Annotated in this window: 99 protein-coding genes, 5 tRNA genes and 3 pseudogenes (2 of these 107 cut by a window edge); 73 read left to right on the forward strand and 34 right to left on the reverse strand. The window is 72.1% G+C overall.

Annotation, left to right across the window (positions count from 1 at the left end):
• From ACFYUZ_RS23910 to ACFYUZ_RS23920, 3 genes and pseudogenes are all read right to left on the reverse strand, one after another.
• Positions 1-395, reverse strand: the beginning of a protein-coding gene (locus ACFYUZ_RS23910; RefSeq protein WP_389312383.1) for a tetratricopeptide repeat protein. The gene continues 2416 nt to the left of window position 1, outside the view; 395 of the gene's 2811 nt are visible here — the first part of the coding sequence; the start codon lies at positions 393-395; its stop codon lies off the left edge, out of view.
• Between the two features lie 3 nt (positions 396-398).
• A complete protein-coding gene (locus ACFYUZ_RS23915) occupies positions 399-803 on the reverse strand; it encodes a hypothetical protein (RefSeq protein WP_389312385.1) in 405 nt (134 codons plus the stop codon).
• Positions 785-952: pseudogene (locus ACFYUZ_RS23920) on the reverse strand (DUF397 domain-containing protein); the annotation flags it as partial. The pseudogene ACFYUZ_RS23920 and the gene ACFYUZ_RS23915, both read right to left, overlap by 19 nt.
• A gap of 232 nt (positions 953-1184) precedes the next feature.
• Here ACFYUZ_RS23920 and ACFYUZ_RS23925 point away from each other — a divergent pair.
• The 6 genes from ACFYUZ_RS23925 (at position 1185) to ACFYUZ_RS23950 (ending at position 10022) form a co-directional block, all read left to right on the forward strand.
• Positions 1185-2492 (forward strand): serine hydrolase domain-containing protein, encoded by a 1308-nt coding sequence (locus ACFYUZ_RS23925; RefSeq protein ID WP_389312387.1) that lies wholly within the window; start codon positions 1185-1187, stop codon positions 2490-2492.
• Positions 2493-2674: 182 nt separating this feature from the next.
• Complete coding sequence (locus ACFYUZ_RS23930; protein WP_389312389.1) at positions 2675-3610, forward strand: hypothetical protein; 936 nt, start codon at positions 2675-2677, stop codon at positions 3608-3610.
• Positions 3611-3752: 142 nt separating this feature from the next.
• Complete coding sequence (locus ACFYUZ_RS23935; protein ID WP_389312391.1) at positions 3753-5999, forward strand: MMPL family transporter; 2247 nt, start codon at positions 3753-3755, stop codon at positions 5997-5999.
• Positions 5977-6534, forward strand: a complete 558-nt coding sequence (locus ACFYUZ_RS23940; RefSeq protein ID WP_389312393.1) for a GNAT family N-acetyltransferase — start codon at positions 5977-5979, stop codon at positions 6532-6534. Before ACFYUZ_RS23935 ends, ACFYUZ_RS23940 begins: the two co-directional genes overlap by 23 nt.
• 235 nt (positions 6535-6769) lie before the next feature.
• Positions 6770-6958 carry a hypothetical protein gene (locus tag ACFYUZ_RS23945; protein WP_389312395.1) on the forward strand — a complete coding sequence of 63 codons (189 nt, stop codon included), beginning with the start codon at positions 6770-6772 and terminating at the stop codon, positions 6956-6958.
• A 7-nt stretch (positions 6959-6965) separates the two neighbouring features.
• Positions 6966-10022 (forward strand): AAA family ATPase, encoded by a 3057-nt coding sequence (locus ACFYUZ_RS23950; protein ID WP_389312397.1) that lies wholly within the window; start codon positions 6966-6968, stop codon positions 10020-10022.
• On the opposite strand, the gene ACFYUZ_RS23955 is transcribed toward ACFYUZ_RS23950, so the two are convergent.
• From ACFYUZ_RS23955 to ACFYUZ_RS23965, 3 genes are all read right to left on the reverse strand, one after another.
• A complete protein-coding gene (locus ACFYUZ_RS23955) occupies positions 9906-10235 on the reverse strand; it encodes a DUF6191 domain-containing protein (protein WP_389312399.1) in 330 nt (109 codons plus the stop codon). The two genes, ACFYUZ_RS23950 and ACFYUZ_RS23955, sit on opposite strands and share 117 nt — an antisense overlap.
• 7 nt (positions 10236-10242) lie before the next feature.
• Positions 10243-11391 carry a PQQ-dependent sugar dehydrogenase gene (locus ACFYUZ_RS23960; RefSeq protein WP_389312401.1) on the reverse strand — a complete coding sequence of 383 codons (1149 nt, stop codon included), beginning with the start codon at positions 11389-11391 and terminating at the stop codon, positions 10243-10245.
• Positions 11392-11494: 103 nt separating this feature from the next.
• Positions 11495-12505 carry an aldo/keto reductase gene (locus tag ACFYUZ_RS23965; RefSeq protein ID WP_389312403.1) on the reverse strand — a complete coding sequence of 337 codons (1011 nt, stop codon included), beginning with the start codon at positions 12503-12505 and terminating at the stop codon, positions 11495-11497.
• A gap of 75 nt (positions 12506-12580) precedes the next feature.
• On the opposite strand from ACFYUZ_RS23965, the gene ACFYUZ_RS23970 reads away from it, so the two are divergent.
• From ACFYUZ_RS23970 to ACFYUZ_RS24000, 7 genes are all read left to right on the forward strand, one after another.
• Complete coding sequence (locus tag ACFYUZ_RS23970; RefSeq protein ID WP_389312404.1) at positions 12581-13546, forward strand: 2-hydroxyacid dehydrogenase; 966 nt, start codon at positions 12581-12583, stop codon at positions 13544-13546.
• Between the two features lie 483 nt (positions 13547-14029).
• The gene (locus tag ACFYUZ_RS23975) at positions 14030-16861 is read left to right on the forward strand and encodes a putative bifunctional diguanylate cyclase/phosphodiesterase (RefSeq protein ID WP_389312406.1); all 2832 of its coding nucleotides are present in this window, start codon (positions 14030-14032) and stop codon (positions 16859-16861) included.
• A gap of 228 nt (positions 16862-17089) precedes the next feature.
• Positions 17090-18940 (forward strand): acetolactate synthase large subunit, encoded by a 1851-nt coding sequence (locus ACFYUZ_RS23980; protein WP_389312408.1) that lies wholly within the window; start codon positions 17090-17092, stop codon positions 18938-18940.
• Between the two features lie 31 nt (positions 18941-18971).
• The gene (gene ilvN / locus ACFYUZ_RS23985) at positions 18972-19499 is read left to right on the forward strand and encodes an acetolactate synthase small subunit (protein ID WP_024756291.1); all 528 of its coding nucleotides are present in this window, start codon (positions 18972-18974) and stop codon (positions 19497-19499) included.
• 119 nt (positions 19500-19618) lie between these two features.
• The gene (gene ilvC / locus ACFYUZ_RS23990; RefSeq protein ID WP_352020913.1) at positions 19619-20620 is read left to right on the forward strand and encodes a ketol-acid reductoisomerase; all 1002 of its coding nucleotides are present in this window, start codon (positions 19619-19621) and stop codon (positions 20618-20620) included.
• 237 nt (positions 20621-20857) lie between these two features.
• Positions 20858-22447 (forward strand): phosphoglycerate dehydrogenase, encoded by a 1590-nt coding sequence (serA, locus tag ACFYUZ_RS23995; RefSeq protein ID WP_389312410.1) that lies wholly within the window; start codon positions 20858-20860, stop codon positions 22445-22447.
• Between the two features lie 77 nt (positions 22448-22524).
• Positions 22525-23103 carry a TetR/AcrR family transcriptional regulator gene (locus ACFYUZ_RS24000; protein WP_389312412.1) on the forward strand — a complete coding sequence of 193 codons (579 nt, stop codon included), beginning with the start codon at positions 22525-22527 and terminating at the stop codon, positions 23101-23103.
• Here ACFYUZ_RS24000 and ACFYUZ_RS24005 read toward each other — a convergent pair.
• Positions 23075-24067 carry an NAD(P)-dependent alcohol dehydrogenase gene (locus tag ACFYUZ_RS24005; protein WP_389312414.1) on the reverse strand — a complete coding sequence of 331 codons (993 nt, stop codon included), beginning with the start codon at positions 24065-24067 and terminating at the stop codon, positions 23075-23077. The two genes, ACFYUZ_RS24000 and ACFYUZ_RS24005, sit on opposite strands and share 29 nt — an antisense overlap.
• A gap of 122 nt (positions 24068-24189) precedes the next feature.
• A complete protein-coding gene (locus ACFYUZ_RS24010; protein ID WP_389312416.1) occupies positions 24190-25302 on the reverse strand; it encodes a PucR family transcriptional regulator in 1113 nt (370 codons plus the stop codon).
• A gap of 182 nt (positions 25303-25484) precedes the next feature.
• Here ACFYUZ_RS24010 and ACFYUZ_RS24015 point away from each other — a divergent pair, with 182 nt between their 5' ends.
• From ACFYUZ_RS24015 to ACFYUZ_RS24025, 3 genes are all read left to right on the forward strand, one after another.
• Complete coding sequence (locus ACFYUZ_RS24015; protein ID WP_389312418.1) at positions 25485-26411, forward strand: proline dehydrogenase family protein; 927 nt, start codon at positions 25485-25487, stop codon at positions 26409-26411.
• Between the two features lie 30 nt (positions 26412-26441).
• Positions 26442-28073 carry an L-glutamate gamma-semialdehyde dehydrogenase gene (gene pruA, locus ACFYUZ_RS24020; RefSeq protein ID WP_389312420.1) on the forward strand — a complete coding sequence of 544 codons (1632 nt, stop codon included), beginning with the start codon at positions 26442-26444 and terminating at the stop codon, positions 28071-28073.
• 126 nt (positions 28074-28199) lie between these two features.
• Entirely contained in the window at positions 28200-28436 is a 237-nt protein-coding gene (locus ACFYUZ_RS24025; protein ID WP_389312422.1) for a hypothetical protein, read from the forward strand.
• Here the strand turns inward: ACFYUZ_RS24025 and ACFYUZ_RS24030 are convergent.
• Positions 28426-29310: an alpha/beta fold hydrolase gene (locus tag ACFYUZ_RS24030; protein ID WP_389312424.1), complete on the reverse strand. Its 885-nt coding sequence runs from the start codon at positions 29308-29310 to the stop codon at positions 28426-28428. The two genes, ACFYUZ_RS24025 and ACFYUZ_RS24030, sit on opposite strands and share 11 nt — an antisense overlap.
• Positions 29311-29419: 109 nt before the next feature.
• On the opposite strand from ACFYUZ_RS24030, the gene ACFYUZ_RS24035 reads away from it, so the two are divergent.
• Entirely contained in the window at positions 29420-29956 is a 537-nt protein-coding gene (locus ACFYUZ_RS24035; protein WP_389312426.1) for a GNAT family N-acetyltransferase, read from the forward strand.
• A gap of 7 nt (positions 29957-29963) precedes the next feature.
• Here ACFYUZ_RS24035 and ACFYUZ_RS24040 read toward each other — a convergent pair whose 3' ends face one another.
• From ACFYUZ_RS24040 to ACFYUZ_RS24050, 3 genes and pseudogenes are all read right to left on the reverse strand, one after another.
• The gene (locus tag ACFYUZ_RS24040; protein ID WP_389312428.1) at positions 29964-30701 is read right to left on the reverse strand and encodes a hypothetical protein; all 738 of its coding nucleotides are present in this window, start codon (positions 30699-30701) and stop codon (positions 29964-29966) included.
• On the reverse strand, positions 30698-31039 hold the full coding sequence (locus ACFYUZ_RS24045; protein ID WP_389312430.1) for a PadR family transcriptional regulator: 342 nt from the start codon (positions 31037-31039) through the stop codon (positions 30698-30700). Before ACFYUZ_RS24045 ends, ACFYUZ_RS24040 begins: the two co-directional genes overlap by 4 nt.
• Positions 31040-31088: 49 nt before the next feature.
• Positions 31089-31394 (reverse strand): annotated as a pseudogene (locus ACFYUZ_RS24050) (NADP-dependent oxidoreductase); the annotation flags it as partial.
• Between the two features lie 458 nt (positions 31395-31852).
• On the opposite strand from ACFYUZ_RS24050, the gene ACFYUZ_RS24055 reads away from it, so the two are divergent.
• From ACFYUZ_RS24055 to ACFYUZ_RS24065, 3 genes are all read left to right on the forward strand, one after another.
• Complete coding sequence (locus tag ACFYUZ_RS24055) at positions 31853-31984, forward strand: hypothetical protein (RefSeq protein ID WP_256341282.1); 132 nt, start codon at positions 31853-31855, stop codon at positions 31982-31984.
• 90 nt (positions 31985-32074) lie between these two features.
• Positions 32075-33115: a 3-isopropylmalate dehydrogenase gene (locus ACFYUZ_RS24060; protein ID WP_389312432.1), complete on the forward strand. Its 1041-nt coding sequence runs from the start codon at positions 32075-32077 to the stop codon at positions 33113-33115.
• Between the two features lie 257 nt (positions 33116-33372).
• The gene (locus ACFYUZ_RS24065) at positions 33373-34464 is read left to right on the forward strand and encodes a branched-chain amino acid aminotransferase (protein ID WP_389312434.1); all 1092 of its coding nucleotides are present in this window, start codon (positions 33373-33375) and stop codon (positions 34462-34464) included.
• On the opposite strand, the gene ACFYUZ_RS24070 is transcribed toward ACFYUZ_RS24065, so the two are convergent.
• Complete coding sequence (locus ACFYUZ_RS24070; protein WP_389312435.1) at positions 34465-35889, reverse strand: cytosine permease; 1425 nt, start codon at positions 35887-35889, stop codon at positions 34465-34467.
• 148 nt (positions 35890-36037) lie between these two features.
• On the opposite strand from ACFYUZ_RS24070, the gene ureA reads away from it, so the two are divergent.
• The 8 genes from ureA (at position 36038) to ACFYUZ_RS24110 (ending at position 45272) form a co-directional block, all read left to right on the forward strand.
• Complete coding sequence (ureA, locus tag ACFYUZ_RS24075) at positions 36038-36736, forward strand: urease subunit gamma (RefSeq protein ID WP_389312437.1); 699 nt, start codon at positions 36038-36040, stop codon at positions 36734-36736.
• Entirely contained in the window at positions 36736-38418 is a 1683-nt protein-coding gene (locus tag ACFYUZ_RS24080) for an urease subunit alpha (RefSeq protein WP_389312438.1), read from the forward strand. The genes ureA and ACFYUZ_RS24080 overlap by 1 nt, the downstream gene beginning before the upstream one ends.
• Positions 38419-38428: 10 nt before the next feature.
• Positions 38429-39445: an agmatine/peptidylarginine deiminase gene (locus ACFYUZ_RS24085; protein WP_389312440.1), complete on the forward strand. Its 1017-nt coding sequence runs from the start codon at positions 38429-38431 to the stop codon at positions 39443-39445.
• A 45-nt stretch (positions 39446-39490) separates the two neighbouring features.
• Complete coding sequence (locus ACFYUZ_RS24090; RefSeq protein WP_389312441.1) at positions 39491-39922, forward strand: hypothetical protein; 432 nt, start codon at positions 39491-39493, stop codon at positions 39920-39922.
• 102 nt (positions 39923-40024) lie between these two features.
• Positions 40025-40579: a TetR/AcrR family transcriptional regulator gene (locus ACFYUZ_RS24095; RefSeq protein ID WP_389312652.1), complete on the forward strand. Its 555-nt coding sequence runs from the start codon at positions 40025-40027 to the stop codon at positions 40577-40579.
• A 66-nt stretch (positions 40580-40645) separates the two neighbouring features.
• Positions 40646-41965, forward strand: coding sequence for an MFS transporter (locus ACFYUZ_RS24100; protein WP_389312443.1), 1320 nt, complete (start codon positions 40646-40648; stop codon positions 41963-41965).
• A 282-nt stretch (positions 41966-42247) separates the two neighbouring features.
• Positions 42248-43864 (forward strand): citramalate synthase, encoded by a 1617-nt coding sequence (cimA, locus tag ACFYUZ_RS24105; RefSeq protein ID WP_389312445.1) that lies wholly within the window; start codon positions 42248-42250, stop codon positions 43862-43864.
• A 43-nt stretch (positions 43865-43907) separates the two neighbouring features.
• Positions 43908-45272, forward strand: a complete 1365-nt coding sequence (locus ACFYUZ_RS24110) for a hypothetical protein (RefSeq protein WP_389312447.1) — start codon at positions 43908-43910, stop codon at positions 45270-45272.
• Between the two features lie 17 nt (positions 45273-45289).
• Here ACFYUZ_RS24110 and dnaN read toward each other — a convergent pair whose 3' ends face one another.
• Both dnaN and ACFYUZ_RS24120 read right to left on the reverse strand, forming a co-directional pair.
• Positions 45290-46393, reverse strand: a complete 1104-nt coding sequence (gene dnaN, locus ACFYUZ_RS24115) for a DNA polymerase III subunit beta (protein WP_389312449.1) — start codon at positions 46391-46393, stop codon at positions 45290-45292.
• Between the two features lie 191 nt (positions 46394-46584).
• Positions 46585-47196, reverse strand: a complete 612-nt coding sequence (locus ACFYUZ_RS24120) for a YceI family protein (RefSeq protein ID WP_389312451.1) — start codon at positions 47194-47196, stop codon at positions 46585-46587.
• A 224-nt stretch (positions 47197-47420) separates the two neighbouring features.
• On the opposite strand from ACFYUZ_RS24120, the gene ACFYUZ_RS24125 reads away from it, so the two are divergent.
• The 5 genes from ACFYUZ_RS24125 (at position 47421) to ACFYUZ_RS24145 (ending at position 56286) form a co-directional block, all read left to right on the forward strand.
• Positions 47421-47930: a hypothetical protein gene (locus ACFYUZ_RS24125; RefSeq protein ID WP_389312453.1), complete on the forward strand. Its 510-nt coding sequence runs from the start codon at positions 47421-47423 to the stop codon at positions 47928-47930.
• A gap of 129 nt (positions 47931-48059) precedes the next feature.
• Positions 48060-51908, forward strand: a complete 3849-nt coding sequence (locus tag ACFYUZ_RS24130) for an endo-alpha-N-acetylgalactosaminidase family protein (RefSeq protein WP_389312455.1) — start codon at positions 48060-48062, stop codon at positions 51906-51908.
• 113 nt (positions 51909-52021) lie between these two features.
• On the forward strand, positions 52022-54340 hold the full coding sequence (locus tag ACFYUZ_RS24135; RefSeq protein ID WP_389312653.1) for a polysaccharide lyase 8 family protein: 2319 nt from the start codon (positions 52022-52024) through the stop codon (positions 54338-54340).
• Positions 54341-54493: 153 nt separating this feature from the next.
• Positions 54494-56077, forward strand: a complete 1584-nt coding sequence (locus ACFYUZ_RS24140; protein ID WP_389312457.1) for an acyl-CoA carboxylase subunit beta — start codon at positions 54494-54496, stop codon at positions 56075-56077.
• 14 nt (positions 56078-56091) lie between these two features.
• The gene (locus ACFYUZ_RS24145) at positions 56092-56286 is read left to right on the forward strand and encodes an acyl-CoA carboxylase subunit epsilon (protein ID WP_030693719.1); all 195 of its coding nucleotides are present in this window, start codon (positions 56092-56094) and stop codon (positions 56284-56286) included.
• 241 nt (positions 56287-56527) lie between these two features.
• Here the strand turns inward: ACFYUZ_RS24145 and ACFYUZ_RS24150 are convergent, their stop codons facing one another.
• From ACFYUZ_RS24150 to ACFYUZ_RS24185, 8 genes are all read right to left on the reverse strand, one after another.
• The gene (locus tag ACFYUZ_RS24150) at positions 56528-57109 is read right to left on the reverse strand and encodes an ATP/GTP-binding protein (RefSeq protein ID WP_015036414.1); all 582 of its coding nucleotides are present in this window, start codon (positions 57107-57109) and stop codon (positions 56528-56530) included.
• The gene (locus ACFYUZ_RS24155) at positions 57090-57635 is read right to left on the reverse strand and encodes a DUF742 domain-containing protein (RefSeq protein ID WP_093873922.1); all 546 of its coding nucleotides are present in this window, start codon (positions 57633-57635) and stop codon (positions 57090-57092) included. The genes ACFYUZ_RS24150 and ACFYUZ_RS24155 overlap by 20 nt, the downstream gene beginning before the upstream one ends.
• A 91-nt stretch (positions 57636-57726) precedes the next feature.
• Positions 57727-58140: a roadblock/LC7 domain-containing protein gene (locus tag ACFYUZ_RS24160; protein WP_030224397.1), complete on the reverse strand. Its 414-nt coding sequence runs from the start codon at positions 58138-58140 to the stop codon at positions 57727-57729.
• Positions 58141-58150: 10 nt separating this feature from the next.
• On the reverse strand, positions 58151-61378 hold the full coding sequence (locus ACFYUZ_RS24165) for a nitrate- and nitrite sensing domain-containing protein (protein ID WP_389312459.1): 3228 nt from the start codon (positions 61376-61378) through the stop codon (positions 58151-58153).
• Positions 61379-61718: 340 nt separating this feature from the next.
• On the reverse strand, positions 61719-62300 hold the full coding sequence (locus tag ACFYUZ_RS24170) for an ATP/GTP-binding protein (RefSeq protein WP_017235981.1): 582 nt from the start codon (positions 62298-62300) through the stop codon (positions 61719-61721).
• Complete coding sequence (locus tag ACFYUZ_RS24175; RefSeq protein ID WP_024756254.1) at positions 62281-62685, reverse strand: DUF742 domain-containing protein; 405 nt, start codon at positions 62683-62685, stop codon at positions 62281-62283. Before ACFYUZ_RS24175 ends, ACFYUZ_RS24170 begins: the two co-directional genes overlap by 20 nt.
• A gap of 165 nt (positions 62686-62850) precedes the next feature.
• Positions 62851-63264, reverse strand: a complete 414-nt coding sequence (locus tag ACFYUZ_RS24180) for a roadblock/LC7 domain-containing protein (RefSeq protein ID WP_030496942.1) — start codon at positions 63262-63264, stop codon at positions 62851-62853.
• Positions 63265-63273: 9 nt separating this feature from the next.
• On the reverse strand, positions 63274-67086 hold the full coding sequence (locus ACFYUZ_RS24185; RefSeq protein WP_389312462.1) for a nitrate- and nitrite sensing domain-containing protein: 3813 nt from the start codon (positions 67084-67086) through the stop codon (positions 63274-63276).
• Positions 67087-67653: 567 nt separating this feature from the next.
• Here ACFYUZ_RS24185 and ACFYUZ_RS24190 point away from each other — a divergent pair.
• The 11 genes and pseudogenes from ACFYUZ_RS24190 to ACFYUZ_RS24240 all read left to right on the forward strand — a co-directional run bounded on the left by ACFYUZ_RS24190 (position 67654) and on the right by ACFYUZ_RS24240 (position 72852).
• A complete protein-coding gene (locus ACFYUZ_RS24190) occupies positions 67654-67857 on the forward strand; it encodes a hypothetical protein (RefSeq protein WP_389312464.1) in 204 nt (67 codons plus the stop codon).
• Positions 67858-67982: 125 nt separating this feature from the next.
• The gene (locus ACFYUZ_RS24195; RefSeq protein WP_030690686.1) at positions 67983-68768 is read left to right on the forward strand and encodes a fumarylacetoacetate hydrolase family protein; all 786 of its coding nucleotides are present in this window, start codon (positions 67983-67985) and stop codon (positions 68766-68768) included.
• On the forward strand, positions 68761-70236 hold the full coding sequence (gltX, locus tag ACFYUZ_RS24200) for a glutamate--tRNA ligase (protein WP_389312466.1): 1476 nt from the start codon (positions 68761-68763) through the stop codon (positions 70234-70236). The genes ACFYUZ_RS24195 and gltX overlap by 8 nt, the downstream gene beginning before the upstream one ends.
• A gap of 150 nt (positions 70237-70386) precedes the next feature.
• Positions 70387-70677, forward strand: coding sequence for a type I restriction-modification enzyme R subunit C-terminal domain-containing protein (locus ACFYUZ_RS24205; RefSeq protein ID WP_389312468.1), 291 nt, complete (start codon positions 70387-70389; stop codon positions 70675-70677).
• 112 nt (positions 70678-70789) lie between these two features.
• Positions 70790-71489: pseudogene (locus ACFYUZ_RS24210) on the forward strand (IS200/IS605 family accessory protein TnpB-related protein); the annotation flags it as partial.
• Positions 71490-71508: 19 nt separating this feature from the next.
• A complete protein-coding gene (locus ACFYUZ_RS24215) occupies positions 71509-72231 on the forward strand; it encodes an HAD family hydrolase (protein WP_389312470.1) in 723 nt (240 codons plus the stop codon).
• Between the two features lie 95 nt (positions 72232-72326).
• A tRNA-Gln gene (locus ACFYUZ_RS24220) sits at positions 72327-72398 on the forward strand.
• A 39-nt stretch (positions 72399-72437) separates the two neighbouring features.
• A tRNA-Glu gene (locus tag ACFYUZ_RS24225) sits at positions 72438-72510 on the forward strand.
• Between the two features lie 61 nt (positions 72511-72571).
• Positions 72572-72647 (forward strand) — tRNA-Glu (locus tag ACFYUZ_RS24230).
• Between the two features lie 18 nt (positions 72648-72665).
• Positions 72666-72737, forward strand: a tRNA-Gln gene (locus tag ACFYUZ_RS24235).
• A 42-nt stretch (positions 72738-72779) separates the two neighbouring features.
• Positions 72780-72852 (forward strand) — tRNA-Glu (locus ACFYUZ_RS24240).
• A 126-nt stretch (positions 72853-72978) separates the two neighbouring features.
• Here the strand turns inward: ACFYUZ_RS24240 and ndgR are convergent.
• Positions 72979-73695: an IclR family transcriptional regulator NdgR gene (gene ndgR, locus ACFYUZ_RS24245; protein ID WP_005311436.1), complete on the reverse strand. Its 717-nt coding sequence runs from the start codon at positions 73693-73695 to the stop codon at positions 72979-72981.
• A 140-nt stretch (positions 73696-73835) separates the two neighbouring features.
• Here ndgR and leuC point away from each other — a divergent pair, with 140 nt between their 5' ends.
• From leuC to ACFYUZ_RS24265, 4 genes are all read left to right on the forward strand, one after another.
• Positions 73836-75260, forward strand: coding sequence for a 3-isopropylmalate dehydratase large subunit (leuC, locus tag ACFYUZ_RS24250; RefSeq protein WP_389312472.1), 1425 nt, complete (start codon positions 73836-73838; stop codon positions 75258-75260).
• 6 nt (positions 75261-75266) lie between these two features.
• Positions 75267-75860 (forward strand): 3-isopropylmalate dehydratase small subunit, encoded by a 594-nt coding sequence (gene leuD, locus ACFYUZ_RS24255; RefSeq protein ID WP_389312474.1) that lies wholly within the window; start codon positions 75267-75269, stop codon positions 75858-75860.
• Between the two features lie 104 nt (positions 75861-75964).
• Positions 75965-76192 (forward strand): hypothetical protein, encoded by a 228-nt coding sequence (locus tag ACFYUZ_RS24260; RefSeq protein ID WP_389312476.1) that lies wholly within the window; start codon positions 75965-75967, stop codon positions 76190-76192.
• Positions 76193-76335: 143 nt separating this feature from the next.
• Complete coding sequence (locus ACFYUZ_RS24265) at positions 76336-77040, forward strand: HU family DNA-binding protein (RefSeq protein ID WP_389312478.1); 705 nt, start codon at positions 76336-76338, stop codon at positions 77038-77040.
• Between the two features lie 61 nt (positions 77041-77101).
• Here ACFYUZ_RS24265 and ACFYUZ_RS24270 read toward each other — a convergent pair whose 3' ends face one another.
• Positions 77102-77311, reverse strand: coding sequence for a hypothetical protein (locus tag ACFYUZ_RS24270; RefSeq protein WP_030551092.1), 210 nt, complete (start codon positions 77309-77311; stop codon positions 77102-77104).
• Between the two features lie 10 nt (positions 77312-77321).
• Positions 77322-77987: a 2-phospho-L-lactate guanylyltransferase gene (gene cofC / locus ACFYUZ_RS24275; protein WP_389312480.1), complete on the reverse strand. Its 666-nt coding sequence runs from the start codon at positions 77985-77987 to the stop codon at positions 77322-77324.
• Between the two features lie 126 nt (positions 77988-78113).
• Here cofC and ACFYUZ_RS24280 point away from each other — a divergent pair, with 126 nt between their 5' ends.
• From ACFYUZ_RS24280 to ACFYUZ_RS24290, 3 genes are all read left to right on the forward strand, one after another.
• Positions 78114-78866 carry a lysophospholipid acyltransferase family protein gene (locus ACFYUZ_RS24280; RefSeq protein ID WP_389312482.1) on the forward strand — a complete coding sequence of 251 codons (753 nt, stop codon included), beginning with the start codon at positions 78114-78116 and terminating at the stop codon, positions 78864-78866.
• Positions 78863-79864 carry an NAD(P)H-dependent glycerol-3-phosphate dehydrogenase gene (locus ACFYUZ_RS24285; RefSeq protein WP_030690677.1) on the forward strand — a complete coding sequence of 334 codons (1002 nt, stop codon included), beginning with the start codon at positions 78863-78865 and terminating at the stop codon, positions 79862-79864. Before ACFYUZ_RS24280 ends, ACFYUZ_RS24285 begins: the two co-directional genes overlap by 4 nt.
• Positions 79865-79944: 80 nt before the next feature.
• The gene (locus ACFYUZ_RS24290) at positions 79945-81084 is read left to right on the forward strand and encodes a D-alanine--D-alanine ligase family protein (RefSeq protein ID WP_389312484.1); all 1140 of its coding nucleotides are present in this window, start codon (positions 79945-79947) and stop codon (positions 81082-81084) included.
• Between the two features lie 31 nt (positions 81085-81115).
• Here the strand turns inward: ACFYUZ_RS24290 and ACFYUZ_RS24295 are convergent, their stop codons facing one another.
• Together ACFYUZ_RS24295 and ACFYUZ_RS24300 are read right to left on the reverse strand one after the other, a co-directional pair.
• The gene (locus ACFYUZ_RS24295) at positions 81116-81613 is read right to left on the reverse strand and encodes a DUF3515 domain-containing protein (protein WP_389312486.1); all 498 of its coding nucleotides are present in this window, start codon (positions 81611-81613) and stop codon (positions 81116-81118) included.
• A 20-nt stretch (positions 81614-81633) separates the two neighbouring features.
• On the reverse strand, positions 81634-81867 hold the full coding sequence (locus tag ACFYUZ_RS24300) for an Lrp/AsnC family transcriptional regulator (RefSeq protein ID WP_017947604.1): 234 nt from the start codon (positions 81865-81867) through the stop codon (positions 81634-81636).
• A 233-nt stretch (positions 81868-82100) separates the two neighbouring features.
• Between ACFYUZ_RS24300 and ACFYUZ_RS24305 the strand changes: the two genes are divergently transcribed.
• Entirely contained in the window at positions 82101-83063 is a 963-nt protein-coding gene (locus ACFYUZ_RS24305) for a thiamine-phosphate kinase (RefSeq protein WP_116158650.1), read from the forward strand.
• On the forward strand, positions 83060-83854 hold the full coding sequence (gene thiD / locus ACFYUZ_RS24310; protein ID WP_389312488.1) for a bifunctional hydroxymethylpyrimidine kinase/phosphomethylpyrimidine kinase: 795 nt from the start codon (positions 83060-83062) through the stop codon (positions 83852-83854). The genes ACFYUZ_RS24305 and thiD overlap by 4 nt, the downstream gene beginning before the upstream one ends.
• A gap of 92 nt (positions 83855-83946) precedes the next feature.
• On the opposite strand, the gene rpmB is transcribed toward thiD, so the two are convergent.
• Positions 83947-84132, reverse strand: a complete 186-nt coding sequence (gene rpmB, locus ACFYUZ_RS24315) for a 50S ribosomal protein L28 (protein ID WP_003957616.1) — start codon at positions 84130-84132, stop codon at positions 83947-83949.
• Positions 84133-84369: 237 nt separating this feature from the next.
• On the opposite strand from rpmB, the gene ACFYUZ_RS24320 reads away from it, so the two are divergent.
• The 9 genes from ACFYUZ_RS24320 (at position 84370) to mutM (ending at position 94387) form a co-directional block, all read left to right on the forward strand.
• Positions 84370-86019 (forward strand): DAK2 domain-containing protein, encoded by a 1650-nt coding sequence (locus ACFYUZ_RS24320; protein ID WP_389312490.1) that lies wholly within the window; start codon positions 84370-84372, stop codon positions 86017-86019.
• Positions 86020-86078: 59 nt separating this feature from the next.
• Positions 86079-89285 (forward strand): helicase-related protein, encoded by a 3207-nt coding sequence (locus ACFYUZ_RS24325; protein WP_389312492.1) that lies wholly within the window; start codon positions 86079-86081, stop codon positions 89283-89285.
• A 71-nt stretch (positions 89286-89356) separates the two neighbouring features.
• Positions 89357-89938 carry a 16S rRNA (guanine(966)-N(2))-methyltransferase RsmD gene (gene rsmD, locus ACFYUZ_RS24330; RefSeq protein ID WP_389312494.1) on the forward strand — a complete coding sequence of 194 codons (582 nt, stop codon included), beginning with the start codon at positions 89357-89359 and terminating at the stop codon, positions 89936-89938.
• Between the two features lie 26 nt (positions 89939-89964).
• Entirely contained in the window at positions 89965-90444 is a 480-nt protein-coding gene (gene coaD, locus ACFYUZ_RS24335) for a pantetheine-phosphate adenylyltransferase (RefSeq protein WP_190159896.1), read from the forward strand.
• Between the two features lie 110 nt (positions 90445-90554).
• Positions 90555-91598 carry an ATP synthase F0 subunit B gene (locus tag ACFYUZ_RS24340; protein WP_389312496.1) on the forward strand — a complete coding sequence of 348 codons (1044 nt, stop codon included), beginning with the start codon at positions 90555-90557 and terminating at the stop codon, positions 91596-91598.
• A gap of 138 nt (positions 91599-91736) precedes the next feature.
• Positions 91737-92399, forward strand: coding sequence for a YceD family protein (locus ACFYUZ_RS24345; RefSeq protein ID WP_389312655.1), 663 nt, complete (start codon positions 91737-91739; stop codon positions 92397-92399).
• Positions 92400-92401: 2 nt separating this feature from the next.
• Positions 92402-92575 carry a 50S ribosomal protein L32 gene (gene rpmF / locus ACFYUZ_RS24350; RefSeq protein WP_015036448.1) on the forward strand — a complete coding sequence of 58 codons (174 nt, stop codon included), beginning with the start codon at positions 92402-92404 and terminating at the stop codon, positions 92573-92575.
• Positions 92576-92594: 19 nt separating this feature from the next.
• On the forward strand, positions 92595-93389 hold the full coding sequence (gene rnc, locus ACFYUZ_RS24355; protein ID WP_389312498.1) for a ribonuclease III: 795 nt from the start codon (positions 92595-92597) through the stop codon (positions 93387-93389).
• Positions 93390-93526: 137 nt separating this feature from the next.
• Positions 93527-94387, forward strand: a complete 861-nt coding sequence (gene mutM, locus ACFYUZ_RS24360; RefSeq protein WP_389312500.1) for a bifunctional DNA-formamidopyrimidine glycosylase/DNA-(apurinic or apyrimidinic site) lyase — start codon at positions 93527-93529, stop codon at positions 94385-94387.
• Between the two features lie 4 nt (positions 94388-94391).
• On the opposite strand, the gene ACFYUZ_RS24365 is transcribed toward mutM, so the two are convergent.
• Positions 94392-94778 (reverse strand): winged helix-turn-helix transcriptional regulator, encoded by a 387-nt coding sequence (locus ACFYUZ_RS24365; protein WP_389312502.1) that lies wholly within the window; start codon positions 94776-94778, stop codon positions 94392-94394.
• 122 nt (positions 94779-94900) lie between these two features.
• Here ACFYUZ_RS24365 and ACFYUZ_RS24370 point away from each other — a divergent pair, with 122 nt between their 5' ends.
• Positions 94901-95485, forward strand: coding sequence for a flavodoxin family protein (locus ACFYUZ_RS24370; protein ID WP_389312504.1), 585 nt, complete (start codon positions 94901-94903; stop codon positions 95483-95485).
• Between the two features lie 73 nt (positions 95486-95558).
• Here the strand turns inward: ACFYUZ_RS24370 and ACFYUZ_RS24375 are convergent, their stop codons facing one another.
• Positions 95559-96518, reverse strand: a complete 960-nt coding sequence (locus tag ACFYUZ_RS24375; RefSeq protein ID WP_389312506.1) for a CAP domain-containing protein — start codon at positions 96516-96518, stop codon at positions 95559-95561.
• A gap of 201 nt (positions 96519-96719) precedes the next feature.
• Here ACFYUZ_RS24375 and ACFYUZ_RS24380 point away from each other — a divergent pair, with 201 nt between their 5' ends.
• The 4 genes from ACFYUZ_RS24380 (at position 96720) to ACFYUZ_RS24395 (ending at position 103000) form a co-directional block, all read left to right on the forward strand.
• Positions 96720-97001 carry an acylphosphatase gene (locus tag ACFYUZ_RS24380; protein ID WP_030690661.1) on the forward strand — a complete coding sequence of 94 codons (282 nt, stop codon included), beginning with the start codon at positions 96720-96722 and terminating at the stop codon, positions 96999-97001.
• 389 nt (positions 97002-97390) lie between these two features.
• Entirely contained in the window at positions 97391-97609 is a 219-nt protein-coding gene (locus tag ACFYUZ_RS24385; protein ID WP_190159790.1) for a hypothetical protein, read from the forward strand.
• 232 nt (positions 97610-97841) lie between these two features.
• Complete coding sequence (gene smc / locus ACFYUZ_RS24390) at positions 97842-101375, forward strand: chromosome segregation protein SMC (protein ID WP_389312508.1); 3534 nt, start codon at positions 97842-97844, stop codon at positions 101373-101375.
• A 191-nt stretch (positions 101376-101566) separates the two neighbouring features.
• Positions 101567-103000: a sugar porter family MFS transporter gene (locus ACFYUZ_RS24395; protein ID WP_389312510.1), complete on the forward strand. Its 1434-nt coding sequence runs from the start codon at positions 101567-101569 to the stop codon at positions 102998-103000.
• Positions 103001-103105: 105 nt separating this feature from the next.
• Here the strand turns inward: ACFYUZ_RS24395 and ACFYUZ_RS24400 are convergent, their stop codons facing one another.
• Together ACFYUZ_RS24400 and ACFYUZ_RS24405 are read right to left on the reverse strand one after the other, a co-directional pair.
• Positions 103106-104077 (reverse strand): LLM class flavin-dependent oxidoreductase, encoded by a 972-nt coding sequence (locus ACFYUZ_RS24400; RefSeq protein ID WP_389312512.1) that lies wholly within the window; start codon positions 104075-104077, stop codon positions 103106-103108.
• A 52-nt stretch (positions 104078-104129) separates the two neighbouring features.
• Positions 104130-105584 (reverse strand): cytosine permease, encoded by a 1455-nt coding sequence (locus tag ACFYUZ_RS24405; RefSeq protein ID WP_389312514.1) that lies wholly within the window; start codon positions 105582-105584, stop codon positions 104130-104132.
• 87 nt (positions 105585-105671) lie between these two features.
• Between ACFYUZ_RS24405 and ftsY the strand changes: the two genes are divergently transcribed.
• Entirely contained in the window at positions 105672-106889 is a 1218-nt protein-coding gene (gene ftsY / locus ACFYUZ_RS24410; RefSeq protein WP_389312516.1) for a signal recognition particle-docking protein FtsY, read from the forward strand.
• A 143-nt stretch (positions 106890-107032) separates the two neighbouring features.
• Here the strand turns inward: ftsY and ACFYUZ_RS24415 are convergent, their stop codons facing one another.
• Positions 107033-107686: a bifunctional DNA primase/polymerase gene (locus ACFYUZ_RS24415; RefSeq protein ID WP_389312518.1), complete on the reverse strand. Its 654-nt coding sequence runs from the start codon at positions 107684-107686 to the stop codon at positions 107033-107035.
• A 427-nt stretch (positions 107687-108113) separates the two neighbouring features.
• On the opposite strand from ACFYUZ_RS24415, the gene ACFYUZ_RS24420 reads away from it, so the two are divergent.
• The 5 genes from ACFYUZ_RS24420 to ffh all read left to right on the forward strand — a co-directional run.
• The gene (locus ACFYUZ_RS24420) at positions 108114-109589 is read left to right on the forward strand and encodes a hypothetical protein (RefSeq protein ID WP_389312520.1); all 1476 of its coding nucleotides are present in this window, start codon (positions 108114-108116) and stop codon (positions 109587-109589) included.
• A gap of 322 nt (positions 109590-109911) precedes the next feature.
• Positions 109912-111258 (forward strand): ammonium transporter, encoded by a 1347-nt coding sequence (locus ACFYUZ_RS24425; protein ID WP_389312521.1) that lies wholly within the window; start codon positions 109912-109914, stop codon positions 111256-111258.
• Positions 111255-111593, forward strand: a complete 339-nt coding sequence (locus ACFYUZ_RS24430) for a P-II family nitrogen regulator (protein ID WP_015036464.1) — start codon at positions 111255-111257, stop codon at positions 111591-111593. Before ACFYUZ_RS24425 ends, ACFYUZ_RS24430 begins: the two co-directional genes overlap by 4 nt.
• A gap of 20 nt (positions 111594-111613) precedes the next feature.
• Positions 111614-114070, forward strand: a complete 2457-nt coding sequence (locus ACFYUZ_RS24435; RefSeq protein WP_389312523.1) for a [protein-PII] uridylyltransferase — start codon at positions 111614-111616, stop codon at positions 114068-114070.
• 119 nt (positions 114071-114189) lie between these two features.
• Positions 114190-115343 carry the 5' portion of a signal recognition particle protein gene (gene ffh / locus ACFYUZ_RS24440; RefSeq protein WP_389312525.1) on the forward strand. 400 nt of this gene lie beyond the right edge of the window, so 1154 of the gene's 1554 nt are visible here — the first part of the coding sequence; the start codon lies at positions 114190-114192; the stop codon falls past the right edge of the window.

Consider the following 115343-nt stretch of genomic DNA (forward strand, 5'->3'; position numbering starts at 1 on the left):
CTGCCGGGCGGTGGTTGCACGGAGCCGGGGCCGTTCGTCGCGGCGGCCACCCGCCAGCCCTCGTCCTGGGTCGCGTCGGCGAACCGGGCGGCGAGGCGCGTCTTGCCCTGCCCGCCGGGGGCGTGCATCCAGCGGACGGCGAGTCGGGGGCCCTGGTCGCGCCACGCGCGCAGCTCGGCCAGCTCGGCGTCCCGGCCCGTGAACGGCACGACCTCGAAACGGGAGTTGAGCATCCGGCTCGGCAGCTCCCGCAGCCACTCCGGGTCGGCGGTGGGCGCGCGGCGCCAGTTCTGGAGCAGGTAGACGGGCGAGCCGTCGCCGAAGACGTGGATGTCGGCGCCGATGACGCCGTACGCGTACCCGGAGTGCGCGGTGACGTGCTGCTCGGCACTCACGGGTCACGCGTCCGGGCGGGACTCGGGGCTCTGGTGGAAGACGATGTTCCCGTGCTGGACGCCGAAGACGCGGCCGTTGCCGTGGGCGGTGTTGTGCTGCACGGAGTGGTGCCCGCCCGGGGCGTCCCGTATCAGGGCGCGCAGTTCCTCGGCGCACTCCGGGTGCTCGGCGAGGAGGGCGCGCAGCCGCAGCGCCCAGGCGGGCACGAGCGCCTGCCGCGCCCCGTCGGGGTCCTCGGCCCCGGCGACGAGCGCGGCGTCCTCTTCGAGCCGCGCCTCGACCTCCGCCCGTCCCCGGAACAGCCGGACGACCCCGTCCCGGGTGACCTGCCAGGCGTCCGTGGCCATGGCGGCGACGACGGCCCCGCCGCCGGCGGCGGCCAGGGCGGTCAGGGATTCCTCCAACACGTGGCCTCCGTGACGAACGTGCTCCAGGGGGTGGGGGAGACGGTGAGGACGGGACCGTCCTCACCGAGCTCGGAGTCCCGGACGTGGACGGCGGCGGGGTGGGCGGCCACCTCGACGCGGTCACCGCCCTCATTGCCGCTGCGGCCGGACTTGAACCATGAAAGTGCTTCCGTCTTCGCCGACGCGGCGGACGGGTTCCGGAGGGGGCCCTCCGGTCACGCCGGGCCCGTCGTGCCAGGGGCGGGAGTCGGGGTCGCCGTCCGGGGCGCGTCAGGGGGGTTTCGGGGTGATCACCGATCGTCGACGCCCGGCGGAAACGGCAGAGTCGAGGTCGTTCGGAGCACACGCAGACCTCACGGCGACCACCTCTGGAGCACTCCCATGCGACACCGCACGACCTCACTGCGCCGCCTCGTCGTGGCCGGCACGACCACGGTCGCCCTCACGCTCGGTGCCGGTGTCCCGGCCGCCACCGCCGTCTCGCCCGCCACCGCAGCCTCGCCCTCCGTGGCCGCGGCGACCTCCCGCGCCCGCTCCGCCGGCTTCGACGCCGAACCGCTGCGGAAGCTGCTCACCCCCCTGCCCGGGTACCAGGCGGGAGCGCTGGTCAGGGTCGACGGGCCGGGGCGCGGGCCCCTGTGGACCGGCGTCGCCGGACCGGTGCCGGCCGACGCCCACTTCCGCATCGGCAGCGTGACCAAGGCCTTCACCCACACGGTCGCGCTGCAGCTGGTCGCCGAGCACAGAATGGGGATCGACGACCCGGTGCGGTCCCACCTGCCGGAGCTGATCCCCGCCGAGTACGGCGAGGTGACGGTGCGTCAGGTACTTGATCACACCAGCGGCTTTCCGGCGCCCGCTCCGACCCCGACCCCGAAGAGCGGGCCGGGGTGGTGGCTCAAGGGCGTCACACCGGTCGACGGGGTGCGGGACGCCTTCGCGCTCGCCGCCGCCGACGAGGCCTGGCGGAAGCACCGCCCCGCGCCGGGCGCCGTCCAGCAGTACAACGGGCTCAACACGCTGGTCGTCGGACTGCTGGTCGAGAAGGTCACCGGCAACTCCTTCCGGCAGGAGCTCGACCGGAGGATCCTGCGCCCCCTCCGGCTGCGGCACACCAGCCTCCCGGCCGCCGAGGACGTCACCATCCCCGGCCCGCACGCGCGGGTGTACGTCGGGACGGACGAGGTCACCGAGCAGAGCCCCTACCCGTGGGCCGAGGGCGGGATGATCTCCACCGCCGCCGACCTCGACCGCTTCCTGACCGCCCTCCTCGGAGGCCGGCTCCTGCCGCCCGCCGTGCAGAGAACGGCCTTCTCCGTCCCCGAGGTCCCCAACGCGCCCCAGAACAAGCACTGCGGCACCGGTGGCGAGGCCTGCTTCGCCCCCGTCGGTCTGATGCGCCTCACCCTCGACAACGGCGTGACCGTCTGGGGCAAGACGGGCTCCCGTCCCGGGTGGGAGAACGGGTTCTTCGCCACACCCGACCTCAAGCGCCGTGTGGTGTACTCCCTCAACCCCGACGGGACGGGGACGAGCAAGGAGTACACCGACTACGTGAGGGCCCTCGCCCGTGCCGCCTTCACGGGGGTCCCGCCGACCGCACAGGCGCCCACCGCAGAGGCGCCCACCGCACAGGCACCCACCGCTCCGGCAGCCCCGGGGCGCCGCGAGCTCCAGGAGGCGTCCTAGCCGCCGAGCGGCGCGATCGTCCGGCGGAAGGCACCGGGCGGCGCGTCGTCGCCCGGGCGGTGTCAGGAGGCTCGCGAACCCGGCCGGCAGCAAGGAGAAAACCGCGATGACGACCGGCGCGTCGATGTGAAAGGCTCCGCTCCGCTCCGTCGGCCCTGACGGGGCGGGGGAGGGAACGGGACATGTCGGTGGAACCCAGGGACTACGTCGCTCGGCTGCGCGCGCAGGCGGACGATCCGGGCCGTGAGGAGGCGCTGCGGCGCGACAGGAGGGTGCGGCGCCTCAAGATCGCGCTCGCGGCCGGTGCCGGTGTGCTGCTCCTCGGCGGCTTCGGGTTCTGGCTGGCCGACTCGACGGGGGAGCGGCCGCCCTACGAGCCGTACGGCGCGAAGGTGCTCCACGAGGAGGTCTGGCCCCTGGAGTGGCCGTACACGGTCGACATGCCGTTCCGGAACTCGCCCGCGTCCGGCTGGGCGGAGGGGGCCGACGGGATCTACGTCGCCCCGCCCATGCCGTCCGGCGGGCTCTCCGAGAAGGACATGACCGCCGTGCTGGAGGACGTGAGGACCCTGCTCGTCGAGACCAACGTCTCGGAGGACACCCTGGCCGGCGCCGAGCCCACGGCGGCGCTCGCCCTGCTCGACCCGCGCGGCGCCGACGAGGCCGTACGGAAGGACATGGTCACCCGCTTCGACCCGAAGGAGGTGTACCTGGACGGGAGCGGCATCCGGACGCGGGGCGCGATGACCTACCGGGTCTCGGCCGCGGGGGAGATGGTGGTGCACGTCGACTACGTCTTCGTCTACCCGCTGGTGCGGGCGGAGGAGGGCCATGAGGTGGTCCCCGGCGCCCCCGAGGTCGCGAGGATCGCCGTACGGCGCCAGTTCACGGTCACGTCGAGGGGCGGGAAGCTCGTCCTGGGCGCCTACGCGAGCGAGGTCGCCAACCACGACTGCGCCGCGCCGAAGGACGGCCGCCTCCACCCGCTCTTCGCCGAGGGGCGGTGGAAGGCGGGACAGGCGGCCGAGGGGGCCCGGGTCACCCTGGCCGATCTGTACGACGAGAAGCGGGTCCTCCCGAGCGGGCCCGGCCACTGCGTCACTCCGACCGGGACCTGACGCCCGAGGGCCCCGGCGCGAGGTCGGGGGCATGATCCCCGGCCCGCTCCCCCTCCTGTGAGGATCGCCACGAAAGGGGCAAACGATCACGTTTGGCTGCAACAGTGGGGGCGCGCGTACAGATCCAGTCAGGAGCACGTCCTTGGCCGCAATCGCACGGTGGTGCCTCCGGTACCGTCTCGTCGTCGTTCTCCTCTGGCTCCTCGCCCTCGGCGGGACCGCCGCCGGCGCGACCCTCGCCGGCAGCGCGTACTCCAACGACTACGAGGTCCCCGGCACCGAGTCCGGCCGGGCCACCGCCCTCCTCGACCGGGGCTTCCACGGCCTCGGCGGCGACAGCGACACCATCGTCTGGCACAGCGACCGGGGCAGCGTCCGCGCCGACGCCGTCGAGCAGCGCGTGACCGGCATGCTCGACAAGGTCGCCGAGCTGCCCGGCATCGCCGCCGTCACCTCCCCCTACGGGAAGGGGGCCGGGCCCGGCCAGATCAGCGAGGACGGGCACACCGCCTACGCGACCGTCACCTTCGACGCGCAGGCCGACGACATCCCCGAGGCCCAGGCCCGGGCCCTCGTGGAGACCGCCGGAGCGGCCGCGACCGACGACCTCCAGGTCGAGCTCGGCGGCAGCGCCGTCGCCCTCACCGAGGCCCCCGGCGGCCACGTCGCCGAGATCGTCGGCGTCGCCGTCGCGGCCGTCGTCCTCTTCCTCGCCTTCGGCTCGCTCGCCGCCTCCGTGCTCCCGATAGCGACCGCGCTCGTCAGCGTCGGCATCGCGTACTCCGGGATCGTGCTCCTCGGCCATCTGATGACCGTCGCCGACTTCGCCCCCATGCTCGGCATGCTCGTCGGCCTGGGCGTCGGCATCGACTACGCCCTCTTCATCGTCACCCGGCACCGCAGAGGCCTCAAACGCGGTCTCTCCGTGGCCGGGGCCGCCGAGACCGCCGTGGCGACCACCGGCCGCGCCGTCGTCTTCGCCGGCGCCACCGTCTGCATCGCCCTGCTCGGCATGCTCATCCTGCGGCTCGGCTTCCTCAACGGCGTCGCCATCGCCGCCTCCCTCACCGTGCTCCTCACGGTCGCCGCCTCCGTCACCCTGCTGCCCGCGCTGCTCTCGTTCATCGGCATGCGGGCGCTGTCCCGGCGCGAACGCCGGACGCTCGCCGAGCGCGGCCCGCAGCCCGAGCTGCCCACCGGCTTCGCCGCCCGCTGGTCCGCCTTCGTCGAGCGGCACCCCAAGATCCTCGGCGCGGTCGCCGTCCTCGTCATGGGCGTCCTGGCGCTGCCGACCCTCTCGCTCCACCTCGGCACCTCCGACCAGGGCAACGGCCCGGCCACCGCGACCACGCGCAAGGCGTACGACCTGCTCGCCGACGGCTTCGGGCCGGGCGTCAACGGCCCCCTCACCCTCGTCGCCGGGCTCGACGGCGCCGACGACCGGGTCGCCCTCGACCAGCTGCCGGCCGCGCTCACCGCCACCAAGGGCGTCGCGTCCGTCTCCCCGGTCACGTACAACAGCACGGGCGACACCGCCGTCCTCACCGTCGTGCCCGACTCCTCGCCGCAGTCCAAGGCGACCAGCGAGCTCGTCGACCGGCTCCGCGACGACGTCCTCCCGACCGCCGAGGCGGGCACCTCCCTCGACGTGCACGTGGGCGGCGTCACCGCCTCGTACGACGACTTCGCCGAGATCATCGTCGGCAAGCTGCCGCTCTTCGTCGGCGTGGTCATCGCGCTCGGCTGTCTGCTGCTCCTGCTCGCCTTCCGGTCGATCGGCATCCCGCTCAAGGCCGCCGCCATGAACGTCGCCGCCGTCGCCGGCGCCTTCGGCATCGTCGTCGCGATCTTCCAATGGGGCTGGGGGAGCGAGCCGCTCGGCCTCGGCAGCGCCGGACCGATCGAACCCTTCCTCCCCGTGATCATGGTCTCCGTGCTCTTCGGGCTCTCCATGGACTACCAGGTCTTCCTGGTCAGCCGGATGTACGAGGAGTGGCTGGAGACCGGCGACAACCGCCGGGCGGTCCGTGTCGGCCTCGCCGAGACCAGCCGTGTGATCAACTCCGCCGCGGTCATCATGATCTCCGTCTTCCTGGCCTTCGTCCTCTCCGGCGACCGGGTCATCGCGATGTTCGGCATCGCGCTCGCGGCGGCCGTCGCCCTCGACGCCTTCGTCCTGCGCACCCTCCTCGTCCCCGCGCTCATGCACCTGCTCGGCGGCGCGAACTGGTGGCTGCCGAAGCGGCTCGACCGGATCCTGCCGCGGATCAGCATCGAACCCCCCGAGTGCCGCGAGGCCGCCGACACGCGTGCGAAGATCCCCGTGCAGCGTGTGACGGCTCCGGCCGCGGAGGAGAGGAACGACGATGTTCGCGATATCGCTGGGTGACGACGGCGCCGAGCTCAGGCCCCTGGAGCCCTGGCAGGCCGAGGAACTCCTCACCCACATGGACCGGGGCCGGGAGTTCGTCGGGCAGCACATCGGCCTCCCCGACGTCGTCACGGACCTGGACTCCGCCCGCGCCTACCTCACCTCGTACGCCGAGAAGGCCGCGAGCGACACCGGCCGCCTCTACGGCATCTGGACCGACGGCACCCTCGTCGGCGGCGTCCTCTTCCGGACCTTCGACGCCGCGAACGGCACCGCCGAGGCGGGCTGCTGGCTGGAGCCCTCCGCCGCCGGAAAGGGCCTGATCACCCGGGCCTGCCGGGTCATCATCGACTGGGCGATCGAGGAGCGCGGCATCCACCGCGTCGAGTGGTACGCCTCCACGAAGAACCTCCCGAGCATCGCCGTCGCCCGCCGCCTCGGCATGACGAAGGAGGGCGTGCTGCGGGAGAACTACCTGTACCGCGGCGCCCGCGCGGACACGGAGATCTGGGCCGTCCTCGCCCCCGAGTGGCGCGCGGCGAAGGCGTCCTGAGCCCCTCCCCGAGGCCCGCGGGACCCTCCCCTGAGGCCCTGGGGACCCTCCCGGAGGTCCTGGGGCCCTCCCTGAGGTCCGTAGGGCATCGCCTAAGGACCCCCTGGGGCCCTCCTAAGGGCCCCCGCGCCCCGAACATGCGGCACTCGCCCGATGTGACGGCACCCCCTGGGAAACGAAAGTAGAGGCATCGCAAGAGAGCGATACCGAAACCCAGAGACCCGGGGAGCACACGATGTTCGACTACGAACTCCACACCATGCACCACGCCGAGCTCATCGCCGAGGCCGCCGCCCACCGCCTCGCCCACGAGGCCGCGGCGACCCACAAGGGCCTGCGCCTCTTCGGCCACCGGTTCGGGGGCCACGCCACGGAGGAGCAGCCGGCCGACGGCGGCCGCGGTCGCTTCGTCCGGGCCGCGTGAACCCCGTATGAGCGACGGCACGGAAGTCTGTGCGATGCTCGGCGCCGTGGAGACCAGGTCAGTCAGCCCCGTCTTCGTCGGTCGCGCCGGCGAACTCACCGCCCTCACCGAGGCGCTCTCCCGCGGAGACGCGGGAGAGCCCCAGGCCCTGCTCATCGGCGGCGAGGCCGGCGTCGGCAAGACCCGGCTCATCGAGGAGTTCCTCGACACGGCCCGCGACCGGGGCGCCGTCACCGCCCTGGGCGGCTGCGTCGAACTCGGCGCCGACGGCCTGCCCTTCGCACCCTTCGCCGCCGCTCTGCGCGCGCTCCACCGCCGCCTCCCCGAGGCGTTCACCGCCGCCGCCGACGGCCACGAGGGCGAACTCGCCCGCCTGCTGCCCGAACTGGGCGACCCCGGCAGCCACGAGCCCTCCGACGAGGACTCCACCGCCCGGCTCTTCGAACTGACCGTGCGCCTCCTGGAACGGCTCGCCGCCGACCGCACGATCGTGCTCGTCCTGGAGGACCTGCACTGGGCCGACGCCTCCACCCGGCACCTGCTCACCTACCTCCTGCGCACCCTGCGCCGCGGCCGGATCGTGATCGTCGCCAGCTACCGCGCCGACGACATCCACCGCCGCCACCCGCTGCGCCCCCTCCTCGCCGAACTCGACCGGCTCCGCACCATCCGCCGCATCGAACTCTCCCGCTTCACCCGCACCGAGGTGCACCGCCAGCTCACCGGCATCCTCGCCGCCGAACCCGACCCCGGACTCGTCGAAGAGGTCTTCGAACGCTCCGACGGCAACGCCTTCTTCGTCGAGGAGCTCGTCGTCTCCCACGAGGCCGGCTGCGCCGTCGGCCAGCTCAGCGACTCCCTGCGCGACCTCCTGCTCGTCCGGGTCGAGACGCTCCCCGAAGCCGCCCAGCGCGTCGCCAGGATCGTCGCCGAGGGCGGCTCCACCGTCGAGTACGGACTGCTCGCCGCCGTCGCCCGGCTCCCCGAGGACGAACTCATCGAGGCCCTCCGGGCCGCCGTCGGCGCCAACATCCTCCTCGCCGTCCCCGACGGCGACGGCTACCGCTTCCGCCACTCCCTCGTCCGCGAGGCCGTCAGCGACGACCTGCTGCCCGGCGAACGCTCCCGCCTCAACCGGCGCTACGCCGAGGCCCTGGAAGCCGACCCCGGACTCGTCCGCCCCCACGAGCGGACCACCCGGCTCGCCACGTACTGGTACCACGCGCACGCCCCGGAGAAGGCCCTGCCCGCCGTCCTCCAGGCCTCCGTCGAGACCCGCAAGCGCCACGCCTACGCCGAGCAGCTCAGCCTCCTCGAACGGGCCATGGAGCTGTGGGACAAGGTGCCCGCGGAGACGCGCGAGTCCCTGCGCCCCATCGACTACGCCGACGCGTACCCCGCCTGCGGCTGCGACCCCGACACCACCTCGCTGCGCTACCTCGACCTGCTCGCCGAGGCCGCCGTCGCCGCCCGGCTCAGCGGAGAGCGGGAGCGGGCCGTGAAGATCTGCAAGACGGCCCTCCGGATCCTCGACGACGCCGAGAACGACCCCCTGCGCGCCGCCTGGTTCTGGACGGAGATGGCCCGCCTCCAGTCCAACCTCGGCCGGGGCGACGGCTGGCCGGAGATCGCCCGCGCCCAGGAACTGGTCAGGGGCCTCCCGCCGTCCGCCGTCCACGCCACCGTCCTGGTCGGCGCGGCCGGCTGGGGCATGCTGCGCAACCCCGGCCCCGAGGCGCTCGCCGCCGCCGAGCGCGCCGTCGAGTACGCGCGGTTCGTCAAGGCCGAGCCCATCGAGCTGAACGCCCGCATCACCCTCGGCACCATCCTCGTGTCGGCCGGAGACGCGGAGGGCGGCCTCGCCGCGATGCGCGAGGCACGCGAACGGACCGTCGCCCTCGGCCAGTTCCACGAGGCCACCCGCGCCCACATCAACCTCTCCTCCTCCATGGAGGCGCTCGGCCGCTCCGCCGAGGCCGTGGAGATCGCCGTGACCGGCATCGAACTGGCCCGCTCCCGCGGGCTCGTCGACAGCGCGGGCTGGATCCGCGCCAACCTCGCCGAGTCCCTCCTCTCGCTCGGCGAGTGGGACCGGAGCAAGGAGGAGGCCGAGCTGCTGCTCCGCTCCGGGGCGAGCAGCACCAAGCCGGGCGGGACGGCCCTGCTCCAGCTCGCCCACCTCGCCACCTTCCGCGGCGAGCCGGCCAGGGCCGCCGAGCACCTCGCCGAGGCCCGCACGCGCTACGGCACCCGCGACCCGATCCCGCAGTACACCCTGCCCATGGCGCAGGTCGCGATCGCCGTCGCAGCCGCCGAGGGACGCCTCGCGGACGTACGGGACCAGCTCGCCGCCACCGCGGAGACCGGCTTCCCGCCCGGCACCCACCGCTACGGCTGGCCGCTCGTCCTCACCGCCGTCACCGCCGAGGCCGACAACCGGGGACTGCCCGCCGCCGAGGAGGGCCGCGCCGAGGCGCTCGCCCTGGTCCGCCGCTGCGTCCGCGCGCTCGCCGCCCCGGTCCCGATCTGGCAGGCCTACTCCCGGCAGGTCTCCGAGGAGCTCGCCCGCGCCGAGGGCCGCGAGACCGCCGCCCGCTGGGCCGAGGTCGTCGCCGCCTACGCGCCCCTCGAACGCCCCTACGAGCTGGCCCGCGCCCGCCGGCGCCTCGCGGACGCCCTGCTCGTCGAGGGCGGCCGGCGCGAGGAGGCCGCGGCCCTGCTCCGCGAGGCCCACGCCACCGCCGTCCGCCTCGGCGCCCGGCCGCTCCGCGAGGACGTGGAACTCCTCGCCGCCCGCGCCCGCCTCTCCCTCGCCCCCGAGAAGCAGGCCCCGGCCCCGGCGGAGCCCGGGGAGGACGGCTTCGGCCTGACGCCCCGGGAGCAGGACGTGCTGCGGCTGGTCGCGGCCGGCCGCACCAACCGCCAGATCGCGGAGGAGCTGTTCATCTCACCGAAGACGGCCAGCGTCCACGTCTCCAACATCCTCGCCAAGCTCGGCGTCGCCGGCCGCGGCGAGGCCGCCGCCCTCGCCCACCGCCTGCACCTCCTCGACACGCCCCTCTGACCCGGCGCCGGAAGCCGCGTCCCCCGCCGCGCCGGAGAGCTCCGGCGGGCGGGGGAGGCGTATCGTCACCCGCCCCGAGGCCAGGTCCACCGGGCCGCGCGCGGGATCCGCGTCCCCGGGGTCCTCCCTGGTCAGGGCCTCCCTGCGCCGCTCCTCCTCGATGTGCCTGCGCGAGGGCGCGAAGAACTCGTCCAGTCCGCCGAACACGGCCACCGCCTCCTCACCTCACCTCCAGCCGGAGGATCCGGTCGTCCCCGGGCCCGGGCGTCCCCCGGGTGTCCGTCTCGCTGGTCACCAGCCAGAGCCGGTCGCCGCCCGCCGCGAGGACCGTCCGCAGGCGCCCGTACCCACCCTTCAGGAACGCCTCGGGCTCCCCGGATCGTTCCGCCCCGGAGAGCGGGACGCGCCACAGCCGCTCGCCCCTGAGGGCGGCCATCCAGATCGCGCCACGGGCGTACGCGATCCCGCTCGGGGACGCCTCCGAGGTCGGCCACTGGGCCACCGGGTCCGTGAACCCGGCCCGCCCGGCCCGCCCCTCGACCTCCGGCCAGCCGTAGTTCCGCCCCGGCTCCACCAGATTCAGCTCGTCCCAGGTGTTCTGCCCGAACTCGGCCGCCCACAGCCGGCCCTCCGGATCCCAGGCGAGCCCCTGCACATTGCGGTGGCCGTACGAGTAGACCACCGAGCCGGGGAAGGGATTGCCCGGCGCGGGACGGCCCTCCGGCGTCATCCGCAGGATCTTCCCGCCCAGCGACGACCGGTCCTGGGCCAGCCCGGTCCGGCCCGTCTCGCCCGTCCCCGCGTACAGCATCCCGTCCGGCCCGAACGCGATCCGTCCGCCGTTGTGGACGAAGCCCTTGGGGATGCCGGTGAGCACCGGCTCCGGCGGCCCGAGCCGGTCGCCCGCCCCGCCGCCGTACCGCATGCGCACGATGCGGTTGTCCGAGGCGGCCGTCAGATACGCGTACACCCGGCCGTCCCGGACCGCGAGCCCCAGCAGCCCGCCCTCACCGCCCGGCACCACCCCGGGCACCTCCCCGAGCGGGGTCTTCGCGCCGGTCCGCCCGTCGACCCGGGTGATCGTCCGCTCGTCCCGCGAGGAGACGAGCAGATCCCCGCCGGGCAGCCGGGCGAGCCCCCAGGGCGACTTCAGCCCCTCGGCGAGCGTGCCCGCCACGGACACCCGGCCGGCGGCGGACGGGGACGAGGGGGACGGGGGCGGGGAGCCGGACGGCGGCGCGGACGTGGACGGGCGCGCGGACGCGGACGGCGGGGCCGGTCGCTCCCCGGTGCTCCCCGAGGAGCAGCCGGTCACCAGCACGAGCGCGGCGGCGCCCCACAGGGCCTTCTGCACGACAGGACGGCGCATGGCCGGCCCCCCTTCGACGAGTCGAGCGGTGTCCCCCCTCCTTGATACCCCGCCCGTCCCGTGCGGCGCTCGGTCCCAGCACCCGCGGGCCCCCGCGCGCCCTTCAGTCCCAGGAACCGCGCGGCGCCGGAAGCGCCGCGATCTCCGCCAGGTCCTCCGCCGTCAGCCGCAGCGCGGCCGCCCGGGCGTTCTCCACCACCCACCGCTCCCGCTTCGCCCCCGGCACCGGCACGACGTGCCGGCCGAGGCCCAGCACCCACGCGAGCGCCACCTGCGCGGGCGTGACCTCCGCGCCGTGCCGCGCGGCGACCCGGCGCAGCCCCGCCACGATGGGCTGATTCGCCGCCATCATCTCGGCCGTGAAGCGGGGGTGCCGCGCCCGCGGGTCGTCCCGCTCGAAGCCGCCGCCCGGGGTCAGCGTCCCGGTCAGGTAGCCGTTCCCCAGCGGCATCGCGGCCAGGAAGCCGACCCCGCGCGCCGCGCACCAGGGCAGGAGCCGCGCCAGCGCCTCCTGCGACCACACCGACAGCTCCGCCTCCACGGCCGCGACCGGGAAGACCTGCTGGATCCGCTCCAGTTGACGGATCGTTCCCCCGTACCCGTCACGGCCGGCGCCCGTCGCGCCCCGGCGGGCCGACCGGGCGCCGACGGCGCAGAGGCCGAGCGCCCGCACCTTGCCCGCCGACACCAGTTCGGCCATGGCGCCCCAGGTCTCCTCGACCGGCACCTCGGGGTCCGCCCGGTGCAGCTGGTAGAGGTCGATCACATCGGTCTGGAGCCGCCGCAGCGAGGCGTCGCAGGCCCGGCGCACGTACCCCGGCCTGCCGTTGGCGACCACGTGCTGGTCGCCGACGAGCAGCCCGCACTTCGTCGAGACGAAGGCCTCGGAGCGCCGCTCCTTCAACACCCGCCCCACGAGCAGCTCGTTGGTGAACGGGCCGTACATGTCGGCGGTGTCGAGCAGGCTCACCCCGGCGTCGAGCGCCGCGTGCACGGTCCTCAGCGAGCGGTCCCCCCGTTGTTCCGAACGGCTGTACGCCCAGCTCATCGGCATGCACCCCAGGCCGATCGCACCCACGTCGAGCGCCGTCGTCCCGATAGTCCTGCGCTCCACCTGCCGGTACCCCTCCCTGTGCCGTCCCCCAAAGTAACCAATGACGCGCCGGATTCTTCGCATAGCCTCCCGGTCATGAGATTCGAAGACACGACCGCTGACGTGTGGCTTCCCGTTCCGGCGGACGAGATCGAGGGGCTTCCCGCACCGGGCGGGTCGGGCCTGAACTACCGCTTCTGGGACGGCGGTCCCGAGTTCCCCGCCGATCCGGCCCGCTGCGTGTTCTACGTCGTCCCGTACATGAAGGGCACGGAGATCGCCGTGCGGCCGCTGGCCGGGATGACCTCCCTCCGGGTCGTGCAGACCCTGTCCGCCGGCATCGACCACGTCACGCCGGGCATCGGCTCGCTGCGGCCCGGCGTCGCCCTCTGCAACGCCAAGGGCGTCCACGAGGCCAGCACCGCCGAGCTGACGCTCGCCCTGATCCTCGCCTCGCTGCGGGGCGTCCCGGGATTCGTGCGCGGGCAGGACGCCGAGGAGTGGCGCGCCGGCTTCTACCCGGCGCTCGCCGACAAGTCCGTCCTGATCGTCGGGTACGGCTCGATCGGCGCCGCCATCGAGGACCGGCTCGCGCCCTTCGAGTGCGCGCGGGTGGCACGCGTCGCACGCTCCGCGCGCACCACAGAGCGCGGCCCGGTGCACGCCCTGACGGACCTGCCGGCGCTGCTGCCGGAGGCGGACGTGGTCGTGCTCTCCACTCCGCTCACCCCCGCGACCACGCATCTCGCCGACGCCGGGTTCCTGGGGCGGATGAAGGACGGGGCGCTCCTCGTGAACGTCGCCCGGGGCCCGGTCGTCGACACGAACGCGCTGCTCAAGGAGGTCGAGAACGGCAGGATCACGGCGGCGCTCGACGTCACCGACCCCGAACCGCTGCCGGCCGGGCACCCTCTGTGGCACGCTCCCGGCGTCCTGATCAGTCCCCATGTGGGAGGTTCCACTTCGGCCTTCATGCCGAGGGCGAAGCGGTTGATCGCGGGACAGTTGCGGCGGTTCGCGGCGGGCGAGGAACTGTCCAACGTCCTCCTCACCACCGGCTGACCGGAGGGCGCGTTCGGCCGGCCGGGTGACGTGCGCCCCGACACGCACCGTGCGCCGCCCCCGTGATCGTCACGGAGAGTACTGCGCCCCTGTCCCTGAGTGACGGTCCTGGTGTATCGTCCCGTGGCGGGGGACTGCGTCGAGAACGGGCTGACGCTGGAGAGCGAAGTGACGGGACATCAGATTCCGAGGGGGACGGCGGGTGAAGCACGGCCGGAGGACCGACGATCCGACGCGGCGCCGCCGCTGGCAAGCCTTCCACGCCTCGCCGGAGGCCTCGCGTCCTCGGTGCCGGACCAGGTGGCGCCCCGCCGGGCGTCACGCCCCGCCGCGCCACGGGACGCCGGACGGGACACGCACGACCGCGCCGCCCGCGACCGCGACGCCCAGGACCGTGACGGGCACGCCCCCGGGGGCGCCTGCGAACCGGCGGCGCGGTCGCACGACGCGGCCGGGTGCGGCGGCCCGGCACCGGAGGATCCCGTGAGCGCGCCCGGGGCGGTCATCACGCGCCGCCCCGTCGGGGGCGGCTCCGGCCACCCGGACCCCGAGCGCCCCCGCCTCGGCGGGGCCGTCGCCCAGATCGCCCTCGGACTCGTCTGCGCGGGCTACACCACCGGCGCCTCCCTCGGCTGGGGATCCCCCCGACTGGCGCTCTTCATGGGCGACTTCGGGCTCAGCGCCGCCGCCTTCACCGCCGCCGTCTCCTGCTTCCTCTACGGGCGCGCGCGCCACGACGGCGCCCGCCCGGCCTGGCTGCTCTTCGCGTTCTCCTCCTTCATGGCGGCCGCGGGAAACGCCGTATGGGGGTGGTACGAGGTCGTGCTCCGCACCGACGTGCCGGACTCCTCCGTCGCCGACCTCTGCTTCTTACTCTTCGCGCCGCCCGCCATCGTGGGCCTCCTCGTCCTCGCCAAGAAGCCCGTCACCCGGGCCGGCTGGGTGTGCCTGGGGCTCGACGCCTGGCTCATCGGCGGCTCCCTGCTCACGCTCTCCTGGAGCCTCGCCCTCGCCCGCACGGCGCACTTCGAGGGCGAGTCCGTCTCCCAGGCCGCGCTGTCGCTCGCGTACCCGCTGCTCGACATCGTGCTCGTCAGCATGGTCCTCGTCCTGCACTTCCGGCGCTCGCAGGCGAACCGCTCCGCGACGAACACCGCGATCGCCGCGCTCGCCCTGACCGTGCTGTGCGACGCCCTGTTCACCTCGCCGCTGCTCCGCGAGAGCTACGCCTCCGGCCAGCTCCTCGACGCCGGTTGGTTCGCCGGCTCGCTGCTGCTCGCCTACGCCCCCTGGGGGGTGCGCCGCCCGCCGGACGCCGCGGCCGCCGCGCGCGGCCCGCGGCTCCACAGCCGCCCGGTCGCCGGCTCGCTCGCCGCCCTCACCCCGTACCTCGCCGCGGCGGTCTGCACCCTCGGCATCCTCTACAACGTCGTCGAGGGGCGCCGGGTCGACCGCGTCGTCGTCCTCACCGGCTGCACGGTCGTCCTCGCCCTCGTCGTGCGGCAGGGCATCATGCTCCTCGACAACATCGCCCTCACCCACGAACTGGCCCAGAAGGAGAACCACTTCAGGTCGCTCGTGCAGGGCTCCAGCGACGTCATCATGATCGCCGCGCCCACCGGGACGCTCCGCTACGTCAGCCCGGCCGCCTCCGGTGTGTACGGACGCGACGCCGACGAGCTCATCGGATCCGAGCTCTCCTCCCTCATCCACCCCGAGGACCTCGGCGGCGTCGTCCACGAGGTGCGGCGCTTCCTGGCCGTCTCGCCGGCCGAGGAGCCCACCACCCGGATCGAGTGCCGCTTCCGCTCGGGCCGCGGCGACTGGCTCAACGTCGAGTCGACCGTCAACAGGCACCAGGGCGGCCTGATCTTCAACAGCCGGGACGTCACCGAACGCGTCCGCCTCCAGGCCCAGTTGCAGCACAACGCCGAGCACGACCCGCTCACCGACCTGCCCAACCGGGCGCTGTTCACCCGCCGGGTCCGCCAGGCGCTCAGCGGCCGCCGCTCCTCCGACCCCGGCACCGCCGTGCTCTTCATCGACCTCGACGGCTTCAAGGGGGTCAACGACCGCCTCGGCCACCAGGCCGGGGACGACCTCCTCGTCCAGGCCGCCCGCCGCCTCCACGACTCCGTACGGGCCGGGGACACCGCCGCCCGGCTCGGCGGCGACGAGTTCGCCGCCCTCATCCTCGGCGACGGCGGCCGCGACCGGGCGGCCCGCCAGAGCCAGGTCCAGGAGATCGCCGACCGGCTCCGGCTCACCCTCTCCCAGCCCTACCGCGTCGACGGGGGCAACGAGGTCCGGGTCGCCGCCTCCATCGGCGTCGCCTTCGCCGAGCCCGGCATCGAGGCCGGCGACCTGCTGCGCAACGCCGACCTGGCCATGTACCGCGCCAAGGCCGCCGGCAAGGACCGCGTCGAGCTCTACGTGCCGCAGATGCAGGCCGAGGTGGTCCGGCGGACCGAGCTGGCCGCCCGGCTGCGCACCGCCCTCCACGACGGCGAGTTCGCCCTGCTCCACCAGCCGGTCGTCGACCTCGCCACCGGCCGGATCTCCGCCGTCAGCGCCCAGGCGCGCTGGCGCTCCAGCCAGGGCATCCTCTTCACCCCGGCCGAGTACCTCCGCGTCACCGACGACGGCGAGCGCACCGCCGAGATCGGCCGCTGGCTCCTGGAGGAGGCCGTGGAGCAGGCCGCCGAGCGGGCGGGAACCGGCCACCGTACGCCCGTCTCCATCCGGATCTCCGCCCGGCGCCTCCTGGACCGCTCGCTGCCGCTCGGCTCGATCGAGTCGCTGCTCACCCGGCACGGGCTGCCCTCCGGCTCGCTGATCGTCGAGCTCGCCGACAGCGACCCCCGGACCTCGCTCGACGAGCTGGAACAGCGCCTGATCACACTGCGCCGGCTCGGGGTGCGGATCGCGCTCGACGGGTTCGGCAGCGGACACATGGCGATCAACGCCCTGCGGAGGCTCCCCGTGGACATACTGAAACTGGACCGGGGCCTCGTCGAAGGCGTGGTCGAGTCGGCCCGGCTCCGCAAGATCACGCGCGGGGTGCTGCGCATCGCCGACGAGCTCGGCCTGCAGACCGTCGCCGAGGGCGTCGACGTCCCGGAGCAGGTCGTCGCCCTGCGCGCGATGGGCTGCAGCCACGCCCAGGGCATGGCCTTCTCGGGCCCGCTCGACGAGTACCGCCTGCGCAGGGCCCTCGTGCGGGACGAGTACCCGCTGCCCGGGGCGGTCCCCGTCCGTGTCGGAAACCGTCCCCCGATCCGCCCAAATAATGAGACGCCTGTCCCACCCACTTGACAGTGGCGAGGGCGGAGAGGGAGGGTCAGTGCCATGCGCACCCGAATTCTCGTACTTGGAAAGCGCGTCGGCTGAGGCAGGCCCCAGAGAAGGCCCGCCTGAAACGCACCCGACGCGCTCCCCTCGCTTGCCTCACGGCACGAGGGGTTTTTTGTTGCACCGGCTCACCCCAAAAACGCAGCAAAACCCCGCAAAACACCTCGCAAAAACCCTCTGCCTCGAGAAGAGATGCTGATGACCGAGCAGGCCACCGGGCACCATCCGCAGCCGCGGCCCCGTAACGGCGCGCAGCCCGCCACCACCGTCGAGCACGTCACGGGTGCGCAGTCCCTCATCCGTTCTCTCGAGGAGGTGGGCGCCGACACCGTCTTCGGCATCCCCGGCGGCGCGATCCTTCCCGCCTACGACCCGATGATGGACTCGCAGCGGGTGCGCCACGTCCTCGTCCGGCACGAGCAGGGGGCCGGGCACGCGGCGACGGGTTACGCCCAGGCCACCGGCAAGGTCGGCGTCTGCATGGCGACCTCCGGCCCCGGCGCGACCAACCTGGTCACCCCGATCGCCGACGCGCACATGGACTCGGTCCCGCTCGTCGCGATCACCGGCCAGGTCGCCTCCAAGGCGATCGGCACGGACGCCTTCCAGGAGGCGGACATCTGCGGCATCACGATGCCGATCACCAAGCACAACTTCCTCGTCACCAGGGCCGAGGACATCCCGCGGACGATCGCGGAGGCCTTCCACATCGCCTCCACCGGCCGCCCGGGCCCGGTCCTGGTCGACATCGCCAAGGACGCCCTGCAGGCGAAGACCACGTTCAGCTGGCCGCCGCAGACGGACCTGCCCGGCTACCGCCCGGTGACCAAGCCGCATGCCAAGCAGATCCGCGAGGCCGCCAAGCTGATCAGCGCCGCCAAGCGGCCGGTCCTGTACGTCGGCGGCGGCGTCATCAAGTCCGGCGCCACCGCCGAGCTGAGGATCCTCGCCGAGCTCACCGGCGCCCCGGTCACCACCACCCTGATGGCGCTGGGTGCGTTCCCCGACAGCCACCCGCTGCACGTCGGCATGCCCGGCATGCACGGTGCGGTCACCGCGGTGACCGCGCTGCAGAAGGCCGACCTGATCGTCGCCCTCGGCGCCCGCTTCGACGACCGCGTCACCGGCAAGCTCGACAGCTTCGCCCCGTACGCCAAGATCGTCCACGCGGACATCGACCCGGCCGAGATCGGCAAGAACCGCGCGGCCGACGTCCCGATCGTCGGTGACGCCCGCGAGGTCATCGCCGATCTGGTCCAGGCCGTCCAGGCCGAGCACAGCGAGGGCAACAAGGGCGACTACACCACCTGGTGGTCGGATCTGAGCCGCTGGCGCGAGACCTACCCGCTGGGCTACGACCTGCCGGAGGACGGTTCGCTGTCGCCGCAGCAGGTCATCCAGCGCGTCGGCCAGCTCGCCCCCGAGGGCACGATCTTCGCGGCGGGCGTCGGCCAGCACCAGATGTGGGCCGCCCACTTCATCGACTACGAGCAGCCGGCGACCTGGCTGAACTCCGGCGGCGCCGGGACGATGGGCTACGCGGTGCCGGCCGCGATGGGTGCCAAGGCCGGCATGCCGGACCGCACGGTCTGGGCGATCGACGGCGACGGCTGCTTCCAGATGACCAACCAGGAACTGGTCACCTGCGCGCTGAACAACATTCCGATCAAGGTCGCCATCATCAACAACGGTGCGCTGGGCATGGTCCGGCAGTGGCAGACGCTGTTCTACAACCAGCGCTACTCCAACACGGTGCTGCACTCCGGTCCGGACGAGGTCCGGGCGAACAGGGGTACCCGGGTGCCGGACTTCGTCAAGCTCTCCGAGGCGATGGGCTGTGTGGCGCTGCGCTGTGAGGATCCGGCCGACCTGGACAAGGTCATCGCCGAGGCCAACGCGATCAACGACCGCCCGGTGGTGATCGACTTCATCGTCCACGAGGACGCGCAGGTCTGGCCGATGGTGGCCGCCGGCACCTCCAACGACGAGGTCATGGCCGCGCGGGGCGTCCGCCCCGACTTCGGCGACGGCGAAGACGACTGAGCGCGCAGAGCGAAAAGGAAGAGACCCAGACATGTCCACCAAGCACACGCTCTCCGTTCTCGTCGAGAACACGCCCGGCATCCTCGCCCGGATCGCCGCCCTGTTCTCCCGCCGCGGCTTCAACATCGACTCGCTCGCCGTGGGCGTCACCGAGCACCCCGACATCTCCCGCATCACCATCGTGGTCAATGTCGAGGACCTGCCCCTGGAGCAGGTGACCAAGCAGCTCAACAAGCTGGTCAACGTCCTGAAGATCGTCGAACTCGAGCCCAGCGCTGCGATCCAGCGCGAGCTCGTCCTGGTGAAGGTCCGCGCCGACAACGAGACCCGCTCCCAGATCGTCGAGATCGTGCAGCTGTTCCGCGCCAAGACCGTGGACGTCTCCCCCGAGGCGGTCACCATCGAGGCCACCGGTTCGAGTGACAAGCTCGACGCCATGCTCAAGATGCTGGAGCAGTTCGGCGTCAAGGAGCTCGTGCAGTCCGGCACGATCGCCATAGGGCGTGGCTCCCGGTCCATCACGGACCGGTCCCTGCGGGCCCTCGACCGCAGCGCCTGAGACTCGTCGACGGTCAACCGCCGGTCCGCCCGGCGGTCCGACTGACGAGACCCGAAAACTTTCCTCCCGCTCCCCGCCGTACGGTGGGACGCAACACCAGCACATCAAGGAGAATCCCAGTGGCCGAGCTGTTCTACGACGCAGACGCCGACCTGTCCATCATCCAGGGCCGCAAGGTCGCGGTGATCGGCTACGGCAGCCAGGGCCACGCCCACGCGCTGTCGCTCCGTGACTCCGGTGTCGACGTCCGCGTCGGTCTGCAGGAGGGCTCGAAGTCCAAGGCCAAGGCCGAGGAGCAGGGTCTGCGCGTCGTCTCCGTCGCCCAGGCGGCGGAAGAGGCCGACCTGATCATGATCCTCACCCCGGACCCGATCCAGGCCCAGGTCTACGAGGAGTCCATCAAGGACCACCTGAAGGAGGGCGACGCGCTCTTCTTCGGCCACGGCCTGAACGTCCGCTACGGCTTCATCAAGGTGCCCGAGGGCATCGACGTCGCCCTGGTCGCCCCGAAGGGCCCGGGCCACCTGGTCCGCCGTCAGTACGAGGAGGGCCGCGGCGTCCCGTGCATCGCGGCCGTCGAGCAGGACGCCACCGGCAACGCCTTCGCGCTGGCGCTCTCGTACGCCAAGGGCATCGGCGGCACCCGCGCCGGCGTCATCAAGACGACCTTCACCGAGGAGACCGAGACCGACCTGTTCGGCGAGCAGGCCGTCCTCTGCGGTGGCACCGCGGCCCTGGTCAAGGCGGGCTTCGAGACCCTGACCGAGGCCGGCTACCAGCCGGAGATCGCCTACTTCGAGTGCCTGCACGAGCTGAAGCTCATCGTCGACCTCATGTACGAGGGCGGCCTGGAGAAGATGCGCTGGTCGGTCTCCGAGACCGCCGAGTGGGGCGACTACGTCACCGGCCCGCGGATCATCACCGACGCCACCAAGGCCGAGATGAAGAAGGTCCTCGCGGAGATCCAGGACGGCACCTTCGCCAAGGAGTGGATGGCCGAGTACCACGGCGGTCTGAAGAAGTACAACGAGTACAAGTCCCAGGACAGCAACCACCTCCTGGAGACCACCGGCAAGGAGCTGCGCAAGCTCATGAGCTGGGTGAACGACGAGGAGGCGTAAGCCTTCACGGCAGGGGCCGGACACCGTGTCCGGCCCCTCGCCACATGGTTGGACACCCCGTCCAACCACGGACGGGTGATCCTTCCAACGAGGCGCATGAGCGGCGCCCACGCACCACTACACTGCTCAACAACATACGCGTCAGGCCCACAGCGTCGTGCGCTTTCACGCGGCAAGCCCCCTCCACCGCCTGCGGCCGTCGGGACGGCCGTCCGCACTGGACCTGTGAGGACTCACGTGAGCTCGAAACCTGTCGTACTCATCGCTGAAGAGCTGTCGCCCGCCACCGTCGACGCCCTGGGCCCGGACTTCGAGATCCGGCACTGCAACGGCGCCGACCGGGCCGAGCTGATCCCCGCCATCGCCGATGTGGACGCGATCCTGGTCCGCTCCGCGACCAAGGTCGACGCCGAGGCCATCGCCGCCGCCGAGAAGCTGCGGGTCGTCGCCCGCGCCGGTGTCGGACTGGACAACGTCGACGTCTCCGCCGCCACCAAGGCCGGCGTGATGGTCGTGAACGCGCCCACGTCGAACATCGTGACGGCGGCCGAGCTCGCCTGCGGCCTGCTCGTCGCCACCGCGCGCAACATCCCGCAGGCCAACACCGCGCTCAAGAACGGCGAGTGGAAGCGCTCGAAGTACACGGGCGTCGAGCTCAGCGAGAAGACCCTCGGTGTCGTCGGCCTCGGCCGCATCGGCGTCCTGGTCGCCCAGCGCATGTCCGCCTTCGGCATGAAGATCGTCGCGTACGACCCCTACGTGCAGCCGGCCCGCGCCGCCCAGATGGGGGTGAAGCTGCTGGCCCTGGACGAGCTCCTGGAGGTCGCCGACTTCATCACCGTCCACCTGCCGAAGACCCCGGAGACCATCGGTCTCATCGGCGACGAGGCGCTGCACAAGGTCAAGCCCTCCGTCCGCATCGTCAACGCCGCGCGCGGCGGGATCGTGGACGAGGCCGCGCTGTACTCGGCGATCAAGGAGGGCCGGGTCGCCGGCGCGGGCCTCGACGTGTACGCGAAGGAGCCCTGCACGGACTCCCCGCTCTTCGAGCTCGACCAGGTCGTCTGCACCCCGCACCTCGGCGCCTCCACGGACGAGGCCCAGGAGAAGGCCGGCATCGCGGTCGCCAGGTCGGTGCGCCTGGCGCTCGCCGGTGAGCTGGTCCCGGACGCGGTCAACGTCCAGGGCGGTGTCATCGCGGAGGACGTGAAGCCGGGTCTGCCGCTCGCCGAGAAGCTCGGCCGGATCTTCACCGCGCTCGCGGGCGAGGTCGCGGCCCGCCTCGACGTCGAGGTCTACGGCGAGATCACCCAGCACGACGTGAAGGTGCTCGAACTCTCCGCGCTCAAGGGCGTGTTCGAGGACGTGGTCGACGAGACCGTGTCGTACGTCAACGCCCCGCTGTTCGCGCAGGAGCGCGGTGTCGAGGTGCGTCTGACCACCAGCTCCGAGTCGCCCGACCACCGGAACATGGTCACCGTGCGCGGCACGCTCTCCGACGGCCAGGAGGTCTCGGTCTCCGGCACGCTGGCGGGCCCGAAGCACCTGCAGAAGATCGTCGCGGTCGGCGACTACGACGTGGACCTCGCGCTCGCGGACCACATGGTCGTGCTGCGCTACGAGGACCGCCCGGGTGTCGTCGGCACGGTCGGCCGGATCCTCGGCGAGGCCGGTCTGAACATCGCCGGCATGCAGGTCTCCCGCGCGGAGGAGGGCGGCGAGGCGCTCGTCGTGCTCACCGTCGACGACACGCTGCCGGCCCCGGTGCTCGCGGAGATCGCGGAGGAGATCGGCGCCGCCTCGGCCCGCTCGGTCAACCTGGTCTGACCCTTCCGGCGCACTCCGTACCCGGTCGATAGACGCTCGTCTTACACGGACGTCTATCGGCCGGGTACAGTGCTGTCATGGGACACAAGGAAGACCTCCTCGAAGGCGCCAAGCGCTGCCTCCTGGAGAAGGGGTACGGGCGCACCACGGCGCGCGACATCGTCGCCGCCTCGGGCACCAACCTCGCCTCGATCGGCTACCACTACGGCTCCAAGGACGCCCTGCTCCAGCAGGCCTTCCTGGCCCTCACCGAGGAGTGGGGGGAGCAGGCGGGCGCGGCGGGCGCGGAGGGCGCCGAGGCGCTGCCGGCCGACCCGTACGAGCGCTTCCACGCCGTCTGGGAGCAGGTCATCGCCGCGGCCGGGGCGAGCCGCCCGGTCTGGAAGCTCCAGACCGAGGTCGTCACCCGCATCGACGACGACGAGAAACTCCGCGAGGCCATCAAGGAACCCCAGCGCGAGGGCCGCCTCGGCATGGCCCAGGGCTTCCTCGGCATCGACCCGGAGGCCGACCCGGAGAAGGCCCGGGTCGCCGGACTGCTCTGCCAGGCCCTGGCGACCGGCGTGATGATCCAGTGGATGGTCGACCCGGAGACGGCGCCGAGCGCGGACGACCTCACCGCCGGGCTCAGGGTCCTGATGGAGGAAGGCAGCTGAGGACCACCTTGGCGCGGGCGTGACCCTCCTCGACGTACCGCAGGGCCCGGTCCGCCTCGGCCAGCGGGTAGGTCCGCCCGATCACCGGGGCGATCACGCCGCTCTCGGCGAGCTCCCGCAGCGCCGCCAGGTTCTCCCGCCGCGGCTCCGCCGTCAGGACGTGGAGCCGCCGGTCGGAGACCTTGGCGAGCAGCCGCCCCTTCAGGAGCAGCCCCATCGGTCCGAAGACGCTGCCGCCCTCGAAGACGCCCCCGCCGGACAGGACGAGCGCGCCGGTGGGGGAGAGGACCCGGCGGAGCTCGCCCAGCGAGCGGTTGCCCACCAGGTCGAACACGAGGTCGTAGCGATCCGGTGAGGCGGTGAAGTCCTCCCGGGTGTAGTCGACGACCCGGTCCGCGCCGAGACCCAGGACCAGCTGCCCGTTCCTGGGGCCGCACACCCCCGTCACCTCGGCGCCGAGTGCCTTCGCGAGCTGCACGGCGAAGGTGCCGACGCCTCCCGAGGCCCCGTTGACGAGCACCTTCGCGCCCGGCCGGGCCCTGCCCAGGTCCCGTACCCCGATCAGGGCGGTGTTCCCCGCCAGCGGTATCGCCGCCGCCTCCGTGAAGCCCAGCCCGGCCGGCTTGAGCTCCGTCGACGCCACCGGGGCGCACACGTACTCGGCGAAGGTGCCGGGGGTCTCCCCGAAGACCTCGTCGCCGGGGCGCAGTTCGGTCACCCCGCCGCCCACGGCCTCGACCACGCCCGCGAAGTCCCGGCCCCGGATCCGCTCCTTCGGTCTCCTCAGCCCCAGGGCGAACCGTGCCACGTACGGGTCGCCGCGCATCAGGTGCCAGTCCGCCGCGTTCACCGCGGCGGCATGGACGCGCACGAGCACCTCGCGCTCGCCCGGTACGGGCCGCTCGACCTCCGCGAACTCCAGCACGTCCGTCGATCCGTACCGCTCCTGCGTCCAGGCCCTCATGACGCCCCCTCGCTCCGTCCGGTCCCCTGGGAACGACCGTAGGGCGCCCGGACGGTCAGGACCATCGGGGACGACCCGCACCGGTCCCTGACTTTCCCCGGCCCGGCTGTCAGCCCGAAGGCCTACAGCCGGGCGGACTTCAGGGACATGTGGAGCAGGAGGCGGTCCTCGCCGTCGTCCAGGTCGAGGCCCGTGAGCTGCTCGACCCGGGACAGCCGGTAGTACAGCGTCTGCCGGTGGATGCCGAGGGCCGCCGCCGTGCGGCCCGCCTGGCCCGCGTTGTCGAGGAACACCTCGGCGGTGCGGGCCAGCTCGGCGTGGGCGGGGGCGATCAGCGGGGCGACGACGGGGTCGACCTCGGGGTGGTAGAGCGCCGCGAGCAGCCGGTACGGGCCGATCCCGGTCCACTCCGCGACCGGGCCGAGCGTCGGCTGGGCCGTGGCCGCGCGGGCCGCAGTGTTGGCCTCGCGCCAGGCCGCCGGGAGCTCCGCGAGGCCCCGCCGGGGGTTCGCGATGCCGGCCGGGGCGGTGGCGCGCAGCCGGTCGGCGGCCGTGTGGGCGGGGGAGAGGTCCTCGGCCGTGCGCAGCCGTACGAGGACGGCGAGGGACTCGGCCTCGGGGAGCGCGGCGACCGCCGCCGCACCGGGGACCGCCCGGATCGAGGGGGCCTCTCCGTGCCAGGGGGTCACGCAGACGACGGTGTGCAGACCGTCCGCGCTGGGGCCCAGGGCCGCCCGGAGCGCGGCGACGGCCATGTCGCTCTGCCAGCCGCGTCCGGCGGTCAGGACGGCGGCGAACTCGCGCGAGAGGTCGGCGTCGGCGCGCTCCTCGTCGGCGAGGAGGCCGCCGATCCGGGTGGCGACCTCCATCGCGGCCGTGAGCTGCGCGGGCGTGGGGCCGGGCTCGGCGTCGAGCAGCCACACGTACCCGAGGACGACGCCCCGGTGGCGTACGGGCAGGCAGATGCGGTCGCGGAAGACACCGGCCTCGGGGGCGGCCGGGATGCGGACCGGGCCGGTCGCCCGGGTGATGCCGAAGCCCTCGAACCAGGCGCGGACGGCCGGGGTCGACTTCCGGGTCAGGATCGACCGCGTCCGGACGGGGTCCATCGCGGTGTCGTCGTCGCTGTCGTGGGCGCCGAAGGCGATCAGCCCGAAATCACGGTTCTCCAGCGTCGCCGGAGCGCCGAGCAGTGCGGAGATCTCGTCCACCAGTTCTTGGTAATCGCCCTTCACAGCGCCATTCTCGCACCCTCTCAGACATATGTATGAGATGCCGGGCACGGATGCGTGACAGCTGTAGATGGCGGACGATCGGAGCGATCCATAGGTTTCACGGTGGTTCTTCGTGCTGTTCCCGGTTTCTTACGAAAGATCGGGTAGGGCACCTTTCGTCACCTGTCCTTCTGGAGGTCCCCGTGCTGGGTCCCGTGATCCTCGCCGCGTCGCGCAGCGACAAGATGCGCCGTCTCGTTTCGGCCGCCCCCGGGACCAAGCAGGTCGTCGCCCGCTTCATCGCCGGCGAGACGGTCGACGACGTCGTCCCGATCGTCTCCGAGCTGAGCGGCCGCGGCCTGGAGGTCACCCTCGACGTCGTCGGTGAGGACATCACCACCGTCGAGCAGTCGTACGCCGCCCGGGACGCCTACCTGGAGCTCATCGGCCGTCTCAAGGAGCTGGGCCTCGGCGCCCGCGCCGAGATGTCCGTGAAGCTGTCGATGTTCGGCCAGTCCCTGGAGAACGGCCACGAGCTGGCCCTCTCCAACGTGCGCCCGGTCGTCGCCGCCGCCGCCGAGATCGGCACCACCGTCACCCTGGACGCCGAGGACCACACCACCCTCGACTCGATGTTCGCCATCCACGAGGAGCTGCGGAAGGACTTCCCGCAGACCGGATGCGTCATCCAGGCCTACCTCTTCCGCACCGAGGACGACGCCCGCCGCCTCGCCGCGAACGGCTCCCGCGTCCGGATCGTGAAGGGCGCCTACAAGGAGCCCGCCTCCGTCGCCATCCAGGACAAGCCCGAGATCGACAAGGCGTACGTCCGGATCATGAAGATCCTGATGGACGGCGAGGGCTACCCGATGATCGGCTCGCACGACCCGCGCCTGATCTCCATCGGCCAGGAGCTGGCCCGCCGCGCCGGGCGCAAGCTGGACGAGTACGAGTTCCAGATGCTGTACGGGATCCGCAGCGAGGAGCAGAACCGGCTCGCCGCCGAGGGTCACCGCATGCGCGTCTACACCGCGTACGGCACCGACTGGTACGGCTACTTCATGCGCCGCCTCGCGGAGAAGCCGGCCAACCTCCTCTTCTTCGTCCGCTCCATCCTCACCAAGGGCTGAGCCCACCTCTCACAAGGAGTATCGAGACTCATGGACGCTGTCACCCAGGTCCCCGCTCCGGTCAACGAGCCGGTGCACAGCTACGCCCCCGGTTCCCCCGAGCGCCTCCGCCTGGAGACCAAGCTCAAGGAGCTGGCCGAGAACCCGCGCGAGCTGCCGATGACCATCGGCGGCGTGAAGCGCCTCGGTGGCGGCGAGGAGTTCAAGGTCGTCCAGCCGCACAACCACAAGGCCGTCATCGGCACCTTCCGCGGCGCCACCGAGCAGGACGCCCAGGACGCCATCGACGCCGCCCTGGCCGCCGCTCCGGCCTGGCGCGCGATGTCCTTCGACGACCGTGCCGCGATCATCCTGCGCGCCGCCGAGCTGCTCGCCGGCCCGTGGCGCGAGACGCTGGCCGCCTCCACCATGCTCGGCCAGTCCAAGACCGCCCAGCAGGCCGAGATCGACACCCCGTGCGAGCTCGTCGACTTCTGGCGCTTCAACGTGGCGTACGCCCGCCAGATCCTCGCCGAGCAGCCGCCGGCGAACTCCCCGGGTGTGTGGAACCGTCTGGACCACCGCCCGCTGGAGGGCTTCGTCTACGCGATCACCCCCTTCAACTTCACCGCCATCGCGGGCAACCTGCCCACCGCCCCCGCCCTCATGGGCAACGTGGTGGTCTGGAAGCCGTCCCCGACGCAGACCCACTCCGCCGTGCTCCTCATGGAGCTCCTGGAGGAGGCCGGCCTGCCGAAGGGCGTCATCAACCTGGTGACCGGCGACGGCATCGCCGTCTCCGAGGTGGCCCTGAACCACCGCGACCTGGCCGGCATCCACTTCACCGGCTCGACCAAGACCTTCCAGCACCTGTGGAAGACGGTCGGCAACAACATCGAGAAGTACCGCTCGTACCCGCGGATCGTCGGCGAGACCGGCGGCAAGGACTTCGTCGTCGCCCACCCCAGCGCCGACCGTGCCGTCCTGAAGACCGCGCTGACCCGTGGCTCCTTCGAGTTCCAGGGCCAGAAGTGCTCCGCCTCCTCCCGCGCCTACATCCCGGCGTCGATCTGGAACGACGGTTTCAAGGAGGAGTTCGCCGCCGAGGTCGACGGCATCACCATGGGTGACGTCACCGACCTGTCGAACTTCATCGGCGCCGTCATCGACGAGCGCTCGTTCGCCAAGAACAAGGCCGCGATCGACCGTGCGTCCGCCGACCCGAGCTGCACGATCATCGCCGGCGGCACCTACGACGACTCGGTGGGCTACTTCGTCCGCCCGACCGTCATCGTCTGCGACGACCCGGAGAACGAGGTCTTCAAGGCCGAGTACTTCGGCCCGATCCTCGCGATCCACGTCTACGAGGACGACGAGTACGACGAGATGCTGACCCAGATGGAGTCGGTCTCGGACTACGCCCTCACCGGCTCGGTCATCTCCGGCGACCGCGCGGCCGCCGCGTACACGATGGAGAAGCTCCGCTTCGCCGCGGGCAACTTCTACATCAACGACAAGTCGACCGGCGCCGTCGTCGGCCAGCAGCCCTTCGGCGGCGGCCGCGCCTCCGGCACCAACGACAAGGCCGGCGCCCCGCAGAACCTGATGCGCTGGACGCTGACCCGCGCCATCAAGGAGACGCTGGTCCCGCCGACCGAGTACGGCTACCCGCACATGGGCTGACGCCCGCCCGCCGCGTGAGCGGCCCCTGATCACCGCCCCCCTCCCCGGTCCCCCAACCGAGGACGGGGGCGGTTCTCATGCGGGGGGCTTACGCTGCTGGGAGGGGGCTCGGCGAGGAGGCACGACATGCCCGGTTCGACGACCATCGGCCCCGGTCACGGGGTCGACGCGATCGAGCACATCGACGCGCTGCGGATGCTGTCCCTGATGAGGGAGCTGCACCGGCTGCTGACCGTGCGGGGATCCGACCGGCTCACGGACGCACAGGTCGCCGCCCTGCTGGAGAGCGACGGCCGCCATCGGGAGGGCTTCACCGACTGGGTGGAGCGCATGACCCGCGACCTGGAGAAGGCTACGGCCTGAGGGCGCGCCGCCCGAGGAAGTCGTCGATCAGGGCGGCGATCGTCGGAGCGTGGGTCTCCAGGGCGAAGTGGCCCGTGGGCAGCAGGTGGATCTCGGCGTCCGGGAGGTCGCGGCGGAAGGCCTCGGCGCCGGCGGGGACGAAGACCTGGTCGCCCTCGCCCCAGACGGCGAGGAGGGGGACCCGGGAGGTGCGGAAGTACTCCTGGAAGGCCGGGTAGAGGGCGAAGTTGGAGCCGTAGTCGGCGATCAGGCCCAGCTGGATCGCGTCCTGGCCCTCGCGGGCCATCAGGGCGGCGTCGTGGTGCCAGGCGTCCGGGCTGAGCAGGTCGCGGTACTCGGCGGGGACGCCCGTCTCGTACTGCCACCGGATGCCGTCCAGGGAGCGGATGGCGCGGACCGGCTCCTCGGTCTCGGGGGTGCGCTCCTCGATCAGGGCGAGGACGGGGGCCCAGGCCCCGGCGCCGAGGCCCTCCTCGTAGGCGTTGCCGTTCTGGGTGACGACGGCGGTGATCCGCTCCGGGTGGGCGAGGGCGAGGCGCAGGCCGATGGGGGCGCCGTAGTCCTGGATGTAGAGCGCGAACCGGTCCAGGCCGAGGGCCTCGGTGAACTCGGCGGTGAGCGCGGCCAGCTCGGCGAAGGTGTAGTCGAAGTCGGCGGCGGAGGGCGCGGCGCTGCGGCCGAAGCCCAGGTGGTCGGGGGCGATGAGCCGGTGGTCGCGGGCGAGCAGGGGGATCAGGTCGCGGAACATGTGCGAGCTGGTGGGGAAGCCGTGCAGCAGGAGCAGTACGGGGGCGTCGGCCGGTCCGGCCTCGCGGTAGGCGATCTCGTGGCCCCGGACGGTGACGGTGCGGTGGTGGGTCGGCAGCACGGACATCGTTCTAACCCCTCAGTTGTCACTCACTGGTTATGGGATGACTCAATCAGGCGTGGGTGTAACCCGTCAATAGGCATTCAAGGGTTAGATGGGTGTGGGAGGGTGAGGCATGACCGTGAGGATCGCGCCCACCCATGAACTCGGCGCCGCCCGGCTCCGCTCCGTACGGGGGATGCTCGACACCGCCTTCGCGGGCGACTTCTCCGACGAGGACTGGGACCACACCCTCGGCGGCGTCCACGCCTGGATCGAGGACGAGCGGGGCGTCGCCGCCCACGGCGCCGTCGTGCAGCGCCGGGCGCTCCACCGCGACCGCTCGCACCGCGTCGGATACGTGGAAGGGGTCGCCGTCCGGCAGGACCTCCGGCGGCGGGGGCTCGGCGGCGCGGTGATGGCCGCACTGGAGCGGGTGATCGACGGGGCGTACGCCTTCGGGGCGCTCGGCGCCTCCGACGAGGGGGCCGCGCTCTACCGGGCGCGCGGCTGGCGGGTCTGGGAGGGGCGCCTCGAAGCGCTCGGGCCCGGGGGGATCGTCCACCTCGCCGAGGAGGAGGGCTTCGTCTTCCTGCGCCCCGCCGGCGACCGGGCCCTGCCGGACCCCGCCGCCCCGCTGGTCTTCGACTGGCGGGACGGCGACGTGATGTGAGGTCGCGTCAGCCCCGGCCGGCGGTCTTCTGCCGGGCGCGGCCCGTCGCGGTCTCCAGGCGCGAGGTGTACACGGCGGAGAGCGCCGAAGTGAGGGCGATCGTGACCGCGAGCCCGGAGGCCCCGATCCCTCCGACGAGGAACAGCGTCAGCGCGCTTCCGACCAGGACGCACCAGACCGTGAGCACCGCCTTGCCCCAGGGGCTCAGGAACAGCCACCGGCGCGGGGCGGCCGGGGGCGCCTCCACGGCGCCCTCCGGTCCCGCGGTCGCCGCGCGCGGCCGCTTGAAGTAGCCGTACACCAGCCACTCGCCGCACAGCTCCCAGCCCTCCGGCGTGAGCTCGTCGAGGACGCGGGTCCGCCTGCGGCCGGCGATCACCTCGCGGCGGTACTCCCAGGCGAGCGCGACCCCGGGCGCCCGGCGGCAGACGAAGCGGCCGAGGGAGTCCAGGCCCTCCACCTCCCAGCCCTGGGCGCCGTGGACGTCCAGCATCCGGCGGTCGTTGAAGAGGTCGGCGGTCCACGTCCAGTGCTCCGCCGCCCCGTCCGGCTCCCCGGGGGCCGGGGCGAGTCCGCCCAGGCGGGCCGCGAAGCCCGCGGCCGGTCCGAACTCCTCCTCCGGAGCGGTCCCCGTCTCCGCGAGGTGCCCGCGCAGCTCGTCGGCGGTCCGTGCGATCTGCTCCTCGGGTACCCCCGCGGCGCGCAGCGCGTCGGTCAGCTCGGCGAAGTAGGCGTCGGTGGTCATGGTGCGGTTCCCCCTGTGTGCAGTTGCGTCCGTACGGCCCGGTGGAACTCCGACCAGGCCTCGCTCTCGGCCGCGAGGTGTGCCCGGCCCGGGTCGGTGAGCCGGTAGTAGCGGCGCCCGGGCCCGCGCTCGGCGGCGCGGAACTCGGCCTCCACCAGGCCGGCCTGCTCCAGGCGGTTCAGCACGGGATAGAGCGTCCCGCCCTTGATCTCGCCCAGGCCCGCCCCGTCGAGCGCCTTCGCGATCTCGTACCCGTAACTCTCTCCGTCGGTCAGGCAGGAGAGGACGAGCAGGTCGAGGACTCCCTTGAGCCAGCTGGATCTGCGGTCTGCGGCCATGCACCCATCTGATCACTACCTAGGTAGGAATGCAATCTAGATGCGATGGCTAGCGAGTCGCGAGCGTCTTTCCGAGGTTCTCGCCGCCGAGCGGGCTCGGATGGGCCGCGAGCGGGACGTCGGGGCCGAAGTCGGGGACCGGGCGGACCTCGTCCCGGGCGACCGGGGCGTGGGTGCGCCAGCCCTTGCGGTACAGGACGAGGTCGCCGGGGCGCAGCGACGGGGCCCGGGGGTCGAGCACCCGGCCGAGGGTGCGGCCCTCCATGGGGGAGTTCGGGGTCCACGGCGCGTCGTCGTCCATCGCCTCGCGGTGGTGCGGGGCGACGGACCACTGGAGGTTCTCGACGAGGGCGGTGCCCGGCTCGGGGAGGGGACCGGGGGCTCGACGAAGGCGAAGTGGCCGGCGGCGGGGAAGCCGTGGGGGCGGGAGGTCTGCTGGACGGTGATCATGCCCCGGTGGAGGTCGCCGATCTCGGAGCGGCCCGCCCGACCGGGTCCGTCGGCTGTGTCACCACCCCTGAGCCGGCGAGATCCCCCGCCGTGCGGTCGCTGATCCGCGAGCTGCGCGGCACGGAGGGTTGATCGCCGTCTCAGATAGTAGGAAGTCCGAGTAATTGTGGAGACAGATGAGGGGGCCTGCCCTAGCTTTGTAGAAGCCGAACGTCTCGCTTCATCAAGCGAATGGCGGCCGAGAGCGCGACGCCCTGTGCAGGCAACCCCTGCGGCGGCGCTCCCCGCCCCTTCCGGCGCCTTCGATCACAAGCTGATCTCCGCACATCCGGATCACCAATGATCTCAAGGAGTCGATCCCTCATGGCCGCTCAGACCGCCCGCCGCGTCCGCCACTCCGCCAACCGTCCCAGCGACGAGGCCCGCCAGAACGCCGCCGCCGCCCTCCAGCGCGCCCTCGACCGCCGCGACAACGGCGGCTCCACCGGTCACTGAAGCGCTCCGGCGCACCCCCGTCCGGCTGTCCGTTCGTCCACATGGCGGACGGAACGTGTCAGACGATGGGACGAAGAGTAGGGTGCCGACATGTCTCACAGCATCAATCTCGCAGTCATTCCCGGCGACGGCATCGGCCAGGAGGTCGTGGCCCAGGGCCTCAAGATCCTCGCGGCCGTCCTTCCCCAGGACGTGAAGCTGGAGACCGAGGAGTACGACTTCGGCGCCAAGCGCTACCACGCCACCGGTGAGACCCTCACCGACGCCGATCTCGCCTCCCTCAAGAAGCACGACGCCATCCTGCTCGGCGCCATCGGCGACCCGTCGGTGCCGTCCGGCGTCCTGGAGCGCGGTTTCCTGCTGAAGCTCCGCTTCGCCTTCGACCACCACGTGAACCTGCGTCCCTCGAAGCTGCTCCCCGGCGTGGCCACCCCGCTCGCCGGGCAGCCCGAGATCGACTTCGTCGTGGTCCGCGAGGGCACCGAGGGCCCGTACACGGGCAACGGCGGCACCATCCGCAAGGGCACCCCGCACGAGGTCGCCACCGAGGTCTCGGTCAACACCGCCTTCGGCGTCGAGCGCGTGGTCCGGGACGCCTTCGCCCGCGCCCAGGCCCGCCCGCGCAAGAAGCTGACGCTGGTCCACAAGAACAACGTGCTGACCTTCGCCGGCCACCTCTGGACGGACACCTTCGCCAAGGTGGCCCGGGAGTACCCCGAGGTCACCACCGACTACCTGCACGTCGACGCCGCGACGATCTTCCTCGTCACCGACCCGGCCCGCTTCGACGTGATCGTCACCGACAACCTCTTCGGCGACATCATCACCGACCTCGCCGCGGCCGTCTCCGGCGGCATCGGCGTCGCCGCCTCGGGCAACATCAACCCGAGCGGCGAGTTCCCGTCCATGTTCGAGCCGGTCCACGGCTCCGCGCCGGACATCGCGGGCCAGGGCAAGGCCGACCCCACGGCCACCGTCCTCTCCGTCGCCCTCCTGCTCCGCCACCTCGGCTACGAGGCCGAGGCCGCCCGGGTCGAGGAGGCCGTCGCGGCCGACCTCACCGAGCGCGGCGACTCCGTCCGCACGACGGACGAGATCGGCGACGCGCTCGCCGCGCGAGTAGCGAGCTGACCCGCGCCGACTGACACCACACAGCAGCCGCCGGGTCGCACCAGCGCCCGGCGGCTGTCCCATGCGCGGCCGCGGGGCGCTCCCCCCGATCCCCGGACCGCGCGCACCCGTTTTCCGCACAGGTCCCCGCGAGCGATAATCGAACGTGGGGCCGCGGCATACGGGCATGCCCGGACGCCCGCTCGTCGGGGACGACAGTCCCCGTCGACGGCGTGCGCGCGGTCCTCCCCATCACAACCGGTGAAGGACACGCACTCATGACGACGCCCACGATCGAGCTCAAGCCCTCCTCCAGCCCGCTGTCCGCCGCGGAGCGCGAGGCGATCCTGGCCAAGCCGGGATTCGGCCGCCACTTCACCGACCACATGGTCACCATCCGGTGGACCGAGGGCCGCGGCTGGCACGACGCCCAGCTCGTGCCGTACGGTCCGCTGTCCCTGGACCCGGCCACGAACGTCCTGCACTACGCGCAGGAGATCTTCGAGGGCCTGAAGGCCTACCGCCGCCCCGACGGCTCGGTCGCCACCTTCCGTCCCGACGCCAACGCCCGCCGCTTCCAGGCCTCCGCCCGCCGGCTCGGCATGCCCGAGCTGCCGGTCGAGACCTTCGTCGAGGCGTGTGACGTGCTCGTCCGGCAGGACGAGGCCTGGGTTCCGGCGCACGGCGGCGAGGACTCGCTCTACCTGCGTCCGTTCATGATCGCCACCGAGGTCGGCCTCGGTGTCCGCCCGGCCAACGAGTACCTGTTCGTCGTCATCGCCTCGCCGGCCGGCCCGTACTTCGCGGGCGGCGTGAAGCCCGTCTCCATCTGGGCCTCGGAGGACCGCGTCCGCGCCGTCCCCGGCGGCGTCGGCGACGCCAAGACCGGCGGCAACTACGCGGCCTCCCTGCTCGCGCAGGCCGAGGCGGCGGCCAAGGGCTGCGACCAGGTCTGCTACCTCGACGCGGTCGAGCACAAGTGGGTCGAGGAACTCGGCGGCATGAACCTGTACTTCGTGTACGGCGACAAGATCGTCACCCCCACCCTCACCGGTTCGCTGCTCGCGGGCATCACCCGCGACTCGCTCCTCAAGGTCGCCCAGGACCTGGGCTACGAGTCCGAGGAGGCCCGCGTCTCCATCGACCAGTGGCAGGCCGACACCGAGAACGGCACCCTCACCGAGGTCTTCGCCTGCGGCACCGCCGCCGTCATCACCCCGGTCGGCCTGGTCAAGTCCGCCCGGGGCGAGTGGCAGCAGTCGGGCGGCGAGCCCGGTGAGGTCACGATGAAGCTGCGCGAGGCGCTGCTCGCCATCCAGACCGGCAAGGCCGAGGACGTCCACGGCTGGATGCACGAGCTCGGCAAGTAACTACTCGGTCGCCGCCAGGGCTTCCGGGGCCGTCGTCACGGTCCCGGGAGCCCTGTTCGGCGTCAGTACGGCGTACAGCGCGCCGCCCACGATCCCCGAGAGGACGAAGCTGCAGTCGATCCCGCCCGTGAGGGCGAGCAGCGGCCCCTCGTAGAGCGGCGTCGACACCGCGGCCAGGCCGACCGCCGCGCCGACCGCCCAGGAGAAGGTGGCGCGCGGGTGCCAGCCCGCCGAGAACCAGTAGATCCCGCCGCGCGAGCGCTGGTTGAAGACCTGGAGCGCCTCCGGGTCGTACGTACCGCCGCAGCGGGCGTGCCCGATCAGGGTGATCACCGCCCACGGGGTCCCGATCGCCGTGAGCAGCAGCACGAACGAGGTCATCGCCGTCTGGGCGTCCGAGGCGAAGTGGCCGACGAAGACGAAGGCCGTCGCCACCGCCGCGACGACGAGGGTGGCACGCGCGCGCGTGGCCCTGGGCAGGATCGCGTCGAGGTCGAGGCCCATCGAGTACAGCATCAGACCGGCGTTGCCGACGGAGCCGGCGGTGGCGGCGATCAGCAGCGGCACGAGGTACCAGACGGGGGACGCGTCGACGAGCGGCCCCGCGTAGTCCAGGCCGCCGCGCGCCGCGAGGGCGGTGAACGTGCCGAAGAGCTGCGGGACGAGCAGGCCGACGGTCAGGCCCAGGCAGGTGGCCCGCCACACCGTCTTCGCGCCGTACCGCTCGGGGGAGACGTACCGGGTGTAGTCGCCGAGCAGGGTGATGAAGGCGACCGGTCCGCTGAGTCCGGCCGCCACGGCCGAGAGCAGCCAGGTCGGCCAGAAGGAGCCGAGCAGGTACGGGGTGTCCGGGACCGCGGCCGTGGTGAAGTTCCCGGCGTAGGCGGCGATGCCGATGGCGAGGAGCGCCGTCATGCCGATCGCGAGCGCCTTGCTCAGCTTGAGCAGCAGCCGGTAGCCGTACACCGCGCCGACCACCGTGCAGGCGGCGAGGAACGCGTAGACGAGGGCGTGGACGGCACCGCCGGTCGGCAGGCCGACGAGACGGGAGAGCGTGCCCACCATCACGTCGCCGCCGATCCAGAGGGTCAGCGCGGTGTAGCCCAGCGAGAGCAGCAGGCCGACCACGGAGCCGACGAGCCGGCCCCGGACGCCGAAGAAGGCGCCGGAGGAGGTGGAGAGGTTCGTCGCGGTGCGGAGGGACACGAGCGCGAGGGGGGCGGTGACCGCGACGCCGACGAGGGTGCCGGTGACGACGGAGGTCACCGAGGCCCAGAAGCCGAGTCCGAAGGAGACCGGCAGCCAGCCGAAGACGATCACCCCCAGACAGAGGTTGGATCCGAGCAGGATCGAGACGAGGTCGCGGGGGCCGCTGGTGCGTTCGGCCTCGGGGATGGTGTCGACTCCGCGCTGTTCTATCGGCATGAGGACTCCCTGCGTGGGCGGGCGGGACAGTTTTAGAGCGGCGCTCAATGTGACCTACGCCCGTCGGTGACGTCAATGCTTGGAAGCTGGCTTCCCAACATTTAGAGTGTCGCTCAAACGTGTCGCAATTGCAGGAGGTGTTTGGGGCGTGAGACTGACCCCCACGGAACGCGACCGGCTGCTTCTCTTCGGTGCCGCCGAGCTCGCCCGCGCCCGCCGGGCCCGGGGACTGCGGCTCAACGTGCCCGAGGCGACCGCGCTCATCGCGGACACCGTCTGCGAGGCGGCCCGCGACGGCAAGCGACTCGCCGAGGCGATCGAGGCGGCCCGCTCCGTCCTCGGCCCCGACGACGTCCTGCCCGGTGTCGCCGACGTGGTCACCGAGGTCCACGTCGAGGCCGTCTTCGACGACGGCTCCCGGCTCGCGGTCGTCTCCGACCCGATCGGCGGGGGCGGTCTGGGCCCCGGGGCCCCGGGCGCGCTGCTGCCCGGCCCCGGGCACCCGGAGTCCGAACCGGCGCTCACCCTCTCCGTACGGAACACGGCGACGGTCCCCGTGAGCGTGACCTCCCACTTCCACTTCTTCGAGGTCAACCCGCGCCTCGACTTCGACCGGGCCGCCGCCTACGGCATGCGCCTCGCCATCCCGGCCGGGGCCTCCTTCCGCTTCGACCCGGGCGGCGAGGCCGAGGTCGGGCTCGTCCCGATCGGCGGCGCCCGCGTCGCCATCGGCTTCGCGGGCCTGGTCGACGGCCCGCTGGACGCGCCCGGCGCGCGCGAAGAGGCACTCCGCCGGGCGGCGGCCTGCGGCTACCTGGGCGTTCTGTCCGACGAGGAGAACGACTGATGGACCCGTACGAGTACGCATCCGTGCACGGCCCGCGCGCCGGGGACCGTGTCGTCCTGGGCGACTCCGGCCTCGTCGTCCGCGTCGAGTCCGACTCGCAGAAGCCCGGGGACGAGTTCCTCGCCGGCTTCGGCAAGACCGCCCGCGACGGCCTGCACCTGAAGGCCGCGGCGGTCCGCGAGACCTGCGACGTGGTCATCAGCAACGTCCTGGTCATCGACGCCGTGCAGGGCATCCGCAAGGTGTCCGTCGGCATCCGCGAGGGCCGGATCCACGCCATCGGACGGGCCGGCAACCCCGACACCCTCGACGGCGTCGACGTCGTCGTCGGCACCGGCACCTCGATCGTCTCCGGCGAGGGCCTCATCGCCACCGCCGGTGCCGTCGACACCCACGTCCACCTCCTCTCCCCGCGGATCATGGAGGCCTCGCTCGCCAGCGGCGTCACCACGATCATCGGCCAGGAGTTCGGCCCCGTCTGGGGCGTCGGCGTCAACTCGCCCTGGGCCCTGAAGCACGCCTTCAACGCCTTCGACGCCTGGCCCGTGAACATCGGCTTCCTGGCCCGGGGCTCCTCCTCGGACACGGCGCCGCTGGTGGAGGCCCTCGCCGAGGGCGGCGCCTCGGGCTTCAAGGTCCACGAGGACATGGGCGCCCACACCCGCGCCCTGGACACCGCGCTGCGGGTCGCCGAGGAGCACGACGTCCAGGTGGCGCTGCACTCCGACGGCCTGAACGAGTGCCTGTCCGTCGAGGACACCCTCCGCGTCCTGGAGGGGCGCACGATCCACGCCTTCCACATCGAGGGCTGCGGCGGCGGACACGTCCCCAACGTCCTGAAGATGGCGGGCGTGCCGAACGTCATCGGCTCCTCCACCAACCCCACCCTGCCCTTCGGGCGGGACGCGGTCGCCGAGCACTACGGGATGATCGTCTCCGTCCACGACCTGAAGACCGACCTGCCCGGCGACGCCGCGATGGCGCGCGACCGGATCCGGGCCGGGACGATGGGCGCGGAGGACGTCCTGCACGACCTCGGCGCGATCGGGATCACCTCCTCCGACGCGCAGGGGATGGGAAGGGCCGGCGAGACCGTACGCCGGACCTTCGCCATGGCCGGGAAGATGAAGGCCGAGCTCGGCCCCATGGAGGGCGACGGCGCGCACGACGACAACGCGCGCGTGCTGCGCTACATGGCCAAGCTGACCATCAACCCGGCGATCGCCCACGGCCTCGCCCACGAGATCGGCTCGATCGAGGTCGGGAAGATGGCCGACATCGTGCTGTGGCGCCCGGAGTTCTTCGGCGCCAAGCCGCAGATGGTCATCAAGAACGGCTTCCCCGCGTGGGGGGTCGTGGGCGATCCGAACGCCGCCACCGACACCTGTCAGCCACTGGTCCTCGGACCGCTGTTCGGCGCGCACGGCGCCACGCCCGCCGACATCTCGGTCGCGTTCGTCGCACAGGCCGCCGTCGACCTCGGCTCCGACGCGATGCCGACCCGCCGCCGCCGGGTCGCCGTGCGCGGCACCCGCGGCATCGGCCCGGCCGACCTGCGGTTCAACTCCCGCGTCGGCGACGTGCAGGTCGACGACCGGACCGGCCTCGTCTCGCTCGACGGCTCCCCGATCCGCTCCGAGGCGGCCGAGTCCGTCTCCCTCAACCGCCTCTACTTCCTCTAGGACCTGACTCATGACCTTCCGCATGCCCGCCGAGTGGATGCCGCACGAGCGCACCTGGATGGCCTGGCCCAGCCCCAACCCCACCTTCACCAACGACGAGGAGCTCGCCGAGGCCCGTACCGCCTGGGCGTCGGTGGCCCGCGCCGTCCGCCGCTTCGAGCCGGTGACGGTGGTCGTCGCCCCCGGCGACGCGGAGTCCGCCGCGGCGCTCCTCGGCCCGGACGTCGACCTCGTCGAGCGCGAGCTCGACGACGCCTGGATGCGGGACATCGGCCCGACCTTCGTCACGAACGGCACCGAACTCGCCGCCGTCGACTGGGTCTTCAACGGCTGGGGCGCCCAGGACTGGGCGCGCTGGGAGCACGACTCCAAGATCGCCCGCCATGTCGCGGACGTCGCGGGAGTCCCCGTGCTCTCCTCCCCCCTCGTCAACGAGGGCGGCGCGATCCACGTCGACGGCGAGGGCACCGTCCTCCTCACCGACACCGTGCAGCTCGGCTCCGGCCGCAACCCCGAGTGGACGCGCGAGCAGGTCGAGCAGGAGATCCACGCCAAGCTCGGCACGACGAAGGCGATCTGGCTCCCCCACGGCCTCGCCGGCGACTACGGCCTCTACGGCACCCAGGGCCACGTCGACATCGTCGCCGCCTTCGCCCGCCCCGGCACGGTCCTCGTCCACAGCCAGCAGGACCCGGCCCACCCCGACTACGAGCGCTCCCGGATGTACGTGAACATCCTGCGCGGCCAGACCGACGCCCAGGGCCGCGCCCTGGAGGTCATCGAGGTCCCGGCCCCGACCGTCCTCAAGGACGAGGAGGGCGACTGGGTCGACTACTCGTACATCAACCACTACCTGTGCAACGACGGCGTCGTCCTCTGCGCCTTCGACGACCCGCACGACGAGCTCGCCGCGGAGATCTTCCGCCGCCTCTTCCCGGAGCGCGAGGTCGTCCTGGTCGACGCCCGCACGATCTTCGCGGGCGGCGGTGGCATCCACTGCATCACGCAGCAGCAGCCGGCGGTGTAGGAAACCGGCTCGCCGTGGCCGCACGCCGTGTGACAGCGTGCGGCCATGAGCACGCACCCCTCCGGCCGGTACGCCCTCACCTTCCTGTGCTCCGTCCCCGACGACGCCTGGTACGTGGAGCTGGACGAGGTGTCCGGGCAGCGGCAGCTGGCGGTGGGGGTCGTGCCGGACGAGGACCCGGCGCGCGAGCCGACGGTCTGGTTCGACCCGCGCGGCGAGCGGGAGATCCCGTACGACGTCATGCGGTGGTTCATGGACGCCGTGGCCGAGGAGATCCGCACCTCCCGCGCCTGGATGGCGCTCCGCCCCGACCTGGTCGAGGTGGTCCACGGGCTCCGGCAGGAGCACCTGGGCGTGATCGCCGACGAGGACCTGCCGCCCGTCCTCGCCGGGCTGCGCGCCGCCGTGCCCGAGGCCGACCTCGCCGACGTCATGCTGCACGCCTTCGGGCGCGGGCCCGACGGCCGCATCCTGTAGAACGTACGAGTGAGTCAGAGCAGCAACCCCGCCCCTTCCCCCTCCCACCCCCGCCGCCGCAACCAGGCCGCCCCGCCCCGGGAGGACGTGCTCGCCGCGGCCATGGACACCATCGCCGAGCGGGGGCTCGACGGGCTCACCATGGCCGGGCTCGGGCGGCAGGTGGGGATGAGCAGCGGGCACCTCCTCTACTACTTCCGCACCAAGGACGAGCTGCTGCTGCAGACCCTGGAGTGGAGCGAGGGGCGGCTCGGGGCCGAGCGCAGCGCGCTGCTGTCCCGGCCGGGGACGGCGCGCGACCGGCTCGACGGGTACGTCGAGGTGTACGTGCCCGACGGGCCCCGCGACCCGCACTGGACCCTCTGGCTGGAGGTCTGGAACCGGTCGCAGAACGCCGACGACGACGCCCGCGCCCGGCAGGCCGCCATCGAGGGGGCCTGGCACCGGGACCTGGTCGCGATCCTCGCCGAAGGCGTCTCGCGGGAGGAGTTCCGCGCGGTCGACCCGGACCGCTTCGCCACCCGGATGCGGGCCCTGCTCGACGGCTTCAGCGTGCACGTCGCGGTCGGCATCCCGGGCACGGGGCGGGAGCAGGTCCTCGCGCACGTGCGGGAGTTCATCGAGCAGGACCTGGTCGCGCGACCGCAACGCACGTAAGTACACCCGATCGTTGTGCGCTACGGCCTTGTTGACCCGGCGTGATCTCCGGCACGGTTCCTGCCCATGGGACGAGAGCACTGGAAGAAGATCTGGGTCGGTTCCGCGGGCAACATGGTCGAGTGGTTCGACTGGTTCGTGTACGCGAGCTTCGCCACCTACTTCGCGGGGGCGTTCTTCCCCGAGGGCAACGACACCGCCAAGCTCATGAACACCGCCGGCATCTTCGCCGTCGGCTTCTTCATGCGCCCCGTCGGCGGCTGGCTCCTCGGCCGGGTCGGCGACCGCAGGGGCCGCAAGGCGGCGCTCACCCTCACCGTGACGCTGATGTCCGCCTCCGCCGTGCTGATCGCGATCGCGCCCACCTACTCGGTCGCCGGGTACGGCGGCGCCGCCGTCCTCCTCGTCGCCCGCCTCCTCCAGGGACTCTCCGTCGGCGGCGAGTACGCGGCCAGCGCCACCTACCTCACCGAGGCCTCCGCGCCGCAGCACCGCGGCTTCGCCTCCAGCTTCCAGTACGTGTCGATGACCGCCGGCCAGATCCTCGGCCTCGGCCTGCTGCTCGTCCTCCAGCACACCCTGTCCGCCGACGCCCTGCACGCCTGGGGCTGGCGCATCCCGTTCGTCGTCGGCGCCCTCGGCGCGGCCGTCGTCTTCTACCTGCGCCGCACCATGCTGGAGACGGAGGTGTACGAGGAGACCGCCGACTCCGGCGTCGCCCGGGGGCAGCAGGGCACCCTCAAGGCCCTGTGGGCGCACAAGCGCGAGGCCTTCCTCGTCATCGCGCTCACCATGGGCGGGACCGTGGCCTACTACACGTACACGACCTACCTCACCAAGTACCTCTCCAACTCCGCAGGGCTGCCCAAGCAGACCGCCACCCTGGTCTCCTTCTGCGCCCTGATCGTCTTCGCCTGCCTGCAGCCGCTCGCCGGCCGGCTCTCCGACCGGATCGGACGCCGCCCGCTCCTCATCACCTTCGCGCTCGGGTCCACCCTCCTCACCGTCCCGATCATGACGATGCTCAAGCACGCCGGCTCCTTCTGGCCCGCGCTCGGCCTCTCCCTCCTGGCGCTCGTCGTCGTCACCGGCTACACCTCCATCAACGCCTGCGTGAAGGCCGAGCTCTTCCCGACCGGCATCCGCGCCCTCGGCGTCGCCCTGCCGTACGCCGTCGCCAACGCCCTCTTCGGCGGCACCGCCGAGTACGTGGCGCTGTGGTTCAAGGACGCCGGCGTCGAGTCGGGCTTCTCCTGGTACGTCGCGGGCTGCGCGGCCGTCTCCCTGGTCGTCTACCTCACGATGAGGGAGACCCGGGACATCGACCTGGGCCGGGTCGGCGCCGCCCGCTCCGAGCGGCAGCGAGATCGAATGCCCGTATCGTGAGACCCTCGTCCCGCCGATCCCGGACCTGTGTCAGACTTCCGGCGTGCTTGCTACCACGATGATTATCGGCAGCAGCGCGCCGGTCCGCAGTGACCACTGAACCGCGGCACGATCCCCGCGGCAGTGGACACCGTGCCCCAGACCCGCGCGCAGACCTCTCGCACCCGCGAGGGGTTTTTTCGTTTTCCGGCCCCACCCACGCCGGAAGCGGACGACGCGTGAGAATGGGGGCAAGTGGATCCATACCTTCCGGAGCCACATCCGACAGGAGCCATCACAGCCATGACCACGGAGAACGCCGAGGGATCGCGCCTCGACGACAGTTTCCATGTCTTCGACACGACACTGCGCGACGGGGCGCAGCGTGAAGGCATCAACCTCACCGTCGCGGACAAGCTGACCATCGCCCGGCACCTCGACGAGTTCGGCGTGGGCTTCATCGAGGGCGGCTGGCCCGGTGCCAACCCGCGCGACACGGAGTTCTTCGCCCGCGCCCGGCAGGAGATCGCGTTCAAGAACGCGCAGCTCGTCGCCTTCGGCGCCACCCGCAGGGCCGGCCTCAGTGCCGCCGAGGACCCGCAGGTCAAGGCGCTCCTCGACTCCGGCGCCCCGGTCATCACCCTCGTCGCCAAGTCGCACGACCGGCACGTCGAGCTCGCCCTGCGCACCACCCTCGACGAGAACCTGGAGATGGTCCGCGACACCGTCGCCCACCTGACCGCCCAGGGCCGCCGGGTCTTCGTGGACTGCGAGCACTTCTTCGACGGCTACAAGGCGAATCCGGACTACGCCAAGGCCGTCGTCCGCGCCGCGCACGAGGCCGGCGCCGACGTCGTCGTCCTCTGCGACACCAACGGCGGCATGCTCCCCGCCCAGGTCCAGGCCGTCGTCGCCACCGTCATCGCCGACACCGGCGCCCGCCTCGGCATCCACGCCCAGGACGACACCGGCTGCGCCGTCGCCAACACCCTCGCCGCCGTCGACGCGGGCGCCACCCACGTCCAGTGCACCGCCAACGGCTACGGCGAGCGGGTCGGCAACGCCAACCTCTTCCCCGTCGTCGCGGCCCTGGAGCTCAAGTACGACAAGCGGGTCCTCCCCGAGGGCGCGCTCGCCGAGATGACCCGGATCTCGCACGCCATCGCCGAGGTCGTCAACCTCACGCCCTCCACCCACCAGCCGTACGTCGGCGTCTCCGCCTTCGCCCACAAGGCCGGACTGCACGCCTCCGCGATCAAGGTGGACCCCGACCTCTACCAGCACATCGACCCCGAGCTGGTCGGCAACACCATGCGGATGCTCGTCTCCGACATGGCCGGCCGCGCCTCCATCGAGCTCAAGGGCAAGGAACTCGGCGTCGACCTGGGCGGCGACCGCGAGCTCGTCGCCCGCGTCGTCGAGCGCGTCAAGGAGCGCGAGCTCAAGGGCTACACGTACGAGGCCGCCGACGCCTCCTTCGAGCTGCTGCTCCGGGAGGAGGCCGAGGGCCGGGCCCGCCGCTACTTCCGCACGGAGTCCTGGCGCGCGATCGTCGAGGACCGCCCCGACGGCACCCACGCCAACGAGGCGACCGTGAAGCTCTGGGCCAAGGGCGAGCGGATCGTCGCCACCGCCGAGGGCAACGGCCCGGTCAACGCCCTCGACCGGGCGATGCGGGTGGCCCTGGACCGGATCTACCCGCCGCTCGCCAAGTTCGAGCTGGTCGACTACAAGGTCCGCATCCTGGAGGGCCGCCACGGCACCGAGTCCACGACCCGGGTCCTCGTCACCACCAGCGACGGCAACGGCGAGTGGTCCACGGTCGGCGTCGGCGAGAACGTCATCGCCGCGTCCTGGCAGGCCCTGGAGGACGCCTTCACGTACGGGCTGCTGCGCGCCGGGATCGACCCCGCCGAATAGTCCCCGTATATCCCCTCAGGTCCGGTTCGGGTAGCGTCGAACCATGAGGACCAGGGCGATGTCCACGGGGTCGGCCCTCGGCGGCCTGCTCCTGATCCTGCTCCTGGTCCTGGCGCCCGCCGCGGGTGCCAGGGCCACGGGCGTGTCCGACGCGGCCGCCGCCCTGAGACAGGGCCCGGTCTACGTCGATCCGGGCGCCGCCGGCCAGCTCTCCGCGGCCGACGCGAAGGCCCTCGCGCAGAAGATCAGGGACGCGGACAAGCCGCTCTTCGTGGCGGTCCTCCCCGCGAACGCGCAGTTCCCGCCGGAGGGGCTGCTGCGGAACCTGCGGACGCAGACCGGGATCGCCGGCCTCTACGCCGTCCGCCTCGGCGACCGCTTCGACGCCGGTGCCGACCGCTCGGTGATGTCCGGGCAGGCCGTGCGGAACCTCGTCACCGCCGTGCGGCAGCCCGGCGTGGACGCCGCCACCGAGCTGAACGACTTCGTCGACCAGGCCCTGCCCGTGATGCGCGGCTCCGCCCCGGCCTCCTGGGGCTCCGTCGGCAAGGACTCCGGGGTGCCCGTCGCCGGGCTCGTCGTCCTCGGCGCGGTCGTCGTCGCGGGCGGCGCGGGCGCCTACGCCGTCGTCCGCCGCAAGCGGCTGCGCAAGGAGGCCGAGGAGCGCGCCGCCCTCGACCGGCTCCGGGTCGTCGTCGACGAGGACATCACCGCCTTCGGCGAGGAACTCGAACGCCTCGACTTCCACCCCGCCGAGCGGGGCGCCGACGACGCCATGCGCGGCGACTACGAGCGCGCCCTCGACTCGTACGACAGGGCCAAGTCCCTCATGGCCGCGGTCACCCGGCCGCACGAGGTCCGCGACGTCACCCAGGCGCTGGAGGACGGCCGCTTCTCCCTCGCCGTCCTGGCCGCCCGCCGCGAGTCCCGCCCGCTCCCCGAGCGCCGCCCCCCGTGCTTCTTCGACCCCCGCCACGGCCCCGCCGCCGAGGACCGGACCTGGAGCCCGGCCGGCGGCACGCCCCGCCAGGTCCCCGTCTGCGCGGCCGACGCGGCCCGCCTCGACGACGGCCTCGACCCCGTGGCCCGCACCGTCGACACCGACAGCGGCCGCCGCCCCTACTGGGAGGCGGGCCCCGCCTACGGCCCCTGGGCCGGCGGCTACTTCGGCGGCGGCATGCTCCCCGGCCTCCTCGTCGGCACCGTGCTCGGCTCCATGCTGGCCACCCCCGCCTACGCCGCCGAGTACGGCGGCACCGACTTCCAGGACTTCCAGGGCGGCGACTTCACCGGCGCCGACTTCGACTCCTCCGGCTTCGGCGGCGACTTCGGCGGCGGCGACGGGGGCGGTTTCGGCGGCGGCGACTTCGGCGGAGGCGGCGGCTTCGACGGGGGCGGCGGCTTCTAGCGGCTCCGCCGGGCGGCTCAGACCAGCGGCTTCACCGACATCAGCAGATGGCGGTGGGTCGCCTCCGGGCCGTCGCCGAGCAGGGCGCGCTGGCCCGGGCCCAGCAGGTGGAAGTGGACCTCGGGAGCGTCCAGGGAGCCCAGGGCGTCCAGGAGGTAGACCGGGTTGAAGGCGACCGTCAGGGACTCCGCGCCCGTGAGGGTGGCGGGGAGGCGCTGGGAGGCCACGTCGTCCTCGTAACCCGCCTGGAGGTGGAGGGCGGTGGGGGAGAAGGCCAGCTGGACCGGGCTGTCGCCCTCCGCGACGACCGCGACCCGCTTGACGGCCTCGGTCAGCGGGGCTCGCTCGGTGACCGCGAGGGCGTGCTCGCCGAGGGCGAAGAGCTTGTCGTGGCGGGGGAGCCGGCCGTCGAGCAGGCGGGTGGTGGCGCGGGTGCCGCCGCTCTCGAAGCCGAGGGAGCCGGAGTCGAGGGCGAGGCGGGCCGGGCCCGCGCCCGCGAGGGAGCGGGCGATCTCGGTGAGGCGGCGGGCCGGGACGACGACGTCCGCGCCCTCCGCGTCGGCGCCGGCCTCCGGCCGCCACTCCAGGGTGCGGACCGCGTACCGGTAGCGGTCGGTGGCGGCCAGGGTCATCGTGGTGCCGTCCAGGGCCAGCCGTATCCCGGTGAGGACGGGCAGCGAGTCGTTCCGGCCCGCGGCCACGGCGACCTGGCCGACCGCCGCGGCGAAGGCGTCCCCGTCGACCACTCCCCGCACCTCGGGCAGGGCGGGCGCGGCGGGGTAGTCGTCGAGCGGCAGCAGGGAGAGGCCGAAGCGGGCGTCGCCCGAGGTCACCGAGAGGCGGGCGCCCTCCACGGCCAGCTCGGTGCCGCCCCGGGGGAGCACCTTGCAGATGTCGAGCAGACGCCGGCCGAGGACCAGGGCCCGGCCCTCGGCGACCGTGTCGGCCTCGACCTCGACGCGGGCCGAGGCCTCGTGGTCCAGGCCCGAGACGCGCAGCCGGCCGTCCGCCGCCTCCAGGAGCAGTCCGCCGAGGACGGGCAGGGGGGAGCGGGCCGGCAGGACGCGCGCGGCCCAGGCCACGGCGTCGGTCAACACGGCGCTGTCGATGCGGAATTCCATGCCGCCGACGCTAACGGCCGCCACTGACAACGGCGCCGGCCCGCGGGACCGGACGCCCTTCGTCCCCCCCCCGTCACCTCCGGGGCGGTGGAGAACGCCGAGCGCCCGCCTTCCACTGCTGCGGAGGGCGGGCGCGCTCGTGTTTCCGGGGGCGGGCGGAAGGATCGGGCCTTCCGGGGCCGGCGGAAGGGTCAGGCGGCGTTCTTGATCGCGGAGATGTCGAAGTTCAGCTTGACCTTGTCGCTGACCATGACGCCGCCGGTCTCCAGGGCCGCGTTCCAGGTCAGGCCCCACTCGGAGCGCAGGATCTCGGCCGAGCCCTCGAAGCCGACGCGCTCGTTGCCGTAGACGTCCGTCGCGGTGCCGTTGAACTCCAGGTCGATGGAGAGCGGCTTGGTGACGTCCTTGATGGTCAGGTCGCCGGTGATCCGGTACTTGTCGCCGCCGAGCTGCGCCGCCTCCGTGGAGCGGAAGGACATCAGGGGGAACTGCTCGGCGTCGAAGAAGTCGCCGCTGCGCAGGTGGCCGTCGCGGTCGCCGATGCCGGTGTCGATCGAGGCGATCTTGACGTCGATCGAAGCGGTGGAGGCGGCCGGGTTCGAGCCGTCGAGCTTCAGCGCGCCCTCGTGCTCGGCGAAGGTGCCTCGGACGTTGGTGACCATCGCGTGACGCACGGTGAAGCCGATGCTGCTGTGCGCCGGGTCGATGGTGTAGTCGCCGCTCAGGGCGGCGAGGGCGGGGTCCACGGGGAGGGTGGCGGTGGCGGTGGCGGACTCGTTGTTCTTGCGGCCGAAGAGACCCATGACGTGCTCCTTGTCGGTGTTTGTTGAACCTTCAACGAGGACGACTGTAACCCTATTCCGTTCAACATTCAACATCTATGGAAGTCGTTCACCCGGACGGCGCCACACCGACACCGACGCCCTCTGGCGGACGCGCGTAGAACTGCGGCACCATCTCCCTGCGCGACGAGCACCACCTGCACAGCCGTCCCCAGTCGTCACGGTCACCCGCAGGAGGAACCCCTGTGAAGCTCCGCTCCGTCCTGACCGCAGTCGCCCTCGTCCTGGGCGCCCTCTTCGCCCCCGGCTTCGGCGCCCTCACCACCTCCACCGACGCCCACGCCGTCACCAAGATCAGCCATGCCACCGCGACCTCGATGTTCCGGTCCTCCGGGATCACCTGGTCCTCGTCCGGCGGCTGCTCCGACCGCAACAACCCCACCTGCACGTCCTTCGAGCAGCTCAACCTCGCCACCGCCCAGGGCGCCCAGACCCTCAAGAGCGCCAGCGGCTGCGCCCTCAACATCACCGGCGGCACCGAGACCGGCCACGCGAGCGGCACCTACTCGCACTGGAACGGCTACAAGCTGGACTTCAGCAAGTACACCTGCGTCGGGAACTACATCAAGAACACGTTCACCTACATCGGGCTGCGCGGCGACGGAGCCCCGCAGTGGAAGTCCGGCGCCGGCAACGTCTACGCCGACGAGGGCAGCCACTGGGACGTGACCTTCTACAACTGCGGCGGCTGCTGACCCCCACCGCGGCCGAAGAGCCCCCCTCCGGTGGTCACTTGGACTAACCGGAGGGGGTTCTTGGACTGGAGGGGCCCGCGCGGCGCGATCTCGTTGACGGTGCTGCCGGGGCGGGGCCAACTAGTGCGCATGCCCCTCCCTCACTCGCGAAGCCCGCGAAGGATCCGTGCGGTCTGCGCGCTCGCCGCCGCGTCGGCCACCGTGTTCGCCCTGTCCGGACCCGCCCTCGCCGAAGAAGAGACCACCACCGCCGCCGGCGCCGTCATCGGCTCCGAACGGCTCTCCGTCGCCGTCGCCGAGGACTTCCCCCGCGTCCTGTCGTACACCGACCGGGCGAGCGGAGCCCGTCTCCTCGGGAGCACGGCCCCGGTGACGCAGATCGTGCTCAACGGCACCGCCCACGCCGTCCGGGCCGAGGGCGCACCCGTCCTGACCGCCAGGTCCGCCGCGTACACCCTCGTCTTCCCCGACCTGCCCGGCGTCGAGATCGACGCCCGTCTCGGCGTCGACGACCGGACCACCACCTTCGAGGTGACCGCCGTCCGCGACACCGAGACCTTCCGCGTCGGCACGATCGACATCCCCGGCCACGACCTCGTCTCCGTCGGCTCCTCGGACACCGGCGCCGCGACCGCCTTCACCCGCCTCGACCCGGACTCCACCCGTACCGCCGACGTCTTCGCCCGGGTCACCGACACCACCGCGGCCGAGGCGAACCCGGTCGGCGCGAGCTACGCGATCGTCAACACCGGACAGCTGGCCGCCGCCGTCGAGTCCAACTCCAGCTACGACAAGCCCTCCGGCGCCTCCGCCCGCGACGGCGCCCGCTTCTGGCACCAGGCCCGCAGGAGCGGCACGGAGACCCGCGTCGGCGTCTGGTCCGGCCAGTGGACCTACCGGGGCGAAGGAGCCCCGCAGCCCGAGAGCGGCGACGACCTGCCCTGGGCGAAGGTCGTCGTCACCCCCGACGCCAACGGTGACGGCACCACCGACTGGCAGGACGGAGCCGTCGCCTTCCGCGCGATCGGCATCAAGGCCCCCGGCGGCGACCGGACGCCGGACCGGGTCGTCGCCCACATCCCCTTCAACTTCGCCTCCCAGGCCACCCACCCCTTCCTGCGCACCCTCGACGACGTCAAGCGGATCTCGCTCTCCACCGACGGCCTCGGCCAGTTCGCGCTGCTCAAGGGGTACGGCTCCGAGGGCCACGACTCCGCCCACCCCGACTACGGCGGCAACTACAACAAGCGGGCCGGCGGCCTCGCCGACCTCAACACCCTCCTGCGCGAGGGCGGGAAGTGGGGCGCCGGCTTCGGCGTCCACGTCAACGCCACCGAGTCGTACCCCGAGGCGAAGAACTTCAGCGAGACCCTCGTCGACAAGACCAAGCCCGGCTGGAACTGGCTCAACCAGAGCTACTACATCGACCAGCGCCGGGACGTGAACAGCGGCGACCTCGCCCGCCGCTTCCAGCAGCTCCGCGACGAGACCGACCCCAACCTGTCGATGCTCTACATCGACGTCTACTACACACACGGCTGGATCGCCGACAAGACCATGCAGGCCGTCCGGGCACAGGGCTGGAACGTCGCCACCGAGTGGTCCGAGAAGTTCGAGCGGGCCTCCCTCTGGTCCCACTGGGCCAACGACCTCGACTACGGCGGCGCCACCAACAAGGGCCTCAACTCGCAGATCATCCGCTTCGTCCGGAACGGCGAGAAGGACGTCTGGAACAACCACCCGGTCCTCGGCCAGACCGCCCTCGTCGACTTCGAGGGCTGGACCGGCGAGACCGACTGGAACGCCTTCTCCGCCAACATCTGGCAGCGGAACCTGCCCGCCAAGTACCTCCAGCACCAGGAGATCACCCGCTGGAACGGCGACGACATCACCTTCACCGGAGGCGTCCGCGGCACCGTGGAGAACGGCCGCCGCACCTTCTACGAGAACGGCCGCAAGGTCCTCGACGGCGAGAGCTACCTGCTCCCCTGGGACGGCGGCAAGAAGCTCTACCACTACAACAGGGCCGGGGGGACCACCAGCTGGGCCGTCCCCGGCGGCACGCGCGCGTACACCGTGTACAGGCTCACCGACAACGGGCGCGTGAAGACCGCCACCGTGCGCCCCTCCGGAGGACGCATCACCCTCGACGCCGTCGCCGGACAGCCCTACGTCCTCTACCCCGACAGCGCGCCCGCGCAGACCGCCCCCCACTGGGGCCAGGGCACCCCGGTGAAGGACCCCGGCTTCAACGACGCCAAGCTCGGCGCCTGGACCAAGGCCGGCACCGTCGCCCGTGACACCGACGAGCAGGGCCGCAACAGCGCGAAGCTCGGCGGCACCGCCACCGCCTCGGTCCGACAGCAGATCACCGGCCTCACCCCCGGCAAGCGGTACACCGCCTCCGTCCTCATCGAGGTCGAGCCCGGGAAGACCCGCCCCACCACCCTGTCCGTCGGCGGCCGGGCGGTCACCGTCGAGCGCTCCGCCCTGGAGGACCGGGTCGCCGCCTCCGACTGGAACGGCACCCGCTTCCAGCGCGCCAAGGTCACCTTCACCGCCCCCGCCGACGGCTCCACCCCGCTGCGCGTCCAGGCCGCGAGCGGCAGCGCGGCGACCGTCCGGATCGACGACGTCCGGATCGTCGCCGACGCCCCGGCGGAGAAGGCCGGCACGGTCGCGTACGAGGACTTCGAGGCCGTCGACCAGGGCTGGGGCCCCTTCCTCAAGGGCGACGCCGGCGGCACGACCGACCCCCGCACCCACATAGCCCAGCTGCACGCCCCGTACACCCAGGCCGGCTGGAACGGAAAGGCGATCGACGACGTCGTCGGCGGCGCCGAGAGCCTCAAGTCCCACGACGAGAACAGCGGACTCGTCTACCGGACCGCGCCCTGGACCGTCCCCATGAAGGACGGACACAGCTACCGCGTGGAGTACGACTACCAGTCCAGCCACGCGGGCGCGTACGAGTGGGTCACCGGCTACGACCGCACGCACGGCGCCGGACCGGCCGTCGAGACCCGGCGCACCCCGATCGGGCAGCAGAGGACCACGGGGCACTTCGCCGAGACGGTCACCGCCGGCTGCGGCGACACCTGGACCGGGCTGCGCAAGCGCGGGGACGCCCCGGACGGCGCCGACTTCGTCCTCGACGGCTTCACCGTCACCGACCTCGGCCCGGCAGCCGAGCGCGCCGCCTGCGGCACGCTCACCGTCGCCGCCCCGGAGACCCTGGAGCCCGGCCGCCCGAACCAGGTCACGGCCACCTTCGGCAACGACGAGGCCGGCGACGTCACCGGCGCCCGGGCCGTCCTCGACCTCCCCGAGGGCTGGACCGCCGAACCCGCCGCGCCCGTCGCCCTCGGCACGGTCGCCCCGGGCGCCAGGGCCACCGCCACCTGGCAGGTGACACCGCCGGTGGACGCGGCCTACCGGCCGTACCCGCTGGGCGCCTCCGTCGCGTACGACCTGGGCGGCGACGCCAGGAAGCTCACCGCCGCCACCACCGTCCGCACCCTGCCCCCGCCGCCCACCGCCGACAGCTGGGCGAGCGACCTCGACTGGACCTCGGCCGCCAACGGCTGGGGGCCCGTCGAGCGGGACCTCTCCAACGGCGAGACCGGCGCCGGCGACGGCTCCCCGCTGCGGATCGGCGGTGTGGCGTACGCCAAGGGCCTGGGCACCCACGCCCCGGCGAAGGTCCGCTACTACCTCGGCGGCCGGTGCGCCTCGCTGACCGCGGAGGTCGGGGTGGACGACGTCCAGACCAGCCGGGGCAGCGTCCAGTTCAGCGTCCTCGCGGACGGAGCGGAGAAGGCGAAGTCCCCGGTGCTCAAGGCCTCGGATCCCGCCTGGTCGCTCACCGCCGACCTCACCGGCGCCACCTACGTCGACCTGGTGGTCGGCGACGGGGGCGACGGGAACGGCAACGACCACGCGGACTGGGGGAGCGCCCGCTTCCACTGCGGGGGCTGACGGAGCCCGAGATGTAGCAAGCGCTTGCCGTGCTCATTGATTGCGTCGGAAACAGGGTGTTACACCGGGCGCCGACCGGTCTCCACCACTTCCCCCGGGAGGCTCCCGTGTCCCTGCCCCTCTGGTCCCGCCGCACCTTCCTGAGCACGACGGCCGCCGCGGCCGCCCTCGCACTCGCCCCCACCGCCCACGCGGCGGACCCGGCCGACGAGTTCGAGGCGCTGCGGCTCCGCTGGCTCGACCTCCAGCTCGGCTCCGGCTTCGACGCCGGGGCCGAGCCCTACGCCGGCAGGCTCGCCGAGACGGGCACGCTCGCGCGCGCCTTCCGCGCGGGCATGACCGCCACCCCCACCTCGCTCTGGCCCGACGCCCCCTTCGACCCGCCGGCCGGCATCACCCAGAGCTACAGCCGCCTGTGGACCATGACCCAGGCGTACGCGCAGCCCGGCACCGGCCTCACCGGTGACGAGGGCCTGCTCGCCGACGTGCTGCGCGGCCTCGACCACCTCTCCGCCACGGTCTACCGGGCGGGCGCCCCGCGCTACGGCAACTGGTGGGAGTGGCAGATAGGGTCGCCCCGCCTCCTCATGGACATCGTCGCCGCGCTCCACCCCCGGCTCGGCGCCGAGCGCGTCGCCGCCGCCTGCGCCGCCGTGGACCACTTCGTGCCCGACTCGGTCCTCCTGAACTACTCCGGCACCTCCACCGGAGCCAACCGCGTCGACCTCTGCCGCTCGGTCGCCCTGCGCGGGGTCCTCGGCGCGAACCCCGCCAAGATCGCCCTCGCCCGGGACGCCCTCTCGCCCGTCTTCCCGTACGTCACCCAGGGCGACGGCCTCTACGCCGACGGCTCCTTCGTCCAGCACACCTGGGTCGCCTACTCCGGCACCTACGGGCAGGTCATGCTCGACGGCCTCGGCCGGCTCTTCGCCCTCCTCGCCGGCTCCGCCTGGGCCGTCACCGACCCGAACCGGCAGATCGTCCTCGACAGCGTCGAGAAGGCCTACGCGCCCTTCATCTACGACGGCCTGATGATGGACGGCGTCAACGGCCGCGCGATCAGCCGCGGCTACCTCAAGGGCGACGACCGGCGGATCATGCGCTCCGACCACTTCCACGGCCAGGGCGTCATCGCCGCCATCGCCCTCCTCGCGGGCGGCGCGTCCGCCGCCGAGCGGGACCGGTGGCACGCGCGCGTGAAGGGGTGGATCGAGCGCGACGCCGTCTCCCCGATCCTCGCCGCCCGCCAGTTCGGCGTCGCCGACCTGGCCCGGCTGCACGCCGTGGCCGCGTCCCCCGTCGCCGCCGCCCCCGAACCCACCGGCCACCGGCTCTTCGCCGCCATGGACCGGGCCGTCCACCGCCGCCCCGGCTGGGCCGCCGGCATCTCCATGGCCTCGAACCGGATCACGTACTACGAGTGCGGGAACGGCGAGAACCCGCGCGGCTGGCACACCGGCGCCGGAATGCTCTCCTGGTGGACCCCGGACCTCGGCGACCAGTACACCGACTGGTTCTGGCCCACCGTCGACCCGTACCGCCTCCCCGGCACCACCGTCTCCACCAAGCGCCTCGCCGACCGGGCGGGCGGCGAGTGGGGCGCGCCCCGGCCGGCCGTCCGCTGGGTCGGCGGGGCCACCGACGGCGAGTACGCGGCCGTCGGCCAGCACCTCAAGGGCCTCGGCTCCACCCTGGAGGCCCGCAAGTCCTGGTTCTGCGCGGCGGACGCGGTCGTCTGCCTGGGCGCCGGGATCACCGCGACCGACGGCGTGCCCGTCGAGACGGTCGTCGACAACCGCCTCCTCGGGGAGGGAGGCGCCCAGGTCTTCACCACCGGCGACGGCTGGGCCCACCTGGAGGGCCACGGCGGCTGGGTGTTCCCCGACGGGACCGGGGACCTCCGCACCCTGCGCGAGGACCGCACCGGCGCCTGGAGCGACATCAACACCACCAGCTCCACCGAGCGCCGCACCCGCCGCTACCAGACCCTCTGGCTGGACCACGGCGCCGATCCGGTGGCCGCCTCGTACGTGTACCTCCTGATGCCGGGCGCCTCCCCGCGGACGCTCGCCGCCCGCGCCGCCGACCCCCACTGGCTGCACGTTCTCGACAACACCGCCGAGCGGCAGGCGATCGCCGTCCCGTCCCTCGGACTGACCGCCGCGAACCTCTGGGAGGCCGGTACGGTGGGGCCGCTGACGGTCACCGCGCCCGCGAGCGTCCTCGTCCGGCGCCGCCGCTCCGTCCTCGACCTGAGGGTCTCCGAGCCCCTGCGCACCGGCCGGTCGCTGGAACTGGTGTGGAACCGTCCGGTCCGCCGGGTGGTCCGCCACGACCCCTCGGTGGAGGTCCTCGCCACCGGGGCCTCGCTGCGGCTGCGGATCACCCCGGGGACCGGGGGAGCGACCCACGGTTGCGAGGTTCTGCTCTAGGTCTATGTCGAACCCCTACAAACACGGGGGGTACCTGGCTGTTGACTCGGGCTGGACGCCCCTGGGTTCTGTCCAGCCCCACCAGGATTCGACACGCGAGACTGTACGGAGTCGACGGCGGGGTTTTCTTGTGTGACTTCGTAGGGTCGGTACATGACCGTTGTGGACCAGATCCCGAGCGAGCCCGCTGACGCCCGTGGCCGAGTGGCCGAGCTGCACGTCCTGCGCGAGCAGGCGCTGCGTGGCCCGAGTGAGCGCGCCACCGAGGCCCAGCACGCGAAGGGCAAGCTGACGGCGCGTGAGCGCATCGAGCTGCTGCTCGATCCTGGTTCCTTCAGCGAGGTCGAGCAGCTGCGCCGGCACCGCGCGCAGGGCTTCGGCCTGGAGGCGAAGAAGCCGTACACCGACGGTGTGATCACGGGCTGGGGCACGGTCGAGGGCCGCACGGTCTTCGTCTACGCCCACGACTTCCGGATCTTCGGCGGCGCGCTGGGCGAGGCCCACGCCACCAAGATCCACAAGATCATGGACATGGCCATCGCGGCCGGTGCGCCGCTGGTCTCCCTGAACGACGGCGCCGGCGCCCGGATCCAGGAGGGCGTCTCCGCCCTCGCCGGCTACGGCGGCATCTTCCAGCGCAACACCAAGGCCTCGGGCGTCATCCCGCAGATCTCGGTGATGCTCGGCCCGTGTGCCGGCGGTGCCGCCTACAGCCCGGCGCTGACCGACTTCGTCTTCATGGTCCGCGAGACCTCGCAGATGTTCATCACCGGCCCGGACGTCGTCAAGGCGGTCACCGGCGAGGAGATCACCCAGAACGGCCTCGGCGGAGCCGACGTCCACGCCGAGACCTCCGGCGTCGCGCACTTCGCGTACGACGACGAGGAGACCTGCATCGCCGAGGTCCGCTACCTCCTGTCGATGCTCCCGCAGAACAACCGCGAGAACCCGCCGACCGTCGCCTCCGAGGACCCGGCCGACCGCCGCTCGGACGTGCTGCTCGACCTGGTGCCCGCCGACGGCAACCGCCCGTACGACATGCACAAGGTCATCGAGGAGCTCGTCGACGACGGCGACTACCTGGAGATCCACGAGCGCTGGGCCCGCAACATCATCTGCGCGCTCGCCCGCCTGGACGGCCAGGTCGTCGGCATCGTCGCCAACCAGCCCCAGTCGCTGGCCGGCGTCCTCGACATCGAGGCCTCCGAGAAGGCCGCGCGCTTCGTCCAGATGTGCGACGCCTTCAACATCCCGATCATCACCCTTCTGGACGTACCCGGCTTCCTGCCCGGCGTCGACCAGGAGCACGGTGGAATCATCAGGCACGGCGCGAAGCTGCTGTACGCGTACTGCAACGCGACCGTGCCCCGGATCTCCCTGATCCTGCGCAAGGCCTACGGCGGCGCCTACATCGTGATGGACTCCCAGTCCATCGGCGCCGACCTGACGTACGCCTGGCCCACCAACGAAATCGCGGTCATGGGCGCCGAAGGCGCCGCCAACGTCATCTTCCGCAAGCAGATCGCCGAGGCCGAGGACCCCGACGCCATGCGGGCCCGCATGGTCAAGGAGTACAAGGCCGAACTGATGCACCCCTACTACGCGGCCGAGCGCGGCCTGGTCGACGACGTCATCGACCCCGCCGACACCCGCCAGGTACTCATCAGGTCCCTGGCGATGCTCCGCACCAAGCACGCCGACCTGCCGTCCCGCAAGCACGGCAACCCGCCTCAGTAAGAGGAGTCATCCACGTGACCAGCCCCGCCAACCTTCTCCGCGTCGAGAAGGGCACCGCCGACCCCGAGGAGCTCGCCGCCATCACGGCCGTGCTGCTCGCCCGCGCCGCCTCCCAGCCCGCCGAGGAGACCCACCGCGGCCGCACCCAGGCCGGCTGGCGCCGCCTGGAGCGCGAGCACGGCTTCCGCGCGCCGCACAGCTGGCGCTGACGCCACCGCCGTACGGAAGGGCCCCGCACCGACACGGTGCGGGGCCCTTCGCCGTGCCCCCCGTCGTGGGCGGTCGTTCCGCAGGGGCAAGGAGGTCCCCCTGCTCGAGCGAAGCCGAGAGCTCGGGGGAGGGTGGGCACGCCGGAACGGCGCTCTCGCGGGCGCGTCCGCCCCGAGGGCCCAGCACGAAGGCCCCGCACCGTTTCCGGTGCGGGGCCTTCGTGTACGTACCCGTCAGGGACTACCGCAGACGGGCCATGAGCGCGTGCTCCACCAGGGTGATGAGGGCGCTCTTGGCGTCGGCGCGGTGGCGGGCGTCGGTGGTGATGATGGGGGTGTCGGGCCCGATCTGGAGGGCCTCGCGGACCTCTTCGGGCTGGTAGGGCTGGTTGCCGTCGAAGCCGTTGAGGGCGATGACGAAGGGGAGGCCCGAGTTCTCGAAGTAGTCGACGGCGGGGAAGCAGTCGGCGAGGCGGCGGGTGTCGACCAGGACGACGGCGCCGATGGCGCCGCGGACGAGGTCGTCCCACATGAACCAGAAGCGGTCCTGTCCGGGGGTGCCGAAGAGGTACAGGATCAGGTCCTGGTCGAGGGTGATGCGGCCGAAGTCCATGGCGACGGTCGTCGTCGTCTTGTCGCCGGTGTGGGTGAGGTCGTCGATGCCCGCGGAAGCGGAGGTCATGACGGCTTCGGTACGCAGCGGGTTGATCTCCGAGACGGCGCCGACGAACGTGGTCTTGCCCACGCCGAAGCCGCCCGCCACCACGATCTTCGCGCTGGTGGTTGAACGGGCCGCGCCGCCGCTAGAGCTTGCGAAGTCCACTGAGCACCCTTTCGAGCAGTGTCACGTCTGGCTGACCGCCGGCGGCCTCGTCGCCGCCGGGCTGGTGGATGGCGACGAGGCCGGCCTCGGCCAGGTCGGCCACGAGGATTCGGGCGACGCCGAGGGGAATGGAGAGGAGGGCCGAGATCTCCGCGACCGACTTGATCTCGAAGCAGAGCCGGCAGATCCGCTGGTGCTCGGGCAACTGCCCCTGCAGCCGGGCCGGGTCGGCCGTGGTGCTGACCAGCGCCTCGATGGCGAGCTGGTAGCGCGGCCGGGTCCGGCCGCCGGTCATCGCGTACGGACGCACCAGCGGGTTGTGGCCGCCGGAACCGCCCGCGGCGCCGCGCGAGGCGGACGGAGAGCCCGCGGCCGACGGGACCTGAGGCTGCGCGTAGGGCTGAGACACGCCCTGTCTGCTCGGGGCGGAGGGAAAGTTGAACCGGTTGTTCTGCGCGGTGTCGCCCAGGGGCGCCTGATGCGCGTCATAACCGTTGTAGGGGCTCGCGCCCGGCGGTGTACCCACGTCTCCTCCTCCGACTGCCTCGCGGTCCATGTCCCTTGAACCGCGCCACCGCACCTTACGGTGCGGTGACGTGAAACGCACTGTCTGTCTGTTAGTTGAGCAGACTTCCCTGAAGTTCCGCCCGGAGGTCGGGGGTCAGAACCGTGCCCGCGCGGTCCACGAGCAGAGCCATCTCGTAACCCACGAGACCGATGTCGGCCTCCGGGTGGGCGAGCACGGCCAGCGAGGAGCCGTCCGAGATCGACATGATGAAGAGGAAGCCGCGCTCCATCTCCACCACGGTCTGGTTGACCGCACCGCCCTCGAAGATCCGGGACGCGCCCGCGGTCAGCGAGGTCAGTCCGGACGCGACCGCCGCCAGCTGGTCGGCGCGGTCACGGGGGAACCCGTCGGACATCGCCAGCAGGAGACCGTCGGCGGAGACCACCACCGTGTGGGACACCCCGGGGGTGTTGTCCACGAAGTTGGTGATCAACCAGTTCAGATTCTGCGCCGCCTGGCTCATCGCGCTCACACTAACGCTCCTGGTTGTAGGTGTTGCCCGGGCCGAGGCCCGATCCGTTCGTGTCCGTTCCCGCGCTGCGCCCCTGCTGGACGCCCCGGCGCAGGTTGCTCAACCTGCCCCGTACGTCCTCGGGTGCGCGGGAGACCTGGGGGCCGCCCTGCGGGGTCTGCTCAGCCGTCCCCTCGACCAGGTTGGCCTTCGGGACCCGCCGGGGGAGACCGGACGAGGTGACCCCGCCCGCCTTGGGGTCCTTGAGCTTTCCGGCCCGCTGCCAGCGCTCGTCGTTCGTCGAGCGCCATTCGTCGGAGCCGTCGGCTTCGTCCTGCTGCCGCACCGGCTGCGCGGGCTTCGCCTGCTGCGGCGCCTGCTGCGTCTGCGGGGCGACGCTGCCGCGGCGCGGCAGACCGGCGTCGGTCAGCGCGTGTCCGGCGTCCGGGGCGGGACTCGCGGTCGGGCCCGGACGGTCGAAGCCTACGCGCTCGGGGGCCTGTTCGGGAGCGCTCGGAGCAGATTCCGGTTCCGCTCCGAAATCCTGTCCGTAGCCGCCCTGGTAAGCGTTCTGATTCGGCCACTCTGCCTGGTGGGGCTGGTGATCGAACGCATTGCCGTACTGCTGGTGTTCGGTTCCCGGGGCTTCGTACGAGGCTTCCGCATAGCCCTGCTGCGGGTACGCCTCGTAACCCTGCTGCGGGTAGGCGTAGCCCTCCTGCGAGGAGTAGGCGTCCTGCTGCTGGAAGCCGTCCTGCTGCGGGTAGTCGGCCGCGTACCCCTGGCCGTACTCCTGCGCCGGGTACTGCTCCGCCGGGTACTCCTGGGCCTGCTGCTGCCCGTACTCCTGGCCCTGGCCGTACTGCTCCGCCTGCTCCGTCTCGTCCTGGAAGAGCGGACGGTCACCGCCCTGCGCCTGGGCCTCCAGGGCGGCACGCCGCCCCTCGCGCTGGAGCGAGCGGTTGACCGGGTCGAGCTGGCGCTCCTCCTCGGCCGGCTGCTCGTAGCGCGAGTCGTCGAAGCCGAGGTCGGCCGCGGTGAGCATCTGCTGCGGCGGAGCGGCCTCGAAGGCGTTCTGCTGCTGCTGGGGAATGATCTGCGAGACGGTGAAGTCGTCCTGGAGCGGCTGCTCGCCGCCACCGCCGTGCGTGATCGCGTCCGGCAGCATGATCAGCGAGGTCGTTCCGGCCTGCTCGCCCGAGGGGCGGAGCTGGACCCGGATGCCGTGCCGGTCGGCGAGCCGGCCGACCACGAAGAGGCCCATGCGCTGCGAGACGGCGGCGTCCACGGTCGGCGGGTTGGCCAGCTTGTGGTTGATGTCCGCGAAGTCCTCGGCGGTGAGGCCGATGCCCTTGTCGTGGATCTCGACCATCACGCGGCCGTCGGGCAGACGGGTGGCGGTGACGCGGACCTTGGTCTGGGGGGAGGAGAACGTGGTGGCGTTCTCCAGGAGCTCGGCGAGCAGGTGCACGAGGTCGGTCACGGCCTGGCCGTGGATCTCGGCCTCCGGGACGCCGGCCAGCTCGATGCGCTCGTACTGCTCCACCTCGGAGGAGGCGGCGCGCATGACGTCGACCAGCGGGACCGGCTGGTCCCAGCGGCGGCCCGGCTCCTCGCCGGCGAGGACGAGGAGGTTCTCGCCGTTGCGGCGCATGCGGGTGGCCAGGTGGTCCAGCTTGAAGAGGTTCTCCAGCTGGTCCGGGTCGGCCTCGTTGTTCTCCAGGTCGGTGATGAGGGTCAGCTGGCCCTCGATCAGCGACTGGTTGCGGCGCGAGAGGTTCGTGAAGATCGCGTTGACGTTGCCGCGGAGCATGGCCTGCTCGGCGGCGAGCCGGACGGCCTCGCGGTGGACCTGGTCGAAGGCGCGGGCGACCTCGCCGATCTCGTCCTGCGAGTCGATCGGGATGGGCTGGACGCGGGTGTCGACGCGGCCCGGCTCCGTGCGGGAGAGCTGGTCGACCAGCATCGGCAGGCGCTGCTCGGCGATGCCGAAGGCGGCGTTCCGCAGCTCGCGCATCGAGCGGCTCATCTGGCGGGCCATCATCCCGGCCAGGATGAAGGCGGCGAGCAGGGCGACGACGACGATGCCGCCGTTGACCCAGGCGTCCGTCTTGGCCTCGTCGGAGATGGCGGCGGCCTCGGTCACGGCCTTGTCGACGAGGATCTTCTCGACCTCGCTGTAGCCGTCGAACTTGGCGGTGGCGACGGCCATCCAGGTCTCGGGCGTGATGCCCTTGGCCTTCAGGTCCTTGATGCCGTCGGAGCCCTTGGCGGTGCCGATCTGGGAGGCGACGCCGGAGTAGACGGAGCCGTCCTTGCCCTTGGGGAGCTCGAGGCCGGCCGCGGCCATCCGCTTCTCGCCCTCGGAGGCCTTGCCGGCCATGACCTTCTTGAGGAGGTCGACGTCCTCGGGCAGACCGCCGGAGTTGAACTCGCCGAGGGCGATCTGCTCCAGGTAGTTGTACGAGTTGAACGCCACCGACTGCTGGGCGAAGACGGCCTCGTCGTGGCTGGGCCGGACCAGGAGCTGGGTGCCGATGGAGCGCTGGAGGGACTCCGCGCCCTTCGAGAGCTGGATCGCGTAGACGGTCCGGCCGTAGCTGGTGATGTTGCCGGTGCCCAGACCGAGCTCGTTGGAGAACTCCATCAGGTAGTGCTGCACGCTCGTGTAGCCGAGCTGGGTGTTCACCGGGTCGAGGGAGCGGGTGTACGCGGCCTTGCGCAGCGTCTCCAGCTTCGGCTCCTCGTCCTGGAAGAGCCGCAGACGGCGCTCCAGGCCCTGGCCCGACGGCATGTTCTTGACGGCCTCGTCGAACTTGGACTTGGCGGAGTCGGTCGCGGCGTACGCCCGGGTGACGTCGTCGACCTTGCGGTCCTCGGGGGTCTTCGCGACCAGCAGGGGGCCGGCGGTGAGGTCACGCTCGTTGAGCAGGGCCGTGCTGTACTCCGAGGCGGCGCGCACGATGAGCGCCGTCTTCTCGGCGTCCTGCGCCTCCTGCCAGGTGTCGATGGCCGACTTGACCTGGAAGCTGCCCATGACGAGGCCGGTGAGCACGGGTATGCAGAGGATCGCGTTCAGCCGGGTGGGCACCCGCCAGTTGCGGGGCGAGAGCTTGCTGGAGCTGCCCCGGGGAGCCTCCACGGGGGGCGGCGTCACGGGCACGTCCGCGGGCGACACCGCTGTGCGCGACGGCGGCGTGAAGTTGCCCCGCGTCTCCTGCTCCGCGGAGCTTTCCTTGCTTCGCCTCACTCGACCAACAACCTCTCGGCGTCGGCACCTACGTTGTGCCGGTGTTTCGTTCAGGGCCGTACTACTCGGGAGTTCATGAATTGCAGCACGTGAAGGGGGTCCCTTCCAAACAGTGGGAGGCGGCCTCTTTCAGTGGTCCAGGCCTCGTATAAAACGGGCATAAAGAGCGAGCCCCGCCAAATGGCGGGGCTCAGGTGAGCACAGTGACACCGATCGGATGCGTCGGGTGTCCGAGGCGCCCCAATTCTCTGTCGAAATGTTATGAACCCGGGGACGGCCGTGTCGAAGGACACAGACCGCCCCTGGCAGAGGCATATGACAACTGCCCTGACCGGTCCCTCTACTTGAGGCGGGCCATGAGGGCGTGCTCGACGAGCGTGATGAGGGCGCTCTTGGCGTCGGCGCGGTGGCGGGCGTCGGTGGTGATGATGGGGGTGTCGGGCCCGATCTGGAGGGCCTCGCGGACCTCTTCGGGCTGGTAGGGCTGGGCTCCGTCGAAGCCGTTGAGGGCGATGACGAAGGGGAGGCCCGAGTTCTCGAAGTAGTCGACGGCGGGGAAGCAGTCGGCGAGGCGGCGGGTGTCGACCAGGACGACGGCGCCGATGGCGCCGCGGACGAGGTCGTCCCACATGAACCAGAAGCGGTCCTGTCCGGGGGTCCCGAAGAGGTACAGGATCAGGTCCTGGTCGAGGGTGATGCGGCCGAAGTCCATGGCGACGGTCGTCGTCGTCTTGCCGCCGGTGTGCGTCAGATCGTCGATGCCGGCCGACGCGGAGGTCATGACGGCTTCGGTACGCAGCGGGTTGATCTCCGAGACGGCGCCGACGAACGTGGTCTTGCCCACGCCGAAGCCGCCCGCCACCACGATCTTCGCGCTGGTGGTCGATCTGGCCGCGCCGCCGCTAGAGCTTGCGAAGTCCACTGAGCACCCTTTCGAGCAGTGTGACGTCCGGCGTGCCGCCGGTCTCTCCGTTGCCCGGCTGGTGGATCGCCACCATGCCGGCCTCCGCCAGGTCGGCCACGAGGATCCGGGCGACACCGAGCGGCATCGACAGGAGGGCCGACACCTCGGCCACCGACTTGACCTCGCGGCAGAGGTGGCAGATCCGCTGGTGCTCCGGGAGGAGCGTGGCGAGGTGCGCCGGGTCGGCCGTGGTGCTGACCAGCGCCTCGATGGCGAGCTGGTAGCGCGGCCGGGTCCGGCCGCCGGTCATCGCGTACGGACGCACCAGCGGCTGGTCGCCCTCGTACCCGTACTCGTCGACTGAGGCGCCGTACGGATCGTGAGAGGCGGGGGGCGGGGTCATGAATCCTCCGGGCGTGACAGCAAGACTTCTGCCGTCTGATGGGGCCGGTGGGGGGCCGGGTGGGGCGGCCGGACGATGAACAGTGCCCAGAACGGTACGGAGGGGCGTACCGCCCTGCGGATCGGTCGGTGCGGACGGAAGTGGGGTCCGTCCGTCGTGCGTGACCTAGTGGAGCAGGCTTCCCTGGAGCTCCGCACGGAGATCCGGGGTGAGGACGCTGCCGGCCCGGTCGACCAGCAGCGCCATCTCGTAGCCCACCAGGCCGATGTCGCACTCGGGGTGAGCGAGCACGGCCAGGGAGGAGCCGTCGGAGACGGACATCAGGAAGAGGAAGCCGCGCTCCATCTCCACCACGGTCTGTGCCACGGGACCGCCCTCGAAGATCCGGGACGCGCCCGCGGTCAGCGAGGTCAGTCCGGATGCGACCGCCGCCAGCTGGTCGGCGCGGTCGCGGGGGAATCCTTCGGACATGGCCAGCAGGAGTCCGTCGGCGGAGACCACCACCGTGTGGGACACCCCGGGGGTGTTGTCCACGAAGTTGGTGATCAACCAGTTCAGATTCTGCGCCGCCTGGCTCATCGCGTTCAACTAACGCTCCTGCTGATGGTTCGGACCGAGGTGGTGGCTACCCGTGGTCGAGTTGCCGGCCTGGCGGCCCTGCTGGATGCCGCGGCGCAGATTGGTGAGCCGGCCGCGGACGTCGTCGGGTGCACGCGAGACCTGGGGGCCGGCCGTGTGGGCCTGCTCCTGTGCGGTCCCGGGTACGAGGTTGGCCTTCGGCACACGGCGCGGAAGGCCGGAGGTGGTGACGCCGCCGGCCGCGGGCTTGCGCACCCGCTCCGCCTGGCGCACCAGCTCGTCGTTGGGCGAGGTCCGCCAGGCGGCCCCGCCGTTCTGGCGGCCGTCACCGGCCGGCTCACCGGCCGGACGGGGCGCCGGAGCGGACGGCTGCGACACGACCGGGGTCTGCATCGTCTGCGTCGGGTCCGTCTGCCGCGCCTGCTCCTGGTGCGACCAGCTGGTCTCCAGCGTGTCGTACAGCGGGGTACGACCGTCGCCCGCGCCACCGGCCGGCGGCAGGGCCTCCGGACGGCGCGGCTGCTGGAGCTGCGGCTGCTGCGGCTGCTGCCGTCCGGCCGGCTCGGCCGGACGCGGGGCACCGAAGTCGTTGCCGCCCCGCTGGCGCGGCGCCGGGGGCTGGGCCTGGGGGGCCTGCTGCTGGGCCTGCGGCACGAAGGGCTGCCGGCCGAACTGCTGCTGCTGACCGCCCTGGTACGCCTGGGGCTGCTGGGCCTGCGGCTGCTGCGGGGCGCCGAAGTCCGGCCGCGGGAACTGGCCCGTGGAGCCGGGGCCCTGCGGGGCACCGAAGTCGGGGCGCGGGAACTGCGCCGTCGACGCCGGGTCCTGCGCACCGCCCTGGTAGGCCTGCGGGGCCTGCTGCTGGGGCTGCTGGGCCTGCGGCTGCTGCGGGGCGCCGAAGTCCGGCCGCGGGAACTGGCCCGTGGAGCCGGGGCCCTGCGGGGCCGCCGGGGAGCCGAACAGGCCCGCCGACTCCGGCTCCTCGTGACCGCGCGGGGCGTCCAGCGGGGACATCTCCTGCTGCGGGCGGCGGACCGGCTGCTGCGGGTCGTTGCCCCAGCTCGCGGCCTGCGGGCGCTGCTGCTGCTGCGCCTGCGGGGTGCCGCCGGGCAGTTCGGCGCGCGGGAAGTCGTACCCGCCCTGCTGGTTGCCCTGCGGCTGCTGCGGCTGCTGCTGGGGTGCCTGCGGGCCGGACTGGTTGCCCCACACGTCCGTACGGGACGGGATGGCGCTCGCGGCGCCGCCGATGAGGCCGCCCCCGCCGGGGCCCGGACGCATCGTGTCGGGCGACTGGGGAGCCTGCGGGGTCTGGGGGACCTGCGGCAGCCGGCCGGTCTGCTCCAGCTGGGCGTTCTGCGGCTGCGGGGTGCGGGGCTGCGGGCCGCCGGTGAGCGGGGCACCGTCACGGGCGGGCAGCGCGGCCCGGGGACCGCTCGCACCGACCTGACCGCGCGCGGCACCGGCACCGGTGCCGAGGCGGCCGGCCGCCGAGGACGGGGCACCGCCCTGGCCCGGACGTCCGCCGGGGCCACCGGCCGCGCCGGGGCCGCCGGGGAGACGGCCGCCGGGGGCCTGGGCGCCCTGGCCCTGCGGCATCGCGCCCTGGCCGCCCGCGCCCGGCTTGGGCATGGGCTTCTTGCCGCCCTGGGCGACGTCGACGGGGAGCATGACGAGCGCGGTGGTGCCGCCCGAGTCGGACGGGCGCAGCTGGATCCGGATGCCGTGTCGCAGGGACAGGCGGCCGACCACGAAGAGACCCATGCGGCGGGAGACCGAGACGTCCACGGTGGGCGGCGAGGCGAGCCGCTCGTTGATCGCGGCGAGGTCCTCGGGGGAGAGGCCGATGCCGGTGTCGTGGATCTCGACGAGCACGCGGCCGTCGGGCAGGGCGTGACCGGTGACCCGGACCTTGGTCTGCGGGGAGGAGAACGAGGTGGCGTTCTCGAGCAGCTCGGCGAGGAGGTGCACGAGGTCGTTGACCACGCGGCCGGCGACCTCGGTCGCCGGGACCGCGGCCAGTTCGATGCGCTCGTACTGCTCCACCTCGGAGGCGGCGGCACGGAGGACGTCGACCAGCGGGACCGGGCGGGTCCAGCGGCGGCCCGGCTCCTCGCCGGCGAGGACGAGGAGGTTCTCGCCGTTCCGGCGCATACGGGTCGCGAGGTGGTCGAGCTTGAAGAGCGAGGAGAGCTGGTCCGGGTCGGCCTCGCGGGACTCCAGCTCGGAGATGAGCGAGAGCTGACGCTGGATGAGGCCCTGGGAACGGCGCGAGAGGTTGGTGAACATCGCGTTGACGTTGCCCCGGAGGAGGGCCTGCTCGGCGGCGAGGCGGACCGCCTCGCGGTGCACGTCGTCGAAGGCCGCGGCCACCTGGCCGATCTCGTCGCGGGAGTGCACACCGACGGACTCGACGGAGGTGTCGACGTCCTGCGGGTCGGACTCGGAGAGCTGCTTGACGAGCTCGGGCAGGCGGTCCTGGGCGACCTTGGTCGCGGTGTCCTGGAGCCGGCGCAGCGAGCGGATCATGGACCGGGCCACGACGAAGGCGCCGATGAGCGAGACGCCGAGGACGAGGAGGATCAGGGCACCGTTGATGATGGCGTCGCGCTGCGACTCCTGCTTCAGCTCACGGGCCATCGTCTCCATGTCGCCGAGCAGACCCGCCTCGATGCGGTTCATGGCGGAGATCTTGGTGCTGTACTCGTCGGTGAAGTTCAGGTGACCGCGGCGCGGGCCGTTCGGCATCGCGTCGTCCGAGTTCAGCACGCGCTCGGCGTACTTGTTGGCGGCGTTGATCGACGGGTCGCCGCTGTTCAGCGACTCGGTCCGCTCGGCGGCGTCACCGCCGGTCGACTCGTAGATCGCCTGGAAGGACTTGAGCTCGACGCCCTCACTGTTGAGGGCGGCCTCGCCGTAGAGGCGGTCACCCTGCTGGAGCTTGCCGGAGGTCCGGTCGCTCGGGGGGAGCGCGGCCGCGATGATCGCCTGCTGGATGGAGGCGTACTCCTTGGCGGACGAGAACGCGGCGAGCGCGCGGGTCCGCTTGATCATCTCGGGGTTGCTGGTCGCCTGCGCCATGTCCTGGGACAGGCTGAGGAGCGAGCGGATGAGGCGGCTGTACGCCTCGACCGTCACCGAGTGCGAGACGCCCTTCTCGTAGGCGCTGCCCCGGATGGAGTGGAGCTCGGTGACCTGCGAGGCGATCTGGCTGACGTTCTGGCGGATGCTGCGCAGCGCCTCGTCGCCCTCGGTGGCCGGGATGTCCTCGGTGGCCTCCAGGAAGGCCTTGTACTCGCGGTCCGTCTTCCGGCGCGGGTTGGCGACCTGGTAGTCGCTGACCGGGCGGCCGTTGGCCAGCGGGCCGGCGGACAGGTCGCGCTCGGCCTGCAGGGCCTGGGCGAGACCGGTGGCCTCTCGGGTCAGCTTGGTGAGCAGCTGCATGTGGTCGAGCTGCTCCATGTCCTGGAGCGAGTCGCTGATGCGGATGCCGCCCAGGGTGGTCGCGGCGACCACGGGGAGGGTGAGGAGCGCCACGAGGCGCGTGGAGATGCGCCAGTTGCGCAGGGCTATTCGGGGCCCGACCTCGTTCTCGGCCCGGGCCTTGGGGGTCGCGGCGGCCTGCTCGGCGGACGTGGCCGCGGCGCTCGCGCGCCTGCCGCCCTCACCGCCGTCGCCGGACGGTCCCTGACCCTGGTTCGGGGTGTGCGGGGCCGAGGGACCGCGGTCGGTCCCGGCACGCGGTTCCTGCTCCGCCGGAGCATCCGCTCGGCCCTGGCGGGCCTGGGGAGACCCCGAGCCATCCCTCTTGAAACGTCCCTGCACTAGCGTCGCAACCTCTGGACCAGGCGTCCTTCCGGATGAACGGAGAGGACGGTGTCGGCGTCGATCGGGGTGCGTGGCGCACCCCAGGTGGTCGTCGGTGACCGGCGCAGTTCCCCCTTTCCCGCCACTCGGCCGGCGCTGCGTTGCGCCTCTGCGCGCCGGCTTGAAACCCGCGGCGGTGCGTGGAATTCCAGCACAGTGCCGGATCTCCAACAAGGGCCGCGTGTCGCGACGGGAGGGGCATGACAACGCGTGCACGGTACGTCACCCCATGTAGAAGATGATCACGGAGGATTCGGACTTTTCCGTCCCAATGGCCGGGCATCCCCGTGTGTCCCAGTCGACATGATCAGGAGCGGAATAGCTCATTCAATGGCGGAATGTCCCTTTCCGTGACGACCGGGGACGGTCCGTAATGCCCGGTATGTGGCGCGAGTGGTGAGCAAACTCACACCCGAATCGATGTCTCAGCCATGCATTCGAAGGGAATCGCATGTTTAGCCTGACGCTTTACACCCCTTCGCGCCCGTACGGGCGCCCCTCCCGGAACAAGGTCCGATCACCGCGATGAAGACGACGACGCTCCGCACCACGGCCAACCCCCGCCGTTCCACCCTCGTCCACCTCTCGGACGCCGCAGACCTCGGCCGGGGCGCCCAGCCGCAGTACTCGGTGGAGCTGCCCGGCAACACGGCCAACCCGCGCCGCACCATCCTGATGCAGGCCCCCGCTCCCCACGTGCCCCAGCCGTACGCCTCCGCTACCCGCTAGCGCCCGGGGCCGCGGCCCCGGCTCTCCGCATCGGCACCGGTGATATCGCCGGTCGGCCGCCCCTTCGCCGCGTTAGCCTGGAGCGTCAGACTCCAGCCAGTACCAAGTGAGGGGCGACAGCACTCGTGCGCATCGCCAGATTCTCCATCGACGGCAATGTGGCCTTCGGCGCCGTCGAGGGCGAGGGAACCGTCGAGTCCGGCGGCCTCGTCCTCGACATCATCAAGGGCATCCCGTACACCGACTTCGAGCTCAGCGGCACCAAGGTCCCGCTGAGCAAGGTACGGCTCCTGCCGCCCGTGCTCCCCAACAAGGTCGTGGCCATCGGCCGCAACTACGCCGAGCACGCCGCCGAACTCGGCAACGAGGTCCCCGACGTCCCCGTCGCCTTCTTCAAGCCCACCACCTCGGTGATCGGCCCCGGCGACGCCATCGAGTTCCCCTCCTTCTCCAGCGAGCTGCACCACGAGGCCGAACTGGCCGTGGTGATCGGCCGCATGTGCCGCGAGGTGCCCCGGGAGCGCGTCAAGGACGTGATCTTCGGCTACACCTGTGCCAACGACGTGACCGCCCGCGACGTCCAGAAGCGCGAGGCCCAGTGGGCCCGCGCCAAGGGCTTCGACACGAGTTGCCCGCTGGGCCCCTGGGTGGAGACCGACCTCGACCCGAGCGACCTGACCGTCCAGGCCACGGTCAACGGCGAACAGCGCCAGCTGGGTCGGACGAGCGACATGATCCGCTCCATCGAGGACCTGGTCGTCCACATCACCGAGGCCATGACGCTGCTCCCCGGCGACGTCATCCTCACCGGCACCCCCGCCGGGGTCGGCCCCCTCAACGTCGGCGACGAGGTCGCCGTCACCATCGAAGGCATCGGCACTCTCACCAATAAGGTGATCAAGCGTGGCTAACGCGAACATCCGCGTCCGTTTCTGTCCCTCGCCGACCGGCAACCCCCACGTGGGCCTGGTCCGCACCGCCCTCTTCAACTGGGCCTTCGCCCGGCACAACCAGGGCACCATGGTCTTCCGCATCGAGGACACCGACGCCGCTCGCGACTCCGAGGAGTCGTACGACCAGCTGCTCGACTCGCTGCGCTGGCTCGGCCTCGACTGGGACGAGGGCCCCGAGATCGGCGGCCCCCACGCGCCGTACCGCCAGTCGCAGCGGATGGACATCTACAAGGACGTCGCCGACAAGCTGCTCGCCGGCGGCTACGCGTACCACTGCTTCTGCACCGCCGTGGAGCTGGAAGCCCGCCGCGACGCCGCCCGCCTGGCCGGCAAGCCGTCCGGCTACGACGGCACCTGCCGCAACCTGAGCGCCGAGCGCATCGAGCGCTACCGCGCCGAGGGCCGCGAGTCGATCGTCCGCTTCCGCATGCCCGACGAGCCGATCACCTTCACCGACCTGGTCCGCGGCGAGCTCACCTTCACCCCGGACAACGTGCCGGACTACGGCATCCTCCGGGCCAACGGCGCCCCGCTGTACACCCTGGTCAACCCGGTCGACGACGCCCTGATGGAGATCACCCACGTCCTGCGCGGCGAGGACCTGCTCTCCTCCACCCCGCGCCAGGTCGCGCTCTACAAGGCGCTGATCGAGCTGGGCATCGCCAAGGAGATCCCCTCCTTCGGCCACCTGCCGTACGTGATGGGCGAGGGCAACAAGAAGCTCTCCAAGCGCGACCCGCAGGCCTCCCTCAACCTCTACCGGGAGCGCGGCTTCCTCCCCGAGGGCCTGCTGAACTACCTGTCGCTCCTCGGCTGGTCCTTCTCGGCCGACCAGGACATCTTCACCATCCCCGAGATGGTGGCGAAGTTCGACATCGCCGACGTCAACGCCAACCCGGCGCGCTTCGACCTCAAGAAGGCCGAGTCGATCAACGCCGACCACATCCGGATGCTGGACGTGAAGGCCTTCGCCGCGGCCTGCGAGCCCTGGCTCCGCGCCCCGCACGCCCCCTGGGCCCCCGAGGACTTCGACCAGGCCGCCTGGGAGGCCATCGCGCCGCACGCCCAGACCCGCGTGACCGTCCTCTCGGACATCACGGCCAACGTGGACTTCCTCTTCCTGCCCGAGCCGGTCTTCGACCAGCCCTCGTGGGACAAGGCCATGAAGGGCGAGCCCGCGGCCCTGCTCACCACCGCCCGCGAGAAGCTCGACGCGGCCGACTGGAGCGACCCCGAGTCCCTCAAGAACGCCGTCCTGGCCGCCGGCGAGGCCCACGGCCTCAAGCTCGGCAAGGCGCAGGCGCCGGTCCGCGTCGCCGTCACCGGCCGCACGGTCGGCCTGCCGCTCTTCGAGTCCCTGGAGATCCTGGGCAAGGAGAAGACCCTGGCCCGCATCGACGCGGCCCTGGCGAAGCTCGCCGCGTAAGCACCCGTCGTACGCCGAGAGGGGCGGCGACCGGAAGGAGATCCGGTCGCCGCCCCTCTCGGCGCACCAACCCTGACGCCTACGGGGTAAGGGGCAGCCCATCTCCCCGCGCCGGGGAGGGGACGAAAGGACTCCGGTGGAGGCCTGGGCGTGTTCGTCCGCCAGCTCTGCGGGCTCGACCGCCGGGCCGCCCAGCAGGCGCTCGAGTCGTTCATCGAGGGCAAGCAGCTCGGCGTGAGGCAGCTCGACTTCATCACCTCGGTCATCGACCTCGTGGTGCGGCGCGGCGTCATCGGGGTGTCCGACCTGTACGACGCGCCCTTTACCGACCGGGCGCCGAACGGTCCTGAGGACCTGCTCGCGAATGAGGAGATCGACGCCCTGGAGATCCCCTTCAGGGAGCTCCAGAACCGCGCGTGTCCGGCGGCGCTCGCCGCCTGACCCCTTCGCCTACGCCCTCGGGGCGGCACTCGGAATGCTCCGGGCGGCCTGTGATCCCTTCGTGTACCTGGGCACCGGCGGCGCCGAGCCCTTCACCGTCGAGGTGGACCCCGGCCGGTATCACCTCGCAGCCTGGCGGCTGGACCCTCACGGCCACCCGGTCGGCCGCCCACGCCGGTTCGACTACGACCTCACCGGTTCCGCCGGCCACCGTGACGCCCGACTCCGGCACGGCCCGACCCGCCTCCTGCACTGGGCCGAAGCGGCCGGAGTGCAGGCGGTCGCGATCGAAGACCTCCACTTCACCGACTCCACCACCCGCGAGAAGCACGGTCGCAGGAAGCGGTTCCGGCAGCTGATCTCCGGCATCCCCACCGGGAAACTCCGTGCCCGCCTGGTGCCGATGTGCGCGGAGGCAGGTATCGGTGTGATCGCCGCCGACCCGGCCTACACCTCGATGTGGGGTGCGGAGCACTGGCAGGAGCCGTTGACCACGAAGAACCGCAGGACCAGCCGACACGCTGCCGCAGCGGTGGCGATCGGCAGACGCGCCCTCGGGCACCGGATCAGGCGACGGACGGCACCGCCCCACGACGACCAGAGCGATCGTCGTGGGCATCGGACCGCCCGGGCCCGACCCGGCATCCGAGGACGTGAGGAAACCCGCCCCCGCGTCCCCGGACCACGGACCACGGACACGATCCGTGCAGCCGGACGCGGAGCGAACGCGGGGGACCAGCGCATCCGAAACCGTTCGGGACGCGCCAGTCGGCCGGGCGTGGGTCCAAGACTCACTCCTGCTCACCGTTTAGGAGCGGTACCGTCGTTCCCATGACCATCCGCGCGGTGCTCTGGGACATCGACGACACGATCTTCGACTACGCGAGCGCGGACCGCACCGGGATGCGGGCGCACCTCGCCGCCGAGGGGCTGCTGGACGCCTGGGGCTCCGTGGAGGAGGCCCTGCGGCGCTGGAAGGAGCTCACGGAGCTGCACTGGCGCCGGTACGAGGCCGAGGGCGGGGACTTCCGGGACCAGCGGCGCGGCCGGGTGCGGGACTTCCTCGGCCGGCCGGCGCTCACCGCCGCCGAGGCCGACGGCTGGTTCGACCGGTACGTGGTCCACTACGAGGCCGCCTGGGAGCTCTTCCCCGACACCGTCCCCGTCCTCGACCTGCTGGCCCGGGACTACCGCCACGGAGTGCTGTCCAACTCCAGCATCCACAACCAGGACCACAAGCTCCGCGCGCTGGGAGTGCGGGACCGCTTCGAGGCCGTGGTGTGCGCCGCCGAGCTGGGAGTGGCCAAGCCGGCCCCGGAGGCCTTCCACGCCGCCTGCGCCGCCCTGGACCTGCGCCCCCACCAGGTGGCGTACGTCGGGGACCAGCCGGACATCGACGCCCGGGGGGCCGTGGAGGCGGGCCTGAGGGGGGTCTGGCTCGACCGCGCGGGGACCGGCGGGAGACCCGAGCTGACCCGGATCACCGACCTCCGGCAGCTGCCCGCGCTGCTGCGTGCGGATACGCGTTTTGGAGCACCGTCCACCTTCGGGTAATGTTCTTCCTGCGCCGAGGGGAACGGGCCGAAAGGCCGGAAAGCCCCGGAAGCGCAAACCGAGCAGGATCCCTTCTCGAAGTGATCAAGTTCCGGTGGCCTATGGTGTAATTGGCAGCACGACTGATTCTGGTTCAGTTAGTCTTGGTTCGAGTCCAGGTAGGCCAGCTCGCAGAGCTCATCTGCACCTGTGGATGGCATCCACAAGCCCCCGTTGTGTAGCGGCCTAGCACGCCGCCCTCTCAAGGCGGTAGCGCCGGTTCGAATCCGGTCGGGGGTACAGATCCTTCCCGCGGGATCACCTGGGTAGCTCCCGGTGAACCCGATGCAGGATCGCTAGGGCCCCCGTTGTGTAGCGGCCTAGCACGCCGCCCTCTCAAGGCGGTAGCGCCGGTTCGAATCCGGTCGGGGGTACCAACTGGTCTAAGCCACCAGTGGCCTATGGTGTAATTGGCAGCACGACTGATTCTGGTTCAGTTAGTCTTGGTTCGAGTCCAGGTAGGCCAGCGCAGTACATCCAGGCGATACGTCGCCCGGACGCAAGATCTTGCCCCCGTTGTGTAGCGGCCTAGCACGCCGCCCTCTCAAGGCGGTAGCGCCGGTTCGAATCCGGTCGGGGGTACAAGACGGAGAAGCCCTTCCCTTCGGGGGAGGGCTTCTTCGCTGTTCGGGTACCGCGCACACAACTCCGGCCCACCGCTGCGGCGTTGGAGCGGTGGGCCGGGACGAACAGGAGGGAGGCGGAGCCTCAGCCGTTGCGGCGGAGCGCCTCGGAGAGGCGGGCGGCGGCGTCGATGACCGCCTGGGCGTGCATGCGGCCCGGGTGGCGCGTCAGACGCTCGATGGGACCCGAGACCGAGACGGCGGCCACCACGCGGTTCGAGGGGCCGCGTACGGGCGCGGAGACGGACGCGACGCCCGGCTCCCGCTCGCCGATCGACTGGGCCCAGCCGCGGCGCCGTACGCCCGAGAGGGCCGTCGCCGTGAAGCGGGCGCCCTGGAGGCCGCGGTGCAGCCGCTCAGGCTCCTCCCAGGCCATCAGGATCTGCGCGGACGAGCCGGCCTTCATGGTGAGCGTCGAGCCGACCGGGACGGTGTCCCGCAGGCCCGAGAGCCGCTCGGCCGCCGCCACGCAGATGCGCATGTCGCCCTGGCGCCGGTAGAGCTGGGCGCTCTCGCCGGTGACGTCGCGCAGATGCGTCAGAACCGGGCCCGCGGTCGCGAGCAGGCGGTCCTCGCCGGCCGCGGCGGCGAGCTCCGCCAGGCGCGGTCCGAGGATGAACCGGCCCTGCATGTCGCGGGCCACCATCCGGTGGTGTTCCAGTGCCACGGCCAGTCGGTGGGCCGTGGGTCGTGCGAGTCCCGTCGCCGCGACCAGTCCTGCGAGGGTGGCCGGACCGGACTCCAGGGCGCTCAGGACAAGGGCTGCCTTGTCGAGAACGCCTACGCCGCTAGAGTTGTCCATGCAACGATATTCGCGTCTCACTCTGTGAAACGCAAGTTCAATTTTTCTCGGAACCTGTGACCCTGGTGATGCGGCCGCACAACGGCCCGCGAAACGGGTCTCTAGTTGTGCCGGCGTAGACGTCGGCCGGAGGGAAAGCGATGGGTAGGACACTCGCGGAGAAGGTCTGGGACGACCACGTCGTCCGGCGCGCCGAGGGCGAGCCCGACCTCCTCTTCATCGATCTGCACCTGCTGCACGAGGTGACCAGCCCCCAGGCCTTCGACGGTCTCCGGCAGAACGGCCGGCAGGTACGGCGCCTCGACCTCACCATCGCCACCGAGGACCACAACACCCCGACCCTCGACATCGACAAGCCGATCGCCGACCCGGTCTCCCGCGCCCAGCTGGAGACCCTCCGCAAGAACTGTGCCGAATTCGGCGTCCGGCTGCACCCGCTCGGCGACGTCGAGCAGGGCGTCGTCCACGTCGTGGGCCCCCAGCTGGGCCTGACCCAGCCCGGCACCACCGTGGTCTGCGGCGACTCGCACACCTCCACGCACGGCGCCTTCGGCGCGCTGGCGTTCGGCATCGGCACCAGCCAGGTGGAGCACGTGCTCGCCACCCAGACGCTGCCGCTGGCCCGCCCCAAGACCATGGCGATCACGGTCGACGGCGAGCTGCCCGAGGACGTCACCGCCAAGGACCTGATCCTGGCGATCATCGCGAAGATCGGCACCGGCGGCGGCCAGGGCTACATCCTGGAGTACCGCGGCTCCGCCATCGAGAAGCTCTCGATGGAGGCCCGGATGACCATCTGCAACATGTCGATCGAGGCCGGCGCCCGCGCGGGCATGATCGCCCCCGACGAGACCACCTTCGCCTATCTGAAGGGCCGCGCCCACGCCCCCGAGGGCGAGGACTGGGACGCCGCCGTCGCGTACTGGAAGACCCTGAGGTCCGACGAGGACGCGGTCTTCGACGCCGAGGTCGTCATCGACGCCGCCGCGCTGGCGCCGTTCGTCACCTGGGGCACCAACCCGGGCCAGGGCGCGCCGCTTTCGGCGAACGTCCCCGACCCGGCTTCGTACGAAGACGCTTCGGAGCGCCTCGCCGCCGAAAAGGCCCTGGAGTACATGGGGTTGACCGCCGGGCAGCCGCTGCGCGACATCAAGGTCGACACCGTCTTCGTAGGCTCCTGCACCAACGGACGCATCGAGGACCTGCGCAACGCGGCCTCCCTCCTGGAGGGCCGCAAGGTCGCCGACGGCGTCCGCATGCTGGTCGTCCCCGGCTCGGTCCGGGTCGCCCTGCAGGCCGTCGAGGAGGGCCTGGACAAGGTCTTCAAGGAGGCCGGCGCCGAATGGCGGCACGCGGGCTGCTCCATGTGCCTGGGCATGAACCCCGACCAACTGGCTCCCGGCGAGCGCTCCGCGTCCACCTCCAACCGCAACTTCGAGGGCCGGCAGGGCAAGGGCGGCCGCACCCACCTGGTCTCCCCCCAGGTCGCCGCCGCCACCGCCGTCCTGGGCCACCTGGCCTCCCCGGCCGATCTGTCCGACGTCGCCACCACCGCGGGGGTCTGAGGAACCATGGAAGCTTTCACCACGCACACCGGCCGGGCCGTCCCGCTGCGCCGCAGCAACGTCGACACCGACCAGATCATCCCGGCGCACTGGCTGAAGAAGGTCACCCGCGACGGCTTCGAGGACGGCCTCTTCGAGGCCTGGCGCAAGGACTCCGAGTTCGTCCTCAATCGCCCCGAGCGGCAGGGCGCCACAGTCCTGGTCGCCGGCCCCGACTTCGGCACCGGCTCCTCCCGCGAGCACGCCGTCTGGGCGCTCCAGAACTACGGCTTCCAGGCGGTCATCTCCTCCCGCTTCGCCGACATCTTCCGCGGCAACTCGCTGAAGAACGGCCTGCTCACCGTCGTCCTCCCGCAGGAGACGGTGGACGCCCTCTGGGAGCTGACCGAGGCCGACCCGACCGCCGAGATCACCGTCGACCTGGAGGCCCGCAAGGTCCTGGCCGCCGGGATCGAGGCCGACTTCGAGCTCGACGAGAACGCCCGCTGGCGACTGCTCAACGGTCTGGACGACATCAGCCTCACCCTTCAGAACGAAGCGGACATCGCTGCCTACGAGGCCGCTCGACCGGCCTTCAAGCCCCGTACAATTACGGCCTGAGCAGCGCTTTTCCAAGACTGCGCCCCCCACCGACCGGTGGGGGGCGCAGTCGCTTGTTGAGACCCTGTCGGGCGACAACTCGCCCTAGATGGCACAATCGGTGCATGGAACGCGACAGCCAACTCGAGCTCTACGAGGCAGTCGCCGCCCGATTGAAGGAAGCGCACACAAGGGTGCGCGCACTGCAAGTCCCGGAGGGCGTAAGGATGGCGCTGTCCCGGAAGCTGCTGGTCGTCACGGCAGCGGCGAAGCACGATCTCAAGGACGCGGCCACGCGTCTCGACCGGTTGATGAAGGACCTCGATGAGGGCCGATTCCCAGAGGACGACTGACACCAGGAACTCCGCAACGGAACTTCCGCGTTGCGGCACTAGGGTGATTAGACCGTTTCGTGTTTGATTTGCGGTATATACATGCCTAACGTGCGAAAAAGCTTGAACACTTTCGTTCTGGCAATGTCTCCGAAGGGGAAGACGTGAACAAGGCGCAGCTCGTAGAAGCGATTGCCGACAAGATGGGCGGTCGTCAGCAGGCCGCCGAAGCCGTCGACCACGTGCTCGACGCCATCGTGCGTGCCGTGGTGGCCGGTGACCGGGTCTCGGTCACCGGTTTCGGCTCGTTCGAGAAGGTCGACCGGCCGGCCCGCTACGCCCGCAACCCGCAGACGGGTGAGCGCGTCCGGGTCAAGAAGACCTCCGTCCCGCGCTTCCGTGCAGGTCAGGGCTTCAAGGACCTGGTCAGCGGCTCGAAGAAGCTCCCCAAGGGCGGCGAGGTCTCCGTCAAGAAGGCCCCCAAGGGCAGCCTCACCGGTGGCGCCTCCGCGACCGTGAAGAAGGCCGCCGCCAAGAAGGCCACCACCGCCAAGAAGGCCGCCGCGAAGAAGGCGACCCCGGTGAAGAAGGCCACGACGGCCGCGGCGAAGAAGACCACCGCCGCAGCCAAGAAGACCACCGCCGCCGCGAAGAAGGCGGCGCCGGCGAAGAAGGCCACGACGGCCACGGCGAAGAAGACCACCGCCGCCGCCAAGAAGACCACCACGGCCGCCGCCGCCAAGAAGGCGACCAAGGCCACCGCCAAGAAGACCGCGCCGGCCGCGAAGAAGGCCACGGCGACGAAGGCGCCCGCCAAGAAGACGACGGCGCGCAAGACGACCGCCAAGAAGACCGCCGCCAAGAAGTAGGACGCGCGGTACCGACCCGCCGGGCCGGGCTCCCCTCCGGGAGCCCGGCCCGCGGCGCGTCTCAGAAGGTCTGCAGCGTCACCAGGGTGATCCGGAGCCCCGCGCCCGACGTGCCGGGCTCGGCCTCGATCCGCACCCGCTGCCCAGGCCGCAGCAACCGCAGCCCGCCCGCCTCGAAGGCCTCCGCCCCGAACTCCACGGGGGTGCCGTCGTCGAGCAGCACACTGCCGCTGCGGGTCTCGGGGTCGTACGTGAACGCGGTCGCCTGCATGGACCGCAGCCTATCCGGCCGCCGTCGCCCACCGGGCGGCCGTCCGCGGACCGAGCCCCAGCGCCAGCGCCGCCGCCAGATCCTCCCCGGTGTCCACGTCCCGGCGCACGGAATCCACCCCGGCGAGCCGGATTTCCGCCGCCCCCGAAGACAAATGCCGCAGCCTCGACGCGCCCCCGAATGCCGGTTCCAATTCCGCCCCCGGCGCCGCCGAGAGGAATGTCGTACCTATTTCGGCGGCATCCGCGAGAAATGCCCTCGGAAAATTTCCGGCCGCGTCCAGGACCCGGGTCAGCTCCGCGGGCCGCAGCGCCGGCAGGTCCGCGTTGAGCGCCGCCACGCGCGCGTGCGGCCGCCCGGAACGCACGGCCCGCGCCCCGTGGGCCAGCGCCGCGTTGAGCCCCGCCGCCGGGGAGTCCGGCACGATCCGCGCGCCCAGCGCCGCGAGCGCCGGGCCGGCCACCGGATCGTCCGTGACGACCGCCACATCGCGCACGCGCGCGCAGTTCAGCACCGCCTCCACGGTGTCCTCGGCGAACGCCAGCGCGAGCCGGGGACGCAGCCGGGCCCCCGCCGCGGCCGCCAGCCTGCTCTTGGCCAGGGCGAGGGGCTTCAGGGGGACGACCAGGGACCAGCCGTCGTCGGCGCCGGTGCGCATCTGGGGCAGCGTCTTCATCGGGGTCATTCTGTCCCGCCCACGCGGTCCACCGGCGGCCCCGGGGCGTACGGTGTCACTCGACAGACCAGGAGCATGGGGCGACACTTGACCCCCTGCCAGCCAGTCCCGGAGAAAGGTGTCCGAGTGCCCCGCCGCAGAATCGGCTTCTGGTACCGCCTCGCGGCGGTCATCGCCAAACCCCCCCTGGTGGTTCTGTTCAAGCGGGACTGGCGCGGTATGGAGCACATTCCGGCCGACGGCGGTTTCATCACCGCGGTCAACCACAACTCCTACCTGGACCCGCTGTCCTACGCGCATTACCAGTACAACACCGGCCGGGTCCCGCGCTTCCTCGCCAAGGCCGGACTCTTCAAGGGCGGCTTCGTCGGCACGATGCTCCGCAACACGGGCCAGATCCCCGTGTACCGCGAGACGACCAACGCGCTCGACGCCTTCCGCGCCGCCGTCGACGCCATCGAGCGCGGCGAGTGCGTCGCCTTCTACCCGGAGGGCACCCTCACCCGCGACCCCGAGATGTGGCCCATGGCCGGCAAGACCGGCGCCGCCCGCGTCGCGCTGCTCACCCAGGTCCCCGTCATCCCGGTGGCCCAGTGGGGCGCCAACCTCGCGATGCCGCCGTACGCCAAGGAGAACAAGTTCCGCCTGTTCCCCCGCAAGACGCTGGTCGTGCAGGCGGGACCGCCCGTCGACCTCTCCCGCTTCCACGGCCTGGAGCCCACGCCGGACGTCCTGCGCGAGGCCACCGAGGTCATCATGGCCGCCATCACCGCCCTCCTGGAGGAGGTCCGCGGCGAGAAGGCGCCCCCCGAGCCGTACGACCACCGCAAGGCCCGCCTGGAGCAGCGGCGCAAGGCCGCCGGGGAGGGCACCAAGTGACCAAGGCAGCCGTCTTCGGCAACGGATCCTGGGGCACCGCCTTCGCCATGGTGCTCGCCGACGCGGGCTGCGAGGTGAGCCTCTGGGGCCGCCGCGCCGAACTCGCCAAGGAGATCAACGCCGGCCGGGTCAACCCCGACTACCTGCCGGGCGTGGAGCTCCCCCAGGGCATCACGGCCACCGCGGACCCCGCCGAGGCCGCCGCGGACGCCGACTTCACCGTCCTCGTCGTCCCCTCCCAGACCCTGCGCGGCAACCTCGCCGCCTGGCGGCCGGTGCTCGCCCCCGACACCGTCCTCGTCTCCCTCATGAAGGGCGTCGAACTCGGCACCGCCAAGCGGATGAGCGAGGTGATCACCGAGGTCGCCGACGTGCCCGCCGACCGCGTGGCCGTCCTCACCGGCCCCAACCTGGCCAAGGAGATCGCCGCCCGGCAGCCGGCCGCCGCCGTCGTCGCCTGCTCCGACGAGACGGTCGCCCAGCGGCTCCAGACCGCCTGCATGACGCCGTACTTCCGCCCGTACACCAACACCGACGTGGTGGGCTGCGAGCTCGGCGGCGCCGTCAAGAACGTCATCGGCCTCGCCGTCGGCATCGCCAACGGCATGGGCCTCGGCGACAACTCCAAGGCCACGCTCATCACCCGCGGCCTCGCCGAGACCACCCGCCTCGGCCTCGCCATGGGCGCCGACCCGCTCACCTTCTCCGGCCTCGCGGGCCTCGGCGACCTCGTCGCCACCTGCTCCTCGCCGCTCTCCCGGAACAACACCTTCGGCACCAACCTCGGCCGGGGGATGACCCTCCAGGAGACCATCGCGGCCACCAAGCAGACCGCCGAGGGCGTCAAGTCCTGCGAGTCCGTGCTCGATCTGGCCCGCCGCCACGGCGTCGACATGCCCATCACCGAGACCGTCGTCTCGATCGTCCACGACGGCAAGCCGCCCGTCGTCGCCCTCAAGGAGCTCATGTCGCGCTCGGCCAAGCCCGAACGCCGCTGAGCCCGGCCGTGTGAGCCGTACGCGCGCGTGCGAGCGGGGCGCTCAGCAGTTCGGGAGCCGCAAGGTACGCTCATCGCGATATGAGCGAGAACACCCAGAGCCCCCGCAAGCCGCGCGTGGCCGTCGTCTTCGGCGGCCGCAGCTCCGAGCACGCCATCTCCGTCGTCACGGCGGGCGCCGTCCTGAGCGCCATCGACCGGGACAAGTACGACGTGCTGCCCATCGGCATCACGACGGACGGGCGCTGGGCGCTCACCGCCGACGCCCCCGAGCGGATGGCCATCGCCGACCGCGCCCTGCCGAACGTCGCCGACCTGGCGGAGTCCGAGGAGGGCGGCGTCGTCCTCTCCGTCGACCCCGCCAACCGCGAGGTCGTCCTCACCGAGCCCGGCGCCGTGCCCAAGGCCCTCGGCGAGGTCGACGTGGTCTTCCCCGTGCTCCACGGCCCCTACGGCGAGGACGGCACCCTCCAGGGCCTCCTGGAGCTCTCCGGCGTCCCCTACGTCGGCGCGGGCGTCCTCGCCTCCGCCGTCGGCCAGGACAAGGAGTACATGAAGCGGGTCTTCGTCTCCTTCGGCCTCCCGGTCGGCCCGTACGAGGTCATCCGGCCGCGCGAGTGGGAGCAGAGCCCCGCCGCCGCCCGCAAGAAGATCGTCGAGTTCGCCGCCGAGCACGGCTGGCCGCTCTTCGTGAAGCCGGCCCGCGGCGGCTCCTCCATGGGCATCACCAAGGTCGACGACCTCTCCGGCCTGGACGAGGCCATCGAGGAGGCCCGCCGCCACGACCCCAAGATCCTCGTCGAGTCGCTGCTGCGCGGCCGCGAGATCGAGTGCGGCGTCCTGGAGTTCGAGGACGGCCCGCGCGCCAGCGTCCCGGCCGAGATCCCGCCGGTCACCGACCACGACTTCTACGACTTCGAGGCCAAGTACATCGACTCGGCCTCCGGCATCGTGCCCGCCCCGATCGGGGACGGGGCCACCGCCGAGGTCCAGCGCCTCGCCGTCGCCGCCTACGAGGCCGTGTCCTGCGAGGGCCTGGTCCGCGCCGACTTCTTCCTCACCGAGGACGGCGACTTCGTCATCAACGAGATCAACACCATGCCGGGCTTCACGCCCATCTCCATGTACCCGCGCATGTGGCAGGAGAGCGGCGTGAGCTACCCCGAGCTCGTCGACCGGCTCATCCAGGCCGCGCTGACCCGCCCCACGGGCCTGCGCTAGACGAACCGCGGCCGGGGGCGCCGGGGTGCGGTCATCCGCACTCCGGCTCCAGGGCGCACGGGACGGTCCGCTCCACGGGTCCCGCGAGATCCGTGAGCGGACCGGCGTCGTGCGCGTACCGCTCGTCCAGCGTCACCTCGACGTACGTCTTCCGGTACACCGAGGTGAAACGGGGCCCGTCGCCCCCGCGCTGCTCCAGCATCCAGCGCACGCCGTTCGCCGAGACGCCCTGCGCCTTCGGGTCGCTCATCTTTTCGGGCCGGGGGACCCCGCAGCGCAGTACGATCGCACCGTCACCCCACCCGGCGGTCAACTCGGAGCCGGGCTCCGGGTCACTCCGCGCCAGGCCCGCCACGGTGTCGGGAAGCTCCTTCGCCAGCGCCTGGCAGAAGGCGGCCTCCTCCGCCGGCGGGCTCGGGACCACGACGGACGCCGCGGCGTCCGGTGAGGAACAGCCGGCGGCGGCCGACAGCAGGACGGCGGCCGCGACGGCGGCGGGCAGGCCGAAGGGCCGGTGGGAAGACGTCACCGGCCAAGCGTAGACGGGGGCTACAGATGAACGACCGGGCAGGTGAGGGTGCGCGTGATGCCGTCCACTTGCTGGACCTTGGCGACCACCATGCGGCCCAGCTCGTCGACGGTGTCCGCCTGCGCGCGCACGATCACGTCGTACGGTCCTGTGACGTCTTCGGCCTGGATGACCCCCGGGATCTTGGAGATGGTGTCGGCGACGGTCGACGCCTTGCCCACCTCGGTCTGGATGAGGATGTACGCCTGAACCACGGAACCTCCAGGGCGACCACGAGGATCTTGTGGGAGAAAGGGACGCCACGGTACCGCGTCGCCGCGGGCCACGGGGAGACCCGCGCGTCCGGAGGCGCTCGGGGTGTGGCGTACGCAGGACAGAAGTTGACGGTCTACTTGACGGTACCCAGCACGGTGACGGCCCGCGACCCGCGGCGCGAGACGACGCGCCCCCGCCCGCCGGCCGGCACGAAGACACGAGGTGAGACGCGGTGAAGGGCACAGTCGGAGAGCTGGGCGAGTTCGGGCTCATCAGAGAGCTCACGTCCCGGCTCACCTCCACCCCGGCGGTACGGATCGGGCCCGGCGACGACGCCGCGGTCGTCTCCGCCCCCGACCGGCGCGTGGTGGCCAGCACGGACATCCTGCTCGAAGGACGTCACTTCCGCCGCGACTGGTCGACGGCCTACGACGTCGGCCGCAAGGCCGCCGCGCAGAACCTCGCCGACATCGCCGCCATGGGCGCGGTCCCCACCGCGCTCCTCCTCGGCCTCGTCGTCCCCGCCGAACTCCCCGTCACCTGGCCCACGGAACTCATGGACGGCCTGCGCGACGAATGTCAGGTCGCGGGCGCGGCGGTGGTCGGCGGCGACGTCGTCCGCGGCGACACGATCATGGTCTCCATCACCGCGCTCGGCGACCTCCGCAACCACGACCCGGTCACCCGCGGCGGCGCCCAGCCCGGCGACGTCGTCGCCTACACCGGCTGGCTCGGCTGGTCCGCCGCCGGATACGCGGTCCTCTCCCGCGGCTTCCGCTCCCCGCGCGCCTTCGTCGAGGCCCACCGCCGGCCCGAACCGCCGTACCACGCGGGCCCGGCCGCCGCCGGGCTCGGCGCCACCGCCATGTGCGACGTCAGCGACGGCCTCATCGCCGACCTCGGGCACATCGCCGAGGCCAGCAAGGTCCGCATCGACCTGCGCTCGGGACTCATCGACATCCCCACCCAGATGAACGACATCGGCCAGGCCGTCGGCGTCGACCCCATGCAGTGGGTGCTCACCGGGGGAGAGGACCACGCCATCGTGGCCACCTTCCCGCCGGACGTGAAGCTGCCCGCCCGCTGGAAGGTCATCGGCGAGGTCCTCCACCCCTCGGCGCTGCCGCAGGTCACCGTGGACGGCGCGCCCTGGCACAGCGTGGGCGGCTGGGACCACTTCGGAGAGACCGAGTGAACCCCCCTCTGGTCCTCACCGTCGCCGGATCCGACTCCGGCGGCGGTGCCGGCGTCCAGGCCGACCTGAAGACGATGCTCGCCCTCGGCGTCCACGGCATGAGCGTCGTCACCGCCGTCACCGCCCAGAACTCGCGGGGCGTCCAGGGCGTCTGGGAGCTTCCCGTGGAGGCCGTGCGCGCCCAGTTCCGGGCCGTCGTCGACGACATCGGCGTCCAGGCGGTGAAGACCGGCATGCTCGCCTCGGCCGCGCTCGTGGAGACCGTCGCCGAGCTCCTCGCCTCCGTGGAGGCCCCCGTGGTCGTCGACCCGGTCGGCGTCTCCAAGCACGGGGACCCGCTGCTCGCCGAGACCGCGCTCGACTCCGTCCGTACGAGGCTGCTGCCGGTCGCGACCGTCGCCACGCCCAACCTGGACGAGGTGACGCAGCTCACCGGCGTCCGCGTCGGCCACGAGGACGACATGCGGAGGGCCGCCGAGGCGGTGCTGTCGTACGGCCCGCGCTGGGTCCTGATCAAGGGCGGGCACCTGCCCACCGGTCGGGAGGCCGTGGACCTGCTCACCGACGGCACCGAGGAGCACTGGCTGCGAGCCCCGCGCCACGACAACCGGCACACCCACGGGACGGGCTGCACACTCGCCTCGGCGGTCGCGTCGGGACTCGCCAGGGGACTGGCCGTGCCGGAGGCGGTGCGGGAGGCGAAGGCGTACGTGACCGGGGCGATCGCAGCCGGATTCGCGCTGGGGTCGGGCATCGGCCCGGTGGACCACGGCTGGCGCTTCCGGGACTGAAGCGCGTCAGGACATGGCAAAAGGCCGGTTCACCGAGGTGAACCGGCCTTTCAAGGCAACCGCAGGGGCTGCGCTACGACGGAACGTCGCAATTAGCGCGAGACCTTGCCGGCCTTGATGCACGAGGTGCAGACGTTGAGCCGCTTCGGCGTCCGACCGACCACGGCACGCACGCGCTGGATGTTCGGGTTCCAGCGACGGGACGTACGGCGGTGCGAGTGCGAAATGTTGTTGCCGAAGCCCGGCCCCTTGCCGCAGACGTCGCAGTTGGCAGCCACGGGTCACTCCAAAGACTTCAGATTTACAGTGAAATCCGGCGCACCGGAATCAGGAGTCTGAAGTGGCTTGCCGGGGAACGGCCCGGTTTGAACCGGGCAACCGAAGCAGCATACAACGCCTGCCTCGGTGGAACGAAACTACCACGGTCTCCGCGGACCTCGCCCCGGGCCCAGGTCACGAGCGGGCCACCCCGGGTCTACCCTGCGGTGAGCTCACCGCCGAAGGAGGACCCCCCGTTGTCGCGAGCCCTTCAGCCTGACGAGGAGCTCGTCGAGCTCGACGCCGAAGCGGTCCGGACCTGGTGCGCACGGGCCCTCGACGCCCTCGGACGGGAGCGCGAGGAGATCGACGCGATCAACGTCTACCCGGTCGCGGACGGGGACACCGGCACCAACCTGTACCTGACGACCGAGGCCGCCCGTCAGGCCGTCGAAGCCGTCTTCGCCGCCTCCGCCTCCGCCCCCGACACCGCCGAGACCGTACGGGCCATGGCCCACGGCGCCCTGCTCGGCGCCCGGGGCAACTCCGGCACCATCCTCGCCCAGCTCCTGCGCGGCATGGCCGCCGTCCTCGCCGAAGGACGTGACGGTGATCACCTCGCCCGCGCCCTGGCCGAGGCGGCCGCCGCCGCCCGTCGGGCCGTCGCCCACCCCGTGGAGGGCACCGTCCTCACCGTGGCCGAGGCGGCCGCCGCCGGCTGTGCGGGCGGCGGCACCCTCCTGGAGGTCGCCACCCGCGCCCACGACGCGGCCGGGACCGCCCTGGAGGCGACCCCCGGCCAGCTGGCCGTCCTCGGCCGGGCCGGGGTCGTGGACGCCGGCGGACGCGGTCTGGTCGCCGTCCTCGGAGCGCTCGTCGAGACCGTGGGCGGCCGGGCGCCGGAGCCCGCCGGGACCGCGACGGGCGCGGTACGGGTCCTCGGGGACGTACGGGCCGTACCGGCCGCCTCCGCCCCGGCCTGCGACGGCGAGGCCGGGCCCGCCTACGAGGTGATCTACCTCCTGGAGGCCGAGGACGCCGCCGTGGACCTGCTGCGGGCCCGGCTCGACGCCCTCGGCGACTCCCTCGTCGTCGTCGGCGGCGACGGGCTGTGGAACGTCCACGTCCACGTCGACGACGCGGGCGCCGCCGTCGAGGCCGGCGTCGAGGCCGGCCGGCCCCACCGCATCCGCATCACCCACTTCGCCGCCGACGCGGCGGCCACCGCCGGACGCGCGGAACGCGCCCAGCGCGCGGTCGTCGCCGTCGTCCCCGGCGAGGGCCTCGCCGGACTCTGCGCCGAGGCCGGCGCGACCACCGTCCGCAGCAGGCCCGGCGAACCGCCCGCCGGCGACGAACTCCTGGAGGCGATCCGACGGGCCCACGCGCGCGAGGTCGTCCTCCTGCCCAACGACACCGAGCTGCGCCAGACCGCGGCGGCCGCCGCCGAACGCGCCAGGGCCGAGGGCATCCGCGTCGCCCTCATCCCGACCCGGGCCGCCGTCCAGGGCATCGCCGCCCTCGCCGTCCACGAGCCCGACCGGCGCTTCGACGAGGACGTCGTCGCCATGACGGCCGCCGCCGGAGCCACCCGCTACGCCGAACTCGCCGTCGCCGAACGCCGCTCCTTCACCTCGGCCGGCGTCTGCCAGGCCGGCGACGTCCTCGGCCTCATCGAGGGCGACGTCGCCGTCATCGGCAAGGACCTGACCGAGACCGCCCGCACCGTCCTGGACCGCATGCTCTCGGCCGGCGGCGAACTCGTCACCCTCGTCGTCGCCGACGACACCCCGCCCGGACTCGCCCCCGACCTGGAGGGCCACGTCCGGCGCGGCTACCTGGCCGTCGACACCACCACGTACCACGCGGGCGCGGGGGCACCACCCCTGCTCATCGGAGTGGAATAGGTCCCGATCCCGGCGGTCGTCCACGGGCTTCGGCACGACTGTCGGTCCCGTGGTCTTCAATGGAGGACGTGCCCGCGCTCGACGAACCACTCAAGAAGGCCCTCGGCCCCGCCACCGCCAAGGTCATGGCCGAGGCGCTCGACCTGCACACGGTCGGGGACCTGCTCCACCACTACCCCCGCCGGTACGCCGAGCGGGGGGAGCTGACCGCCCTCTCCGACCTCCCGCTCGACGAGCACGTCACGGTGGTCGCGCAGGTCGCCGACGCCCGGGTGCTGACCTTCAACGGCTCCAAGGGGCGCGGCCAGCGCCTGGAGGTGACCATCACCGACGGCAGCGGCCGGGTGCAGCTGGTCTTCTTCGGCAAGGGCGTCCACAAGCCGCACAAGGACCTGCTGCCCGGCACCCGGGCGATGTTCGCCGGCAAGGTCTCGCTCTTCAACCGGCGCCTCCAGCTCGCCCACCCCTCCTACGAGTTGCTCCGCGGCGACGCCGACGAGGCCGTGGACACCTGGGCGGGGGCCCTCATCCCGATCTACCCGGCCACCGCCAAGCTGGAGTCCTGGAAGATCGCCAAGGCCGTCGACGCCGTCCTGCCCAGCGCCGGTGACGCCGTCGACCCGCTGCCGCCCGCCCTGCGCGAGGGCCGCGGCCTCACCGAGCTGCCCGACGCCCTGCGGATGATCCACCGCCCCCGTACCAAGGCGGACATCGCCGACGCCCGCGAGCGGCTCAAGTGGGACGAGGCCTTCGTCCTCCAGGTCGCCCTCGCCCGCCGCCGGCACGCCGACGCGCAACTCCCCGCCGTCGCCCGGCGACCGGCCCCCGACGGCATCCTCGACGCCTTCGACGCCAAGCTGCCCTTCACCCTCACCGACGGCCAGACCAAGGTCTCGAAGGAGATCTTCGACGACCTCGCCACCGAGCACCCCATGCACCGCCTCCTCCAGGGCGAGGTCGGATCGGGCAAGGCGCAGCCCCTGGACTCCCTCGTGTTGACCTCTGTGGGATTCCGACGGATGGGCGACATGAGGGTGGGGGACGAGGTGATCGTGCCCACAGGAGAGACCGCAGTCGTCGACGGAGTCTTTCCACAGGGGGAGCGGGAGGTGTGGCGGATCCTTCTCTCGGACGGAACCGCCGTGGAGTGCGACGACGAGCACCTGTGGATCGTAGGAACGAGTTGCGCATGGCACCGCGGCCAGGCCCCCAAGGTGCTGACCACAAGGGAGATCCGCCATGACCTCCTGAAGGCGAACGGCTCCTCGAAGTGGTACATCCCCCCCGCCGCCCCGGTCGACCTCGGAGACGGCGCCACACTGCCGCTCGATCCGTACCTGCTCGGTGTGCTCCTGGGCGACGGCTCGTTTCGGCACAACCTGCGGCTCTCCACGACCGACGCCGAGATCCACGACGCCGTCGCGATGGCGGTGGAGCCGGACTGCAGGCTCACCCCGGTGGTCGGCTCGCGCTGCGACTACACGATCCAGCTTGTCCGGCGTGCGGGCGGCGTCCGGAATCCGGTGATCCAGGCGCTGCGAGACCTGGAGCTGTGGGGTGTCACATCGCATGACAAGTTCATCCCCGAGCAGTTCAAGAACGCCACGATCAAGGACCGTCTCGCGGTTCTCCAAGGGCTTCTGGACACTGACGGCACGGTGCACCAGGACGGCATGAGTGTGTCGCTGTGCTCCGCTTCCCGCTCGCTCGCGGAGGACGTCGCGTGGCTCGTGCGCTCGCTCGGCGGACGAGCGCGGGTTCTGCCGAAGAAGACCGCCTTCAACGTCTCCGTGGCTCTGCCCGACGAGTACCCTCCGTTCCGGCTCGTCCGCAAGGCCGAGCGGATGCGTCCGAGGCCCGGGTACAACACCTTCCGGCGTGGCATCCGTGCTGTGGAGTACGTCGGCCGGAAGGCCGTGCAGTGCATCAGCGTCGCGCATGCCGACCATGCCTACGTGACGGATCACTTCACCGTGACGCACAACACGATGGTCGCGCTGCGCGCCATGCTCGCCGTCGTCGACTCCGGCGGGCAGGCCGCGATGCTCGCCCCCACCGAGGTCCTCGCCCAGCAGCACCACCGCTCCGTCACCGAGATGATGGGCGAGCTCGCCGAGGGAGGCATGCTCGGCGGCGCCGAGCGCGCCACCAAGGTCGTCCTGCTCACCGGCTCCATGGGCGCCGCCGCCCGCCGCCAGGCCCTGCTCGACCTCGTCACCGGCGAGGCCGGCATCGTCATCGGCACGCACGCGCTGATCGAGGACAAGGTGCAGTTCCACGACCTCGGCCTGGTCGTCGTCGACGAGCAGCACCGCTTCGGCGTCGAGCAGCGCGACGCGCTGCGCGGCAAGGGCAAGCAGCCCCCGCACCTCCTCGTCATGACCGCCACGCCCATCCCGCGCACGGTCGCCATGACCGTCTTCGGCGACCTGGAGACCTCCGTCCTCGACCAGCTGCCCGCCGGCCGCTCGCCGATCGCCAGCCACGTCGTCCCCGCCGCCGACAAGCCGCACTTCCTCGCGCGCGCCTGGGAGCGGGTCCGCGAGGAGGTGGGGAACGGACACCAGGCGTACGTCGTCTGCCCCCGCATCGGCGACGAGGAGGACCAGAAGAAGAAGGCCAAGGCGTCCCCCGAGGACGAGGCCGAGAAGCGCCCGCCGCTCGCCGTCCTCGACGTCGCCGAGAAGCTCGGCGCCGGCCCCCTCGCGGGCCTGCGGATCGCCGTCCTGCACGGCCGCATGCACCCGGACGACAAGGACGACGTCATGCGCCGCTTCGCCGCCGGCGACCTCGACGTCCTCGTCGCCACCACGGTCATCGAGGTCGGCGTCAACGTGCCCAACGCCACCGCCATGGTGATCATGGACGCCGACCGCTTCGGCGTCTCCCAGCTCCACCAGCTCCGCGGCCGCGTCGGCCGCGGCTCCGCCCCGGGCCTCTGCCTCCTCGTCAGCGAGATGCCCGAGGCCAGCCCCGCCCGGCAGCGGCTGAACGCCGTCGCCTCCACCCTCGACGGCTTCGAGCTCTCCCGCATCGACCTCGAACAGCGGCGCGAGGGCGACGTCCTCGGCCAGGCCCAGTCCGGCGTCCGCTCCTCCCTCCGGGTGCTCGCCGTCATCGAGGACGAGGAGGTCATCGCCGCCGCCCGCGAGGAGGCCACCGCCCTCGTCCTCGCCGACCCCGGCCTCGACGCCCACCTCGGCCTGCGCACCGCGCTCGACGCCCTCCTCAGCGAGGAGCGGGAGACGTACCTCGACAAGGGCTGAGGAGGGTTGAGCGCCGCGCCGCGGCCATATCCTGGGACGTACGCATTGGACGACGCAGGACGAGGACACCGATGACCCGCGTGATCGCCGGCAGCGCCGGCGGACGGCGCCTGGCCGTGCCCCCCGGCAACGGCACCCGCCCCACCTCCGACCGGGCACGGGAAGGCCTCTTCTCCACCTGGGAGTCGTTCCAGGGCCTGGCCGGCGCCAGGGTCGCCGACCTGTACGCGGGCTCCGGCGCCGTCGGCCTGGAGGCGCTCTCCCGGGGCGCGGCCCACGCCCTCCTCGTCGAGGCCGACCCCCGCGCCGCGAAGACGATCCGGGACAACGTCCGCTCGATCGGCCTGCCCGGCGCCGAACTCCGCACCGGCAAGGCCGAGCAGATCGTGACGGGACCGGCCCCGGCCGAGCCGTACGACCTGGTCTTCCTCGACCCGCCCTACGCCGTCGGGGACGACGACCTCCGGGAGATTCTCCTCACACTGCGCTCGGGGGGCTGGCTGAGCGAGGATGCCCTCGTCACCGTGGAGCGCAGCACCCGAGGCGGGGAATTCGGCTGGCCCGAAGGCTTCGAACCCCTGCGGTCCCGTCGCTACGGCGAGGGAACGTTTTGGTACGGTCGCGCCGCCTCTACGTGCGAAGACGCACGATGACCGGACCGGAGAGCGAGGGACCCAAGTTGCGCCGCGCCGTCTGTCCGGGGTCATTCGACCCCATCACCAACGGACATCTCGACATCATCGCCCGCGCCTCCAAGCTGTACGACGTCGTACACGTGGCCGTGATGATCAACCAGTCGAAGAAGGGCCTCTTCACGGTCGACGAGCGGATAGAGCTGATCCGCGAGGTCACCGCCGACTTCGGCAACGTCGAGGTGGAGTCCTTCCACGGCCTCCTCGTCGACTTCTGCAAGCAGCGCGACATCCCCGCGATCGTCAAGGGCCTGCGCGCGGTCAGCGACTTCGACTACGAGCTGCAGATGGCCCAGATGAACATCGGCCTCTCGGGCGTGGAGACCCTGTTCGTCCCCACCAACCCGACGTACAGCTTCCTCTCCTCCTCCCTGGTCAAGGAAGTGGCCGCCTGGGGCGGGGACGTCTCCCACCTCGTCCCGCCGACGGTCCTCCCGAAGCTGACCGAGCGGCTCGCCCGGAAGTGACGCGCGGCCACCGCCGCTGACGCTCCGTCACCTGGTGTCGGACGGGCGCCGACTGCCCTTACAGTCGTCCCGTCCGTCTCCATCCAGCTGTAGAGAGTGGCGAGCACCAGGTGGACGTGCAGAAGAAGCTCGACGAGATCGTCGCGACCGTGCAGGGCGCCCGTTCCATGCCCATGTCGGCATCCTGCGTGGTCAACCGCGCCGAGCTGCTCGCCTTGCTCGAAGAGGTGCGCCAGGCCCTGCCCGGCTCCCTGGCCCAGGCCCAGGAGCTGATCGGCGGCCGCGAGCAGATGGTCGAGCAGGCCCGCCAGGAGGCCGAGCGGATCATCGAGGCCGCCCACGCCGAGCGGGGCTCGATCGTCTCCGACACCCAGGTCGCCCGCGAGTCCCAGGAGGAGGCCGACCGGATCCTCGCCGAGGCCCGCCGCGAGGCCGAGGAGGTGCGGGCCGAGGCCGACGACTACGTGGACTCCAAGCTCGCCAACTTCGAGGTCGTCCTCAACAAGACCATCGGCTCCGTCGACCGCGGGCGCGAGAAGCTCCTCGGCCGCGGCCCGGGCCTCGACCGGGACGGCTACGCCGACGCGGACGCCCCCGAGTACAGCGCCGACCCGCAGACCCTCATCCAGCGGGCCGACGAGTACGTGGACGCCAAGCTGGGCGCCTTCGAGGCGGTCCTCAGCAAGACCCTGGAGGCCGTCGGGAGGGGCCGGCAGAAGCTGCACGGCCGGATCGCCACGGACGCCCTCGGCGAGCACATGGCCGCGCAGGACGGCCTCGGCGGCGCGGTCCACACCAGCGACGCGGACTACCTCGCCGGCCTCGCGGAGCTCTCCGACCCCGAGCCGGCGCAGCCGCAGGCCCCGCAGATCCCCGCGCAGCAGCCCGACCCGTACGGCTACCAGCAGCAGCCCCAGCAGGACCCGGCCTACGCGTACCAGCAGCAGGACGCCTACGGCTACCAGCAGCAGGACCCGTACGCCTACCAGGGGCAGTACGGCTACGAGCAGCAGCAGTACGACCCCCAGGTCCAGGGCCAGGTCCACGCCCAGCCCCACCAGCCGCAGCAGGCCGCCGCGCTCGACGAGACCAGCTTCTTCGACACGAGCATGATCGACCTGGAGCAGCTGCGCCGGTACGAGCAGGGGCAGTAAGGGGCGGGGAGCCCGGATTGGGCCCTGGGCGAAGCGTCCAGTATCCTGGCTCTTCGGTCGCGCTATGTCCGCGATCCCCGCTGCCCACGTCCGGCAGCCCCCTCCACGCCGCAGAACGATCCGAAAGCAGGAAGAACCCTGAGCACGCGCCTCGACCACCGCAACCCCCTCGTGTTCGACACGCACGAGCTGGGGCGGCGTCCTGGTGCCCTGCAGCGGGTCTCCCGTTCGGTCGAGGCGCCCGGCGGCTCCGCCGCGCTCGGCGTCGAAGGAGTGATCGGAGTGCCCGAGGGCTCTCCGGTGGAAATCGATCTCCGTCTTGAGTCGGTCATGGAAGGGGTGCTTGTCACAGGCACCGCCCGTGCATCGGCCGAGGGGGAGTGCGTAAGGTGTCTGGAGCCCGTCGAGCTGGAGCTCGACGTGGACTTCCAGGAGATGTTCTCGTACCCCGACTCCGACGACCGGGGCCGCTCCAAGGCGGCCGCGGACGACGAAGCCGAGGACGACGAGGACATGATCCCCCTCGAGGACGGCATGTTCGACCTCGAACCCGTGCTGCGTGATGCGGTGGTGCTCGCACTGCCGATGCAGCCGGTGTGCCGGGAGGACTGTGCGGGTCTGTGTTCCGAGTGCGGAACCAACCTGAACGAGAACCCGGACCACCACCATGAAGCCGTCGACATCCGTTGGGCGGCACTGCAGGGACTCGCCGGTTCGCTGGGAACCGATGAGAAGGACAACATGAGCGGCAAAGCCTCTGACGGGGACGTCCGAAGCGCCGCCGAGAAGCAGGAGAAGTAGCCGTGGCTGTTCCGAAGCGGAAGATGTCGCGCAGCAACACGCGCCACCGCCGGTCGCAGTGGAAGGCTGCGGTCCCCACCCTGGTTTCGTGTGAGCGTTGCCAGGAGCCGAAGCTGCAGCACATCGCGTGCCCGAGCTGCGGCACCTACAACAAGCGCCAGGTCCTCTCGGTCTGAGTGGCTGGTGAGAGGCACGATGTCTGAGAGCATCAGCGCAGCCTCGTCCCACACGCTTCTGGAAGGGCGGCTCGGGTATCAGCTCGAGTCCGCCCTTCTGGTGCGTGCGCTGACCCACCGCTCGTACGCGTACGAGAACGGCGGTCTGCCCACCAACGAGCGCCTCGAGTTCCTCGGGGACTCCGTGCTCGGCCTGGTGGTCACGGACACGCTGTACCGCACCCACCCCGACCTGCCGGAAGGCCAGCTGGCCAAACTGCGGGCCGCGGTGGTCAACTCGCGTGCGCTGGCGGAGGTCGGCCGCGGCCTCGAACTCGGCTCCTTCATCCGGCTCGGCCGGGGCGAAGAGGGCACGGGCGGCCGGGACAAGGCGTCCATCCTCGCCGACACCCTCGAAGCGGTGATCGGCGCGGTCTATCTCGACCAGGGCCTCGACGCGGCGTCCGAGCTGGTGCACCGGCTCTTCGACCCGCTGATCGAGAAGTCCTCGAACCTCGGTGCCGGCCTGGACTGGAAGACCAGCCTCCAGGAGCTCACCGCGGCCGAGGGCCTGGGCGTCCCGGAGTACCTCGTCTCCGAGGAGGGCCCGGACCACGAGAAGACCTTCACCGCTGCCGCCCGCGTCGGTGGTGTCTCGTACGGCACCGGCACCGGCCGCAGCAAGAAGGAAGCGGAACAGCAGGCGGCGGAGTCCGCGTGGCGCTCGATCCGCACGGCCGCGGACGAGCGCGTGGCGGCGGCGAAGGCCGCGGCGGACGCCGGCACGGTCGGCGAGCAGGACCGGAAGGACGGGGCCACCCCGGCCACGGCCTGACCGCGACCCCGCGCGCTCCCGCGCTCCTTCGGCAGAGCCTTCCCGCCCGCCCCCGCCAGGGGCGGGCGGAGCCGTTTCCGGGGAGCCCCGGGCGGTAGGCTGGCCGCACCACCCCGTACCCCTTCCGGAGGAGTCCCGTGCCCGAGCTGCCCGAGGTCGAGGTCGTACGGCGCGGTCTGGAGCGCTGGGTCGCCGGACGGACCGTGACCGAGGTCGAGGTGCTGCACCCCCGGGCCGTACGGCGCCATCCGGCGGGCGGCGAGGACTTCGCGGCCCGGCTGAAGGGGCAGCGCTTCGAGGGGGCGCGGCGGCGCGGGAAGTACCTCTGGCTGCCGCTGGCGGAGACCGGGACCTCCGTCCTCGGGCACCTCGGCATGAGCGGTCAGCTCCTCGTCCAGCCGGAGGACGCCCCGGACGAGAAGCACCTGCGCATCCGGGTCCGCTTCGACGACTCCCTCGGCACCGAGCTGCGCTTCGTCGACCAGCGCACCTTCGGCGGGCTCTCGCTCCACGACCAGACTCCCGACGGGCTCCCGGACGTCATCGCGCACATCGCCCGCGACCCGCTGGACCCGGCCTTCGACGACGCCGCCTTCCAGGGAGCGCTGCGACTGCGCCGTACGACGATCAAGCGGGCCCTGCTCGACCAGTCGCTGATCAGCGGCGTCGGGAACATCTACGCCGACGAGGCCCTGTGGCGGTCGAGGCTGCACTACGACCGGCCGACCGCCACCCTGACCCGGCCGCGCTCGGCCGAGCTCCTCGGACACGTCAGGGACGTGATGAACGCGGCGCTCGACGCCGGCGGCACCAGCTTCGACAGCCTGTACGTGAACGTCAACGGCGAGTCCGGCTACTTCGACCGCTCGCTGGACGCCTACGGACGCGAGGACGAGCCCTGTCGCCGCTGCGGTACGCCGATGCGACGCCGCGCCTGGATGAACCGGTCCAGCTACTTCTGCCCGCGCTGCCAGCGCCCGCCGCGCGTCACCGTCTGAGCCGTCAGGCGGTGACGGTCCCGGCGCGCTCCGCGTCGTAACTCCGGCGGGCGGTCAGGACCTGGTCCATCCGCCCCTCCACCAGCTCGATCAGGCCGATCAGCCGCTCCGCGACCTCACGGCCGAGCGGGGTGAGCCGGTAGTCGACCCGCGGCGGGTTCGTGGGCTGGGCCTCTCGGTGGACGAGGCCGTCGCGCTCCAGGGCGTGCAGGGTCTGCGACAGCATCTTCTCACTCACGCCGTCGACCCGGCGCCGCAGCTCGTTGAAGCGGAACGTCCCTTCGTGCAGGGCGCCCAGGGTCAGGCTGCCCCAGCGTCCCGTCACGTGCTCCAGCGTGCCGCGCGAGGGACAGGCGCGCGCGAACACGTCGTAGGCGAGGTCGTCAGTCATGGATCCACCGTACTCCGGTACAGCGCTTACTGCCATGGGTGCGCTAACCATCCGCTTGCGCTATCCAAAAGTTAGTGCTCTACTTCTGGTCATCACCCGCCCACCTCTTCGAGGAGCCTTCTGTGACCACCCCCGTCGTCTCCATCGCCTACCACTCCGGCTACGGCCACACCGCGGTCCTGGCCGAGGCCGTCCGTGACGGCGCCGCCGACGCGGGCGCCACCGTCCACCTGATCAAGGTCGACGGGATCACCGACGCCGAGTGGGAGCTCCTCGACGCCTCCGACGCGATCGTCTTCGGCTCCCCGACCTACATGGGCACCGCCTCCGGCGCCTTCCACCAGTTCGCCGAGGCCACCTCGAAGCGCTGGTTCAGCGACGCCTGGCTGGACAAGCTCGCCGCCGGCTTCACCAACTCCGGCTCCAAGAGCGGCGACAAGCTGCACACCCTGCAGTTCTTCCAGACCCTCGCCGGCCAGCACGGCATGACCTGGGTCAACCTCGGCCTGAAGCCCGGCTGGAACACCAGCGAGGCCTCCGAGAACGACCTCAACCGCCTCGGCTTCTTCGCCGGCGCCGGCGCCCAGACCCACAACGACCTCGGCCCGGAGGGCGTCCACAAGGCCGACGTCGCCACCGCCGAGCACCTCGGCCGCCGCGTGGCCCTGACCGCCCGCACCTTCGCGGCCGGCAGGGCCGCCGCCTGACCCTCCCGCGCCCGCACGCGAAGGGGCCCCGTCACCACGTGGTGACGGGGCCCCTTCGCGTGCGGTGCCGGGCTCAGTACCCGAAGTCCTGGGTCCACCAGGGGCCGCCGTCGCCGAAGACGACGCCCACGCCCATGCTCGTGAAGTCGCAGTTCAGGATGTTGGCGCGGTGGCCGTCGCTGGTCATCCAGGACGCCATCACCGCCGCCGCGTCCACCTGGCCGCGGGCGATGTTCTCGCCGCCCATGCCCGAGACGCCCGCCTGCTCCGCCCGGACCCACGGGGTGTCGCCGTCCGGGTCCGTGTGGTCGAAGAAGCCGCGGGTCGCCATGTCCGCGCTGAACGCGCCGGCCAGCGTCGCGAGCCGCGCGTCCGCGCGCACCGGCACGCAGCCCACCTTGGCGCGCTCGGCGTTGACCAGGCGGAAGACCTCGGCCTCGGCGGCCTCGCCCCGGTCGGCGGTGGAGGTGACCGGGGGCCTCTCCGTCGGCGCCGCCGTGGTGGGGGCCGGCCTCGGCGCGGGAGCCTTCGTCGCGGGCGCGGCCGAGGTCTTCGGCGCCGCCGGCTTCGGGGCGGGGGCCTTCGTCCTCGGCGGCGTCTTCGAAGGGGCCTTCGAGGGCGTCTTCGAGGGAGTCTTCGAAGGCGTCGGCGTCGGCTTCGGGGTGGCCTTCGGGCTGGGCTTCGCCGACGGGGAGGCGGGGGCGCTGTTCTTCCCGGTGCCCGTGCCCGTCACCGCGCCGCCCGTTCCCCCGGCCGGGGACTGCGTGGAGCCGCCCTGCGTCGTCAGCTCCGGGGCCTGCCGGGTCTGGACCTGGCGCTCGCTCGTGCCGGCGCTGCCGAGGGTGGACGTGTCCCCGCCGGGGAACAGACCCGAGGCGACGGCGACGGCGCCGACCGCGACGGCCGCGGAGGCGCCGAGCAGGCCGGTGCGCACGGGCCGCCGTCGGCGGGCGGCACCCCGGTGCGGGCGGTCCGGACCGGCCGCGTAGTCTTCTGCGGCGGGTGCGGCGCCGGAGCGACGGTGGCGTCCCATCTGCTCTGCCTTCCTCTTGCTGGTCTTCGCCCGCTTCGCTGGTTCTTTGCCGGGCTTTGCTGATCTTTGCTGTCGGTACCGTTCCGGGAGACAGTCGAACGGCGCGCGCCCGAACGGGTGAGGTGTGTTCGGTCGGGACTGTACGCGATGGAAAGCGGGGGCGATGTGCTCATCTGGCAATCCGCCCGTTAGCGTGCAGCCATGAGCGACGACGTACGGATGACCGCCTGGGTGCGCGGCCGGGTACAGGGAGTGGGCTTCCGCTGGTTCACCAGGGCAAACGCCCTGGAGATCGGCGGCCTGGTGGGCTTCGCCCTGAACCTCGACGACGGCCGGGTCCAGGTGGTGGCCGAGGGCCCGCGTGAGAATTGCCACCGTCTGCTCGACTGGCTCCACTCCGACGACACACCCGGACGTGTGGACGGCGTCACTGAGATCTGGGACACCCCGCGCGGCGGCTACGACGGCTTCGCCATCCGCTGACGATCACGCTCCGACACCCCGCCCGGTGACCCAGAGCGGCGCCGGGCGGACGCGCGGTAACAGGGGCGTGACCAGCGAAGCACCTGATGGTTGCCATCTGGCGCCGGTCGTGCCAGGCTGCCCCGTAAGGATGATCGCGACGCCCCTGAGGCACCGAGTTCGAAGGCCCCGCCGCCCGCTGAGCGGCCGTGGACTCCTCGGTGGCCCCTCAAACGGGGCGTGATCGTGTTGACCGTCAAACTTTTTGGTGAGACTCTGGAAGCCCCGCGCACCTTAGCTGTTTGGCAGTGGAACCGGCACGACAAGCAGTACTGCCGAGCACCGCGGGTGCGAATCCCTCACGACCCACACCGCTTCGGTCGGTCACTCATTGTGGAGGACCATCCATCATGGCAAAGGCGCTTCTCGGTTACGTCGGCGGCTCCGACCCGCGACTCCTCGCCGAGATGCGACGGCTCCAGCAGCGCGTCCAGGACCTCGAATCCGAGCTGGTACGGATCCAGTCCGAGAACGACACGCTCGCCGCTGCCGCCGCTCAGCACCAGGGAGAATCGCTGCTGAACAGCATCGACCTCGACGTATCCCAGGCAGAGCCTGCGCTCACCTGACAACCCAGCCCCCCCGGGGCCAGGTGGAAAGCATTCTCGTCGGCGCAGCCGAACAACACACCGCTGATCGTGCGGATCGACGCACGTGCACGACGGCTGGATACGCAAGGGACGCTTCGGCGTCCCTTCTTCCTTTCACCCGCCGTTTCCCCCGTGTCCCACCCCTCCTCATCCGAGGATCTGCCCCACGTCATCACGGGTGAAACGCACGGGCCCCGGTAGAGTCGCATGAGTGCACCTCAAGGCCCTGACCCTCCGCGGATTCAAGTCGTTCGCCTCGGCCACCACGTTGCGGTTCGAACCCGGAATCACCTGTGTCGTGGGGCCCAACGGCTCGGGCAAGTCCAATGTCGTGGACGCCCTCTCCTGGGTCATGGGCGAGCAGGGCGCCAAGTCGCTGCGCGGCGGCAAGATGGAGGACGTCATCTTCGCCGGCACGACCGGGCGCCCGCCGCTCGGCCGCGCCGAGGTCTCGCTGACCATCGACAACTCCGACGGCGCGCTGCCCATCGACTACGCCGAGGTCACCCTCACCCGGATCATGTTCCGCGGCGGCAGCAGCGAGTACCAGATCAACGGCGACACCTGCCGGCTGCTCGACTTCCAGGACCTGCTCTCCGACTCCGGCATCGGGCGCGAGATGCACGTCATCGTCGGCCAGGGACAGCTCGACTCCGTGCTGCACGCCGACCCGATGGGCCGCCGCGCCTTCATCGAGGAGGCCGCCGGCGTCCTGAAGCACCGCAAGCGGAAAGAGAAGGCGCTGCGGAAGCTGGACGCGATGCAGGCCAACCTCGCGCGCGTGCAGGACCTCACCGACGAGCTCCGCCGCCGGCTCAAGCCGCTCGGCCGGCAGGCCGCGGTCGCCCGCCGCGCCGTCGTCATCCAGGCCGACCTGCGCGACGCCCGCCTCCGGCTCCTCGCCGACGACCTCGTCCGGCTCCGGGCGGCGCTGGCCGCCGAGGTCGCCGACGAGGCCGCCCTGCTCGCCCGCAAGGAGGCCACCGAGGCCGAGCTGCGCTCCGCCCTCGCCGACGAGGCCGGCCTCGAAGCGGAGGCGCGCACCCTCGTGCCCCGCCTGGAGCGCGCACAGCAGAACTGGTACGACCTCTCCCAGCTCGCCGAACGCGTGCGGGGCACCGTCTCCCTGGCCGACGCGCGCGTGAAGAGCGCCACCACCGCGCCCGCCGAGGAACGGCGCGGCCGCGACCCCGAGGACCTGGAGCGCGAGGCCGCCCGCGTCCGCGAGCAGGAGGCGGAGCTCGGAGCCGCCCTGGAGGCCGCCGAGCGCGCCCTGGAGGACAGCGCCGCCCACCGCGCGGACCTGGAGCGCACGCTCGCGGCCGAGGAACGCCGCCTCAAGGACGCCGCCCGCGCCATCGCCGACCGGCGCGAGGGCCTCGCCCGGCTCCACGGCCAGGTCAACGCGGCCCGCTCGCGCGCCGCCTCCGCCCAGGCCGAGATCGACCGGCTCGCCGCCGCCCGCGACGAGGCCGCGGAGCGGGCCGCCGCGGCCCAGGAGGAGTACGAGCAGCTCAAGGCCGAGGTCGACGGCCTCGACGCGGAGGACGCGGAGCACGGCGAGCGGTACCAGGCCGCCCGCCGCGAACTCGCCGACGCGGAGGCCGCGCTCGGCGCCGCCCGCGAGGCCGCCGCCACCGCCGAACGCAGCCGCGCCGCGACCCGGGCCCGGCACGAGACCCTCGCCCTCGGGCTGCGCCGCAAGGACGGCACGGGCGCGCTGCTCTCCGCCGGGCTCAGCGGACTCCTCGGCCCGGCGGCCGAACTCCTCACCGTCACCCCCGGGTACGAGGTCCCCGTCGCCGCCGCCCTCGGCGCCGCCGCCGACGCGCTCGCCGCCGACGGGCCCTCCTCCGCGGCCGAGGCCCTGCGTCTGCTGCGCAAGCAGGACGCGGGCCGGGCCTCGCTGATCCTGGCCGGAACCCCCGAGCCGGAGTCCCCGGCGGCGGCCGGACGGCACCCGTACGCCGCCGACCTGGTCGGCGGGCCCGCCGAACTCCTGGGCGCCGTCCGCCGGTTGCTCGCCGGAATCGTGGTCGTCGGGGACCTCGACGAAGCCGTCGAACTGGTCAGGACCCGGCCCGGCCTGACCGCCGTCACCGCCGAGGGCGACCTGCTCGGCGCGCACTTCGCGCACGGCGGCTCCGCCGGGGCGCCCAGCCTCCTCGAAGTCCAGGCCTCGGTCGCCGAGGCCGCCGCCGAGCTCGACGAACTGGGCGTGCGGTGCGGGGAGTTCGCACGCGCGCAGGAGGAGGCCGGCGAGCGCCGCCGTGCCGCCGCCGCGCTCGTCGAGGAGCTCGACACCCGCCGCCGCGCCGGCGAGCGCGAGAGGTCCGCCGTCGCCCAGCGGCTCGGACGGCTCGCCGGGCAGGCCAGGGGAGCGGCGGGGGAGGCCGAGCGGACCGCGGCGGCCGTCGCCCGCGCCCAGGAGGCCCTGGAGAAGGCGACCGTCGAAGCCGAGGAGCTGGCCGAACGGCTCCTCGTCGCCGAGGAGATGCCGGCCGAGGACGAGCCCGACACCTCCACGCGCGACCGGCTCGCGGTCGACGGCGCCCACGCGCGCCAGACCGAGATGGAGGCGCGCCTCCAGGTCCGTACCCACGAGGAGCGGGTCAAGGCGCTCGCCGGCCGGGCCGATTCGCTCGACCGGGCCGCTCGTGCCGAGCGGGAGGCACGCGTGCGTGCCGAGCAGCGCAGGGCCAGGCTGCGTCACGAGGAGCGGGTCGCGGGCGCGGTCGCCGCGGGCGCCCGTGCCCTCCTGGCCCATGTCGAGGTCTCCCTGGAGCGTGCCGAGCGGGAGCGGGAGGCGGCCGAGGCGGCGCGCGCCGAGCGGGAGCGGGGCCTGACGGCCGCCCGGGCCAAGGGCCGGGACCTCAAGGCCGAGCTCGACAAGCTCACCGACTCCGTGCACCGGGGAGAGGTGCTCGGCGCCGAGAAGCGGTTGCGGATCGAGCAGCTGGAGGCGAAGGCGCTGGAGGAGTTCGGCGTGGAGGCGACCGCCCTGGTCGCCGAGTACGGTCCGGACCAGCCCGTGCCCCCGTCGCCGGCCGTGGAGGGCGAGGAGGCGGACCCGGAGTCCGAGGAGCCGCGTCCGTTCGTCCGTTCGGAGCAGGAGAAGCGGCTGAAGGCCGCCGAACGGGCGTACCACCAGCTCGGCAAGGTCAATCCACTGGCCCTGGAGGAGTTCGCGGCACTGGAGGAGCGGCACCAGTTCCTCTCGGAGCAGCTGGAGGACCTGAGGAAGACCCGTACCGACCTGCTTCAGGTCGTGAAGGAGGTGGACCTGCGGGTCGAGCAGGTCTTCACCGAGGCGTACCGGGACACCGCCCGAGAGTTCGAGGGCGTCTTCTCGCGGCTCTTCCCGGGCGGCGAGGGACGCCTGGTCCTCACCGATCCGGAGAACATGCTCACCACCGGCGTCGAGGTGGAGGCCCGCCCGCCGGGCAAGAAGGTCAAGCGGCTCTCCCTGCTCTCCGGCGGGGAGCGGTCGCTCACCGCCGTGGCGCTGCTCGTCTCGATCTTCAAGGCCAGGCCCAGCCCGTTCTACGTGATGGACGAGGTGGAGGCGGCGCTCGACGACACCAACCTCCAGCGGCTGATCGGGCTCATGCGGGAGCTCCAGGAGTCCTCGCAGCTGATCGTGATCACGCACCAGAAGCGGACGATGGAGGTCGCGGACGCGCTGTACGGCGTTTCCATGCAGGGCGACGGGGTATCGAAGGTCATCAGCCAACGGCTCCGCTAGAGGGTTCCCTCATGATCAGTTTCAAGAGTTGAACACAAGCGAGCTTGTTGTCCTCTCGGATTCACAGGAGGCCACCTCTTGACTTCGAAACTTGAAGGCATAGTCTCTGCAACGTTGCTTTTACCTTCACGTGGTGGGCGGCGTGAAGTTGTGCGCCACTGGAAGGGCTCGCCCCCCACCGAGGAGTCCATGTGACCGACACCGCGCAGGCGCCCACGCCGCCGCCTTCCGAAGGCCGAGCCGCTCACCCGGACCACCTCGGCCACGTCATCTTCATCACGGCCTCCGCCGCGATGGGTGGATTCCTCTTCGGTTACGACAGCTCCGTCATCAACGGCGCCGTCGAGGCGATCCGGGACCGCTACGACATCGGCTCCGGCACCCTCGCCCAGGTCATCGCCATCGCCCTGATCGGCTGCGCCATCGGCGCCGCCACCGCCGGCCGGATCGCCGACCGCATCGGCCGCATCCGCTGCATGCAGATCTCCGCGGTGCTCTTCGCCGTCAGCGCCGTCGGCTCCGCGCTGCCCTTCGCCCTCTGGGACCTCGCCCTCTGGCGCATCATCGGCGGCTTCGCCATCGGCATGGCCTCCGTCATCGGCCCCGCGTACATCGCCGAGGTCGCCCCCGCCGCCTACCGAGGCCGCCTCGGCTCCTTCCAGCAGGCCGCGATCGTCATCGGCATCGCCGTCTCCCAGCTGGTCAACTACGGCATCCTCCAGCTCGCCGACGGCGAGCAGCGCGGCGAGATCGGCGGCCTGGAGGCCTGGCAGTGGATGCTCGGCGTGATGGTCGTCCCCGCCCTGCTCTACGGCCTGCTGTCCTTCGCGATCCCCGAGTCCCCGCGCTTCCTCATCTCCGTCGGCAGGATCGACCGGGCCAAGGAGGTCCTCGCCGAGGTCGAGGGCCAGGGCGTCGACCTCGACCACCGCGTCGCCGAGATCGACCGGGCCATGCGCCGCGAGCACAAGTCCACCTTCAGGGACCTGCTCGTCACCGGGAGCAGGGTCAAGCTGCTGCCCATCGTCTGGGTGGGCATCGGACTCTCGGTCTTCCAGCAGCTCGTCGGCATCAACGTCGCCTTCTACTACTCCGCGACGCTCTGGCAGTCCGTCGGCATCGACCCGGCCGGCTCGTTCTTCTACTCGTTCACCACGTCGATCATCAACATCATCGGCACGGTGATCGCGATGGTCCTGGTCGACCGGGTCGGCCGCAAGCCGCTCGCCCTCGTCGGCTCCGCCGGCATGGCGATCGCCCTCGCCTTCGAGGCCTGGGCCTTCTCCGCCGACCTCGTCGACGGCAAACTGCCCAACACCCAGGGCGTCGTGGCCCTCGTCGCCGCCCATGTCTTCGTGCTCTTCTTCGCCCTCTCGTGGGGCGTGGTGGTCTGGGTCTTCCTCGGCGAGATGTTCCCCAACCGGATCCGCGCCGCCGCCCTCGGCGTCGCCGCCTCCGCCCAGTGGATCGCCAACTGGGCCATCACCGCCAGCTTCCCGTCCCTCGCGGACTGGAACCTCTCCGGCACCTACATCATCTACACGGTCTTCGCCGTGCTCTCGATCCCCTTCGTGCTGCGGTACGTCAAGGAGACGAAGGGCAAGGCGTTGGAGGAGATGGGCTAATCCCCGCTGCCCCTCTCCTCGCGACGACCGCCCCGGTCGCGGGCCCCCTGCCCGCGACCGGGGCGGTACGCCGTTCCGGGGCCGCGAGCCCGACGGCCCGCCGGTTCACGCCGTGAGCCGCGGCAGCACCTCCTCGCAGAACAGCCGCAGGCTCCGCCACCCCTCCTCGACGGGCATCCCGCCGCACAGCGGATGCAGCACCGGGCTCTCCAGGCCGAGCGCCAGGCACTCCTCCGGGGTGACCACCCGGTAGACCCCCTCCGCCCGCAGCTCCGCCACCGTCGTCGCCGTCGACCGCACCGCCGAGCGGATGTCCTTGGACTGCCAGGAGGCGTACGTCCGCGCCTCGTGCAGGAAGTGCCCGCCGTGCTCGGCCCAGGTCCGGTCCGGGTCCTCCGAGAGGTGCAGCAGCGGGGTCCTCTCGGCCGGCATCATCGTCCAGCCCTCCGTGCCGTACTCCGCGCACCGCTCCCGGTAGTACTCCTCCAGCTCCGGCAGGTGCGCGCTCGGGAAGAACGGCAGCCCGAGCCGGGCCGCCCGTCGCGCCGCCGCCCGCGACGAACCCCCGACCAGCAGCATCGGGTGCGGCCGGGTGAAGGGCCGCGGGGTGACCCGTACCGTACGGCCCCGATAGGTGAACGGCTCCCCGGTCCAGGCCGTGAGCAGGGTCTCCAGGAGCAGGTCCTGGAGCTTGCCGCGCCGGCCCCAGTCGACCCCGCGCTCCTCGTACTCCTCCGGCCGGTAGCCGATCCCGGCCACCGTCACCAGCCGGCCCCCGCTCAGCAGGTCCAGGACCGCGATGTCCTCGGCCAGGCGCAACGGATCGTGCAGCGGGCCGATGATCGCCGAGACGGTGACCGCGATCCGGCGCGTCGCGCCGAAGACCGCGCCCGCGAAGGCGAAGGGGGAGGGCAGCCAGTTGTTCTCGACCCCGTGGTGCTCCTCGGTCTGCACGGTGTCGACGCCGTGCTCGTCGGCGTACGCGGCCATGGCGAGCGCGGCCCGGTAGCGCTCCGAGAGGGAGTCGGGGGTCGCGCGGGGATCGACGAGGTTGAACCGTACGACGCTGAACGGCATGGGAAGTCCCCCTTCGCTGGTGCGCGGAAGGGGGACGTTAACTGACGTAGCGTCAGATGGAAACGGTCTCGCGCGCTTCGGCGGGCGCCACCGGCGCCTTCGCCGGGGTGCGCGGCAGCACCGCGTACAGCGCGGCGGCGACCGCGATCGTCGCCGCCCAGCCCAGACCGTTCTCACCGATCCAGGACGAGGCGAGCGGACCGGAGAACCAGTCGACCTTCGTGAACAGCAGGCCCACGATCAGCGCCACGGCCCACGACGTCATCGCCTGCCAGGCGAAACCGCCCCGGTACCAGTAGGCGCTGGTCCTCGTGGTGTCCATCAGCGCCGCCGCGTCGTACGACCTCCGGCGCAGCATGTCCACGCCGAAGACCCCGATCCACGCCGAGAACGCCACCGCGAGCAGCGTCAGGAAGGAGATGAACGAGCCGATGAAGCTGGACGCCACGACCATCAGGAGGAAACCGAAGACCAGGCTGATCACGGCGTTCACGCTCACCGCCGCCGCCCGCGGCACCTTGATGCCCAGGGTCTGCGCCGTGAAGCCGGCCGAGTACATCGACATCGAGTTGATCAGCACCATCCCGATCAGCGCGATCACCAGGTACGGCACGGAGATCCACATCGGCAGCAGCTCGCCGATGAAGGAGACCGGGTCCTGCGCCGAGGCCAGGTCCGGCGTGGACACCGCCATCACCGCGCCCATCAGCACCATCGGGAGCACCACGATCCCGGCGCCGCCGATCGTCGAGCCGACCATGGCCCGCGAGGAGGCCGTCCGGGGCAGGTAGCGCGTGAAGTCGGGGCCCGAGGGCACCCAGCTGATGCCGCCGGCCGCGATCGTGCCGATGCCCGCGACCGTCATCGCCGTCGAACCGGCCGGCTTGTCGAAGACCGCCGACCAGTCGGTGTCGGCCACGAGATAGGCCAGGACGAGCACCGAGAAGGCGCCGAAGAGGTAGGTGGACCACTTGCTGCACACCCGCAGCGCGTTGATCCCCAGACCCGAGACCAGGAACGTGCTGGTCACGAAGAGCAGCAGCGTCACCACGATGAGAAGCGTGTTCGACTTCACGCCGAAGAGCAGGTCGAGGACGGTCAGCACCGCGTACGCCCCGGTGACCGCGTTGATGGTCTCCCAGCCCCAGCGGGCCACCCAGATCAGCGACCCGGGAAAGAGGTTCCCGCGCTGGCCGAACACGGCCCGCGACAGCGCCATGCCGGGCGCCCCGCCACGCTTCCCCGCGATCGATATCAGGCCGACGATCCCGTACGAGAGGACCGGCGCCGCGATCGCCACCGTCAGGACCTGCCAGAAGTTCAGGCCGTTGAAGACGATCAGGCCGGCGCCCATCGTGAGCAGCAGCACGCTGATGTTGGCCGCGACCCAGGTCGGGAAGAGCTCGCGGACCCGGCCGGTCCGCTCGGCGTCGGGGACGGGTTCGAGACCGCGGGTCTCCATCGCGCCGTCGTGCGTCGCGCCTGCGGCTTCGGAGGCGTGGGGCATAGGGGTACTCCGTTGGACAGATGTGGGGGAACCACCCACTGTACGTGCTCCGCCTCCGGCACCTTCGTGGCCGATACTGGGTCCGTTATGGAACTCATCCTTGCTGTAGTCATCGCTCTGGTCGTCGCGGTCGCCGTGACGAGCGGGCTCGTGATCAGCGGTCGCAAGAAGAAGCAGCTGCCGCCGGCCGAGCCGCCGTCCACCACGCCGACCATCACCGCTCCGCCCGCCGAACCGCACGTCGGCGAGGAGGCGGAGACACCGCGGGAGGAACCACGCCGCACGGTCGAGGAGGTCGAACTCCCCACCGAGACGGCCTCCGGGGCCACGGTCGTCGAGGAGCCGCTCGTCGTCGAGCCCGAGGCTCCCGAGATCGAGGTGCCCGAGCCGACCGCCGGCCGGCTCGTACGGCTCCGGACCCGGCTCGCCCGCTCCCAGAACTCGCTCGGCAAGGGGCTGCTCACGCTCCTGTCCCGTGAGCACCTCGACGAGGACACCTGGGAGGAGATCGAGGAGACCCTCCTCACGGCCGACGTCGGCGTCGCGCCCACCCAGGAGCTCGTCGACCGGCTGCGCGAGCGCGTCAAGGTGCTCGGCACCCGCACCCCGGACGAGCTGCGCGGCCTGCTCCGCGAGGAGCTCGTCACCCTCCTCGGCGACTTCGACCGCACGGTGAAGACCGAGAGCCCGGAGGACACCCCGGGCGTGGTGATGGTCGTCGGCGTCAACGGCACCGGCAAGACCACCACCACCGGCAAGCTGGCCCGTGTCCTCGTCGCCGACGGCAAGTCCGTCGTCCTCGGCGCCGCCGACACCTTCCGCGCCGCCGCCGCCGACCAGCTCCAGACCTGGGGCGAGCGCGTCGGCGCCCGCACGGTGCGCGGACCGGAGGGCGGCGACCCGGCGTCGATCGCCTTCGACGCGGTCAAGGAGGGCATCGCCGAGAAGGCCGACGTCGTCCTCATCGACACCGCCGGCCGGCTCCACACCAAGACCGGCCTCATGGACGAGCTCGGCAAGGTCAAGCGCGTCGTCGAGAAGCACGGCCCGCTCGACGAGATCCTCCTCGTCCTCGACGCCACCACCGGCCAGAACGGCCTGATCCAGGCCCGCGTCTTCGCCGAGGTCGTGGACATCACCGGCATCGTGCTCACCAAGCTCGACGGCACCGCCAAGGGCGGCATCGTCGTCGCCGTCCAGCGCGAGCTGGGCGTCCCGGTCAAGCTGGTCGGCCTGGGCGAGGGCCCGGACGACCTGGCGCCCTTCGAGCCGGGCGCCTTCGTCGACGCCCTGATCGGCGACTGACACCTCGTACGGACACGCCGTACGGCACGCGGAAGGGCCCTCGCCACCAGGTGGTGAGGGCCCTTCCGCGTATCGGGAACCAGACGTATCGGGAACCAGACGTATCGGGAACCAGGCGTGCCGGGGGCCGTACGTGCCGGGGATCAGAAGTGCGTCCGGTGGCAGATGTACGCCAGGGTGCCCAGCAGCAGTCGGGCCTGCGGGGGCGCGCCCGCCGTGTCCAGGGTCGGGGGCCGCAGCCAGCGCACCGGCCCGAGCCCGCCGAGGTCCGACGGGGGAGCGGTGACGTAGGAGCCGGGCCCCAGACAGTGCAGGTCCAGATCGGCGTCGTCCCAGCCCATCCGGTACAGCAGCTGCGGCAGCTCGGCCGCCGCGCCCGGGGCGACGAAGAACCGCGCCCGGCCGGTCGGGGTCGCGCACACCGGGCCCAGCGGGAGCCCCATGCGCTCCAGGCGCACCAGCGCCCGCCGTCCCGCGGCCTCGGCGACCTCGATCACGTCGAAGGCGCGGCCGACCGGAAGGAGCAGCGTCGCGCCCGGGTACTCGGACCACGCCTTGGTGGCCACGTCGAGCCCGGCGCCCGCCGGGACCGGTTCCGCGAAGGAGAGGGGGTGCGCGCCCGGGGCCGCGCAGGCCGGATCCCCGCAGGAGCACCGGCCGGAGACGGCCCGCGTGCCGGGGACGACGTCCCAGCCCCACAGTCCCGTGTACTCGGCCACCGCTGTGCACTCCGTGGTGCGTACGCGGCGGCGTGCGCCGGACCGCATCTCACGAATGCCGCCGATCGTGAAACCCATGCCCCCTCCAACGGGTAGAGCGCGCCGGTGGTTACGAGCCGGAGCACGGTCGTCACCCTTCGTCACGTTCCGTCGCCCGGATGTGGTGCACGGTCGTGAGCGGGGTGGTGCGGACCCTGGCGCACGCCTCTCCGCGCTTCCGTCCGCCGACTTCGGTTCGTCGCATGTCAAGTGAATCGCGTTCCGCGCGTGGCGAGTTCATTCGAAGGGGTGGCGAATGGTGGCGTTTCTTGAATCGCCCTCGTGGAGGGGTGATCGTAGGATTACTTTCGGTACTCGAACCCCGGGGCCGCTTGCGTGCGTGGGTATGCCGGAGGCAACCAGGTTTCCAGTTCGAAGGAGGGCGAACGTCGGACGGGTGCCGCGAGAGGCGGCATTCTGATAGGGGTTCGGTCGACAGGTGAATCAGGTGGATGGGGGCGTTCCAGTGAGCGGCAACGGCGCAGACGGTACGACTGCCGGCAAGCGCCCGAACGAGCAGCTGGGCTCGTGGTTCGTGCGCAGCGGCTGGTCGAAGGGCGAACTGGCACGCCAGGTGAACCGCAGGGCGCGCCAGATGGGCGCGCACCACATCTCCACGGACACCTCGCGCGTGCGCCGCTGGCTCGACGGCGAGCAGCCCCGCGAACCGATCCCGCGGATCCTCTCCGAGCTCTTCTCCGAGCGCTTCGGCTCCGTCGTCGCCATCGAGGACCTCGGGCTGCGCACCGCCCACCAGTCGCCCTCCGTCTCCGGCGTCGACCTGCCCTGGGCCGGCCCGCAGACCGTCGCCCTGCTCAGCGAGTTCTCCCGCAGCGACCTGATGCTCGCCCGCCGGGGCTTCCTCGGCTCCTCCCTCCAGCTCGCCGCGGGACCCGCCCTCATCGAACCGATGCAGCGCTGGCTCGTCCCCACCCCCGTCGGCGACGTCGAGCGCCCCGAGCCCCTCGTGGACCCCCGCCGCCCCCACCGGCTCTCCGAGGTCGAGCTCGACCTCCTGGAGTCCACCACCGCCATGTTCCGCAAGTGGGACGCCCAGTGCGGCGGCGGACTGCGCCGCAAGGCCGTCGTCGGCCAGCTCCACGAGGTCACCGACCTCCTCCAGGAGCCCCAGCCCGCCGCCACCGCCAAGCGCCTCTTCACCTGCGCCGCCGAGCTCGCCGAGCTCGCCGGCTGGATGAGCTACGACGTCGGCCTCCAGCCCACCGCCCAGAAGTACTTCGTGCTCGCCCTGCACGCCGCCAAGGAGGCCGGTGACAAGCCCCTCGGCTCGTACATCCTCTCCTCCATGAGCCGCCAGATGATCCACCTCGGCCGGCCCGACGACGCCCTCGAACTCATCCACCTCGCCCAGTACGGCAGTCGGGACTGCGCCACCGCCCGCACCCAGGCCATGCTGTATGCGATGGAGGCCCGCGCCTACGCCAACATGGGGCAGCCCTCCAAGTGCAAGCGGGCCGTCCGGATGGCCGAGGACACCTTCGCCGACGTCGGCCTCGACGGCGAGCCCGAGCCCGACTGGATCGGCTTCTTCTCCGAGGCCGAGCTCAACGGCGAGAACTCCCACTCCTACCGCGACCTCGCCTACGTCGCAGGCCGCTCCCCGACCTACGCCTCGCTCGCCGAGCCCGTCATGGAGCGGGCCGTCGAGCTCTTCGAGAAGGACCCCGACCACCAGCGGTCGTACGCGCTCAACCTGATCGGCATGGCCACCGTCCACCTCCTCAAGCGCGAGCCCGAGCAGTCCGTGGTCCTCGCCGAGAAGGCCCTCGGCGTCGCCCGCAGCATCCGCTCCGAGCGGGTCAACACCCGGCTCCGCAAGACCGTCGACCACGCCGCCCGCAACTACAGCGACGTCGCCGAGGTCGTCCAGCTCACCGACCGGCTCACCCAGCTCCTCCCCGAGGCCGCCGAAGCGGTCTGACCCCTCCCGGGCCCCCGGCCCCGCCCCGCTCCGGGGCCCGCACAGACCCCGGCCGCGCCGGCCGTCCCGTAAAGCCCGACTCGGCTCCCCCGCCGCAAGGTCACACGGACGCCGGCGCGGCCGGCTCGCGTCACCCGCCCGTGATCCGGGCGTTCACGGCGGCGTAACACGCCCCACCCCTTCGTCACTGCGCCGAAACATCGAGCGGCATCGGCGGAAACCGCGCTGAGCGAATCTCTGGCTCATAACCGGCCACCCCTCAGGGCCGGACGCTCCCCGGCCCCGCCCCGCACAGGCCGCATTCGACGACGAGGAGACGCCGATGGCACCAGCCATCACGACCCTGGCCGCAGACGCCCCCGAGCTGTCTGCAGCCAACACCGGGTTCATGCTCATCTGCTCCGCCCTGGTCATGCTGATGACCCCGGCGCTCGCCTTCTTCTACGGAGGCATGGTCCGCGTCAAGTCCACCCTCAACATGCTGATGATGAGCTTCATCAGCCTCGGGATCGTCACGATCCTCTGGGTGCTCTTCGGCTTCAGCGTCGCCTTCGGCACCGACTCGGGCTCCCTGATCGGCTGGTCCTCCGAGTACGTCGGCCTCAGCGGCATCGGCATCACCGAGCTCTGGGACGGCTACACCATCCCGGTCTACGTCTTCGCCGTCTTCCAGCTGATGTTCGCGGTCATCACGCCCGCCCTCATCAGCGGCGCCCTCGCCGACCGCGTCAAGTTCACCGCCTGGGCCCTCTTCATCACCCTCTGGGTCACGATCGTCTACTTCCCCGTCGCCCACTGGGTCTGGGGCGCGGGCGGCTGGCTCTTCGAGATGGGCGTCATCGACTTCGCCGGCGGCACCGCCGTCCACATCAACGCCGGCGCCGCCGCCCTCGGCGTCATCCTCGTCATCGGCAAGCGCGTCGGCTTCAAGAAGGACCCGATGCGCCCGCACAGCCTCCCGCTGGTCATGCTCGGCGCCGGTCTCCTCTGGTTCGGCTGGTTCGGCTTCAACGCCGGCTCCTGGCTCGGCAACGACGACGGCGTCGGCGCCGTGATGTTCGTCAACACCCAGGTCGCCACCGCCGCCGCCATGCTCGCCTGGCTCGCGTACGAGAAGGTCCGCCACGGCTCCTTCACCACCCTCGGCGCCGCCTCCGGCGCGGTCGCCGGCCTCGTCGCCATCACCCCCTCCGGCGGCTCCTGCTCCCCGCTCGGCGCCATCGCCATCGGCGCCATCGCCGGCCTCCTGTGCGCCATGGCCGTCGGCCTCAAGTACAAGTTCGGCTACGACGACTCCCTCGACGTCGTCGGCGTCCACCTCGTCGGCGGCGTCGTCGGCTCCCTCCTCGTCGGCTTCTTCGCCACCGGCGGCGTCCAGTCCGACGCCAAGGGCCTCTTCTACGGCGGCGGCCTGGAGCAGCTCGGCAAGCAGGCCGTCGGCGTCTTCTCCGTCCTCGCCTACTCTCTGATCGCCTCCGCGGTCCTCGCCCTGATCATCGACAGGACGATGGGGATGCGGGTCAGCGAGGACGACGAGGTCTCCGGCATCGACCAGGTCGAGCACGCCGAGACCGCGTACGACTTCAGCGGGGCCGGCGGCGGCATCACGGGACGCGGCACCTCCGTGGCCACACCCGTCCTGAGCGAGAACAAGAAGGTGGACGCATGAAGCTCATCACCGCGGTCGTGAAGCCGCACCGGCTCGACGAGATCAAGGAGGCCCTCCAGGCGTTCGGCGTGCACGGGCTCACCGTCACCGAGGCCAGCGGCTACGGCCGCCAGCGCGGCCACACCGAGGTCTACCGGGGCGCCGAGTACACCGTCGACCTGGTCCCCAAGATCCGCATCGAGGTCCTCGTCGAGGACGAGGACGCCGAACAGCTCATCGACGTCGTCGTGAAGGCCGCCCGGACCGGCAAGATCGGAGACGGCAAGGTGTGGAGCGTGCCGGTCGAGACCGCCGTACGGGTCCGCACCGGCGAGCGCGGTCCGGACGCACTGTAAGCACGGATGGGAGCCGCCGGGTGACGAACCTCGACACGAGCGACACGACCGAAGAACCGGGACCCGGCGGTTACGCGGCGGCCCGGCTGCTCCTCCTCCAGGAGAAGGAGCGGCCCGGGCCGCCGCGCCGTGCCGCCCTGGCCCGGCTCACCGACGACTGGCTGGCCGGCCTCTTCGCCGCCGCCGCACCGCCCCGCGGGACCGCCCTCGTCGCCGTCGGCGGCTACGGGCGCGCCGAACTCTCCCCGCGCAGCGACCTCGACCTCCTCCTGCTCCACGACGGCACCGCCGACAAGGCCGCCGTCGCCGCCCTCGCCGACCGGATCTGGTACCCCGTCTGGGACCTCGGGCTCGCCCTCGACCACTCCGTCCGCACCCCCGCCGAAGCCCGCGCCACCGCGGGCGACGACCTCAAGGCCCACCTCGGCCTCCTCGACGCCCGGACCGTCGCCGGCGACGCCGGGCTCGTCGCCGCCCTGCGCACCACCGTCCTCGCCGACTGGCGCAACCAGGCACCCCGGCGCCTCCCCGAGCTCGACGCCCTCTGCCGGGAGCGCGCCGAACGCACGGGGGAGCTGCAGTACCTCCTCGAACCCGACCTCAAGGAGTCCAGGGGCGGACTCCGCGACGCCCAGGTCCTCCGCGCCGTCGCCGCCTCCTGGCTCGCCGACGCCCCCCGCGAAGGCCTCGACGTCTCCCGCCGCCGGCTCCTCGACGCCCGCGACGCCCTCCACCTCGCCACCGGCCGCGCCACCGACCGGCTCGCCCTCCAGGAACAGGACGCCGTCGCCGCCGAGCTCGGCCTCCTCGACGCCGACACCCTGCTCCGCGAGGTGTACGAGGCCGCCCGGACCATCTCGTACGCCACCGACGTCACCTGGCGCGAGGTCAACCGCGTCCTCAAGGCCCGCTCCGCCCGCCCCCGCCTCCGCACCCTCCTGGGCCGGGGAGGCGGCGCGAAGCCCTCCGTCGAACGCACCCCGCTCGCCGAGGGCGTCGTCGAGATGGACGGCGAGGCCGTCCTCGCCCGCGGGGCCCGGCCGGAACGCGACCCCGTCCTGCCCCTGCGGGCCGCCGCCGCGGCCGCCCAGTCCGCCCTCCCGATCTCCCCGCACGCCGTACGCCGCCTCGCGGCCGCCGCCAGGCCCCTCCCGGTGCCCTGGCCCGCCGAGGCGCGCGAGGAACTCGTCACCCTCCTCGGCGCGGGCGAGGCCACGGTCCCCGTCTGGGAGGCCCTGGAGGCCGAAGGCATCGTCACCCGGCTCCTGCCCGACTGGGAGCGCGTCCGCTGCCGGCCCCAGCGCAACCCCGTCCACACCTGGACCGTCGACCGGCACCTCGTCGAGACCGCCGTACGCGCCTCCTCGCTCACCCGCCGCGTCAGCCGCCCCGACCTCCTCCTCGTCGCCGCCCTCCTCCACGACATCGGCAAGGGCTGGCCCGGCGACCACTCCGTCGCCGGCGAGACCATCGCCCGCGACCTCGCCGCCCGCATCGGCTTCGACCGCACCGACACCGCCGTCATCGCCACCGCAGTCCGCCACCACCTGCTCCTCGTCGAGACCGCCACCCGGCGCGACCTCGACGACCCCGCCACCGTCCAGTCCGTCGCCACCGCCGTCGGCACCCTCGGCACCCTGGAGCTCCTGCACGCCCTCACCGAGGCCGACGCCCTCGCCACCGGCCCCGCCGCCTGGTCCTCCTGGCGCGCCTCGCTCGTGTCCGACCTGGTCAAACGGGTCGCCGGCGTCCTCGCGGGGGAGGAGCCCCCGGACCCGGAGGCCGCCGCGCCCAGCGCCGAACAGGAACGGCTCGCCATCGAGGCGCTCCGGACCGGCGAGCCCGTCCTCGCCCTGCGCACCGAACCGGTCGTCCCCGACGGCGCCGAAGAACCCCAGGAGCCCGAGCCCGTCGGCGTCGAACTCCTCGTCGCCGTGCCCGAGCGGCCCGGCGTCCTGCCCGCCGTCGCCGGCGTCCTCGCCCTGCACCGCCTCACCGTCCGCGCCGCCGACCTGCGCGCCGTCTCCCTGCCCCGCGACCTCGGCGACGGCCCCGTCCTCGTCCTCGACTGGCGGGTCGCCGCCGAGTACGGCTCGCTGCCCGAGGCCGCCCGCCTCCGCGCCGATCTCGTCCGCGCCCTCGACGGCTCCCTCGACATCCCCGCCCGCCTCGCCGAACGCGAGGCCGCCTACCCCCGCCGCCGGGGCCTGGCGGCCCCGCCGCCCCGCGTCACCGTCGCCGCCGCCGGCTCCCGCCTCGCCACCGTGATCGAGGTCCGCGCCCAGGACGCCCCGGGCCTGCTCCACCGCATCGGCCGGGCCCTGGAGGGCGCGGCGGTCCGGGTGCGCAGCGCCCACGTCTCCACCCTGGGCGCCAACGCCGTCGACACCCTGTACGTGACCCGTCCGGACGGCAGCCTCCTCCCGGACGAGGAGGCGATCGACCTGGCCCGCACGCTGGAGGAGGCGCTGCGCTGAGACCCTGATCCGCACCGCCCGCCCGCGCCGGATTCGGCGGGCGGGGGCACACACTTCGAGCGGCCCGATACCCTGGAGGGCAATCCGACCGCCCCCGACACCGAGGATCCGCGACCGCCGTGTTCGATACCCTCTCCGACCGCCTTGCAGCGACCTTCAAGAACCTCCGCGGCAAGGGCCGTCTGTCCGAGGCGGACATCGACGCCACCGCGCGCGAGATCCGTATCGCGCTGCTCGAAGCGGATGTCGCCCTGCCGGTCGTCCGCGCCTTCATCAAGCAGGTCAAGGAGCGCTCGCTGGGCGCGGAGGTCTCCCAGGCCCTCAACCCCGCCCAGCAGGTCATCAAGATCGTCAACGACGAGCTGATCTCGATCCTGGGCGGCGAGACCCGCCGGCTGCGGTTCGCCAAGACCGCGCCGACCGTGATCATGCTCGCCGGTCTCCAGGGTGCGGGTAAGACCACCCTCGCCGGAAAGCTCGGCGTCTGGCTGAAGAGCCAGGGGCACTCGCCGCTGCTCGTCGCCTGCGACCTCCAGCGCCCCAACGCCGTCAACCAGCTCTCCGTCGTCGCCGACCGCGCCGGCGTGGCCTTCTACGGCCCGCAGCCGGGGAACGGCGTCGGCGACCCGGTCCAGGTCGCGAAGGACTCGATCGAGTACGCGCGGACCAAGCTGTACGACGTCGTCATCGTCGACACCGCCGGCCGCCTCGGCATCGACCAGGAGCTGATGCAGCAGGCCGCGGACATCCGCGACGCCGTCAGCCCCGACGAGGTCCTCTTCGTCGTCGACGCCATGATCGGTCAGGACGCGGTCAACACCGCCGAGGCCTTCCGCGACGGCGTCGGCTTCGACGGCGTCGTGCTCTCCAAGCTCGACGGCGACGCCCGCGGTGGTGCCGCGCTCTCCATCGCGCACGTCACCGGCAAGCAGATCATGTTCGCCTCCAACGGCGAGAAGCTGGACGACTTCGACGCGTTCCACCCGGACCGCATGGCGTCCCGCATCCTCGGCATGGGCGACATGCTCTCCCTCATCGAGAAGGCGCAGCAGACCTTCGACGAGGAAGAGGCCGCCAAGATGGCCTCGAAGCTCGCCTCGAAGAAGGGCGAGGGCTTCACGCTCGACGACTTCCTGGCGCAGATGGAGCAGGTCCGCAAGATGGGCTCCATCTCCAAGCTGCTCGGGATGCTGCCCGGCATGGGCCAGATGCGGGAGCAGATCGCCAACATCGACGAGCGCGAGGTCGACCGCATCGGCGCCATCATCAAGTC

It is taken from the genome of Streptomyces sp. NPDC004266, from assembly GCF_042874095.1.
Lineage (GTDB): Bacteria > Actinomycetota > Actinomycetes > Streptomycetales > Streptomycetaceae > Streptomyces.

Bases quoted from the DNA above. Each gene is read 5' to 3' on its own strand.
- ACFYUZ_RS23925 (WP_389312387.1), top strand. From the start codon at position 1,185: ATGCGACACCGCACGACCTCACTGCGCCGCCTCGTCGTGGCCGGCACG.
- ACFYUZ_RS23930 (WP_389312389.1), top strand. From the start codon at position 2,675: ATGTCGGTGGAACCCAGGGACTACGTCGCTCGGCTGCGCGCGCAGGCG.
- ACFYUZ_RS23940 (WP_389312393.1), top strand. From the start codon at position 5,977: ATGTTCGCGATATCGCTGGGTGACGACGGCGCCGAGCTCAGGCCCCTG.
- ACFYUZ_RS23945 (WP_389312395.1), top strand. From the start codon at position 6,770: ATGTTCGACTACGAACTCCACACCATGCACCACGCCGAGCTCATCGCC.
- ACFYUZ_RS23950 (WP_389312397.1), top strand. From the start codon at position 6,966: ATGAGCGACGGCACGGAAGTCTGTGCGATGCTCGGCGCCGTGGAGACC.
- ACFYUZ_RS23960 (WP_389312401.1), bottom strand. From the start codon at position 11,391: ATGCGCCGTCCTGTCGTGCAGAAGGCCCTGTGGGGCGCCGCCGCGCTC.
- ACFYUZ_RS23970 (WP_389312404.1), top strand. From the start codon at position 12,581: ATGAGATTCGAAGACACGACCGCTGACGTGTGGCTTCCCGTTCCGGCG.
- ACFYUZ_RS23980 (WP_389312408.1), top strand. From the start codon at position 17,090: ATGCTGATGACCGAGCAGGCCACCGGGCACCATCCGCAGCCGCGGCCC.
- ilvN (WP_024756291.1), top strand. From the start codon at position 18,972: ATGTCCACCAAGCACACGCTCTCCGTTCTCGTCGAGAACACGCCCGGC.
- ACFYUZ_RS24000 (WP_389312412.1), top strand. From the start codon at position 22,525: ATGGGACACAAGGAAGACCTCCTCGAAGGCGCCAAGCGCTGCCTCCTG.
- ACFYUZ_RS24005 (WP_389312414.1), bottom strand. From the start codon at position 24,067: ATGAGGGCCTGGACGCAGGAGCGGTACGGATCGACGGACGTGCTGGAG.
- pruA (WP_389312420.1), top strand. From the start codon at position 26,442: ATGGACGCTGTCACCCAGGTCCCCGCTCCGGTCAACGAGCCGGTGCAC.
- ACFYUZ_RS24025 (WP_389312422.1), top strand. From the start codon at position 28,200: ATGCCCGGTTCGACGACCATCGGCCCCGGTCACGGGGTCGACGCGATC.
- ACFYUZ_RS24030 (WP_389312424.1), bottom strand. From the start codon at position 29,310: ATGTCCGTGCTGCCGACCCACCACCGCACCGTCACCGTCCGGGGCCAC.
- ACFYUZ_RS24035 (WP_389312426.1), top strand. From the start codon at position 29,420: ATGACCGTGAGGATCGCGCCCACCCATGAACTCGGCGCCGCCCGGCTC.
- ACFYUZ_RS24040 (WP_389312428.1), bottom strand. From the start codon at position 30,701: ATGACCACCGACGCCTACTTCGCCGAGCTGACCGACGCGCTGCGCGCC.
- ACFYUZ_RS24045 (WP_389312430.1), bottom strand. From the start codon at position 31,039: ATGGCCGCAGACCGCAGATCCAGCTGGCTCAAGGGAGTCCTCGACCTG.
- ACFYUZ_RS24055 (WP_256341282.1), top strand. From the start codon at position 31,853: ATGGCCGCTCAGACCGCCCGCCGCGTCCGCCACTCCGCCAACCGTCCC.
- ACFYUZ_RS24060 (WP_389312432.1), top strand. From the start codon at position 32,075: ATGTCTCACAGCATCAATCTCGCAGTCATTCCCGGCGACGGCATCGGC.
- ACFYUZ_RS24065 (WP_389312434.1), top strand. From the start codon at position 33,373: ATGACGACGCCCACGATCGAGCTCAAGCCCTCCTCCAGCCCGCTGTCC.
- ACFYUZ_RS24070 (WP_389312435.1), bottom strand. From the start codon at position 35,889: ATGCCGATAGAACAGCGCGGAGTCGACACCATCCCCGAGGCCGAACGC.
- ACFYUZ_RS24080 (WP_389312438.1), top strand. From the start codon at position 36,736: ATGGACCCGTACGAGTACGCATCCGTGCACGGCCCGCGCGCCGGGGAC.
- ACFYUZ_RS24085 (WP_389312440.1), top strand. From the start codon at position 38,429: ATGACCTTCCGCATGCCCGCCGAGTGGATGCCGCACGAGCGCACCTGG.
- ACFYUZ_RS24090 (WP_389312441.1), top strand. From the start codon at position 39,491: ATGAGCACGCACCCCTCCGGCCGGTACGCCCTCACCTTCCTGTGCTCC.
- ACFYUZ_RS24095 (WP_389312652.1), top strand. From the start codon at position 40,025: ATGGACACCATCGCCGAGCGGGGGCTCGACGGGCTCACCATGGCCGGG.
- ACFYUZ_RS24100 (WP_389312443.1), top strand. From the start codon at position 40,646: ATGGGACGAGAGCACTGGAAGAAGATCTGGGTCGGTTCCGCGGGCAAC.
- cimA (WP_389312445.1), top strand. From the start codon at position 42,248: ATGACCACGGAGAACGCCGAGGGATCGCGCCTCGACGACAGTTTCCAT.
- ACFYUZ_RS24110 (WP_389312447.1), top strand. From the start codon at position 43,908: ATGAGGACCAGGGCGATGTCCACGGGGTCGGCCCTCGGCGGCCTGCTC.
- dnaN (WP_389312449.1), bottom strand. From the start codon at position 46,393: ATGGAATTCCGCATCGACAGCGCCGTGTTGACCGACGCCGTGGCCTGG.
- ACFYUZ_RS24120 (WP_389312451.1), bottom strand. From the start codon at position 47,196: ATGGGTCTCTTCGGCCGCAAGAACAACGAGTCCGCCACCGCCACCGCC.
- ACFYUZ_RS24130 (WP_389312455.1), top strand. From the start codon at position 48,060: ATGCCCCTCCCTCACTCGCGAAGCCCGCGAAGGATCCGTGCGGTCTGC.
- ACFYUZ_RS24140 (WP_389312457.1), top strand. From the start codon at position 54,494: ATGACCGTTGTGGACCAGATCCCGAGCGAGCCCGCTGACGCCCGTGGC.
- ACFYUZ_RS24160 (WP_030224397.1), bottom strand. From the start codon at position 58,140: ATGAGCCAGGCGGCGCAGAATCTGAACTGGTTGATCACCAACTTCGTG.
- ACFYUZ_RS24175 (WP_024756254.1), bottom strand. From the start codon at position 62,685: ATGACCCCGCCCCCCGCCTCTCACGATCCGTACGGCGCCTCAGTCGAC.
- ACFYUZ_RS24180 (WP_030496942.1), bottom strand. From the start codon at position 63,264: ATGAGCCAGGCGGCGCAGAATCTGAACTGGTTGATCACCAACTTCGTG.
- ACFYUZ_RS24190 (WP_389312464.1), top strand. From the start codon at position 67,654: ATGAAGACGACGACGCTCCGCACCACGGCCAACCCCCGCCGTTCCACC.
- ACFYUZ_RS24215 (WP_389312470.1), top strand. From the start codon at position 71,509: ATGACCATCCGCGCGGTGCTCTGGGACATCGACGACACGATCTTCGAC.
- ndgR (WP_005311436.1), bottom strand. From the start codon at position 73,695: ATGGACAACTCTAGCGGCGTAGGCGTTCTCGACAAGGCAGCCCTTGTC.
- leuC (WP_389312472.1), top strand. From the start codon at position 73,836: ATGGGTAGGACACTCGCGGAGAAGGTCTGGGACGACCACGTCGTCCGG.
- leuD (WP_389312474.1), top strand. From the start codon at position 75,267: ATGGAAGCTTTCACCACGCACACCGGCCGGGCCGTCCCGCTGCGCCGC.
- ACFYUZ_RS24260 (WP_389312476.1), top strand. From the start codon at position 75,965: ATGGAACGCGACAGCCAACTCGAGCTCTACGAGGCAGTCGCCGCCCGA.
- ACFYUZ_RS24270 (WP_030551092.1), bottom strand. From the start codon at position 77,311: ATGCAGGCGACCGCGTTCACGTACGACCCCGAGACCCGCAGCGGCAGT.
- cofC (WP_389312480.1), bottom strand. From the start codon at position 77,987: ATGAAGACGCTGCCCCAGATGCGCACCGGCGCCGACGACGGCTGGTCC.
- ACFYUZ_RS24290 (WP_389312484.1), top strand. From the start codon at position 79,945: ATGAGCGAGAACACCCAGAGCCCCCGCAAGCCGCGCGTGGCCGTCGTC.
- ACFYUZ_RS24325 (WP_389312492.1), top strand. From the start codon at position 86,079: ATGGAGGACGTGCCCGCGCTCGACGAACCACTCAAGAAGGCCCTCGGC.
- rsmD (WP_389312494.1), top strand. From the start codon at position 89,357: ATGACCCGCGTGATCGCCGGCAGCGCCGGCGGACGGCGCCTGGCCGTG.
- rnc (WP_389312498.1), top strand. From the start codon at position 92,595: ATGTCTGAGAGCATCAGCGCAGCCTCGTCCCACACGCTTCTGGAAGGG.
- ACFYUZ_RS24365 (WP_389312502.1), bottom strand. From the start codon at position 94,778: ATGACTGACGACCTCGCCTACGACGTGTTCGCGCGCGCCTGTCCCTCG.
- ACFYUZ_RS24375 (WP_389312506.1), bottom strand. From the start codon at position 96,518: ATGGGACGCCACCGTCGCTCCGGCGCCGCACCCGCCGCAGAAGACTAC.
- ACFYUZ_RS24380 (WP_030690661.1), top strand. From the start codon at position 96,720: ATGAGCGACGACGTACGGATGACCGCCTGGGTGCGCGGCCGGGTACAG.
- ACFYUZ_RS24385 (WP_190159790.1), top strand. From the start codon at position 97,391: ATGGCAAAGGCGCTTCTCGGTTACGTCGGCGGCTCCGACCCGCGACTC.
- ACFYUZ_RS24400 (WP_389312512.1), bottom strand. From the start codon at position 104,077: ATGCCGTTCAGCGTCGTACGGTTCAACCTCGTCGATCCCCGCGCGACC.
- ACFYUZ_RS24405 (WP_389312514.1), bottom strand. From the start codon at position 105,584: ATGCCCCACGCCTCCGAAGCCGCAGGCGCGACGCACGACGGCGCGATG.
- ftsY (WP_389312516.1), top strand. From the start codon at position 105,672: ATGGAACTCATCCTTGCTGTAGTCATCGCTCTGGTCGTCGCGGTCGCC.
- ACFYUZ_RS24415 (WP_389312518.1), bottom strand. From the start codon at position 107,686: ATGGGTTTCACGATCGGCGGCATTCGTGAGATGCGGTCCGGCGCACGC.
- ACFYUZ_RS24425 (WP_389312521.1), top strand. From the start codon at position 109,912: ATGGCACCAGCCATCACGACCCTGGCCGCAGACGCCCCCGAGCTGTCT.
- ACFYUZ_RS24430 (WP_015036464.1), top strand. From the start codon at position 111,255: ATGAAGCTCATCACCGCGGTCGTGAAGCCGCACCGGCTCGACGAGATC.